The organism is Pelomonas sp. BJYL3, from assembly GCF_027257975.1.
GTDB lineage: Bacteria > Pseudomonadota > Gammaproteobacteria > Burkholderiales > Burkholderiaceae_C > Roseateles_B > Roseateles_B flavus.
Genome location: NZ_JANZKX010000010.1, coordinates 1 through 110,158, shown reverse-complemented (window position 1 = coordinate 110,158; position 110,158 = coordinate 1). Strand labels below are relative to the sequence as shown.

Annotated in this window: 83 protein-coding genes and 1 other RNA gene; 63 read left to right on the top strand and 21 right to left on the bottom strand. The window is 68.7% G+C overall.

Features of this window, described 5'->3' with window-relative positions:
• Nucleotides 1-73 precede the first annotated feature (73 nt).
• From O9Y01_RS22865 to O9Y01_RS22855, 3 genes are all read left to right on the top strand, one after another.
• Nucleotides 74-9,637 (top strand): calcium-binding protein, encoded by a 9,564-nt coding sequence (locus O9Y01_RS22865; protein WP_269633963.1) that lies wholly within the window; start codon nucleotides 74-76, stop codon nucleotides 9,635-9,637.
• Between the two features lie 402 nt (nucleotides 9,638-10,039).
• On the top strand, nucleotides 10,040-10,687 hold the full coding sequence (locus tag O9Y01_RS22860) for a DUF47 domain-containing protein (protein WP_269633962.1): 648 nt from the start codon (nucleotides 10,040-10,042) through the stop codon (nucleotides 10,685-10,687).
• 13 nt (nucleotides 10,688-10,700) lie between these two features.
• Nucleotides 10,701-11,711 (top strand): inorganic phosphate transporter, encoded by a 1,011-nt coding sequence (locus tag O9Y01_RS22855; protein WP_269633961.1) that lies wholly within the window; start codon nucleotides 10,701-10,703, stop codon nucleotides 11,709-11,711.
• A gap of 84 nt (nucleotides 11,712-11,795) precedes the next feature.
• Here O9Y01_RS22855 and O9Y01_RS22850 read toward each other — a convergent pair whose 3' ends face one another.
• Together O9Y01_RS22850 and O9Y01_RS22845 are read right to left on the bottom strand one after the other, a co-directional pair.
• Nucleotides 11,796-12,260 (bottom strand): hypothetical protein, encoded by a 465-nt coding sequence (locus O9Y01_RS22850; RefSeq protein WP_269633960.1) that lies wholly within the window; start codon nucleotides 12,258-12,260, stop codon nucleotides 11,796-11,798.
• Nucleotides 12,257-12,799, bottom strand: coding sequence for a GNAT family N-acetyltransferase (locus O9Y01_RS22845; protein ID WP_269633959.1), 543 nt, complete (start codon nucleotides 12,797-12,799; stop codon nucleotides 12,257-12,259). The genes O9Y01_RS22850 and O9Y01_RS22845 overlap by 4 nt, the downstream gene beginning before the upstream one ends.
• Nucleotides 12,800-13,063: 264 nt before the next feature.
• On the opposite strand from O9Y01_RS22845, the gene rpsP reads away from it, so the two are divergent.
• The 8 genes from rpsP (at nucleotide 13,064) to O9Y01_RS22805 (ending at nucleotide 19,874) form a co-directional block, all read left to right on the top strand.
• On the top strand, nucleotides 13,064-13,312 hold the full coding sequence (gene rpsP / locus O9Y01_RS22840; protein ID WP_269633958.1) for a 30S ribosomal protein S16: 249 nt from the start codon (nucleotides 13,064-13,066) through the stop codon (nucleotides 13,310-13,312).
• A 31-nt stretch (nucleotides 13,313-13,343) separates the two neighbouring features.
• Entirely contained in the window at nucleotides 13,344-13,955 is a 612-nt protein-coding gene (gene rimM / locus O9Y01_RS22835) for a ribosome maturation factor RimM (RefSeq protein WP_269633957.1), read from the top strand.
• Between the two features lie 27 nt (nucleotides 13,956-13,982).
• Nucleotides 13,983-14,765 carry a tRNA (guanosine(37)-N1)-methyltransferase TrmD gene (trmD, locus tag O9Y01_RS22830; protein ID WP_269633956.1) on the top strand — a complete coding sequence of 261 codons (783 nt, stop codon included), beginning with the start codon at nucleotides 13,983-13,985 and terminating at the stop codon, nucleotides 14,763-14,765.
• Between the two features lie 162 nt (nucleotides 14,766-14,927).
• Entirely contained in the window at nucleotides 14,928-15,281 is a 354-nt protein-coding gene (rplS, locus tag O9Y01_RS22825) for a 50S ribosomal protein L19 (protein ID WP_183104516.1), read from the top strand.
• Nucleotides 15,282-15,543: 262 nt separating this feature from the next.
• On the top strand, nucleotides 15,544-16,590 hold the full coding sequence (locus tag O9Y01_RS22820; RefSeq protein ID WP_269633955.1) for a LacI family DNA-binding transcriptional regulator: 1,047 nt from the start codon (nucleotides 15,544-15,546) through the stop codon (nucleotides 16,588-16,590).
• Nucleotides 16,587-17,528, top strand: coding sequence for a ribokinase (gene rbsK, locus O9Y01_RS22815; protein WP_269633954.1), 942 nt, complete (start codon nucleotides 16,587-16,589; stop codon nucleotides 17,526-17,528). Before O9Y01_RS22820 ends, rbsK begins: the two co-directional genes overlap by 4 nt.
• A 7-nt stretch (nucleotides 17,529-17,535) precedes the next feature.
• Entirely contained in the window at nucleotides 17,536-18,561 is a 1,026-nt protein-coding gene (locus O9Y01_RS22810) for a nucleoside hydrolase (protein ID WP_269633953.1), read from the top strand.
• On the top strand, nucleotides 18,558-19,874 hold the full coding sequence (locus O9Y01_RS22805) for a TRZ/ATZ family hydrolase (protein WP_269633952.1): 1,317 nt from the start codon (nucleotides 18,558-18,560) through the stop codon (nucleotides 19,872-19,874). Before O9Y01_RS22810 ends, O9Y01_RS22805 begins: the two co-directional genes overlap by 4 nt.
• A 90-nt stretch (nucleotides 19,875-19,964) precedes the next feature.
• On the opposite strand, the gene O9Y01_RS22800 is transcribed toward O9Y01_RS22805, so the two are convergent.
• The gene (locus tag O9Y01_RS22800) at nucleotides 19,965-22,037 is read right to left on the bottom strand and encodes a M4 family metallopeptidase (protein WP_269633951.1); all 2,073 of its coding nucleotides are present in this window, start codon (nucleotides 22,035-22,037) and stop codon (nucleotides 19,965-19,967) included.
• 457 nt (nucleotides 22,038-22,494) lie between these two features.
• Between O9Y01_RS22800 and purL the strand changes: the two genes are divergently transcribed.
• The gene (gene purL / locus O9Y01_RS22795; RefSeq protein ID WP_269633950.1) at nucleotides 22,495-26,496 is read left to right on the top strand and encodes a phosphoribosylformylglycinamidine synthase; all 4,002 of its coding nucleotides are present in this window, start codon (nucleotides 22,495-22,497) and stop codon (nucleotides 26,494-26,496) included.
• A 14-nt stretch (nucleotides 26,497-26,510) separates the two neighbouring features.
• Entirely contained in the window at nucleotides 26,511-27,473 is a 963-nt protein-coding gene (locus O9Y01_RS22790) for a LysR family transcriptional regulator (protein ID WP_269633949.1), read from the top strand.
• A 371-nt stretch (nucleotides 27,474-27,844) separates the two neighbouring features.
• On the opposite strand, the gene O9Y01_RS22785 is transcribed toward O9Y01_RS22790, so the two are convergent.
• From O9Y01_RS22785 to O9Y01_RS22770, 4 genes are all read right to left on the bottom strand, one after another.
• On the bottom strand, nucleotides 27,845-29,254 hold the full coding sequence (locus O9Y01_RS22785; protein WP_269633948.1) for an FG-GAP repeat domain-containing protein: 1,410 nt from the start codon (nucleotides 29,252-29,254) through the stop codon (nucleotides 27,845-27,847).
• Between the two features lie 13 nt (nucleotides 29,255-29,267).
• Entirely contained in the window at nucleotides 29,268-30,740 is a 1,473-nt protein-coding gene (locus tag O9Y01_RS22780; RefSeq protein ID WP_269633947.1) for an FG-GAP repeat domain-containing protein, read from the bottom strand.
• Nucleotides 30,741-30,803: 63 nt separating this feature from the next.
• Nucleotides 30,804-33,449: a sensor histidine kinase gene (locus O9Y01_RS22775; protein WP_269633946.1), complete on the bottom strand. Its 2,646-nt coding sequence runs from the start codon at nucleotides 33,447-33,449 to the stop codon at nucleotides 30,804-30,806.
• A 269-nt stretch (nucleotides 33,450-33,718) separates the two neighbouring features.
• Nucleotides 33,719-35,689 (bottom strand): peptidase U32 family protein, encoded by a 1,971-nt coding sequence (locus O9Y01_RS22770; RefSeq protein ID WP_269633945.1) that lies wholly within the window; start codon nucleotides 35,687-35,689, stop codon nucleotides 33,719-33,721.
• Nucleotides 35,690-35,820: 131 nt separating this feature from the next.
• Between O9Y01_RS22770 and O9Y01_RS22765 the strand changes: the two genes are divergently transcribed.
• The 4 genes from O9Y01_RS22765 (at nucleotide 35,821) to O9Y01_RS22750 (ending at nucleotide 40,274) form a co-directional block, all read left to right on the top strand.
• On the top strand, nucleotides 35,821-36,777 hold the full coding sequence (locus O9Y01_RS22765) for an ABC transporter ATP-binding protein (protein ID WP_269633944.1): 957 nt from the start codon (nucleotides 35,821-35,823) through the stop codon (nucleotides 36,775-36,777).
• Nucleotides 36,778-36,791: 14 nt separating this feature from the next.
• Nucleotides 36,792-38,102 (top strand): ABC transporter permease, encoded by a 1,311-nt coding sequence (locus O9Y01_RS22760; protein ID WP_269633943.1) that lies wholly within the window; start codon nucleotides 36,792-36,794, stop codon nucleotides 38,100-38,102.
• A 304-nt stretch (nucleotides 38,103-38,406) separates the two neighbouring features.
• The gene (locus O9Y01_RS22755) at nucleotides 38,407-39,432 is read left to right on the top strand and encodes a hypothetical protein (protein ID WP_269633942.1); all 1,026 of its coding nucleotides are present in this window, start codon (nucleotides 38,407-38,409) and stop codon (nucleotides 39,430-39,432) included.
• Nucleotides 39,429-40,274, top strand: a complete 846-nt coding sequence (locus tag O9Y01_RS22750) for a hypothetical protein (protein WP_269633941.1) — start codon at nucleotides 39,429-39,431, stop codon at nucleotides 40,272-40,274. Before O9Y01_RS22755 ends, O9Y01_RS22750 begins: the two co-directional genes overlap by 4 nt.
• Nucleotides 40,275-40,522: 248 nt before the next feature.
• Here the strand turns inward: O9Y01_RS22750 and O9Y01_RS22745 are convergent, their stop codons facing one another.
• Nucleotides 40,523-41,572 carry a S1C family serine protease gene (locus O9Y01_RS22745; RefSeq protein ID WP_269633940.1) on the bottom strand — a complete coding sequence of 350 codons (1,050 nt, stop codon included), beginning with the start codon at nucleotides 41,570-41,572 and terminating at the stop codon, nucleotides 40,523-40,525.
• A gap of 133 nt (nucleotides 41,573-41,705) precedes the next feature.
• Between O9Y01_RS22745 and O9Y01_RS22740 the strand changes: the two genes are divergently transcribed.
• From O9Y01_RS22740 to upp, 3 genes are read left to right on the top strand one after another with little or no spacing between them, the layout of a single operon-like run.
• Entirely contained in the window at nucleotides 41,706-42,440 is a 735-nt protein-coding gene (locus tag O9Y01_RS22740; RefSeq protein ID WP_269633939.1) for a DUF1624 domain-containing protein, read from the top strand.
• Nucleotides 42,437-43,183: a 23S rRNA (guanosine(2251)-2'-O)-methyltransferase RlmB gene (gene rlmB, locus O9Y01_RS22735; protein ID WP_269633938.1), complete on the top strand. Its 747-nt coding sequence runs from the start codon at nucleotides 42,437-42,439 to the stop codon at nucleotides 43,181-43,183. The genes O9Y01_RS22740 and rlmB overlap by 4 nt, the downstream gene beginning before the upstream one ends.
• A 36-nt stretch (nucleotides 43,184-43,219) precedes the next feature.
• Complete coding sequence (gene upp / locus O9Y01_RS22730) at nucleotides 43,220-43,852, top strand: uracil phosphoribosyltransferase (protein WP_269633936.1); 633 nt, start codon at nucleotides 43,220-43,222, stop codon at nucleotides 43,850-43,852.
• Between the two features lie 109 nt (nucleotides 43,853-43,961).
• Here upp and O9Y01_RS22725 read toward each other — a convergent pair whose 3' ends face one another.
• The 4 genes from O9Y01_RS22725 to O9Y01_RS22710 all read right to left on the bottom strand — a co-directional run bounded on the left by O9Y01_RS22725 (nucleotide 43,962) and on the right by O9Y01_RS22710 (nucleotide 46,713).
• A complete protein-coding gene (locus O9Y01_RS22725) occupies nucleotides 43,962-44,522 on the bottom strand; it encodes a PEP-CTERM sorting domain-containing protein (RefSeq protein ID WP_269633935.1) in 561 nt (186 codons plus the stop codon).
• Between the two features lie 76 nt (nucleotides 44,523-44,598).
• Nucleotides 44,599-45,126 carry a chromate transporter gene (locus O9Y01_RS22720; protein ID WP_269633934.1) on the bottom strand — a complete coding sequence of 176 codons (528 nt, stop codon included), beginning with the start codon at nucleotides 45,124-45,126 and terminating at the stop codon, nucleotides 44,599-44,601.
• A gap of 1 nt (nucleotide 45,127) precedes the next feature.
• Nucleotides 45,128-45,706 (bottom strand): chromate transporter, encoded by a 579-nt coding sequence (locus O9Y01_RS22715; protein ID WP_269633933.1) that lies wholly within the window; start codon nucleotides 45,704-45,706, stop codon nucleotides 45,128-45,130.
• Entirely contained in the window at nucleotides 45,706-46,713 is a 1,008-nt protein-coding gene (locus O9Y01_RS22710; RefSeq protein WP_269633932.1) for a D-2-hydroxyacid dehydrogenase family protein, read from the bottom strand. The genes O9Y01_RS22715 and O9Y01_RS22710 overlap by 1 nt, the downstream gene beginning before the upstream one ends.
• Before the next feature lie 226 nt (nucleotides 46,714-46,939).
• Between O9Y01_RS22710 and O9Y01_RS22705 the strand changes: the two genes are divergently transcribed.
• The 12 genes from O9Y01_RS22705 to O9Y01_RS22650 all read left to right on the top strand — a co-directional run bounded on the left by O9Y01_RS22705 (nucleotide 46,940) and on the right by O9Y01_RS22650 (nucleotide 62,733).
• Nucleotides 46,940-48,811, top strand: a complete 1,872-nt coding sequence (locus tag O9Y01_RS22705; RefSeq protein ID WP_269633931.1) for an O-linked N-acetylglucosamine transferase, SPINDLY family protein — start codon at nucleotides 46,940-46,942, stop codon at nucleotides 48,809-48,811.
• A gap of 19 nt (nucleotides 48,812-48,830) precedes the next feature.
• Nucleotides 48,831-51,164, top strand: coding sequence for a type I secretion system permease/ATPase (locus O9Y01_RS22700; RefSeq protein WP_269633930.1), 2,334 nt, complete (start codon nucleotides 48,831-48,833; stop codon nucleotides 51,162-51,164).
• A 20-nt stretch (nucleotides 51,165-51,184) separates the two neighbouring features.
• Nucleotides 51,185-52,387: an HlyD family type I secretion periplasmic adaptor subunit gene (locus tag O9Y01_RS22695; RefSeq protein WP_269633929.1), complete on the top strand. Its 1,203-nt coding sequence runs from the start codon at nucleotides 51,185-51,187 to the stop codon at nucleotides 52,385-52,387.
• Between the two features lie 129 nt (nucleotides 52,388-52,516).
• Nucleotides 52,517-53,863 (top strand): TolC family protein, encoded by a 1,347-nt coding sequence (locus O9Y01_RS22690; RefSeq protein WP_269633928.1) that lies wholly within the window; start codon nucleotides 52,517-52,519, stop codon nucleotides 53,861-53,863.
• 59 nt (nucleotides 53,864-53,922) lie between these two features.
• Nucleotides 53,923-55,044: an iron-containing alcohol dehydrogenase family protein gene (locus O9Y01_RS22685; RefSeq protein ID WP_269633927.1), complete on the top strand. Its 1,122-nt coding sequence runs from the start codon at nucleotides 53,923-53,925 to the stop codon at nucleotides 55,042-55,044.
• A gap of 46 nt (nucleotides 55,045-55,090) precedes the next feature.
• Complete coding sequence (locus tag O9Y01_RS22680) at nucleotides 55,091-56,269, top strand: DegT/DnrJ/EryC1/StrS family aminotransferase (protein WP_269633926.1); 1,179 nt, start codon at nucleotides 55,091-55,093, stop codon at nucleotides 56,267-56,269.
• Nucleotides 56,266-56,964 (top strand): glycosyltransferase family A protein, encoded by a 699-nt coding sequence (locus O9Y01_RS22675; protein ID WP_269633925.1) that lies wholly within the window; start codon nucleotides 56,266-56,268, stop codon nucleotides 56,962-56,964. Before O9Y01_RS22680 ends, O9Y01_RS22675 begins: the two co-directional genes overlap by 4 nt.
• A complete protein-coding gene (locus tag O9Y01_RS22670; protein WP_269633924.1) occupies nucleotides 56,961-58,031 on the top strand; it encodes an N-acetylneuraminate synthase family protein in 1,071 nt (356 codons plus the stop codon). The genes O9Y01_RS22675 and O9Y01_RS22670 overlap by 4 nt, the downstream gene beginning before the upstream one ends.
• A 4-nt stretch (nucleotides 58,032-58,035) precedes the next feature.
• Nucleotides 58,036-58,785, top strand: a complete 750-nt coding sequence (locus O9Y01_RS22665) for a cytidylyltransferase domain-containing protein (protein WP_269633923.1) — start codon at nucleotides 58,036-58,038, stop codon at nucleotides 58,783-58,785.
• On the top strand, nucleotides 58,782-60,482 hold the full coding sequence (locus tag O9Y01_RS22660) for a hypothetical protein (protein WP_269633922.1): 1,701 nt from the start codon (nucleotides 58,782-58,784) through the stop codon (nucleotides 60,480-60,482). Before O9Y01_RS22665 ends, O9Y01_RS22660 begins: the two co-directional genes overlap by 4 nt.
• A 123-nt stretch (nucleotides 60,483-60,605) precedes the next feature.
• A complete protein-coding gene (locus O9Y01_RS22655; RefSeq protein ID WP_269633921.1) occupies nucleotides 60,606-61,583 on the top strand; it encodes a WxcM-like domain-containing protein in 978 nt (325 codons plus the stop codon).
• Nucleotides 61,584-61,626: 43 nt separating this feature from the next.
• The gene (locus O9Y01_RS22650) at nucleotides 61,627-62,733 is read left to right on the top strand and encodes a DegT/DnrJ/EryC1/StrS family aminotransferase (RefSeq protein ID WP_269633920.1); all 1,107 of its coding nucleotides are present in this window, start codon (nucleotides 61,627-61,629) and stop codon (nucleotides 62,731-62,733) included.
• An 8-nt stretch (nucleotides 62,734-62,741) separates the two neighbouring features.
• On the opposite strand, the gene O9Y01_RS22645 is transcribed toward O9Y01_RS22650, so the two are convergent.
• From O9Y01_RS22645 to O9Y01_RS22630, 4 genes are all read right to left on the bottom strand, one after another.
• On the bottom strand, nucleotides 62,742-63,233 hold the full coding sequence (locus O9Y01_RS22645; protein WP_269633919.1) for an acyltransferase: 492 nt from the start codon (nucleotides 63,231-63,233) through the stop codon (nucleotides 62,742-62,744).
• Between the two features lie 38 nt (nucleotides 63,234-63,271).
• Nucleotides 63,272-65,869 carry a [protein-PII] uridylyltransferase gene (locus O9Y01_RS22640; RefSeq protein ID WP_269633918.1) on the bottom strand — a complete coding sequence of 866 codons (2,598 nt, stop codon included), beginning with the start codon at nucleotides 65,867-65,869 and terminating at the stop codon, nucleotides 63,272-63,274.
• Between the two features lie 64 nt (nucleotides 65,870-65,933).
• Nucleotides 65,934-66,737, bottom strand: coding sequence for a type I methionyl aminopeptidase (gene map / locus O9Y01_RS22635; RefSeq protein ID WP_269633917.1), 804 nt, complete (start codon nucleotides 66,735-66,737; stop codon nucleotides 65,934-65,936).
• Nucleotides 66,738-66,807: 70 nt separating this feature from the next.
• Nucleotides 66,808-67,632, bottom strand: a complete 825-nt coding sequence (locus O9Y01_RS22630; RefSeq protein WP_269633916.1) for an undecaprenyl-diphosphate phosphatase — start codon at nucleotides 67,630-67,632, stop codon at nucleotides 66,808-66,810.
• A 173-nt stretch (nucleotides 67,633-67,805) separates the two neighbouring features.
• On the opposite strand from O9Y01_RS22630, the gene O9Y01_RS22625 reads away from it, so the two are divergent.
• The 9 genes from O9Y01_RS22625 (at nucleotide 67,806) to O9Y01_RS22585 (ending at nucleotide 77,668) form a co-directional block, all read left to right on the top strand.
• Nucleotides 67,806-68,516, top strand: coding sequence for a TetR/AcrR family transcriptional regulator (locus O9Y01_RS22625; protein ID WP_269633915.1), 711 nt, complete (start codon nucleotides 67,806-67,808; stop codon nucleotides 68,514-68,516).
• Nucleotides 68,517-68,564: 48 nt separating this feature from the next.
• Nucleotides 68,565-69,824, top strand: a complete 1,260-nt coding sequence (locus O9Y01_RS22620) for an efflux RND transporter periplasmic adaptor subunit (RefSeq protein WP_269633914.1) — start codon at nucleotides 68,565-68,567, stop codon at nucleotides 69,822-69,824.
• 15 nt (nucleotides 69,825-69,839) lie between these two features.
• Nucleotides 69,840-73,028: an efflux RND transporter permease subunit gene (locus O9Y01_RS22615; protein ID WP_269633913.1), complete on the top strand. Its 3,189-nt coding sequence runs from the start codon at nucleotides 69,840-69,842 to the stop codon at nucleotides 73,026-73,028.
• A gap of 60 nt (nucleotides 73,029-73,088) precedes the next feature.
• Entirely contained in the window at nucleotides 73,089-73,742 is a 654-nt protein-coding gene (locus O9Y01_RS22610) for a protein-L-isoaspartate O-methyltransferase family protein (protein WP_269633912.1), read from the top strand.
• A 5-nt stretch (nucleotides 73,743-73,747) separates the two neighbouring features.
• A complete protein-coding gene (locus O9Y01_RS22605) occupies nucleotides 73,748-74,089 on the top strand; it encodes a rhodanese-like domain-containing protein (RefSeq protein WP_269633911.1) in 342 nt (113 codons plus the stop codon).
• Nucleotides 74,090-74,134: 45 nt separating this feature from the next.
• Complete coding sequence (locus tag O9Y01_RS22600) at nucleotides 74,135-75,511, top strand: TolC family outer membrane protein (protein ID WP_269633910.1); 1,377 nt, start codon at nucleotides 74,135-74,137, stop codon at nucleotides 75,509-75,511.
• A 135-nt stretch (nucleotides 75,512-75,646) separates the two neighbouring features.
• Nucleotides 75,647-76,426, top strand: coding sequence for a peroxide stress protein YaaA (gene yaaA / locus O9Y01_RS22595; protein WP_269633909.1), 780 nt, complete (start codon nucleotides 75,647-75,649; stop codon nucleotides 76,424-76,426).
• 24 nt (nucleotides 76,427-76,450) lie between these two features.
• The gene (locus O9Y01_RS22590; protein ID WP_269633908.1) at nucleotides 76,451-77,299 is read left to right on the top strand and encodes a 2OG-Fe(II) oxygenase; all 849 of its coding nucleotides are present in this window, start codon (nucleotides 76,451-76,453) and stop codon (nucleotides 77,297-77,299) included.
• A gap of 48 nt (nucleotides 77,300-77,347) precedes the next feature.
• Complete coding sequence (locus tag O9Y01_RS22585) at nucleotides 77,348-77,668, top strand: hypothetical protein (protein ID WP_269633907.1); 321 nt, start codon at nucleotides 77,348-77,350, stop codon at nucleotides 77,666-77,668.
• A 93-nt stretch (nucleotides 77,669-77,761) separates the two neighbouring features.
• Here O9Y01_RS22585 and O9Y01_RS22580 read toward each other — a convergent pair whose 3' ends face one another.
• Complete coding sequence (locus O9Y01_RS22580) at nucleotides 77,762-78,223, bottom strand: Lrp/AsnC family transcriptional regulator (RefSeq protein ID WP_269633906.1); 462 nt, start codon at nucleotides 78,221-78,223, stop codon at nucleotides 77,762-77,764.
• A 99-nt stretch (nucleotides 78,224-78,322) separates the two neighbouring features.
• Between O9Y01_RS22580 and ilvB the strand changes: the two genes are divergently transcribed.
• The 5 genes from ilvB to O9Y01_RS22555 all read left to right on the top strand — a co-directional run bounded on the left by ilvB (nucleotide 78,323) and on the right by O9Y01_RS22555 (nucleotide 82,580).
• Nucleotides 78,323-80,182, top strand: coding sequence for a biosynthetic-type acetolactate synthase large subunit (ilvB, locus tag O9Y01_RS22575; protein WP_269633905.1), 1,860 nt, complete (start codon nucleotides 78,323-78,325; stop codon nucleotides 80,180-80,182).
• Between the two features lie 63 nt (nucleotides 80,183-80,245).
• Nucleotides 80,246-80,950, top strand: a complete 705-nt coding sequence (gene ubiG / locus O9Y01_RS22570) for a bifunctional 2-polyprenyl-6-hydroxyphenol methylase/3-demethylubiquinol 3-O-methyltransferase UbiG (RefSeq protein ID WP_269633904.1) — start codon at nucleotides 80,246-80,248, stop codon at nucleotides 80,948-80,950.
• Nucleotides 80,951-80,961: 11 nt separating this feature from the next.
• Nucleotides 80,962-81,672 carry a phosphoglycolate phosphatase gene (gene gph / locus O9Y01_RS22565; protein WP_269633903.1) on the top strand — a complete coding sequence of 237 codons (711 nt, stop codon included), beginning with the start codon at nucleotides 80,962-80,964 and terminating at the stop codon, nucleotides 81,670-81,672.
• Nucleotides 81,673-81,687: 15 nt separating this feature from the next.
• Nucleotides 81,688-82,047: a transfer-messenger RNA gene (gene ssrA / locus O9Y01_RS22560) on the top strand.
• Nucleotides 82,048-82,298: 251 nt separating this feature from the next.
• Entirely contained in the window at nucleotides 82,299-82,580 is a 282-nt protein-coding gene (locus O9Y01_RS22555; RefSeq protein WP_269633902.1) for a hypothetical protein, read from the top strand.
• A 370-nt stretch (nucleotides 82,581-82,950) separates the two neighbouring features.
• Here the strand turns inward: O9Y01_RS22555 and O9Y01_RS22550 are convergent, their stop codons facing one another.
• A complete protein-coding gene (locus O9Y01_RS22550) occupies nucleotides 82,951-84,123 on the bottom strand; it encodes a PEP-CTERM sorting domain-containing protein (protein ID WP_269633901.1) in 1,173 nt (390 codons plus the stop codon).
• Between the two features lie 269 nt (nucleotides 84,124-84,392).
• Between O9Y01_RS22550 and O9Y01_RS22545 the strand changes: the two genes are divergently transcribed.
• The 3 genes from O9Y01_RS22545 (at nucleotide 84,393) to O9Y01_RS22535 (ending at nucleotide 86,419) form a co-directional block, all read left to right on the top strand.
• Nucleotides 84,393-85,034: an ATP-binding cassette domain-containing protein gene (locus tag O9Y01_RS22545; RefSeq protein ID WP_269633900.1), complete on the top strand. Its 642-nt coding sequence runs from the start codon at nucleotides 84,393-84,395 to the stop codon at nucleotides 85,032-85,034.
• A gap of 72 nt (nucleotides 85,035-85,106) precedes the next feature.
• Nucleotides 85,107-85,742 carry a glutathione S-transferase family protein gene (locus O9Y01_RS22540; RefSeq protein WP_269633899.1) on the top strand — a complete coding sequence of 212 codons (636 nt, stop codon included), beginning with the start codon at nucleotides 85,107-85,109 and terminating at the stop codon, nucleotides 85,740-85,742.
• Nucleotides 85,743-85,807: 65 nt separating this feature from the next.
• Entirely contained in the window at nucleotides 85,808-86,419 is a 612-nt protein-coding gene (locus tag O9Y01_RS22535; protein WP_269633898.1) for a LysE family translocator, read from the top strand.
• Between the two features lie 67 nt (nucleotides 86,420-86,486).
• Here the strand turns inward: O9Y01_RS22535 and O9Y01_RS22530 are convergent, their stop codons facing one another.
• Nucleotides 86,487-87,818, bottom strand: coding sequence for an MFS transporter (locus O9Y01_RS22530; protein ID WP_269633897.1), 1,332 nt, complete (start codon nucleotides 87,816-87,818; stop codon nucleotides 86,487-86,489).
• A 96-nt stretch (nucleotides 87,819-87,914) separates the two neighbouring features.
• Between O9Y01_RS22530 and cyoA the strand changes: the two genes are divergently transcribed.
• From cyoA to O9Y01_RS22460, 14 genes are all read left to right on the top strand, one after another.
• Complete coding sequence (gene cyoA / locus O9Y01_RS22525; RefSeq protein WP_269633896.1) at nucleotides 87,915-88,988, top strand: ubiquinol oxidase subunit II; 1,074 nt, start codon at nucleotides 87,915-87,917, stop codon at nucleotides 88,986-88,988.
• Nucleotides 88,989-89,005: 17 nt separating this feature from the next.
• Entirely contained in the window at nucleotides 89,006-91,015 is a 2,010-nt protein-coding gene (gene cyoB / locus O9Y01_RS22520) for a cytochrome o ubiquinol oxidase subunit I (RefSeq protein ID WP_269633895.1), read from the top strand.
• Nucleotides 91,016-91,034: 19 nt separating this feature from the next.
• The gene (gene cyoC / locus O9Y01_RS22515; RefSeq protein ID WP_269633894.1) at nucleotides 91,035-91,661 is read left to right on the top strand and encodes a cytochrome o ubiquinol oxidase subunit III; all 627 of its coding nucleotides are present in this window, start codon (nucleotides 91,035-91,037) and stop codon (nucleotides 91,659-91,661) included.
• Nucleotides 91,662-91,782: 121 nt separating this feature from the next.
• On the top strand, nucleotides 91,783-92,166 hold the full coding sequence (gene cyoD, locus O9Y01_RS22510) for a cytochrome o ubiquinol oxidase subunit IV (protein WP_269633893.1): 384 nt from the start codon (nucleotides 91,783-91,785) through the stop codon (nucleotides 92,164-92,166).
• A 38-nt stretch (nucleotides 92,167-92,204) separates the two neighbouring features.
• Nucleotides 92,205-92,975: an SURF1 family protein gene (locus O9Y01_RS22505; protein WP_269633892.1), complete on the top strand. Its 771-nt coding sequence runs from the start codon at nucleotides 92,205-92,207 to the stop codon at nucleotides 92,973-92,975.
• A complete protein-coding gene (locus O9Y01_RS22500; protein ID WP_269633891.1) occupies nucleotides 92,959-94,329 on the top strand; it encodes an ATP-binding protein in 1,371 nt (456 codons plus the stop codon). The genes O9Y01_RS22505 and O9Y01_RS22500 overlap by 17 nt, the downstream gene beginning before the upstream one ends.
• Nucleotides 94,319-94,858 (top strand): response regulator transcription factor, encoded by a 540-nt coding sequence (locus O9Y01_RS22495; RefSeq protein ID WP_269633890.1) that lies wholly within the window; start codon nucleotides 94,319-94,321, stop codon nucleotides 94,856-94,858. Before O9Y01_RS22500 ends, O9Y01_RS22495 begins: the two co-directional genes overlap by 11 nt.
• A gap of 266 nt (nucleotides 94,859-95,124) precedes the next feature.
• Complete coding sequence (locus O9Y01_RS22490) at nucleotides 95,125-96,690, top strand: hypothetical protein (protein WP_269633889.1); 1,566 nt, start codon at nucleotides 95,125-95,127, stop codon at nucleotides 96,688-96,690.
• A 352-nt stretch (nucleotides 96,691-97,042) separates the two neighbouring features.
• A complete protein-coding gene (locus O9Y01_RS22485) occupies nucleotides 97,043-98,365 on the top strand; it encodes an efflux RND transporter periplasmic adaptor subunit (RefSeq protein ID WP_269633888.1) in 1,323 nt (440 codons plus the stop codon).
• A gap of 7 nt (nucleotides 98,366-98,372) precedes the next feature.
• Complete coding sequence (locus O9Y01_RS22480) at nucleotides 98,373-100,424, top strand: ATP-binding cassette domain-containing protein (protein WP_269633887.1); 2,052 nt, start codon at nucleotides 98,373-98,375, stop codon at nucleotides 100,422-100,424.
• 15 nt (nucleotides 100,425-100,439) lie between these two features.
• Complete coding sequence (locus tag O9Y01_RS22475) at nucleotides 100,440-101,882, top strand: TolC family protein (RefSeq protein WP_269633886.1); 1,443 nt, start codon at nucleotides 100,440-100,442, stop codon at nucleotides 101,880-101,882.
• Nucleotides 101,883-102,122: 240 nt separating this feature from the next.
• Nucleotides 102,123-106,190 carry an RHS repeat-associated core domain-containing protein gene (locus tag O9Y01_RS22470; RefSeq protein ID WP_269633885.1) on the top strand — a complete coding sequence of 1,356 codons (4,068 nt, stop codon included), beginning with the start codon at nucleotides 102,123-102,125 and terminating at the stop codon, nucleotides 106,188-106,190.
• Nucleotides 106,190-106,765 (top strand): tetratricopeptide repeat protein, encoded by a 576-nt coding sequence (locus O9Y01_RS22465; RefSeq protein WP_269633884.1) that lies wholly within the window; start codon nucleotides 106,190-106,192, stop codon nucleotides 106,763-106,765. Before O9Y01_RS22470 ends, O9Y01_RS22465 begins: the two co-directional genes overlap by 1 nt.
• 516 nt (nucleotides 106,766-107,281) lie before the next feature.
• Nucleotides 107,282-107,719 carry a hypothetical protein gene (locus O9Y01_RS22460; RefSeq protein ID WP_269633883.1) on the top strand — a complete coding sequence of 146 codons (438 nt, stop codon included), beginning with the start codon at nucleotides 107,282-107,284 and terminating at the stop codon, nucleotides 107,717-107,719.
• A gap of 192 nt (nucleotides 107,720-107,911) precedes the next feature.
• Here O9Y01_RS22460 and O9Y01_RS22455 read toward each other — a convergent pair whose 3' ends face one another.
• Together O9Y01_RS22455 and O9Y01_RS22450 are read right to left on the bottom strand one after the other, a co-directional pair.
• On the bottom strand, nucleotides 107,912-109,198 hold the full coding sequence (locus O9Y01_RS22455; protein WP_269633882.1) for a hypothetical protein: 1,287 nt from the start codon (nucleotides 109,196-109,198) through the stop codon (nucleotides 107,912-107,914).
• A 777-nt stretch (nucleotides 109,199-109,975) separates the two neighbouring features.
• Nucleotides 109,976-110,158, bottom strand: a 183-nt coding sequence (locus O9Y01_RS22450) for a hypothetical protein (RefSeq protein WP_269633881.1), incomplete at its 5' end; no start/stop codon positions are given.

Sequence of the window (110,158 nt, the reverse complement as noted above, 5' to 3'; positions counted from 1 at the left end):
CTCTGTTCGGTGCTCCAGCACCATGCGCACGGCGCGCTCACGCACCTCGGGCGAAAACTTCGGGGACTTCTTCATGGCTCCATTCTCCAGAGTTGGAGCCTCCTCGAAACCCGGGGCGATTCACTATGGCTCCAACAAATCCGTGTCGCTTGAGCAGATCAAGGCTGATATTGCGAAGATCTACAGCCATGGCTCCTATTCCGTGCCGGCATATGGGCCGGATGTGGCGGCACTTCGCCAGGTAGCGCTCTATCCGGATTTTGAGTTGCTTGCGAACGCGCTCAATCGGATCAGGGCGATCGCAGAGGGCGTTGAAGTCGCAGCGAAAGTAAAGCCAAGTGACCCGGAGGCCGTGGGGCCGGCTCAGATTTCCGGATCAGGCAATATCGATGCGCTGCGGCTTGACTATCAGCTCTCCGTTCTGCGGGCGGGCAAGCTGGTGGAAAACAATTTCGGGTCGAGCGTCAGGAGTACCGTACTGAGCTACCTGTTTGGCAGTTCAACTCGTGCAGGGCGCTCCAGTGGGACGGCGAATGGCTTTTACGACGTGTATGCCGCCAGTCAGCCCTCTGCTGTCGCCAACTCGCAGCGCCACTACGGGCAAGCGACGCCGGTCTTCATCGAGGATCAGCCGCTCTACAGAGGTTCGTTTATTGGCGACGTGGGTTCGGCGCTGTGGAAAAAGGGTGAGATCCGCTTCCTGCACCCCAGCTACGACCTCAACGACTTCGGCGACACCCACAGCATCGTGCTCATCGAAGACTCCTTGCGGGTGCAGAACACGGTGTTGGGTCTTGCGCCCAAGACGAGCCAAGGGACCCTGGAGGGCCTGCTGCGCGCGTCGTCCAATGCCAAGGCCACCGAGGCGTCGGGCACCCAGGGCAAGGCGGATGGCGATACGCTCGAACGCTTCACGGATGCCATGAACTGGCTGCTCCTTGGCAGCAAGGGGACAGTGGCGGACGGCAAGACAAAGAACGGCAGGTCTTTGCTGGAGGGGGGCACCTGGGCGGACATCCAGTCCCGGCAGCGACTGGAGACCGGGCTGGCGCCTCTGAAGAGCCTCGCGGACACGTTCAAGGGCACGTTGACGGCCCAGATCAGCGGCCGTGACATGAACGGCCGCCGTGACTTCAGCGCCTTCCTGAGCGCTTACACCCTGAGCCCGGTGGTTTTTGGCGGCCAAACGGCAGAAGCGGCGGCGGCGCTTGAAACGCATCTGGATTCCAAGTGGTCGGCGGTGTATGGCATGTGGCTGGCTGACCGGAACCTGGCTGCGGCGAGCCGGGACAAGGGGCTGGAAACCTATTCCGATACCTGGATCGCCAAGCGCAACGAGTTGACTGCTGCGGTCGTGGCGCGGAACACCTTGAACGGAGGTAGCCCGCTCCTGAATCAACCGCCGCCCGCAGGCCGCAGCCCCGCTGCCAGCTATCGGGATGTCGAGTCAGGTGTCTCCGTGGTATTCGCAAAAGACATTGAGTCGTTCAGCAGGCCTATGCCGGAGATCGCCTTTGGAGATAGCAAGCCCAATAGCTTGACCGGTAACAGCAGCAGCGACTACCTGTTTGGCGGCGATGGGAATGACACGATCACCGGCGGCGATGGGGGTGACTGGCTCGAAGGCAATGCCGGCAACGACAGCCTCAAGGGGGGCGATGGTGCCGACACGCTGCTGGGCGGCGCGGGCGACGACTGGTTGAGCGGTGGAGACAGCAGTGATGATCGCCTGATGGGCGGTATCGGGTCGGATGTCTACGCGTTCACCGGCAAATGGGGCAACGACACCGTGATCGACGCCGACGGCGTGGGCAATCTGCAAGTGGAGGGTTTTGAGGGCGGGCTTCCTGAAGGCAAGCTGGTGTACGGGAGCAAGAGCGTCTACTACAGTGCCGACAAGAAGGTCAGGTATGTGCTCTGCCCGGGCTCCGATGGCACGCAGGCGCTGCTGGTCCTGGTCCAAGGAGCCTCTAGCGCCATCCGCATCGAAGACTGGTCCCCCTCCCGCAACCTCGGCATCACCCTGGTCGACAGTTCCACCGCTCCCCCTACCACCCGGCATGCCATCGGTGACGTCCAGAAGCTCACCGACAAGGACGGCAAGTTCCTGATCGGCGGGGATTTCGGCTATGTCACCGGTTCGTCTGTTGCCATGGCCCAGGACGTCTTCAACGGCAACGGTGCCGCAGATGAACTGCTCGGGGGGCTCGGCAACGACGGCCTGGCGGGCCAGGCAGGCAATGACGTCATCGACGGCGGTGACGGCGACGACCTGGTCATCGGCGGCCAGGGCGAGGACGCGCTGGCAGGGGGGAGCGGCAACGACGTCATCATCGGTGGCGAAGCCCGCTTCCTCTACTGGGCGGGCGCCCCCGGCGAGTACTTCACCACCTTGATCACGGCCAAGGAGGATCCGCAACTTGCCACCAAGGTGGTTTCCGGCACGGCGGGAGGCCTGGCCCTCAAGTCGGTCGGGTTCACCTGGGCCGTCGAACGCACCAACGCGGAACGCTTCAGCGCCAGCACCGCGACCTTCAATGGCACGGTCGTGACCGGGAGCGCGGGCCTGTACACGAATGAGGGGCAGCTGATCGGCTTCCGCGCTGCCGATGGCGAGGCTGACGTCGGAGGCAATGTCATTGACGCCGGCGCAGGAAACGACGTGGTGCTGGCGGGCGCCAGCGACGACGTAGTGGACGGCGGCGAAGGCGATGACGATCTGCTGGGCATGGGCGGCGCGGATGTCATGTCCGGCGGCAAGGGCAGCGACATTCTTTGGGGCGATGGCCTCGTCGGGGCCGGGCAGCTGGGCGCCACCGACAGCTATGGCGATGACACCCTGATGGGCGGCGAGGGCAACGATGCCGTCGTTGGCCAGGGAGGCAGCGACCAGCTCTTCGGCGGCGACGGCGACGACCAGCTCAATGGCGATGTGATCGTGGATCCCGCGCACCAAGAGATTTCGTTGACCCCGTCTTCAGCGCATGGCAACGACGTGCTCGATGGCGGTGCCGGTAATGACACCATGACGGCCGATGGCGGCAACGACATCCTGCTGGGCGGTGACGGCAACGACGTGATGCGCGGCGACGGAAAGGCCCAGACCGTGCCGGTGGGCATCCACGGCGAAGACTACCTGGAGGGCGGCGAGGGGAACGACCAGCTGATCGGCGGTGGCAAGAACGATACGCTGCTGGGCGGTGAGGGCAGCGATTCCATGTGGGGCGACGACAGCGACGACGATGTCCCGGCAGCTGCCCACGGCAACGACTGGATGGACGGGGGCGCCGGCAACGACTTCCTCAAGGGCGGGGGTGGCAAGGACACCCTGCTAGGCGGCGAGGGAGACGACCAGCTGGAGGGGGATGACGAGCTGTCGGACCTGCCCGCAAGCGCCCATGACAGCGACTACCTGGACGGCGGTGCTGGCAAGGACAAGCTGTTTGGCTACGGGGGGGATGACGTGCTTGCCGGCGGCGCCGGCGACGACGCGCTCTATGGCGGAGACGGCAACGACACGCTCACCGGCGGTGGCGGCACCGACTACCTGGCTGGCGGCGCTGGCGATGACACCTATGTGTTCTCGGTGGCCGACCTGGCCATGACGTCGGAAGGCGTCAGCGAGGGCATCGTCGACGACGAGGGCATCAACAAGGTGGTGATCACCGGTGGCGCTCCGCAGCAGGTCCAGGTCGTGAGCGGAAAGCTGGTGCTGAGCTTCGGGACGGGCCAGCAGCTGGTGGTCTCGAACGGTGCGGCCGGCGCTGTGTCGACCTACGAGATCGATGGCGTCAGCTACAGCTACGGATCCCTGCTCGCCGATTTCCAGCCCACCGTCGGGAGCTACACCAACACCCGTACCGGCACCACGACGGTCGTTGGCAGCAAGGGCATCGACAGCCTCAATGGCTACGGCGGCAAGACGGTCTTCTTCGGCGGTGACGGCAGCGACGTCATGCAGGGCAGCGGCGGGCAGAACACCTATGTGGTCGGCCTGGGCTCGGGCAAGAAACGCATCATCGACACCAGCAGCAAGGTCGATGCCGAGGGTAAGCGTCTGCTGAACCGGATCCGCTTCGAGGACGGCATCACGGCCAGCAATGTGCTGCTCACCAACGAGGGTGGATTGACCCTGTACGTCGGCTCGCCTGACCAGTCCGTGCAGATCGAAGGAGGCGACCTGGGCAATGCGACAGCGGCCACGCCCATCGACGAGTTCGAGTTCGCCGACGGGACGGTGCTGAGCTTCAACCAGCTGCTGGCCAAGGGCCTGGAGGCCATTGGCACCGAGGGGGATGATCTCCAGTCCGGCACGGCTTTTGTCGACCGCTTTTACGCGACCGCCGGCAAGGACACGCTGCGCGGTGGCGCAGGCTCCGACGTGTATGACTGGAGCCTGGGTGCCGGCGAAGACACGATCGACGACAGTTCCACGGCAACAGACGTCGACGAGCTGCGCATCCTGGCGGGGCTCTCTGCGAGCCAACTGGCCCTGGGGCGCGTGGGTGACGACCTGCTCATCCGTGTGCGCGACGGGTCGGATTCCATCCGGGTGCTGAACCACTTCACGACGTCTGCGCTGGACCGGCTCACCTTCGCCGATGGCACGGTGTGGAACGGCGCGGAGATCGCTGCCCATGTCACCAACGAGCTGACGGATCTTTCCGATCTCTACAACGGCACGGCCGGCGACGACTTCGTTGATGCCAAGGGCGGCAATGACACGGTCAACGCCAAGCAGGGCAACGACCAGGTCAATGGCGGTGCCGGCAACGACACACTCAATGGAGAAGCGGGCAACGACCTGCTGATCGGGGGCGCTGGCACGGACTCTCTGGTCGGCGGTGATGGCAATGACACACTCGATGGGCGAGGTGACGATGCGGCCGACGTGCTAAACGGCGGTGACGGCTCGGACGTCTACTTGCTGGGACGAGGCAGCGGTGCAGACAGCATCACGGAGCTGGGCACCGACAGCGGCATCGACGTGATCCACCTGGATGCGGGCATCACCCCTGCCGACGTCAAGTTCGACGTCACCGCTGCCGGCACACCGATGCGCCTGCGGATCATCGGCACGAACGACAGCGTCGCCTTCACGGCCCCCTCGCTGAGCAGCATCAACCGTGGCCTGGAGCGGATCGAGTTTGCCGACGGAACGGTCTGGAATCGCGAAGACTGGCTGAGCCGCTACCTGCTGGCGCAGGCCACCAGTGGCAACGACACCATCACCGGCTTCTACACCAGGGACTTGCTCGCCGGTGGCGCGGGTGATGACTCCCTGTCCGGGATGGAGGGGGACGATTCGATTGAGGGCGGGGCTGGCTGGGACCGCTTGAACGGCGGCGATGGCAATGACACGCTGGATGGCGGCGAGAGCGGAGACACCCTGTGGGGTGGCGCGGGTGACGATCTGTTGCGCAACGGGGAGAACATGGAAGGCGGGAGCGGCAATGACCGCTACGAACTGGGGGCTTCTGATTCGTACCGACAGATCACCGAAGAGGCCGATGCCATCTCGTCGGCCGACGTGCTCGACATCTCCAGCTATGCGTCCCTGGACAACGTTCAGTTCACCCGCTTCGGCAGCACGCTGCAGGTCCAAACCTCCAGCAAGCCTGCGTACATATCCGTCACGGACTACTTCAACGGCAAGTCCATCGAGTCCATCGTGCTCTCGGGTGGCGTGACCCTGAGCTTCGCCGATGTCGTTGCACGCGATGCCCGCTACCAGTTCACCGCTCGAAGCGACTCCATCGTCGGCTTCGACTGGAACGAGACGCTTGCAGGCGGCGCGGGCAACGACTCGATCGAAGGGCAGTCAGGGGCAGACCTGATCATCGGCGGCGCGGGGCATGACGCCCTGTACGGTGATGCCTACCTGCTTGGCGCTGCTGATGGCAACGACACGCTCGACGGCGGCGCAGGCATGGACTTTCTGCAGGGCGGTGGCGGCAACGACGTCTACCGATTCGGCCTTGGCTACGACGATGACCAGATCCTCGACCTGGGTGGCACGGACCGAATTCTGTTGGGGGCAGGGATCTTTCCTTCAGGCGTTCGGCTGGAGAAGAGTGGGGTGGATCTGCTGCTGGTGTTGACCGACAGTGGCGGCACGTTGCGAGTCAAGGGTGCCTATGACGCCTCCGGGCAGCGCGCGGCGCAAGCGGTCGAGGCGATCGAGTTCGCCGACGGGACTGTTTGGGACGCCAACGCCATGTCGGCTGCCACCGTTGTGGGCGTGGCACCGGCGATCTTGTCCGGCACAAGCGGCAACGACAGCCTGGCCGGGACGAGTACCAATGACTCACTGACCGGAGGCGTCGGCATGGACACGCTGACCGGCTTTGGAGGAAACGATACCTACTACGTCTCCAGCGGCAGTACGGGACAGCCCGGCTTCAGCGACGACACCGTGGTGGAACAGGCGGGTGGAGGCTATGACAAGGTGGTCGCCTCCAGCCACTACTACACCCTCCCCGACAACGTTGAAGTGCTTGTCTGGTCCCCGGTCGCGTCCTGGACCGGGGCCGGCGGGACGCGCGTTCTGGGCAAGTTGACCGGTAACAACCTCGACAACGTGATCCATGCCAATGACACCAACTACGGGGGAGCCTGGATAGATGGCGGCGCCGGGGCCGACACCATGCAGGGTTCGAGCAGCTACGGCGACGTGTTCGCCGTGGACAACATCGGCGATGAGGTCATTGACTTCGGGGGAGCAAATGCCGGACGCGATCTGGTGCGGTCAAGTATTTCCTATTCGCTTGCGGGGCAGACCCAGATCGAAGACCTGACCTTGACGGGCACTGAGGCGATCGCAGGCACCGGCAACCAGCTCGCAAACGTTCTGGATGCCAGCGTCAATACCGCGGCCAATGTGTTGGCGGGCGGCGCAGGCGACGACAGCTATGTCATCGACTGGGTGCAGGGCGACCAGGTGGTGGAGCTGGCGAACGGCGGCACCGACACGGTCAAGGTCTTGAATGCGTCGAACCAGGCCATCGTGCTTGGGACGGCCTTCTCGAATGTTGAGAATCTCAGCGTCGTGGGGACCAGTGTCACTGTGGTCGGCTCCGATGAGGCCAATGTGCTCTCGGGAGAGGGGGGCTACGTGAAAATCTTCGGTGGCGCTGGCGACGACGTCATTTCCTTCACGTCCTCGTACTCGACGACGGTCGATGGCGGCGCAGGCAATGACACCTTGAGGGGTATCCACCTGGGCACAGTTCTGTTTGGCCGGGGATCTGGGAATGACATCTGGACGGCCGGGATCGGCTCGGGCAGCAAGATCCAGCTGAGCAGCGGGATCAAGCTCTCCGAGATCACCGTGACGCGCAGCGGCAGGGCCATGGTGCTGAGCCTGGGGCTGGGAGATTCGCTGAGGCTTGAAGACCTGTTCCCTGATGCGTCCAGCGTGGTCCCTGACGGACGCCTCCAGTCCGTGGTGCTGTCGACGGGCGAGGAGATCCCGACCGCGTTCTTCATCAACCGGATGGTCAACGGCAATCCGAGCCAGGGCACGGCGTCGCCCGATGCCTTGGCGGGCACCGCTGGCGCCGATGTCTTGTTGGGCGGCGCGGGCAACGACACCATCTACGCAGACGACGGCAATGACACCGTGGATGGCGGCAACGACGCCGACATCCTTCGCGGCGAGGCCGGCCATGACAGCCTGATCGGCGGCGCCGGTGCGGATACGCTGCTGGGCGGGGAAGGGGACGACACCTTGGCGGGCGGCTCGGGCGACGATGCGCTGCTGGGCGGCGAGGGAAGCGATACCTATCGCTTCGGGCGTGGCGACGGCGCTGACACCATCGATGATTTGCAGGGTTCGGGCGGCCGTGTGCAGTTCACGGACCTGAACCTCGCCGACGTCGAGTTCAAGGCCGACGGGGAGGACATCCTGGTCAAGGTCAAGGGGACCGCGGACTCGCTCCGCATCACCGCGCTGGCTATCGGCGATGCCAGGGTGGACGTGTTTGAGTTCGCAGACGGCACCCTCCGAAGCACGGCACAGCTGCTGGCCATGGTGACTCGCTTCGAGGGGACGGCCGGCAATGACACCTTGACCGGCACGATCCTGGGAGACCAGATGTTTGGCCTGGCGGGCAACGACTCCCTGACAGGGGACGTCGGCAATGACACCCTCGACGGTGGCGTCGGTACCGACACGCTCAACGGCGGCCGGGGGGATGACACCTATTACGTCGATGTGTCTGGTGACGTGATCACTGAGGCCAGTGGCTTGGGCACGGACACCGTCTACGCCTCGCTGACCTGGACCCTGGGATCCAACCTTGAGAACCTCGTGCTCACTGGGGGCAGTGCCATCAATGGCACCGGCAATACCTTGCCGAACCGGCTGCAGGGCAACTCGGCCGCCAATACGCTCAATGGGGGCGCCGGGGCCGATGTCCTGCTGGGTGCCGCGGGTGATGACACCTACGTCGTCGATAACGTGGGCGACGTGGTGATCGAAGTCGCCGGCGAAGGCCTAGACACGGTGCAGAGCAGCGTGAGCTATACGCTGTCCGCTGACGTCGAGAAGCTGACACTGACTGGGACCGGAGCCATCAGCGGTACCGGCAATGAGATCGACAACTCGATCACGGGCAACAGCGCCAACAACACACTGACCGGCGGTGCTGGCGCTGACACGCTGACGGGAGGCGCCGGGAACGACACGCTGATCGGCGGCGCGGGCGATGACCTCTATGTGCTGGACGTGGCCACCGATGCCGTGAAGGAGCAGGAGAACGAAGGCGTGGACTCGGTGCAGATCGGTGTGACCTACACCCTCGCCGCCAACGTCGAGAACCTGACGCTGACAGGGTCGACTGCCATCAACGGCACCGGCAACGGGCTGGCCAACAGCCTCACCGGCAACGGTGCGGCCAATACGCTGACCGGCGGCGCCGGCAATGACACGCTGACCGGTGGCGCGGGCAACGACATCTTGGTAGGCGGCACCGGCGACGACCTCTACGTGCTGGATGTGCTGGGCGACGTCGTGACCGAGCAGTCAGGCGAGGGCATCGACACGGTGAAGATCGGCGTGACCTACACGCTGGGCCTCAACGTCGAGAACCTGACGCTGACGGGCACCTCCGCCATCAGTGGCACCGGCAATACCCTGGACAACGTCCTGACCGGCAATGCCGTGGCCAACAGCCTGACAGGTGGCGGGGGGGCGGACACCCTCGACGGCGGCGCCGGCAATGACATCCTGATGGGCGGTGCCGGGGCGGATACCTACCGCTTCGGCCTCGGCTACGGGCTGGACACCATCCAGGAGAACGACAGCACCGCTGGCGTCAAGGACATCGTGGCCTTTGCCAATGGCGTCGCAAAGGCGGACGTCCAGTTCACCCGCAGTGGCAACGACTTGGTCGTGAGCATCCGCAACACCACAGACAAGCTGACGGTCACCAACTGGTATCTGGGCGGGCAGTACCAGGTCGAGGAATTCCGCTTTGTCGATGGCGCGGTCGTGACGGCTTCGCAGGCCCAGGGCTTGGTGAGTGCCATGGCGGCATTTGGTGGTGGAGGCTGGGCCGCCGCGACGAATGCCGGTGTCGGCCACTGGCGCCGCGGCAACATGATGCTGGACATGCTGTCAATGCCCGGGGTCTGAAGCGCCCGCCCGGATGGCGGGCGGTGCAGGGGGCTTTCCGGCCTTGCCCCTTCGCAGGGAGGGCTGGCTTCCGGGCCGGAACTCTGGCTCTGCGGCTGCGTCTGTTCCCCGGACCGGGCGTCGCCCTCTGGACAGCCCGTCCGCCCGCCAGGACCCGCCAGCCCAGCTGGCAGGTCCTGGCTCCATGGCCGGGGGGCCAATGTCCGGGCGGCTGCCTGGCGCCCTCCTGACCGTCATCAAGCGTCACGGAACTGTCACAGTTCGTGCGCTACTCGCCATTACACTTCCGCCTTTGCCATGTTGTGATGACGTGGCGATGACCATTTCTTTAAATCTCACCCCGATTGACTCACTGTGGACGGAGGCCGGCTCACCCGCCTGCCTCATCTGCCAGGAGAACCCATGCTGTTTGGCAAGCTGCTGCCCAAAGAGGGCAATTTTTTTGAGCTCTTCAACGAGCACGGCGCCAAGATCGCCGAAGGTGCCCGGGCCTTCATGGCCATGTGCCAGAACTACAGCGACATCACGCTGCGCGAGAAGTACGCGGCGGAGGTCGATGCCCATGAGCACCATGCCGACCGCGTCACCGCCGAGGTGAACCGCCTGCTGCATCGCACGTTCATCACCCCGATCGACCGCGAGCAGATCCACAGCCTGATCAACGCCATGGACGACATCCTGGACCTGCTCCAGGACTCCAGCGAGACCATGCAGCTCTACGACGTGCGCTCCATCCCCGAGGATGTGCTGCGCCTGGCCGAGCTGTCCGCCAAGTGCTGCGAGCGCGTGCAGCATGCCGTGACCCTGCTGCCCAAGCTGAGCCAGCCGCAGACGGCCGAAGCCGCCATCAAGACCTGCGAAGAGATCGACAAGCTCGAGTCCGACGCCGACCGCGTGATGCGCTCCGCCATGTCCCGCCTGTTCCGCGAGCAGGAAGACGTGCGCGAGCTGATCAAGCTCAAGGCCATCTACGAGCAGCTGGAGTCCATCTCCGACCGCTGCGAGGACGTCGCCAACCTGATCGAGGGCATCGTCCTCGAGAACTCCTGACGCGCCTCGATTCATGGAAAGCATCAACGTTGCGTTCTGGGTCGTGGTGCTGCTGGTCGTGCTGGCAGTGCTGTTCGACTTCATGAACGGTTTTCATGACGCTGCGAACTCGATCGCCACGGTGGTCTCCACCGGCGTGCTGAAGCCGCAGCAGGCGGTGCTGTTCGCCGCGTTCTTCAACGTCATCGCCATCGCCTTCTTCCAGCTCAATGTGGCAGCCACCATCGGCAAGGGCATCGTCGAGCCGGGCATCGTGGACCACCACATCGTCTTCGGTGCGCTGATCGGGGCCATCACCTGGAACCTGATCACCTGGTACTACGGCATTCCCTCGAGCTCCTCGCATGCGCTGATCGGCGGCATCGTGGGCGCGGTGATCGCCAAGGTCGGGGTGCAGGGCCTGGTGGCCAAGAAGATCGGCATCACGGTGCTGTTCATCTTCGTGTCGCCGGTGCTGGGCTTCGTGCTCGGTTCGCTGCTGATGGTGGCGGTAGCCTGGCTGTTCCGCCGCTCCTCACCGCTGCGCGTGGACAACTGGTTCCGCCGCCTGCAGCTGGTCTCCGCGGGCCTCTACAGCCTGGGCCATGGCGGCAATGACGCGCAGAAGACCATCGGCATCATCTGGATGCTGCTGATGGCGGCGGGCTATGCCGAGGCGGGAGCCAAGCTGCCGCCGACCTGGGTGATCTGGGTCTGCTACCTGGCCATCGGTGCCGGCACCATGTTCGGTGGCTGGCGCATCGTGCAGACCATGGGCCAGAAGATCACCAAGCTCAAGCCAGTCGGCGGCTTCTGTGCCGAGACGGGCGGCGCGCTGACCCTGTTCCTGGCCACCGCGCTGGGCGTGCCGGTTTCGACCACGCACACCATCACCGGTGCGATCGTGGGTGTGGGTTCCACGCAGCGGGCCTCGGCCGTGCGCTGGGGTGTCGCGGGCAACATCGTCTGGGCGTGGATCTTCACCATCCCGGCGTCGGCCTTCGTGGCGGGTGTCTGCTACTGGGTCAGCTTCCAGCTGTTCTGAGCCTCGCGCTTCGGGAGCACCAAGACAAAGGCCCGGCTGCCAGTGCAGTCGGGCCTTTGTGTTTGAGAGACCGGCGCGCGCCGCTTACTGACTCAGCTCCTTGGCGGCTTCCGCTTGGCTCTCGAAGTAGCGCTGGGCCGAGAAGGCGATGGTGGTCATCAGGCAGGCCCCGCCCACCATGAGGCAGGCCACCACGCCGATGATGGCGCCCCAGCCGCTGGCGCGGCCGCTGCGCCCGCCGTTGTGGGCCTGGTTCCAGCGCTCGTCCGGCGTCAGGCCCCAGACGATGCCCTGCAGCATGGCGATGGACAGCATCAGGCCCAGCAGAGGCATCAGCACCCAGGCCAGGCGGTCGTCCTGGCCCAGGACGTCCATGCGGTGGATGCCGTAGAGCCCGGCCAGGCTGGGCCAGGGGAAGAGCCAGGCCAGCTTGTCCTTGAAGCCGTGGACGTAGAGCCGGTGCAGGCCGAAGGCGCCCAGGCCCAGGGCCAGCCAGGTGGCGAGGGTCTTGGAACGGTAGGCGAGGGCAGGGGCGGCGGCCTGGCTCATGCGCCCTCCGCCGGCAGGGTGTCGCCATGGCCGAGCTGGCGCTGCATCAGCACCACGTCCAGCCAGCGGCCGAACTTCCAGCCCGAGGACTTGAGCAGACCTGTGGGCTCGAAGCCCAGGGCGCGGTGCACGCCCACGGAGCCGTGGTTCTGGGAGTCGCCGATCACGGCCAGCATCTGGCGCGCACCGGCGCGCTCGCAGCGGGCGATCAGCTCCGCCAGCAGCAGGCGGCCCACGCCCTGGCCCTGGGCCGCCGGCGCCAGGTAGATGGAGTCCTCCACGCAGAAGCGGTAGGCCATGCGGGGGCGGAAGTAGTTGGCATAGGCATAGCCCAGGACCTGCTCGCCGCGCACGGCCACCAGGTAGGGCAGGCCGCGGGACAGCACCTCGGCGCGGCGGCGGCTCATCTCGGCCACGTCGGGCACGTCCGTCTCGAAGGTGCCGGTGCCATGCAGCACGGCATGCTCGTAGATGGCCTGGATGGCGGGCAGATCGGCGTCCTGGCTGGGGCGGATCAGCAGCGGAAGGGGTGTGGACATGGCAAAACCCCGGGGCGGGGGAGGGTGGAATTGGCGGAAGAACTGCGGCGCCAGAGATTCTCTGTGGCAACTTGCTGTCGCAATTGAATTTGCGAGTTTATAATGCCAGGTTTTGGTGCCGGTCGCGGGAGACTCGCGGCGTATCTACGGTACCAACAACCGGTGCACCCCGGAGGCCTGGAGATGGCGAACGGGGTGTCCAATGGTCTGCTTGCCCTGAGTGTCTCCTGGTGCGGTAGAACGCTTCAACTCAAAGGACTCATCATGGTCGTGATTCGACTCGCACGCGGCGGCTCTAAGAAGCGCCCCTTCTACAACATCGTCGTCGCCAACAGCCAGGAGCGTCGTGACGGCCGCTTCATCGAGCGCGTGGGCTTCTACAACCCCGTGGCTTCCGGCGCTGCCGAAAGCCTGCGCGTGGCTCAAGACCGAGTGGCCTACTGGACCGGCGTCGGCGCTCAGCTGTCGACCACCGTGGCCCGTCTGGTCGACCAGGCCAAGAAGGCTGCCTGAGCATCCGCTCAGCTGAAATCGAGCCTTGCGCGTGACTGCTCCCGAGACCCGTTCCCCCGCTGACGCTGCCGAGGCAGCCTGGCCGGATGACGCCATCGAGGTCGCGCGCATCGCCGACGCCTGGGGCATCAAGGGCTGGTTCAAGGTCCAAGCCCATTCCACGGATCCCCAGGCGATCTTTGCGACCCGGCGCTGGTTCCTGAAACCCGCCGAGACTGCCATTCCTGGCATGGCCGCAGGCAAGGGCACCGTGCCCAAGCTGCTCAAGATTCTTTCCCTGCGTGAGCATGGCGACGGCCTGGTGGCCAGCGCCGAGGGTGTGTCGGACCGCAATGGGGCCGAGGCCCTGCGCGGCGCCCGCGTCTTCGTCTCCCGCACGCATTTCCCCAAGGCCGACCCGGACGAGTTCTACTGGGTGGACCTGGTGGGCCTCACGGTCGTGAACCGCCAGGGCGAGACCCTGGGCGAGGTCATCGGCCTGCTCGACACCGGCCCGCATGCCGTGCTGCGCATCCAGCCCGCCGGGCTGACGGCCCCGGTCAAGCCGGAGCAGGAGCGTCTGATCCCCTTCGTGTCCGCCTTTGTCGACGATGTGAGCCTGCAAGAGCGCCGCATCTCGGTGGATTGGGGCCTGGACTTCTGAGTCCTGCCTTGCCGTGGCGCCTGGCGCATGCGCTTCGACCTCATCACCCTGTTTCCTGAGCTCTTCGCCCCGCATCTGTCGGTGGGCGTGACGCGCCGTGCCTTCGAGAGCCGGCAGGTCGATGTGCAGCTCTGGCAGCTGCGCGACTACGCCGAAGACAACTACCGCCGCGTCGACGACCGCCCCTACGGTGGCGGCCCGGGCATGGTCATGCTGGTCGAGCCGCTGGAGCGCGCGCTGGCCGCCGTGCTGGCGGCCCGCCAGACCAGTGGCGCCGATGCCGGCGCCGCGCCGCAGATCATCCATTTCAGCCCTACCGGCCGCCGCATGGATCAGGCCCTGGTGCAGGAGCTGGCCCAGGGGCCCGGCGCCGTGCTGCTGTGCGGCCGTTACGAGGGCATGGACCAGCGCTTCCTGGACCGCCATGTCACCCTGGAGGTGAGCCTGGGCGATTTCGTCCTGAGCGGCGGCGAGCTGCCGGCCCTGGCCCTGCTGGATGCTGTGGCGCGGCTGCAGCCCGGCGTGCTCAATGACGCCGCCTCTCACGAGCAGGACAGCTTCTCCGACGGCCTGCTGGACTGCCCCCACTACAGCCGCCCCGAGGTGCTGGAAGGCCTGCCTGGCCAGACCGAGCCGCTGCCGGTGCCGCCGGTGCTGATGTCCGGTCACCATGCCCAGATCGCGCGCTGGCGCCGCGAGCAGTCGCTGGCGCTGACCTGGCGCCGCCGCCCCGAGCTGATCGAGGCCGCCCGTGCCGCCGGCAAGCTCAGCAAGAAGGACGAAGCCTTCCTCAAGTCCTTGATTGGCTGAGATTTTTTCAGCTACAATCGAAGGCTTTTCGCGATCCTCTATCGGGCGGGGCCCAGGTTCAGGTCAGTGTTGCTGACCTTCAGCCAGCTCCAGGAATGCAGGCCAGTTCGGGCCGGTTCCAGTCAATTTCAGGTGCGCCGGTAAGATCGTCAGGAGATCGATGTGAATCTGATCCAAACCCTTGAGCAAGAAGAAATTGCTCGCCTGAACAAGACCATCCCCGCTTTCGCCCCCGGCGACACGGTGATCGTCAGCGTGAACGTGGTCGAAGGTACCCGCAAGCGCGTGCAGGCCTATGAAGGTGTCGTGATTGCCAAGCGCAACCGCGGCCTGAACTCCAGCTTCATCGTCCGCAAGATTTCGAGCGGCGAAGGCGTGGAGCGTACCTTCCAGCTGTACAGCCCGCTGATTTCGTCCATCGAAGTCAAGCGTCGTGGCGATGTGCGCCGCGCCAAGCTGTACTACCTGCGTCAGCGTTCGGGCAAGTCCGCTCGAATCAAGGAAAAGCTGGCCTGATGGCCGGTCGTGGGTCGGCCTTTGGGCCCACCCTCGAAAGCCGCCCGGGTCGCAAGGCCCCGGCGGCTTTTTTCATGGGACCGCATGGTTCGTGCCGGGCGAAGTCCGTCACCGCCCTTGGCGACGCGGCGCCTGTCGCGGAAGGCGCCATTTCGGGTATGCTGCGGCAAACGTTTGCCCCAGTGCAGTTTTGCGAGCGTTCAGCCCCCTTGCGGAATCACCGGCTGCCTGCCTCTTCCTTCCTGCCGAGACCTGCCTCACCGTGAGCACGATCAAAGACGTTGCCGCCCTTGCCGGCGTGTCCTTCACCACCGTCTCCCATGTCCTGAACGAAACGCGCCCGGTCAGTGCCGAGGCGCGGCGGCGCGTGCTGGCGGCGGTGGAGGAGATCGGCTACCTGCCCAGTGCGGTGGCCCGCTCCCTTCGCAAGAGCGAGACCCGCATCATCGGCGTGCTGGTGCCCAATGTGCAGAACCCCTTCTTCGCGGAGCTGGTCTGCGGCGTCGAGGAGACCTGCCGCCTGGCTGGCTACTCCGTCTTCCTCTGCAATTCCGACAACGACCCCAAGCGCCAGCAGCAGTACATGCGCACCCTGCTGGAGAAGCGCATCGACGGCCTGCTGCTGAGTTCCGCGGGCGATGACGAAGCACTGGCCCAGATCTTCCAGATGGCCCGCGTGCCCTCGGTCACGGTGGACCGCCTGGTGCCGGGCGCCCGTGCCGACCGGGTGAGCGTCAACAACCGCGAGGGCGCGGCCGCCGCGGTGCGCCACCTGCTGGAGCTGGGTCACCGCGCCATCGGCTGCATCAGCGGCCCGGTGGAGTTCGAGGTGGCGCAGGAGCGCATTGCCGGCTGGCGCGAGACGCTGCAGGCCGCCGGCATCGAGCCGCAGGCGCACTGGCTGGTCCACAGCGACTTCAGCTCGCACGGCGGTTACGAGGCCGGCAAGCGCCTGCTGGAGACGGCGCCCGAGCTGAGCGCCGTCTTCGCCAGCAATGACCTGATGGCCCTGGGCCTCATGCGGGCCGCGGCCGAGGCGGCGCGCCCGGTGCCGGCCAGCCTGTCGGTGGTCGGCTTCGATGACATCGAGCTCTCGGCCTATGCCTATCCCTCGCTGACCACCGTGGGCTGCTCCATCAAGGAACTGGGCCGCGAGGCCGGGCGGGCCCTGCTGGCGCGCATCGAGCAGCCGCAGGCCAGCCTGCGCGAGGTGCTGATGAAGCCGCAGCTGGTGCGGCGCGAGAGCACCGCCGCGCCGGCCGCCAAGACGCTGCCCGCCAAGCCCGCCAAGGCAGGAAAGAGCGCATGAGCTCCGCGCGTGTCGTCGTCGTCGGCAGCATCAACATGGACATGGTGGCCCATGCGCGCCGCCTGCCGCGTCCGGGCGAGACCCTGCCGGGCGAGGACTTCCAGATGACGCCCGGTGGCAAGGGCGCCAACCAGGCCGTGGCCGCGGCCCGGCTCGGGGCCTCGGTGAGCTTCGTCTCCCGCGTGGGCACCCGCGTGCATGGCCGCGCGCTGATCGCCGCCCTGCGCGCCGAGGGCGTGGACACCACGCATGTGGTCGAGGATGAATCGGCGCTGCCTGGCATCGCCGTCATCATGGTGGGCCGCGAGGGCGGCGAGAACAGCATCATCTACGTGCCCGGCAGCAATGCGCAGCTGGCGACGGCCGATGTGCAGCGGGCCACTGCACCGCTGCAGCAGGCGCGGGTGCTGGTGGCGCAGCTGGAGGTGCCGCAGCCGGCCATTCTCGAGGCCTTCCGCCTGGCACGCGCCCAGGGCGTGCGGACCATCCTCAATGCCGCGCCGGCCCTGGCGGTCGACCCGGCTCTGCTGGCCCTGACCGACTGCCTGGTGCTCAACGAGACCGAGGCCGCCCAGCTGGCCGGCCTGCCCGATGCCGTGCAATCCGCCGAGGCCGTGGCACGCGCCGCGGCCCACGCGCTGCAGGCCCAGGGCCTGCAGCGCCTGCTGATCACCCTGGGTGCGCAAGGCGTGCTGGTGGTGGACGAAGCCGGCCAGCGCCTGCTGCCGGCCCGGCGCGTTCAGGCCGTGGACACCGTTGGCGCCGGCGACACCTTCGTGGGCGGCGTCGCCACCGCCTGGGCAGAGGGGCAGTCGCTGGATGAGGCCGTGCGCCTGGGCCAGGCCGCCGCCGCCCTGGCCGTGAGCCGCGTGGGCGTGCAGGGCGCAATGCCCCGGCGCGAGGAACTGGGCCCCGATTACGCGGCCCGCAGCGCCTGAGGTCCGCATGAGCCAAGCCCTGCCGCCCCGGCCCGTGATCTTCGACACGGACCCGGGCATCGACGACGCCATGGCCCTGTGGATGCTGGCCCGCCACCCCGGCCTGGACCTGCGCGCCATCACCACCGTGCACGGCAATGCGCCGGTGGGTACGACCACCCGCAATGCCCTGGCCCTGGTCGATTTCTTCGGCCTGGACGTGCCCGTGGCCGCAGGCGCGGACGACGCCCTGCTGCCGCGCACCGAGCGCTTCTTCCCCACCCAGGTCCACCATGAGGACGGCCTGGGCGGCGGAGCGCCTCTGTTGCCGGCCACCCGGCGGCAGGCGGACCCGCGTCCCGCCTGGCAGCTGATCTGCGACGAGATCAACGCCGCGCCCGGCGAGATCACTCTCGTGGCCGTGGCCCCGCTGACCAACCTGGCCCTGGCCCTGCGCCACGATCCCGGCATCGCCCGCAAGGTGCGCGAAGTCGTGCTGATGGGCGGCGCCTTCGGCCTGCACGGCCATGGCGGCAACGTGACGCCGGTGGCCGAGGCCAACATCATCAACGACCCCGAGGCCGCCGACCTCGTCTTCACCGCGCCCTGGCCCGTGGTCACGGTGGGGCTGGACGTCACCCAGCAGGTGGTGATGCCCGAGGCCCTGCTGCAGTCCCTGCAGGGCCGCAGGGGGCCCGTGGGCGATTTCTTCTGGCAGATCACCCGCCACTACCAGCGCTACTACGACGGCCGCGACGCCATCGGCGGTCTCTACGCCCACGATGCCAGCGCCGTGGTGTACTGCGTGGCCCCCGAGGCCTTCCGGCTGCGCGCCGGCCCGGTCCGCGTGGCCCTGGAGGGCATTGCGCGCGGCCAGACCATCCAGGACCATCTGGGCTTGCACGACGACAACCCCGCCTCCCCCTGGCGCGGCTGCCCGGCCCAGCAGGTCTGTGTCGAGGTGGACGCCCAGCGCGTGCGCGACGAATTCATGCAACTGTTCGACGATACGTCCAAGGCCGCCACCGCGGCCGTTTCCGGAGACCCCCGATGAGCCATACCACCGTCCTCAAGGCCCGCTGGATCCTGCCCATGACCCCGGGCTGCCAGGTGCTGGAGCAGCACGCCCTTGTCATCCAAGGCGAGCGCATCGCCGCCGTGCTGCCGCAGGCGCAGGCCGCGAGCGCCTACCCGGATGCCGAGCAGGTGGACCTGGGCCAGCACGTGCTGATCCCCGGCCTGATCAACGCCCACACGCACAGCGCCATGTCCCTGCTGCGCGGCGTGGCCGACGACCGCGCCCTGATGGACTGGCTGCAGAACCACATCTGGCCGCTGGAGAAGCAGTGGGTCAGCGACGACTGGGTCTACCAGGGCTCGCTGCTGTCGGCCGCCGAGGCCCTGCGCGGTGGCGTGACCTACCTGAACGACATGTACTTCTTCCCCAAGGCCATGGCCCGGGCGGCGCTGGACTCCGGCATCCGTGCCGGCGTGTCCATCAATGTGATCGACTTCCCCACCGGCTACGGCTCGGGACCGGACGACTACATCGCCAAGGGCCTGGAGGCCTACGAGCAGTACAAGGGCGAGGCCCTGCTGGACTGGACCAGCGCGCCGCACGCGCCCTACACCGTGTCGGACGAGACCTTCGTCAAGCTGCGCCAGCTCTCCGAGCAGCACGGCCTGCAGATGCACTGCCACATCCACGAGACCCAGGATGAGATCGAGGGCAGCCTCAAGCAGTACGGCGTGCGCCCTCTGGAACGTCTGCACAAGCTGGGCCTGCTCAACGAGCGCATGATCGCCGTGCACATGGTCCACCTCGATGAGGCCGAGATCGAGCTGATCGCCAAGCAGGGCACGCACCTGGTCCACAACCCCAGCTCCAACCTGAAGCTGGCCTCGGGCGTCGCGCCGGTGAAGGCCCTGGAGGCCGCGGGCGTCAACACCGTACTGGGCACCGACGGCGCCGCCTCCAACAACCGCCAGGACATGTTCGCGGAGATCCGCGCCGCGGCCCTGCTGGCCAAGGGCATCACGGGCGATCCGCTGACCGTCTCGGCCCGCACGGCGCTGGAGATGGCCACCATCCGTGCCGCCCGGGCCATGGGCCGCGAGGCCGACCTGGGCTCGCTGGAGGTGGGCAAGCTGGCCGATGTGGTGGCCGTGTCGCTCGACGCGCTGGAATGCCGCCCGGTCTACCACGCCGATGCCCAGCTGGTCTATGTGGCCGGCCGCGAGCACGTGTCGGATGTGTGGGTCAACGGCCGTCGCGTGCTGCAGCAGCGCCAGCTCACCACCATCGACGTGCCGGCCCTGCTGGACCGCAGCGAGGCCATCGTCACGCAGATGAAGGCCGGTCGCTGAGCGCACGCCGGAACCCTGCAAGACAAAGGCCCCGGTGCTCCAGCAATGGAGCCCGGGGCCTCGTGCTTTCAGGCGCGGTTCAGGACGGGGTCAGTCCTTGACGTGGCAGGCCTTGGTGATGCCGCCCTGCGGATCGCCGAAGGTGGCGTTGCTGCAGCTCAGCGGGGCGTTGAAGTCCCGCACCGAGTAGCCGCTGTTGGCGCCGTAGATCACCAGGTGGGCGCCGCTGACGCTGCAGGTGCCGCCCTCGCTGGCGCAGGTGGTGTAGGTCTCGGGGCTGACATGGCAGGCCTTGACCACGCCCGGGGCCGGGTCGCCGAAGGTGGCGTTGTTGCAGGCCACCGGGCCGTTGCTGACGCGCGAGGTGAAGCGGTTGCCGGCCCCATAGACCACCAGGCGGCGGCCGCTGAAGCTGCAGGTGCCGTTCTCCGAGGCGCAGGCCGTGTAGGCCGTGCTGCCCGCGTAGCAGCTCTTGGCCTTGCCCGATGCCGGGTCCCCGAAGGTCGCGTTGTTGCAGGCCAGGCTGCCGTTGGCGAACTTGCGGAAGAAGGTGGGCTGGTAGCCGTAGCTCACCGCACGCACGCCGGTGAAGCTGCAGGTCCCATTCTCGTCCGCGCACTTGGTGCCGGCGTCAGAGGGCAGGGGCGGCAGGCAGGCCGCGCCGACGGTGTTGAAGGCCCGGGTCACGTCCGCCACGTTGTAGCCCCGGTTGGAAGCCGAGCGTTCCACGCCGCAGACACCGCCGGAGAAGTTGGTGGTGGCCGTCCAGTAGAGGTGGTTGGCGTCCGCGAAGACCTCGAAGGCCTTGCGCGTGTTCCAGCCCGCGCTCGTGGCCAGCAGGTAGAAGGCCTTGTTGTAGACGCCGCTGGAGTAGTGCACGTCCAGGCCGTCGTAGTACTGGCTGGTGTGGTCGATGGAGCGGCCGTCCTGCGGCGGGTTGTTCATGTAGCGCAGGGCGCCCGCGCCCTTCATGATGTCGTAGCCGACCTTGAAGTCATTGCTGCCGCGCATGTAGTACTTGGCCGCCTCGCCGGCCATGTCGGAGAAGGCCTCGTTGATGCCGCCGGACTGCCCGCTGTACTGCAGGTTGGAGTTCTGCTGCGTGTAGCCGTGGCTGACCTCGTGCGAGGTCACGTCCAGTGACACCAGGGGGTAGAAGGTGTTCGCACCGTCGCCAAAGAACATGGCCTGGCCGTCCCAGAAGGCGTTCTCGTAGCCGCTGCCGTAGTGCACCTTCATCTGCAGCTTCTGCGTGAGGGGGCGCTGGCCCAGCCAGTTCTGGTACATGGCGAAGACCACGCCGCCGAAGTAGTGCGCGTCATTGAGCGGCGAGTAGGCGCCGTTGATCTGCTTGAACTCGTTGCGCGGGCAGGTGAACAGGAAGGGCGTGCTGCCGTTGGTGCCGCCGTTGAGGTTGATGGTGGTGACGTTGGCGTTGTCCATCTGGCAGCTGGCGTTGACGTCCAGATAGCCGAAGTTGACGCCGTATTCGTACTTGCCGGTCTTGAGGTTGCCGCCAGGGCCGGTGGCGTTGTTGGTGGTGAGGCCTTCCCACTGCTCCAGGATCTCGCCGCTGCGGGCGTCGATCAGGAAATGCGGGCGTGCCGGCTTGTTGCCGTGGAGCATGAAGGAGAGGGCCCAGACCAGGCGGGCGCGGCCTTGCCCGTCCAGCTTGATCCACAGCTGGGCTTCCTCCTGCGAGGCGTGCTGAGCGAAGCCGCTGCGGCCCTTGGCCAGGGCCAGGGCGGCCTGCTGGCTGAGGCTGGGGCGCACATCGGGCAGGTCCTGCTCGATCTGGCGGACCAACTGACCGTGGAGGCTGGGCGCGGCCAGGCCGGCGTCCTGCTGGCTGACGATGGCCTCGCCCCACAGCGGGATGCCCTGGTAGTGCTGCTGGTAGCGGGTGACGGTGCGGCCATTGGCGTAGGTCTTGCTGCGCTGGGCCTGCAGGTCCTGGGCGGCCAGGCCCAGGCGCTCATGGACGGCTGCCGCCGCGCCAAGGGTGGCCGGGGCCGGTGGCAGCTGGCTCAGGTCCTGGCGCTGCGCGGCCGAGGCCGCGGTGGCGGCGATCAGCAAGGCCACCGCTGCCGCACTGGCCTGCAGGTCCTGGAAGCGGGCAGGGCGCCGCGAGGCGGTCCCGGCCTGGAAAAAGGGCAGGTGCATGGGAATTCCTTCAAGCCTCCAAGTCGCTGGAGGCAGGGCGGGACGCCGGGGGGGTGACAAGTAGATAACGTCGATAAGTAGCGTCCAATTTCATTATTGGAAGCGCGGCCACGGCAGCCTATCCCGGACTCCAGCGACGCGCCGTGTCAGGTCTGACAGTTGTCGGGCGAGCCGGCGTGTGAAGTCCGCGCTGTGCAGGGCAAGGGGGATGCAGGCCCGTGGGCGGCCGCCGGGTCGCCCTTTCTGGACCCGCGCGGCGCAGCGCGGCTCAGGAGATCCGGGCCCGACGCCAGGCACCAGGCGGCCCGCCGTGAGCGCTAACGTTTGCGCGTTGATTTGAGCCAGGCCCCGAGCGGAATCCGGCCCAAGCCTCGGTAAAATCCCGCGCTTCAAGCCGTCCGCCTGCCCGGCGGCCGCGCCCCAACCTCACGCGCTCCGGCGCGCAAGTCCAGCATCCATGGCATCCACCTCCAAGCACCTGACCCACTTCGAGGGCGGCAACGCTCTTTCCGCCTTCCGCGCCCAGGCCTTGCTGCCGCGCCTGCAGGCCATCAACGAGCGCATCACGGGGCTGGTGGCCCGCCACGTGCACTGGGTCTGGACGGACAGCGCGCTGCAGGCCGGCGTGCAGGACAAGCTGGCCGCGCTGCTGAGCTACGGTGAAGGCTACGAAGGCGGCACCGAGGGCCAGCTGGTGGTGGTGGCGCCGCGCCTGGGCACCGTCAGCCCCTGGGCCTCCAAGGCCACCGACATTGCCCACAACTGCGGCCTGGACATCCACCGCGTCGAGCGCGTCACCGAGTTCCGCATCACGCTCAAGCCGGGCCTGATCAGCAGTCTGACGGGCGGCACCAAGACCCTCAGCGAGACCGAGCTGCGCGCCTGCGCCGCGCTCCTGCACGACCGCATGACCGAGAGCGTGCTGTTCCGCCGCGAGGACTGCGCCCATCTCTTCGACGAGAAGACCGCCGAGGCCCTGGAGCATGTGGACGTGCTGGGCCGCGGCCGTGCTGCCCTGGACGAGGCCAACAGCCGCTTCGGCCTGGCCCTGTCCGACGACGAGATCGACTACCTGGTCAACGCCTTCACCGCAGCGCAGCGCAACCCGAGCGACGTCGAGCTGATGATGTTCGCGCAGGCCAATTCCGAGCACTGCCGCCACAAGATCTTCAATGCGAAGTTCACCATCGACGGCGTGGAGCAGGACCTCAGCCTGTTCGGCATGATCCGCAACACCGAGAAGCTCTCGCCCCAGCACACGGTGATCGCCTACTCGGACAACGCCGCCGTGATGGAAGGCCACGAGATCGAGCGCTGGATCCCCGAGGGCTATGACGCCGCGCCGAAGTACCACGCCCGTGCCGAGACCTCGCACGTGCTGATGAAGGTCGAGACGCACAACCACCCGACGGCCATCTCGCCCTTCCCGGGCGCCTCCACCGGCGCCGGCGGCGAGATCCGCGACGAAGGCGCCACCGGCCGCGGCGCCAAGCCCAAGGCCGGCCTGGCCGGCTTCTCCGTCTCCAACCTGCACCTGCCCGGCCTGGCCGAGCGCTGGGAGCAGGGCGGCGTGGGCAAGCCCGAGCACATCGCCAGCCCGCTGCAGATCATGATCGAGGGCCCCATCGGCGGCGCCGCTTTCAACAACGAGTTCGGCCGCCCCAACCTCGGCGGCTACTTCCGCGTCTATGAGCAGGAAGTGGACGGCGTGGTGCGCGGCTATCACAAGCCCATCATGATCGCCGGCGGCATCGGCGCCATCCGCTCGGACCTCACGAAGAAGATCGAGTTCCCCGCCGGCACGCTGCTGGTGCAGCTGGGCGGACCGGGCATGCGCATCGGCATGGGCGGCGGCGCCGCCAGCTCCATGGCGGCGGGCACCAACACCGCCGACCTGGACTTCGACTCCGTCCAGCGCGGCAACCCTGAAATCGAGCGCCGAGCCCAGGAGGTGATCAACCACTGCTGGGGCCTGGCCGACAAGAACCCCATCCTGGCCATCCACGACGTCGGCGCCGGTGGCATCTCCAACGCCTTCCCCGAGCTGGTGAACGACGCCGGCCGCGGCGCCATCTTCGACCTGCGCAAGGTGCCGCTGGAGGAGTCCGGCCTGGCGCCCAAGGAGATCTGGTGCAACGAGAGCCAGGAACGCTATGTGATGGCCATCGCGCCCGAGAGCCTCGAGATGTTCCAGGCCATGTGCGAGCGCGAGCGCTGCCCCTTCGGCGTCGTCGGCGTGGTCACCGAGGCCCGTGAGCTGATCCTGGAAGACGGCCCCGGCGGCGAGCGCGCCATCGACATGCCCATGGACACGCTGCTGGGCAAGCCGCCCAAGATGCACCGCGTGGTGAACCGCGTGCAGCGCAGCACGGCCGCGCTGGATCTCTCGCAGGCCACGCTGGAGCAGGCGGCCGTCGAGGTGCTGCGCCACCCGACCGTGGCCTCCAAGCGCTTCCTGATCACCATCGGCGACCGCACCGTGGGTGGCCTGAACCACCGCGACCAGATGGTCGGCCCCTGGCAGGTGCCGGTGGCCGATTGCGCCGTCACCCTGGCCGACTTCAAGGGCCTGCGCGGCGAGGCCATGAGCATGGGCGAGCGCACGCCGCTGGCCGCCGTCGACGCCCCCGCCTCCGGCCGCATGGCCGTGGCCGAGGCCATCACCAACCTGCTGGCGGCGCCCATCGAGCTGTCCCGCGTGAAGCTGTCCGCCAACTGGATGGCCGCCTGCGGCGAGGCCGGCGAGGACGCCGCCCTCTACGACACCGTCAAGGCCGTGGGCATGGAACTGTGCCCGGCGCTTGGCGTGTCCATCCCGGTGGGCAAGGACTCCCTGTCCATGCGCACCAAGTGGAGCGACGGCGGCGAGACCCGCCAGGTCACCGCGCCCGTTTCGCTGATCGTCTCGGCCTTCGCCACGCTCCCCGATGTGCGCGGCACCCTGACCCCGCAGCTGCAACCTGGCGACACCAGCCTGATCCTGGTCGACCTCGGCCAGGGCCAGCATCGCATGGGCGGCTCCATCCTGGCCCAGACCCTGCAGCAGTTCGGCGGCGCCGTGCCCGACGTGGACGACCCGGCCCTGCTCAAGTCGCTGGTGGCGGCCGTCAACGAGCTGCGCGGCCAGGGCCGCCTGCTGGCCTACCACGACCGCTCGGACGGCGGCCTGTGGGCGGCGGCCTGCGAGATGGCCTTCGCCGGCCACCTGGGCCTGAGCCTCAATGTCGACATGCTGATCACCGAGGGCGACGGCGTCTCGGACAGCCGGGCCGACGTCGGCGATTCCAAGAACTGGGCCAGCCAGGTCAGCGCCCGCCGCGAGGAACTGGCGCTCAAGGCCCTGTTCAACGAGGAGCTGGGCGTGGTCCTGCAGGTGAAGACCGAGGACCGCGATGCCGTCCTGCAGGTGCTGCGCCAGCATGGCCTGTCCAGGCATGCGCACGTCATCGGCAAGCCCAATGACCGCGGCGTGGTCGAGGTCTGGCGTGACGCGAAGAAGGTCTTCGATGCGCCGCTGGAGATGCTGCACAAGGAATGGGACGGCGTCTCCTGGCAGATCGCCCGCCTGCGCGACAACCCGGCCTGCGCCGATGCCGAGCACGAGGCCGTGGGCCGTGCCGGTGACCCGGGCCGCCACGTGCACGTGAGCTTCGACCCGAGCGAGGACGTGGCGGCGCCCTTCATCGCCACCGGTGCGCGCCCCAAGCTGGCCATCCTGCGCGAGCAGGGCGTCAATTCGCATGTCGAGATGGCCTATGTGAACGCCCTGGCCGGCTTCGACACCTATGACGTCCACATGAGCGACCTGCAGTCCGGCAAGGTCAGCCTGGAGCAGTTCAAGGGCTTCATCGCCTGCGGCGGCTTCTCCTATGGCGACACCCTGGGTGCCGGCGAAGGCTGGGCCCGCTCGGTGATGTTCAACCCGGTGCTGGCCGAGCAGTTCCAGGCCTTCTTCGCCCGCTCCGACAGCTTCGCGCTGGGCGTGTGCAACGGCTGCCAGATGATGGCGGCCCTGGCCCCCATGATCCCGGGTGCCGAGGCCTGGCCCAAGTTCACGCGCAACCAGAGCGAGCAGTACGAGGCCCGCCTGGCCATGGTGGAGCTGCTGGAATCCCCCAGCCTCTTCTTCCAGGGCATGGCCGGCAGCCGCCTGCCGGTGGCCGTGGCCCACGGCGAAGGCTTCGCCAACTTCGCCCAGCGCGGCAATGCCGCCCAGGTGGTGCGCGCGGCCCGTTTCGTGGACCACCACGGCCAGCCGACCGAGGCGTATCCCTTCAATCCCAACGGCAGCCCCGAGGGCCTGACTTCGGTGACCACCGCCGACGGCCGCTTCACGGTCATGATGCCGCACCCGGAGCGCGTCTTCCGCAATGCGCAGATGAGCTGGACCTCCGGTGATCTGGGTGCCCTGAGCCCCTGGACCCGCATGTTCCGCAACGCGCGCCGCTGGCTGGGCTGATCGGGGTGGCTCGCGTGCTGCCGCCTTCGCTGCCCGAGGGCGGCGGCCGTTCGCCCGAGCTCCAGCATTTCCGGGCCTTCGAGGCCATCCACCGCCTGGGCGGCCTGACCGCCGCGGCGCAGGAGCTGGGCATGACCCAGCCGGCCTTGTCCAAGGCCCTGGGCCTGCTGCGCCGCTACTACGGCGACGAGCTCTTTGTGCGCAGCAAGCAGGGCATGCGGCCCACGCCGCTGGCGCGCCGCCTGGCGCTTGACGTGCAGCAGCTGGTCGGCCTGGTCCAGGAGCGCCTGCGCGCGCCCTCGGGCTTTGATCCGGCGCGCTCCTCGCGCACCTTCCGCATCAGTTGCACCGAGGTCGGCGCCATCCACTTCATGCCGCGCCTGCTCGCTGCGGTGCGAGACAGCGCTCCGGGCGTGCGCTGGGAGGTGGTGCCCCTGGCCGGCGACGCGCTGGGCGGCCTGCTGGCCTCCGGCGAGATCGACCTGGTGCTGTCGGCCTACCAGGCCCAGCGGCCGGGGCTCAGCTCCCAGGCGCTGTACAGCGTGGGGCACCGCTGCCTCGTGCGCGTGGGCCACCCACGCATTGGGCAAGACCTGACCCTGGAGCGATTCTGCGCCGAGAAGCACGTCGTGGCCTCGATCAGCGACACCCAGCATGCCTACCGTCGGGTGGAGCAGGCCATCGTCCAGACGGCGGGTGAGGGCGCCATCGGCCTGCGGGTGCACTCGCTGCTGACCGCGCCCTTCATCGTGGCGCAGTCCGACCACATCTTCACGGCTACCGAGCAGATCGCCCGGCAGATGGCCCAGCTGCCGGGCCTGCGCCTGCTGCCCTGCCCCCTGACGCTGCCGCCCATCGTCGTCTACCAGTACTGGCACAGCCGCCAGGACCAGGACCCGGCCATTGGCTGGCTGCGGGCGCTGGTGGCGCAGCACTTCGCCCAGCCCCTCCCTGAGGTCCATGCCGCCCAGGCATGAGGCCCATGCCCGCTCCGGCATCTTGCTTGCGCGCCCGCGCGGCAGGCCTTGCAATGCGCGCACGACGGCAGTCGTAGCTCAGGAGAGAGGAGTCCCGCCGCCCCGGTTTGCAGGGGCAGTCCGGCTGACGAGACCAAGGCGTCGGCCTGGATGCGGGCAGGGGAGGGACAGTGGAGGCTGATCCTTCCGCGGACGGGCCCCGCGGCTGATGCGGCGGGGCCCCGTTCCTTGCCGGGGCCGCGACCGAGGCCTGCGGGTGTCAGGTCTTGCCTGCCCCGTTCACACCATCGTCACGATGGGCGCCACCTTGGGCAGGCGGATCTCGAAGCGGCTGCCCTGGGCGGGGCAGCCGGGCCGTTCGGGGCAGGGGCTCAACGCGCCGTTGCCCGCTGCTGGCCCCGCCGCCAGGGGCTTGCGATGGATGAATAGTCACTGGGCATTGCGCCGCCGAACCATTCCGTATCCAAGGGGTAGGGGGCCTCGACCCACCGCCCCTGGCTCCATGTCAGGCCGATATAGGTAAAGCAGCCGGGTTCGCTGAGGGTTCTGTCAACGCGCAACAGGGCGAACGGCGTCTTGTGCTGCGGGATGTAGGTCGCGCGCGAATAGTAGAGGTGTGGGGGTTGCCACAGATTCTCCTGCAGGTTCCAGGTGGCGCGCGGCCAGGCCCCGTCCATCGCCCAGAGGCTGACGCCATCAAACAGGAGGTCGTCCTTGCCGTCACCGTCGATGTCCAGCACCTGCTCTGAGGTGCCGGACTGGTTGTACGGCCTTCCGGTGGCCAGCAGGCGTTCCTCCAGGACCTTCCCGTCGCGCAGCAGGCGGATGAAGTTCCGGCCGTTGTCGATCTGATCGTCCTGGCGCAACAGGAGGTCGGCGTGGCCGTCGCCGTTGAAGTCACCCACTGCCAGCAGGACCCCAGCCGGGACGACGGTCACGACCTGGCGCGGGCTGGCACCGTTCATGTACCAGATGCTCAGGGGCTCGCGGCGTGCATAGTCCCAATTGAAGGAGGTGGAGCTATACGGGGACAACTCGGTTCGCCGGCTGGTGATGAGGTCCGCGCGGCCGTCTCCGTCGGCATCCACCACCGCCAGGATGCGCTCCCGGCCCCGCCACGACGGGCGGGCTGGATTGTCGATCAGGACATGCCGGCTCCGGAGCCGGGTGCCGTCCATCAGCAGCAGTGCATAGACCGGGTCCTCGTCGCCCCATTCATTGCTGACCGTCAGAAGATCGGGGCGACCATCGCCGTCGAAGTCGGCCGCGGCGATGACGCGCTCGCCCTCTGCCAGAGGAAGCCGCACACGCTGCACCAGCCGGGCGCCGTCCAGCAGCATCAGATCCGTCCACAGCGCGGGAATGGGACCGGCCCAGGAGATGGGTTGAGCCTCCACCACCAAGTCGGCCTTGCCGTCGCCATCGAAGTCCGCGGTGTCCTGCAGGTGGTACCGGACCGGGAAGCCCGTCGAGGGCAGGGGACCGCCAAGCGCCAGGCGCTGCGGCTTGTCCGCCGCGGCCTGCAACCCGATGTAGATACCGGCGAAATTGCTGCCCTCATCAATGAGTTCGCCCGACCAGATCAAGTCGATGCGGCCATCGCCATCGAAGTCCCCGGGGATGGCCCCCTTGCGCGAGGCCGCCAGGCGGCTCGTCGCCAGAGGGCTGCGCAGGGCCGTCGGCGCGTCGGAGGGGAGGTCCACGCTGCTGCTGCCACCGCCGCAGGCCGAGATCGCCATGGGAAGGGCGAGCGCCAGCAGGCGCCACGTTCGGTTCCACATAAAGGTCCTCATGTCAGTAGCGCGGCGAGCAGCTCAGTCCTGCAACGGGGGGGCCACCAGCGACTAGACGCCATCCAAAGAGCTGCTTCCAATCGCAGCGCGCGACGCCCCAGCGCTCCTCCACGACCGCGTAGGCCTTGGGATCGGTGACAAGCTCCTTGGCCCAGCGCTTGTCCAGCCCCTGCATGCTCCAGGCGACCGTGCGGCCGGTGTCGTCCCGCCGCCAGATCAGGTCGCTGCGCCCGTCGCCGTCGAGGTCGAGCGTGCCGACCAGTCGATAGGGGGAGCCTGACAGCAAGGGCGCCGTGGCCTTGGGCCAGACGCCATCCATCAACCAGGCCGTCGTGGTGCGCTCCAGATGGTTGAACCAGATCAGGTCCTGCTTGCCGTCGCCATCCAGGTCCGCCGTGCCGGCGAGCGACCAGGCGCCGGTGGGATCGTCCATCAGCGAACGCGTCTCGAACTGACCCCAGCCGGTGGTGGCCCAGGCCTGGAAGCTGCGTGTCGTGGTGTCCTCGACGATGAGATCGGCGCGGCCATCGCCATTGAGATCGACCGCCGCCAGCACCAGCTGCCCCAGCGGCAGCGGGCGCCGCAGCTCCGGACGGGCGGTGGCCGCGAAGGGGCTGGAGCGCAGGATCAGGCTGCCCATGCCGTCGCTGCCCGGCGCGGGCGTGCAGCATTGGCCGATCACCAGCGGGCGTCGCTCCAGAAGCAGGTCCGGCCGGCCATCGCCGTCCAGGTCCGCCAGTCCGATGAGGCGGGTGACGAGGCCATCGCCCGCGTCCGGCTCGGACGCCTTGTCCAGCAGGGTCCAGACGCGCCGGACCTGGCCACCGTCCATCAGCAAGGCATTGACGCGGATCTCCTCATAGTCACGCTTGCATTGCCAACCGAAGGAGCCCGTCCAGTTGCAATTCGGTGTCTTGCCGATGCCGACCACGAGGTCTGCCCGGCCATCTCCATCGAGATCGGCGATCCCTCGCACCCAGGCGTTGGAGCGGCCATCCAGCCCCGGCAGGGAGTAGCGCAGCGGGGCCTGGTCGCCCCGGTTCAGCCAGACCTCGTAGGCCTGGGTAGGCTCGTTCACCATGAGCAGGTCGGTTTTGCCATCACCGTTGAAGTCGGCGTAGCCGCGTACCGCCCAGCCCTCGCCGGCGGCGGGCTGGGGCTCGAGGCGGTGCGTGTCCGTCACGTTGGGACCGTCGAGCCGCCACCAGGTCTGGACCGCGCTGCCGCTCTCCGGCTGCTGGACATTCCACAGCAGGTCCGCGCGGCCGTCACCGTCGAAGTCGGGTGAGACGGTGCTCCGCCGCGACGCGCTGGTCAGCGGCTTGGCACCGGGCCGGGCCTGGGCCGAGGCCTGGAGGCTGGGGCCCGCGGCAGGTGCAAGCGCGGGCAGTGGCGGTGGTCCGTCCTGCCTGCAGCTGCTGCCCGACATGGCGAGCAGCAGCAGCCAGACGCGGCTGCATCTGATGATCTTCATTGTTATCCGTCCCTTGAGTGGGCGCGATGATAGCCGAGCCCCCCGCCCGCTCCAGCGCCCCGCTTACACCATCGTGACGATGGGCGCCACCTTGGGCAGGCGGATCTCGAAGCGGCTGCCCTGGCCGGGCTCGCTGTGCAGGCTGATGCTGCCCCCCAGTACCGTGCTGACCAGGTTGTAGACGATGTTCAGGCCCAGCCCCGTCCCGCCGCGGCCCATCTTGGTGGTGAAGAAGGGGTCGAAGGCGCGGCGCCGCACCTCCTCGCTCATGCCAATGCCGTCGTCCTCCACCACCAGCAGGTAGTCGCTGGCGCCGAGGCTGCGGGCGCTGATCTTCACGCGGCCCTGTTCGCGGCCCTCGAAGGCATGGAGCAGGGCGTTGAGCAGCAGGTTGCCCAGCACCTGGCCCAGCGGCCCGGGATAGCCTTCCAGCGTGTCCGCGACATCCAGCTCGGACTCCAGCAGCCAGGGCGTGGTCTTCCAGCGGGCGCGCAGCAGGCTGATCACGTCGCCGACGACGGCGTCCAGCGCATAGCTGCGCCGCTGCATGCTGGTCTGGTCGACCGAGAGCTGCTTGAAGTGGCTGACCAGCTCGGTGGCCGTGCCCAGGCCGCGCAGCATGATGTCGCAGGCCTGGCCGGCCTCCAGCAGATAGGCCTCCAGCGAGGAGCGCCGCATCTGGCCGCTGCCGAATTCCTGCCGGATCTCATCGGTGCGCTCCTGCAGGGTCGAGGCCGTGGTGAGGCAGTTGCCCAGGGGCGTGTTCAGCTCGTGGGCCACGCCGGCCACCATGGAGCCCAGGCCGGCCAGCTTCTCGGAACGCAGCAGGCCGTCCTGCGCCTCCTTGAGGTTGCGCAGCGCCTCGCGCAGCTCCAGCGTGCGCTGCTGGACGCGGGACTCCAGCTCGGCGTTGAGCTGGCGCAGCTGGGTCTCGGCGGCGCGCTGGGCGCTGATGTCGCGCGCCACGCCCAGATAGCCGATGGCCTGGCCGTCCCGGGCGCGCACATGGCTGACGCTCAGCGAGACCCACAGCCGGCGGCCGTCCTTGCGGAGGTAGCTCCACTCGCGCGTCTCGCTGCCCAGCTCGCGGGCCAGCAGCACGAAGGTCTCGAAGCCCTCGACGGTGGTGCCGCGCAGCCGGCTCAGCTCCGCCGCACGCTGCTGGACCTCGCCCGGGTCATGCAGACAGGCCGGTGAGCGCCCCAGCAGCTCGGCCTCGGCATAGCCCAGCATGTGCTCGGCGCCGCGGTTGAAGAGCAGGATGTGGCCGGCCATGTCGGTGGCGATGATGGCGACCTCCTGGGCCGCGTCCAGCACGGCCTGCAGGCGGTCGCGCGCCGTGCTGAGCTCCAGCTGCGAGCGCCGCAGGGCGGCCTCGGCCTCCTTGGCCGGGGTGATGTTGCGCCCGGTGCCGCGGTAACCCTTGAAACGGCCTTCGGCATCGAAGATGGGCACGCCCGAGATGCTCACATGGCGGACGCCGCCGTCGGGCGTGCGCTGCGCATACTCGAAATCGCGGAAGGGTTCGCGGCGCGCCAGCACGGCCTTGTGCGCCTCCCAGTCGGTGCCGGGCAGCAGGGCGGGGGAGTCCCAGCGGTGATGGCCCAGCACCGAGCTGCTCTGCACTTCCGTGGCTTCCTCGGCGATGCGCGAGATGTAGGTGAAGCACAGCTGCTCGTCCTGCTCCCAGACCCAGTCGGAGGCCAGGGCGGCCATGCTGCGGAAGCGTGCCTGGGATTCCTCCAGCTGCGCCCGCATCAGCTGACCTTCCTGGATCTCGCGGGCCAGGGTTCCGTTGCGCTGCTGCAGGACGCGGCTCTGCCAGACCAGCAGGGCCAGCAGCAGGCTCAGGACGGTGCCGGCGGCCAGCGCGGTCAGGACCTCGGGCGAGTCCCAGCGGAAGGGCTGGTCCAGCCAGCCATCGGCAGGCTGGGCGGCCAGCAGCCAATGCCCGCCCGGCACCTCCACCCGCTGCTGGACCAGTTCCTGCGGTGGCTGCTTCAGCAGGGCGGACTGGCCCCAGATCAGGCGCCCGGCTTCCTTGCCGCCCTTGGATTCCGTCAGCAGCAGGTGCAGCTCGGGATGGGCGCCCAGGCCGGCATCGGCCATGAAGCGGTCCAGGTCCGCCACCACCGACACCATGCCCCAGTACCGCGGCGGCGCGGGCGGCGGGTCACGCAGGAAGATGGGATTGCGCAGGATCAGGCCCTGGCCGCCCTGCACCAGCTGCACCGGGCCCACCAGCACGGCCGACTGGCTTTCGCGCGCCTGCTGCACCTGGCGCCATTGCGCGGGCACGCTGCGGTAGTCCAGCCCCAGCGCCCGTTCATTGCCGGGCAGCGGGTAGACCAGGCGCACCACGTCATCGGGCGCGATGGCGATGCTGCGGACCTGGGGATAGAGCTTGAGCGCCTTCTCCGTCAGCAGCGCGAAGCGGGCCTCGCTGATCGCGCCATCGAGCTGGATCATGGCCTCGAGCGACTGGCTGGGGGCGAAGGTGTTGCGGGCCGCCAGCTCCAGGCGGCTGCGCAGCAGGTCCAGCTGCCCGGCCACGCGCTGGCGCTCCTGTTCGGCGGCCTGGCGGGCATCCAGGCGCGCCAGGGTCGCGCAGACCAGCAGGCTCAGCACCAGGCTCAGCGCCACCGGCCAGTAGCCGGTGCCCAGGGCGATCCAGCCGCGAAAGAGGCGGTGCGGCAGGGCTTCAGCCATGGCCGGAACCTCTCGGGCGCGGGGATGGAGATGCGGAAAGCGGCATGCCGGACTGCAGGGGAAGCAGGGGTCCGCCCCACGGTATCACAGGCCGGTCCCGCCGCGCAGCGTGTCAATGCGGGGGGCGTGCCGGGCTTCACGCCGTGCCCTCAGGGGCGGGCGCCGCCGTACGGCAGGGCGTCCCGCGCGAGCCCGGGCGGGGGGCGGGACTGGTGCGCCGCTCTGTGCGCCGCCCGGTGCTCCGTTCAGTGCTTCGTTCAGTGCTTCGTTCAGTGCGCGGTCTTGGGCCGGGCCCTGTAGAACTGGATGGGGGCCGCCGGCAGCTGCTGCAGCACGCTCTTCTTGATCTTGCCGACCACGTGCATCTCGCAGGGCTTGCAGTCGAAGCGCAGGGTGAGCTTTTCCTTGCCGTTGACCAGCTGCAAGGGCTCGGCCCGCACCGTGCCCTGCACGCCGGTCACGCCCTTGGCCTGCTTGGGGCACAGGGACAGGGAGTAGCGCACGCAGTGCTTGGTGATCATCAGGCTGACCTCGCCGTGCTCCTCGTGGCTCTCGTAGGCGGCCTCGATCACCCGCACGCCGTGGCGGGCATAGAAGTCGCGCGCGGGGTGGTTGAAGACATTGGCCAGGTAGGAGAGCGTGTCGTCCGGATAGGGCACCGGCGGTTCCACCGGCCGAGCGCGCGGCAGGCGGGGCAGGGCGGCCAGGCGCGCAGCCTCCAGCTGCTCGACGGCCTCACGGCGCAGGGCATTGAGCTGGCTGGCCGGCACGAACAGGGGGCGCGACCACAGCAGGCTCAGCTCGCGCGCCTCGAAGACCGTGGTGCCCAGCTTGCCGAGCGCCTCGCGCGCGCTGGCCTCGGCTCGCTCGGCCTGCTGTGCGGGCTGCTTGTCCAGGGGCATCTCGACATAGGCGGCATGACCGTCCTCGTCCGTCAGCTGCAGGGCGAGGCCCTCGGGCGTCTCCATGAGGCTGACGTCCAGGGCGATGCGGCGCTCGGCCGACTTCTTCTCCAGCAGCCGGTCCCAGGCCATGTCGCGGTTGCGGGACAGGGCCACGCCACGGCGCAGGTCCTTCAGCTGCGCCATGGCCTCGTTGGGCTCGACGCGCCAGCGCCGGCCCTTCGCATCCAGCGGCGTGGCCACGTTGACGCGCAGGCCCACCAGCTCCTTTTGCAGGTCCAGGTAGGTGAGGGCGTCGCCGTTGTTGAGCGGGCTCACGCCCTCGTCCAGCTCCAGCTCGAAGCCCTCGCCGTCGACCTTGCCGACCCAGCCCAGCGGCAGGCCGGCGTGCTTGGGGGTGTCGAAGGCACCGATGTCTTCCTTGCGGCCGGTGACGAAGTAGTCGGTGCTGCCGCGGTTGAAGCTGCGGTCGGGGTCCGGCGTGAAGAAGAGGCGGGTGCGGCCGCTGGAGGCGCGCGCCAGGCCGGGGCGTTCCTCCAGGATCGCGTCCAGCAGCTGCCGGTAGTGGCCGGTGATGTTCTTCACATAGCCCATGTCCTTGTAGCGCCCCTCGATCTTGAAGCTGCGCACGCCGGCATCGACCAGGGCGCGCAGATTGGCGCTCTGGTCGTTGTCCTTCATGGAGAGCACATGCTTCTGGTGGGCCACGATGCGGCCTTGCGCGTCGAGCACCTCGTAGGGCAGGCGGCAGGCCTGCGAGCAGTCGCCGCGGTTGGCGCTGCGGCCGGTGTGGGCATGGCTGATGAAGCACTGGCCGCTGTAGGCCACGCACAGGGCGCCGTGGATGAAGAACTCCAGCTGCGCGCTGCTCAGCGCCTCGGCCATGGCCCGGATCTGCGGCAGGGTCAGCTCGCGGGCGGCCACGACCTGCGAGAAGCCGGCGTCCTGCAGGAAGCGGGCCTTCTCCGGCGTGCGGATGTCGCATTGGGTGCTGGCATGCAGCTGGATGGGCGGCAGGTCGATCTGCGTGAGGCCCATGTCCTGCACGATCAGGGCGTCGGCGCCGGCCTCGTAGACCTGCCAGGCCATGCGGCGGGCATCCTCCAGCTCGTCGTCGCGCAGGATGGTGTTGAGGGTGATGAAGATGCGCGAGCCGTAGCGGTGGGCGTGGCGCACCAGGCGCTCGATGTCCTGGATCTCGTTGCTGGCGTTGTGCCGGGCGCCGAAGCCGGGGCCGCCGATGTAGACGGCGTCAGCGCCGTGGTTGACGGCTTCGATGCCGATGTCGGCGGTCTTGGCCGGGGCCAGGAGTTCGAGGTGCTTGGGCGATGCGCTCATGGCCTCGATTTTATCGGCGCCCTGTGGCTGTCGATTCATCGCACGGGCTGACCGTTCGTCCCCACGGCAGGCGCCGGCGGCGGGGCGGCTGCCTAGACTGCGCCCATCCAGACTTTTCATGGAGTGACGGCATGAGCGACCCCTCGGTGATCCTGCAGGCACGCGGCCTGCGCAAGCGCTACGGCACACAGGAGGTGGTCCGGTCCATGGACCTGAGCCTGCGGCGCGGCGAGATCCTCGGCCTGCTGGGGCCCAACGGCGCGGGCAAGAGCACCACGGTGTCCATGATCGCGGGTCTGATCGAGGCGGACGGCGGCGATTGCCTGATCGACGGCCAGCCCGTGCGGGGCGATGCCGACCCGCGCAAGGGCCTGCTGGGCCTGGTGCCCCAGGAGCTGGCCCTGCACGAGACGCTCAGCGCGGCCAGCAATCTGCGCGCCTTCGCGGCCCTGTACGGCCTGTCCGGCCAGCGCCTGGCGCAGCGGGTGGACGCCGCCCTGGACATCGCCGGTCTGCGGGACCGCGCCGGTGATGCGGTGGCCGAGTTCAGCGGCGGCATGAAGCGCCGCCTGCACATCGCCTGCGCCCTGCTGCACGACCCCGCCATCGTGATCCTCGACGAGCCCACCGTGGGCGTCGACCCCCAGAGCCGCAACGCCATCTTCGAGGCCCTGCTGGCCCTGCGCGACGCCGGCAAGGCCCTGCTCTACACCACGCACTACATGGAGGAGGCGGAGCGCCTGTGCGACCGCCTGCTCATCGTGGACCACGGCCAGGTGGTGGCCGCCGGCCGCACCCATGAGCTGCTGGATGCGGCCGTGCTGGTGCCCACCGTCTGCCTGGACCTCGACCGGGCGCCGCCAGCGGGCCTGGCCGAGGCCCTGGGCCGGCTGCCCGGCGTGCAGCTGCTGGCCGGCGGCGAACGCCCGCAGCAGCTGCGCCTGGAGCTGGCCTCGCTGGTGCAAGGCCTGCCGGCCGTACTGCAGTGCCTGGCCGGCCAGGGCCTGGGTCTGCAGGGCCTGCAGACCGAGCGGCCCAGCCTGGAGCAGCTCTTCCTGTCCCTCACGGGACGTCAATTGCGCGATTGAGCGAGGGGACGAACATGATGCATGCATTGATCGCGCTGGTGCGCACCCAGCTGCAGCTGTACCTGAAGAACCGCAAGGCCCTGATCACCCATCTGCTGATGCCCGTCCTGATCGCCACCTTCTTCGGCAGCCTCTTCGGCGGCAGCGGGGACCGGGAGATGGCGCGGCTGAAGGTCGCCTGGGTCGACGAAGACGGCTCCGCGCTCAGCCAGCGCATCGGCCAGCAGCTGCAGCAGGACGGCAAGCTGGCCGTGCAGGTGATGACACGCGCCGAGGCCGAGGCCGCGGTCCGCAAGGGGGAGCGCCGTGCGGCCCTGCTGATGCCGGCCGGCTTCGGCGCCCAGGCCTCGCGCTGGTGGGACCGCCGCCAGCTGCCCGAGGTGCAGCTGTGGTACGACCCGAGCGAAGCCCTGTCGGCCCAGCTGCTGGAGGGCCTGCTGGCCCAGCACGCGATGCGCGAGACCCTGGCACAGGGCTTCAAGTCGGGCCCGGGCGCCGGGGGGCTTGCGACCCTCGAATCGGAGCTCGAGGCGAGCGAGCTCCCGCCCCTGCGCCGAGAGCAGCTCAAGGTCCTGGCCCGCACGGTGAACGAGCTGCAGACGCCGCAGCCGGGTGAGGGGCCCGCCACGGCTGCATCCGGGGGTGCGTCGGGCGGCGCTTCGCCCGGCGAGGTGCTGAGCCTGCCGTACGCGCTGAAGACCCAGGCCCTCAGCGCCGGGCAGGCAGGCTACAACGGCTATGCGCACAGCTTCTCGGGCATGGGGGTTCAGTTCGTCCTGATGCTGGGCGTGGAGCTGGGCGTGGGGCTGCTGATGGCCCGGCGCAGCGGCATGTGGCAGCGTCTGCGTGCTGCACCGCTGTCCAGGGGGCTGCTGCTGGGCAGCCACTTCCTGAGCATCTGGATCATCGCCTCGGTCGTGCTGCTGGTCGTGATGGCCGCGGGCATGGCGCTGTTCGGCTTCCGCGTGCAGGGCAGCCTGCCGGGTTTCTTGCTGGTGGTGCTGGGCATGGGCGCCTTCACCGCGGGCTTCGGCCTGGCCCTGGCGGCCATGGGCGGCTCGCCGGAAGCCACCCGCGGTCTGGCCATCATGGCTTCGCTGATGCTGGTGATGCTGGGCGGCGCCTGGGTGCCCAGCTTCGTCTTCCCGGCCTGGCTGCAAGACCTGACCCTGTGGGTGCCGCTCCGCTGGGCCGTCGACGGCCTGGATGCCATGACCTGGCGCGGCCAGGGCCTCGGCACGGCGGCCCTCGCGGCGGCGGTGCTGTTCGGCAGCGCCCTCCTGCTCACCGGCCTGGCCCTCTGGCGATTCCGCTGGCGCGAGTAAGCCGCCTGGGCCGGGGCAAGACCTGACCCTGCGCAACGAGGCGGGATTCCGGATGTGCGCCAATCGCCCAGGCGGCACGAGGCGCCAGCGCGGGGGTGTCATCCCGGGTGTTCCGGCGGGCGTTGCGCTGATGCGTGTCATCGCTCGTTTGCACCCCGGGCCGGAGACTCTGGCCTGACCCGGCCGAGGCGCCGTTCAGGCCCCCCTCGGGGGGAAGACTCGAGCGTCCGGCGGCGGCCTACACTGCCTCGCGCCCTTTCACCGAAACGTTCCCTCAATCAATCTGTGATCCAGGGAGGATCCCATGAATACCCAGCGTCTCTTGCCTTCCAGCCTTTCCCTTCTGACGACGGCCCTGCTGCTGAGTGCCTGTGGCGGCGGCGGCGGCGGTGGTAGCGGCACGGACCCTCAGCCCGGCCGCCAACCGCTGGCCATCACCAGCAGCAACTACCAGACGGTGGCTGCGCAGGGCGTGGGCGCCGGCACCTACATGATGAGCGCGGGGGCCGGTAACGTGCTGGGCGTCGACGCCCAGGCCCTGCCGCAGCCCCTGTGGGTTGCGCAGCAGCAGGCCCTGCGCCTGGCCGAGCGCTTCAAGCAGGCCCAGGGCACGGCCCTGGTGCAAGGTGCCACGACCACCGTGGTGCAGACCTGCAGCCTGGGCGGCAGCGTGGAGGTCACCATCAATGACGCCAACGGCAACCAGCTCCTCGATTCCGGCGACAGCATGGCCTTCAAGGCCTCCGCCTGCAAGGAAGCCGAGGGCACGCTGGACGGCACCATGGACTACTCGCTGAAGGCCGTCAGCGGCAACTTCGGCAGCAGCCAGTACACCGCCACCATCGGCGTCAAGCTGGGCAATCTGCGCGTGACCTCCTCCAGCGGCGCCGTGACCGGCCAGGGCGAGTTCCAGATGACCATCGCGACCACCGGCGTCAATGTCACCTCGGTGGCGATGAGCATCCCGACCTTCACCACCAGCGGCACGGTGGCGGGCAGCAGCTTCCAGTCCAGCATCACCGGCTTCAACCTGAACGTGAGCACGGTGGCCAGCGGCTTCGGCTATCGCGCCACGCTCACTTTCGGCGGCACGGTGAACAGCACGGCGCTGGAGTCGCGTGACATCACCGTGTCCACGCCGGTGGCGCTGGTGCAGGAGTCGTCGCTCGGCTACCCGAGCAGCGGTCAGGTCCTGGTCAAGGGCGCCAATGGCAGCCAGGTGCGCGTCACCGTGCAAGGCAGCGGCAGGGCGCTGCTCGAGCTGGACGCCAATGGCGACAACGTCTTCGAGACCAGCACCACCAAGTCCTGGGCCGAACTGCAGCGATGAAGCCGGGCCTGACGCCCCCGCCGCAGGGCCTGTGGCGGATGCTGGTGCCAGGTCTTGCCTTCCTGGCCCCGGCGGTGCAGGCCGCCTGCGTGCCGTCGCAGCTGGACCTGGGCCTGGGCGCCCAGGCCAGCCGCTGGCACGAGGAGGGCGAGAGCGGGGAGCGGCTGCTGTCGGAGCGTGGCACGCTGCGTGCGGCCTCCCTGGCCGTCGGCCTCCCGTGTGCAGGGCTTCAATGGGTGGCGCAGCTGGACCTCGAGTCCGGCACGCGGGACTACCAGGGTCGCAGCACGACCGGCGCCCCCCTGAGCACCGAGAGCCGCGTGCGCTCCCAGCGCCTGCAGCTGCAGGCCTGGCGCCCGTTCGAAGGCAGCGCCTGGTCTGTGGGCGCCCGCCTGGGCTGGGAGCCCGACAGCCGCCGCGCGCTGGCCTCCGTGGGGGCCGTGCAGGGCTACGAGGAAAGCCGTGATCGCTGGCGCCTGGGCCTGGGCGCGCGCTGGCAGCATGAGCTGCCCGCCGCCTGGCAGGGCCGTTGGGAAGCATGGCTGGACAGCGGCCCGCGGGCGCGCCTGAGCCTGGACGGCGAGGCCTTCGGGGCCCGTGCCGTCCGGCTGGAGGAGGGCCGCTGGTCGTCTCTGGCCCTGGCCTGGACCCTCAGCCCCGCGCCCCAGGCCGGGCGCTGGCAGCCCTGGCTGGGCTGGCGCTGGGAAAGCCTGCGCAGCCGCGCGGGCGAACCCGTGGCGGTCCGGATGGACTCCGGGCGCCTGCTGGCCGTCTCGCAGCCGGCCTACCGCCAGTCGGACTGGCGGCTCGTGGCGGGGCTGCGCCTCACGCTGGACTACTAGCCAGGCTCGCGACCCTCCAGCGGCCCTGCGCGGCCGCGTCCATCGTTCTATTCATGAATCCCCCCTTGGGCTCCCCGGCCCGAGTGCCCTGGTTCTTCTTTCGCGTGGGCGCAGGGGCGCCTGGTGGAGCGGTGGCCTGGTCCGGCCAAAAATGGGCCAAAAATGGACCTAAGGCGCCGGTCGGGCAGCTTGGCGGTGATCGGGGCTAACCCTGAGGGTCAAGACCTGACCCCGTGGCGCTGCAGGCTTCAGTCGCTGGACGCGCCCAGCACCACGGCCTGCTTGCGCGTCTTGCCCTTGTTCCACAGGGTCAGGGTCACCCGTTCACCGACCTGGCGCTTTTCCAGCAGGGCCAGCATGTCGTCCAGGTCCTTGATGGGCTCGTCGTTGAGCGCGGTGATCACGTCACCCTGCACGATGCGGCCGTCGCGGCCCCGGTGGAAGGCCTGCAGGCCGCTCTCGGCGGCCGGGCTGCGCGGGCCCATGCCCACGATGGCCACGCCACGGGGCAGCTGCAGGGCCTGGTGCAGCTGGGCCGGGCCGGCACTCACGCCGAGCGCAGGGCGGATGAAGCGGCCGTCCTTGATCAGCCGGGGCACCACGCGGTTGACCTCGTCCACCGGAATCGCGAAGCCGATGCCCGCGCTGGCGCCGCTGGGGCTGTAGATCTGCGTGTTGACGCCGATCAGGCGGCCCGCGGAGTCCAGCAGCGGGCCGCCGGAGTTGCCGGGGTTGATGGCCGCGTCCGTCTGGATCACCCCACGGATGGCGCGGCGGTTCACCGACTCGATCTCGCGGTTGAGCGCGGAGACGATGCCGCGGGTGAGCGTCTGGTCCAGGCCGAAGGGATTGCCGATGGCATAGACGCCCTGGCCCACCTGCAGCTCGCGGCTGCTGCCCACGGGGATGGGCTGGAGCTTGTCGCGCGGGGCCTCGATGCGCAGCACGGCCAGGTCGCGGTCGGGGAAGGCGCCGACCAGGCGGGCGCTGTAGCTGCTCTGGTCCGCCAGGGTGACCCGGGCCGCGTCACCGCCCTGGATCACGTGGAAGTTGGTGACGATGTGGCCCTGCTCGTCCCAGATGAAGCCGGTGCCCGTGCCGCGAGGGACCTGCTCGACGTTGAGCGAGAAGAAGTCGCGCTGCATGTCCAGCGTGGTGATGTGCACGACCGAGGGCGAGACGCGCTTGAAGACGCTGATGTTGTTCTGCTCGGCGGCATCCAGGGGGCCGCGCGGGGTGACGGGCCGGGGCTGGGCGTTCGCCGTCCAGGCCAGGCAGGTGGCCAGCAGCAGCGCCATCGGAGCGCTCCGGAGGGAAGGGCGGGGCAGGGCGGGCATTCTTGGGTGGGTGGGACGGGGTCAGGTCCGAGAATGAGAGCAGGGCTTCATTATTCAAGACTTAGACTGCGCCCCTTGCCGTCCTTTGCCTGACATGAGCCACGCCACGCCGCCACCGTTCCCCCGCGATGACCGCCTCGATGCCCTGCGCGGCCTGGCCATGGTCTGGATGACGGTCTTCCACTTCAGCTTCGACCTGCAGCACTACGGCTTCTTCAGGGCCGACTTCTACGGCGATCCCTTCTGGACCTGGCAGCGCAGCTGCATCGTCAGCCTCTTCCTGCTGTGCGCGGGCATGGGGCAGGCGGTGGCCCTGGCCCAGGGGCAGGGCTGGCCGCGTTTCTGGCGGCGCTGGGGCCAGGTGGCGGGCTGCGCCCTGCTGGTCAGCCTGGGGTCCTGGTTCATGTTCCCGCGCTCCTTCATCAGCTTCGGTGTGCTGCATGGCATGGCGCTGATGCTGATCCTGCTGCGCTGGGGGCTGCCGCGCCTGGGGCAGGGCGCGCTGCTGGGTCTGGCCCTGGGCTGCTTGCTGCTGCCGGTCTTCGTCCAGCACCCCTTCTTCGACACGCGCTGGACCAACTGGGTGGGCCTGGTGACCCACAAGCCCGTCACCGAAGACTACGTGCCCGTGCTGCCCTGGCTGGGCCTGATGCTGGCTGGTGCGGTCCTGGCGCGCTGGCTGCTGCCACGGCTGGGGGCCGCGCGGCCTTCGGGCCCCCTGCGCCGCGGCCTGGCCCTGCTGGGGCGCTGGAGCCTGAGCTACTACATGGTCCACCAACCGGTGCTGATCGGCGGGCTGATGCTGTGGCAGGCGACAATGCGGGGATGAGCGCCAAACACATCCTCTTCGGCTTCCATGCCGTCACCGTGCGGCTGAAGACCGCGCCCCAGTCCATCAGCGAGATCCATTTCGAGGGCGCGCGCCGTGACCAGCGCATGCGCCAGTTCCTGGACCGCGCCCGCGAGGCCGGCGCCAAGCTGGTGGAGAGCGATGGCGATCGCCTGGCCGCCCTGGCGGGCAACAGCCGCCACCAGGGCGTGGTGGCCCGCTGCACGGCCGTGGCCCAGCAGCACTCGCTGGACGATGTGCTGGACGGCGTGGAAGGCGCACCCCTGGTGCTGGTGCTGGATGGCGTCACGGATCCCCACAACCTCGGCGCCTGCCTGCGGGTGGCCGACGGTGCGGGAGCCCATGCCGTCGTCGCGCCCAAGGACCATGCGGTGGGCCTCAATGCCACCGTGGCCAAGGTGGCCAGCGGTGCGGCCGAGACCGTGCCCTACCTGATGGTGACCAACCTGGCGCGCACGCTCAATGAGCTCAAGGAGCGCAATATCTGGGTGATCGGCACCTCGGACCAGGCCGAGAAATCCATCTACGACCTGGACCTCAAGGGCCCCATCGCCCTGGTGCTGGGCGCCGAAGGCGAGGGCATGCGCCAGCTGACGGCCAAGACCTGCGACGAGCTCGTGCGCATTCCCATGCAGGGGGCGGTCGAGAGCCTCAATGTGTCCGTCGCGGCAGGGGTGTGCCTCTACGAAGCCCTGCGCCAGCGCGGGGCCGGCTCGCGATAATCCGGCCCATCAACGATTCACGAGACCCCAAGCACCATGGCTGTCATTGAAGTCCGTCACCCCCTGGTCAAGCACAAGATCGGCCTCATGCGCGAGGCCGACATCTCCACCAAGAAGTTCCGCGAGCTGACCGGCGAGGTCGCCCGCCTGCTGGCCTACGAGGCCACCGCCGACTTCCCCCTGGAGACGACCACCCTCAACTGCTGGAGCGGCCCGACCGAGGTCGAGCAGATCGCCGGCAAGAAGGTCACCGTGGTGCCCATCCTGCGCGCAGGCCTGGGCATGCTGGACGGCGTGCTGGACATGATCCCCAACGCCAAGATCAGCGTGGTGGGCCTGGCCCGCGACCATGAGACCCTGCAGCCGGTGCACTACTTCGAGAAGTTCGTCGGCCATCTGGAAGAGCGTACGGCCCTGGTGGTGGACCCCATGCTGGCCACGGCCGGCTCCATGATCGCCACGCTCGACCTGCTCAAGCGCCGCGGCTGCAAGGACATCCGCGCCCTGGTGCTGGTCGCCGCGCCCGAGGGCGTGGCCGCGCTGACGAAGGCGCACCCGGACGTGCGCTGCTGGACCGCGGCCATCGACAGCCATCTCAACGAGAACGGCTACATCATCCCCGGCCTGGGCGATGCCGGCGACAAGATCTTCGGCACCAAGGAAGGCTGAGCCGCCTTTAGCGAGTTCGCGAATTTACGAACTCGCGAACTCGCGATGATCCCCATGAGAAAGGGCGCCCCTGAGGGCGCCCTTTTTGATGGCGGCGAGCCGCAGGGGGTCAGGCCTTGCGCTGGCGACGAACCAGGCCTGCCAGGCCCAGGCCCAGGCCGATCAGGGCCAGGGAGGCGGGTTCCGGCACGGCGCTGGCGGCGGCGCTGTACTCGACCACATAGCCATTGCGCTGCCAGGTGTTGGCCGGGCCGCCGTGGTCGTTCCAGAGGCCGAAGCCGCCGTAGTTGATGTGGACGTAGTCCTCGCCGCCACAGCAGTTGTTGGGCTCGCCGGGGGCCCAGCTGGTGAAGCTGAAGTCCTGGCCGGTCTCGGGGCCGGTGCGCCAGGTCCAGTGGTTCACGGCGTCACCGTGGTCCGAGCCGCCGATCCAGGCCAGCTGGCCGCCCGCGGTGGTGGCGACGAAGCTGTTCTCGTCCGCGCTGGTGATGGTGGTGAGATAGCCCGTCATGCCCAGGTAGCTGTGGCTGGCGGCCAGGGTGAAGGCGTCCTCGGCCGAGACGGCGTCGGCGAAGTACTCGTAGTAGTGGCCGTTGGCGGCGTTCAGGACCGGGGCGGCCTGCACCGCTGCTGCGGCCAGCAGGGCGAGGGAAAGAGCCAGCTTCTTCATGGTCTTGGAAGCGGAGGGGGAAGGAGCCGGCAGTATCACTGGCACCTCCGCGGCGGCCACCCCGCGTTGACGGGGGTCAGTGCATCCAGACGGCCCCGACGATGCCGCCCAGCAACACCATCCAGACCACCGACAGCCGCGTTCTCAGGGTCAACACCAGAGTCCCGGCGACCAGCGCCAGCGTGGCCAGGCGGCGGTCGGCCTGCTGCAGATAGGGCGCCGCCAGCAGCCAGCCGGTGGCGATGATCAGGCCCAGCGTCAGGGGCTGCAGGCCCAGGGTGAAGGCGCGCACGAGGCGGTCTTCCTGGTGGGCGCGTGCCCAGCGGGTGGCCACCAGCACCAGGGTGGTGGAGGGCAGCATGATGCCGCCCATGGCCGCCAGCGCGCCCGGCAGGCCCGCCACCTGGTAGCCCAGCACGGCGACGAAGAGGATGTTGGGGCCCGGCGCCGCCTGCGCCAGGGCGATGGACTGGGTGAAGCTCTCGTCGCTGAGCCAGCCCCGGTCGCCCACCAGATAGCGGTGCATCTCCGGCGCCGTGGTGATGGCCCCACCGATGGCCAGCAGGGAGAGGGCCAGGAAATGCAGGAAGAGGTCCAGCAGCATGTCAGTCCTGCGGCGGGCCCAGCCGGAGGTAGACCAGGGCCATGCCCAGGCCGCCCAGCCCCAGCACGATCCAGATCAGGGGCCAGCGCAGCAGGGCGATGGCCGCGAAGGCGAGGGCGGCGAAGGCCAGGGCCGCCGGCCGCCTCAGGGGGTGCTGCTTCAGCGTGCCCAGCAGCTTGACGCCGGTCGCGAGGATCAGGCCGGCCGACACCGCGCCCATGCCGCGCAGGGCGCCCTGCACCACGGGCTCGTGCAGCCACTGGCCGGCCAGGGCGGTGAGCCCCAGCACGATCAGACAGGGCGCGGCGAACATGCCCGCCACCGAGGCAAAGGCGCCGCGCAGGCCGAAGAAGCGGTCACCGATCATCAGGGAGATGTTGACCACATTGGGGCCCGGCATGACCTGGGCCACGGCCAGCACCTCCATGAACTCCTGCTTGCTGAGCCAGCCCAGGCGCTCTACCAGCTCGCGCTGCGCCACGGCCAGCACGCCGCCGAAGCCCTGCAGGGCGAGGCGGTTGAAGGCGAGGAACAGGGCCCAGGGGTGGGCCGGGGCCGGGCGCTGGCCCTGCTCATCCATCAGCGCAGCGCCTTCAGGGCGTCGGGGTTGACGATGTTGCTGGGCTCGCCGCGGACGAAGTTCAGCACATTGTCGAAGGCGGCATCGAAGTAGAGCTCGTAGCTGTCCTGTTCGACATAGCCGATGTGCGGCGTGCACACGGCGTTCTCCAGGCGCAGCAGGGGGTGGCCCTGCAGGATGGGCTCGCTCTCGAAGACGTCGATGGCGGCCATGCCGGGCCGGCCGCGGTTGAGGGCGGACACCAGGGCGCCTTCGCTCAGCAGCTCGGCGCGCGAGGTGTTGACGAACAGCGCCGTGGGCTTCATGCGGTTGAGGTCGTCCAGGGTGACCATGCCGCGGGTGTCCTCGCACAGGCGCAGGTGCAGGCTCAGCACATCGCAGTGGGCGAAGAAGGCCTCGCGGCTCTCGGCGGCCATGTAGCCGTCCGCCATGGCACGCGCGCGGCTCGACTCGCTGCCCCAGATCAGCACCTGCATGCCGAAGGCGCGGCCGTAGCCGGCCACCAGCTGGCCGATGCGGCCATAGCCCCACAGGCCCAGGGTCTTGCCCCGCAGCAGCATGCCCACGCCGAAGTTGGGCGGCATGGACGCTGCCTTGAGCCCCGACTGCTGCCAGGCCCCGTGCTTGAGATTGCCGATGTACTGCGGCAGTCGGCGCATGGAGGCCATGATCAGCGCCCAGGTCAGCTCCGCCGGGGCGATGGGGGAGCCCACGCCCTCCGCGACGGCGATGCCCAGGCGGGTGCAGGCCTCGACGTCGATATGGGGCCCCACCCGGCCGGTCTGGGCGATCAGCTTGAGCCGGGGCAGCTTCTCCAGCAGCTGGCGGGGGAAATGGGTGCGCTCGCGGATCAGCACCAGCACCTCGGCATCCCGCAGGCGGACGGACAATTGCCCGATCCCCTTCACCGTGTTGGTGAAGACCTTGGCATTGAAGGGATCCAGCTTGCTGGCGCAGCGCAGCTTGCGCACCGCATCCTGATAGTCGTCGAGAATGATGATATTCATGGCATGCTCGTGGCATTGTGCCTTCTAAATCAAGGCATTGGGCATGAGACTGCGAGCAATTCATTAGATTTTTGGCTGCCCGTCGCACACCGTGATGCCGGTCATGGTTCACGCCGTGATGGCGGGTGAATACCGCTCAATTGGCGGGATCGATTCCGAGGGCTCTCCCTAAGATGGCTGGCAAGCGCAACTGTTTGCCTGCCCTCGCGGAAGCAGGCGCCTCGCCATGGACATGTCACAACCCGCTGCTGCACTGCTGGACCAGGCCGCCTCGGCCGAGGCCGTTATCGCCCGCGCCCGCGCCGGCGCCATGCCTCTGCAGGAACTGATGAGCCTGGCGCACCAATGGCAAACGGGAGGCCGGCAGGCCGACTGCCTGGCGCTGTACGAGGCCTGGGTCGAGAGCAACCAGAGCCCCCAGCGCCTGCTGGCCCTGTTCAACTGGGGCACGGTGCTGGGCGAGATGCGCCGGCATGCCGAGGCCGAGGCCGTGTACCTGCGCGCCCTGGCCCTCAACCCGGATTTCGCGCAGGCCAAGCTCAACCTGGGCCACCAGCTGGAGCACCAGGGCAAGACGGCCGAGGCCCTGGCCCAGTGGCAGGCGGTCTATGACGCCGGCGAGCTGATGGCCATCGGCGCCGAGCCCATCGACCTGCGCCTGCACGCCCTCAACAATGCCGCCCGCCTGCTGGAGAGCGAGCGCCGCCTCGATGAATCCGAGGCGCTGATGAAGCGCAGCCTGCTGCTCAAGCCCGAGCAGGGCGACGTGCAGCAGCATTACGTGCACATCCGCCAGAAGCAGTGCGAGTGGCCCATCTACCAGCCGGTGGGTGAGGTGACGCACAACCAGCTGCTGGTCAACACCTCGCTGCTGGCCACGCTCAGCGCCACCGATGACCCGGCCATCCAGCTGATGGTGGCTCAGCGCTTCGTCAACGAGCGCGTCGTCAAGTACAAGGGCAAGCCCTTCCACCAGCTGCATGCGCGGCCGGCGGGGGAGAAGATCCGCATCGGCTATCTGTCCGGCGACCTGCGCATGCATGCCGTGGGCCTGCTGACGCCCGAGCTCTTCGAGCTGCACGACCGCAGCCGCTTCGAGGTCCATGCCCTGTGCTGGAGCAAGGAAGACGGCACGGCCCAGCGCACCCGCATCCTGAAGGCCATGGACCGCTTCATGCCCCTGGCCGGCGTGGACGACCAGCAGGCCGCGCGGCAGATCGCCGAGGCCGGCATCGACGTGATGGTCGACCTCCAGGGCCTCACCAGCGGCGCGCGCCCCAACATCCTGGCCTACCGCCCGGCGCCGGTGCAGGTGGGCTATCTGGGCCTGCCGGCCACCTCGGCCCTGCCGGGGGAGGACTACATCATCGCGGACCGCTTCACGATGCCGCCGGAGTACCTCCCGCTGTGCACCGAGAAGCCCATCTACCTGCCCCACTGCTACCAGGTCAGTGACCGCCAGCGCGAGGTCGGCCCCACGCCCGAGCGCGCCCGCTACGGCCTGCCCGAGGACGCCTTCGTCTTCTGCAGCTTCAACAACAACCACAAGTACACGGAAGAGATGTTCTCGGCCTGGATGCAGATCCTGCAGCAGGTGCCGGGCAGCCTGCTGTGGCTGCTGGCGGACAACCGCTGGGCCGAGGCCAACATGAGGGCCGCCGCCCAGGCCCGGGGCGTGGCGCCGGAGCGCCTGCACTTCGCGCCGCGCGTGGCGCCGCCGGAGTACCTGGCGCGCTTCCAGCTGGCCGATCTGGTGCTGGACACCTTCCCCTACAACGCCGGCACCACCGCCAGCGACTGCCTCTGGATGGGCACGCCCATCCTGACCCGGGCCGGCCGCTGCTACATCTCCCGCATGGCCGGCAGCCTGCTGACGGCCGCCGGACTGCCGGAACTCGTGACCTATTCCCTGCCGGAGTACGTCGAGCGCGCCGTGCAGATCGGCCGCCAGCCCCTGCGTGCGGCATCCTACAAGCGCTACCTGCGCGAGCAGGGCCGGCAGACGCCCCTGTTTGACATTCCCGCCCTGGTGCGCGATCTTGAGCATGAATTCGAGCGCCTGGTGCTGGAGCACCGGCGCAAGGCCCCGGGGGCCTGACGCCCGGTAGGGATCCCCAGTGAGTCAGCGACACGATTCCTTCTTCGATGGCGGCAAGCCCCCCCGCGGGGCGGCGCTGCACCTGGCCGCGGCGCCCGAGCCGCAGGCCGGGCGCGAGCATGCCGTGCCCGAGGGAGACATCGGTGACCCGCTGCTGCAGGCGCTGGTCTGGCTGACCCAGCACCATGGCAAGGCCCGCTCGCCGGCCTCCCTGCGCGCCGGCGTGCCCACCGACGGCCCGCTGGCGCCCAACCAGGCCATCCGCATGATGCGCGAGGCCGGCTACGAGGCCGGCATGCTCTCCAAGGGCCTGGCCGAAATCAACCCGCTGGTGCTGCCCGCCGTGCTGCTGCTGCATGGCGGCGACGCCTGCGTGCTGGTGTCCCGCCGCGAGGTGGAGGGCCAGCAGGCCTTCGAGGTGGTCTTCCCCGGCCCCGAGGCCAAGGCCTGCGTCGTGGCCCAGGCCGAGCTGGAGGGTGAGTACAGCGGCTTCGCCCTGGTGGCCACGCCCAAGGAAGTCTCCCAGGCGGACCCTCGCCATCACGCCTTGCTGGCGGGGCAGGGCAGCCACTGGCTGTGGGGCACGCTCAAGCGCTTCATCCCCTACTACCGCGGCGCCATGACCGCGGCCCTGCTGAGCAATCTGCTGATGATGGTCAGCGGCCTGGTCACCAGTGTCATCTACGACAAGGTCATCCCCCACCACGACGCCATGGCCACGCTGTGGACCCTGGCCATCGGGGCCTCCCTGGCGCTGATCTTCGACCTCTTCGCCCGCCAGCTGCGCGCCCACCTGATCGACCTCGCCGGCCGCAAGGCGGACCTGATCATCGGCTCCATGCTCTTCAAGCAGACCCTGCTGGTGCGCATGGAGCACAAGCCCGCCTCGGCCGGCTCCTATGCCCACTACCTGGGCCAGGTGGAGACCGTGCGGGAGTTCTTCACCTCGGCCAGCATGTCGGTGGTGTCGGACCTGCCCTTCATCGTGCTTTTCGTGGCCATGACCTTCATGCTGGGCGGGCCGCTGGGCTGGGTGGTGGCGCTGGCGGTGCCGGGCCTGGTGCTGCTGACCTTTGCTCTGCAGAAGTACCTGCGCAATGTGGTGCGGGCGAACATGGCGGAGCAGGCCGAGCTGCAGGGCTCCCTGGTGGAGGTGGTGGAGGGGCTGGAAGACCTCAAGACCTCCGGCGCGGAAGGCCGCTTCCTGCACCGCTACGAGATCAGCAATGCCGTGGCCGCCGAGTCCGGCCTGCGCATGCGGGCCATGCATGCCTTCACCAACAACCTCACCATGACCATGCAGCAGGCGGTGACCCTGGTGATGCTGGTCTGGGGCGTCTACCTGATCCAGGACCGCATCATCTCCGCCGGCGGCCTGATCGGTGCGGTGATGTTCGCGACCCGCGCCATCGCCCCGCTGGGCAGCGTGGTGAGCCTCACGGCCCGCTACCAGAGCGCGCGTGCGGCCATGCTGTCGCTGGACGAGGTCATGAAGAAGCCCGTCGAGCGCGCCTCGGACCGCAACTACGTGCCCATGAGCGAGTTCAGCGGCCGCATCGGCCTGCGCGAGGTGGGCTTCTCCTATCCGATGACTGGCGAGCATCAGGCGCCCAAGGTGCTCAAGGGCGTGAGCCTGCGCATCGAGCCCGGCGAGCGCATCGCCGTGCTGGGGCGCATCGGCAGCGGCAAGTCCACCGTGCTGCGCCTGCTGGCCGGGCTCTACCAGCCCACCGAGGGCATGGTGGAGATCGAGGGCATCGACCTGCGCCAGATCGACCCGGCCGAGTTCCGCGCCCATGTGGGCTTTGTCTCGCAGGAGCCCAAGCTCTTCCACGGCACGCTGCGTGACAACGTCGCCATGGGCCGGGCTGACGTCGATGCGGGCCGCCTGGTCGAGGTCGCCAAGCTGACGGGCCTGGACCGCGTGGTCGCCGGCCATCCCCTGGGCTGGGACCTCCCCGTGGGCGAGATGGGCAGCCTGCTGTCCGGCGGCCAGCGCCAGATGGTGGCCCTGGCCCGCGCCCTGGTGAACCGGCCCAAGCTGCTGCTGATGGACGAGCCCACCAGCTCCATGGACGCCCAGTCCGAGATCCTCTTCCTGCGCCAGCTGCGCGACGCCGCCCAGCAGTGCACCCTGCTGGTGGTGACCCACCGCCCGGCCGTGCTGGAGCTGGTGCAGCGCATCGTCGTGATGGACAACGGCAAGCTGGTCATGGACGGCCCGCGCGATCAGGTCCTGGCGGCGCTGTCCGGCGTGCGGCCCGCCGCGCCCGACCCCGCGGCGGCCGCCCAGGCCTCCAATCTGCACATGCACCCGGCGGCGCAGCCGGTGCAGCGCTCGCCATCCGTCTGAACACCGAACGAGGGCGCTGAGTGGCTTCTTCCTCCCGTGACGAAGGTCTGTTCCTGAGCAGCCTGGCGGCCGCACAGGTCGACGAGCCGCTGCCGCGCGTGATGTGGGCCGTCTACCTGATGCTGGCGGCGGTCGTGGCCGCCATCGTCTGGGCCTCGCTGGCCCAGGTCGACATGGTCAGCCGCAGCGAGGGGCGGGTGGTGCCCGACGGCAAGGAGCAGGTCATCGCCAGCCTGGACTCCGGCCTGCTGCGCGAGCTGCTGGTCCGCGAAGGCCAGCAGGTCGAGGCCGGCCAGGAGCTGGTGCGCCTGGACCCCACGCGGGTCGAGGCCCAGCAGAACGAGGGCCAGCTGCGCGAGCTGGCCATGATGGCCCAGGCCGCGCGCCTGCAGGCCGAGGCCAATGGCACGGCGCTGAAGTTCCCCGAGGAGCTGAAGGCCGCCCCTGCGCTCACCGCCGCCGAGACCCAGGCCTTCCAGGCCCGCCAGCGCCTGCTGGAGGAGTCGCTGGCGGGCATCGACCGCAGCGCGGCCCTGGTGGGCAAGGAGCTGAAGGTGGCCCAGGAGATGTCGGCCAAGGGGCTGATGTCGGACGTGGAGGTGATGCGCCTGAGCCGCCAGGTCAACGAGATGCGCCAGTCCCGGGTGGAACGCCAGGGGCGCTTCCGCCAGGAGGCGATGAGCGAGCTGGTCAAGCTCCAGAACGACCTGGCCATGATGAAGCAGCAGCAGGTGGTCCGCAAGGACGCCCTGGACCGCACGGTGCTGCGCTCGCCGGTGCGGGGCCTGGTCAAGAACATCCGGATCAACACCATCGGCGGCGTCGTGGCCATGGGCTCGCCCATCATGGAGATCGTGCCGCTGGGCACGCGCATGCTGGTCGAGGCGCGGGTCAGCCCGGCGGACGTCGGCTTCATCCAGGTGGGGCAGCATGCCGTGATCAAGCTCTCGGGCATCGACTTCAACGCCCTGGGCGGCCTGGAGGGCAAGGTCGAGCAGATCAGCCCGGACGCCATCGGCGAGGCCAACCCGCTGGGCAATGACGGCCGCTACTACCGCACCCTCATCCGGGCCGAGCAGAACAACATCCGCTACAAGGGCGAGACCCTGGCCATCATCCCCGGCATGACGGCTTCGGTGGAGATCAAGACCGGCGAGCGTTCAGTGCTGAGCTTCCTGCTGCGGCCCATGATGCGTTCGCGCGAGGCCCTGCGCGAGCGCTGAGCCCCGCGGCCTCCGGCCAGCCGCAGAGAAGCGGGGCATAGCGGCGGCTTTTCCTGCTCAAGTTCCCGGCCGCCCTGTGGTCCAGTACAGGCATGAGCAAGACCTGTCTGTACGCTGGGGGATGAGGCCATGGGGACGCTGCGCAATCTCGGCATGAGCCTGTTCCAGTGCCTGCTGCTGGGCGCCACCACGGCCGCCCTGGCCCAGGGCCGCTGCAACGAGGACGACGCCAACTCCCCGGCCGCCCAGAAGGCCGCCAGCCAGCTGGTGATCAGCGACGCCGACCCGCGTGCCCAGATCCAGGTCCTGGTGGACCGGGCCCTGGCTCGCAGCCAGTCGGTGGGCATGGTCAAGCTGCTGGCCCAGGCCGCCCGCGACGACTGGGAGGAGGTCAGCCAGGCCAACAAGCCCCGTGCCAGCCTGGACCTGCAGGGCAACCAGATGGGCTCCAGCACCGACGGCGCCAGCAACGGCAGCGGCGCGCAGGGGCGCGTGGCCTTCAACCTGAGCGCGACCCTCTTCGACTTCGGGCGCAACCGCCAGCTGGCCGGCTGGCGTTCGCAGCTGGCCGAGGCCGCGCGCCAGGGCTACTTCAGCGCCGAGCAGCAGCTGGCCCTGCAGACCGTCTCCCTGGCCCTGGACCGCGGCCGCTACCTGCTGCAGGCCCAGGTCTACAGCCAGTACGTGCGCCGCATGGCCTGCCTGGTGGATTCGCTGGAAGCCATCGTCAAGGCTGACAAGGGGCGGGCCAGCGAGCTGGTGCAGGCCCAGAAGAACCTGCTGCAGGCCGACCTGGCGGTGGAGTCCACCATGTCGGCCCTGCGCCAGACCGAGACGCGGCTCAAGCGCTTCGTGGGCGACGATCTGCCGCCCAGCGCCAGCTTCTCCAACCTGCTGACCCGGGTGCCCGAGCTCGATGACATGCAACGCGACGCCCTCAGCGCGCCCGAGGTGATCCAGCTCGAGGCCCAGGCCCGCGCCCAGGGCAGCTATGTGGAGAGCGTGCGCGCCAATGCCAAGCCCCAGGTCAACGCCATCGTGGGCACAAGCGCCAGCGCGGGCGTGACCCGCAGCCGCGACTGGGCCGTGGGCTTCAGCGTGAACGTGCCGCTGATGACGCCGGGCCAGGACGCCTCCGTCAATGCCGCCAGCAAGCGCGCCGAGGCCGCCCGGCTGCAGCGCGAGGATGCCCTGGAGGCCCGGCGCTACCGCCTGATCGACATGCACGAATCCGCCACCTCGGCCTTCGACCGGGCGCGCCGCATCACCGAGATCCTGCGCAACAGTTCACAGCTGCGCACCGCCACATTGCAACAGTGGCAGCAATTGGGCCGCCGCTCCCTGTTCGATGTGATGGGATCGGAGTCAGACTATTACTCGCTGCGCATCGCGCACGTGAACGCCCTGTTCGACGGGCAGCAGGCCGTGGCCATGCTGTGGTCCCTGGGGCGGGGCGTGATGGCGCCGCTGCGCTGAAGCTGCGTGCCCTCGCGGCACGATTCCTGAGATTTCACGGACACCGTTCCACGCACACCATGGCAAACATCCTCGATACCGGCGTCAAGCTCGTGAAGAACGTCGGCCGCTACAACATCGGCGCCGGCTCCCTGGCCGAGCTGCGCGGCCTGCTGGACGGCCGCCGCTCGCAGGCCCAGGCGCAGGGGCAGGGGGGCGCGGTCGTCTTCCTGGTCGACGAGTTCTTCGCCGCCCAGCCTGATCTGGCGGCCCGCCTGGGCGTGGGCGGGGACGACGTGCTGCAGTTCGTGCAGACCGCGCACGAGCCCAAGACCGAGGGCATCGACGCCCTGGTGGCCACCCTGCTGGATCGCGGCCTGAGCCAGCCGGCGGCCGTGGTGGGCATGGGCGGCGGCATCACCATGGACACGGCCAAGGCGGTGTCCAACCTGCTGGGCAACGGCGGCCATGCGGCCGACTACCAGGGCTGGGACCTGCTCAAGCATCCGGGCGTCTTCAAGGTGGGCATCCCCACCGTCTCGGGCACCGGCGCCGAGGCCACGCGCACCTGCGTGATGACCAATGCCGCCACCGGCCTGAAGCTGGGCATGAACAGCGACTACACGGTCTTCGACCATGTGATCATGGACCCGCAGCTGACGGCCACCGTGCCGCGCAACCAGTACTTCTACACGGGCATGGATGCCTACATCCACTGCATCGAGTCCCTGGCCGGCAGCTACCGCAATGCCATCGGCGACGCCTACTCGCGCGAGACCATCAACCTCTGCCGCCAGGTCTTCGGCCAGGGCGACATGATGGCCCCCGAGAACCGCGAGCGCCTGATGGTGGCCTCGTATCTGGGCGGCTGCGCCATCGCCACGAGCTATGTGGGCCTGGTGCACCCGCTGTCCGCCGGCCTGTCGGTCGTGCTGGGCCTGCACCACTGCGTGGCCAACTGCATCGTGATGCGGGCCATGGGCGAGTTCTACCCGCAGGCCTATGACGAGTTCTGGGGCATGGTGGAGGCACAGGGCGTGGAGATCCCCAAGGGCGTCTGCCTGGGCCTGGACGAAGCCGGCTTCGAGGCGCTCTACAAGAGCTCCATCGTGCATGCCAAACCCCTGACCAATGCGCTGGGCGAGGACTTCAAGTCCGTGCTGACGCCCCAGAAAGTGGCGGAACTCTTCCGCCTGATGTAAACAGCGACAGCAGCACACAGCTCACAGCACGAGACCGGGAGACACCATGCCAGGCTATGAAGTGATGGGCCCAGAGGAACTGGCCGAGATCCAGGACATCTTCGCCCGCGGCGCCATCCTGTTCCGCCACGGCTTCGACGCCCTGCGCGGGGACTGCTACAAGGTCCGCGAGTTCGAGCAGGCCTTCGCCCAGGCCATGGGCTCGCCGCATGCGCTGGCCGTGTCCTCCGGCACCGCCGCGCTGCGCGTGGGCCTGGCGGCGCTGGGCATCGGCGCTGGCGACGAGGTCATCACCCAGAGCTTCACCTTCGTGGCGACGGTGGAGGCCATCATCGAGTCGCGGGCCACGCCGGTCTGCGCCGAGATCGATGCCACGCTCAACATGGACCCCGAGGACCTGAAGCGCCGCATCACGCCGCGCACCAAGGCCGTCATCGTGGTCCACATGCTGGGCACGCCCTCGCGCCTGCCGGAGATCAAGGCCATCTGCGACGCCCATGGCATCGCCCTCATCGAGGACGCGGCCTGGGGCTGCGGCGGCTCGCTCAACGGCCGGGCCCTGGGCAGCTGGGGCCGCCTGGGCACCTTCAGCTTCGACTTCGCCAAGACCATGACCACGGGCGAGGGCGGCCTGGTGCTGTTCCAGGAGCAGGCCGACTGGGCCCGTGGCGCCGCCTGGCATGACCATGGCCACGAGAACAACCCCGCCGTGCCGCGCTGGGAGGACACCCGCGCCAGCAGCGGCTTCAACTTCCGCATGATGGAGCTGCAGGGCGCCGTGGGCCTGGCCCAGCTGCGCAAGCTGCCGGACATCGTCAAGGCCCAGCGCCGCAACCGCGAGCTGCTGTGGCAGGCCATCCACGACCTGCCTGGCATCACGCCGCGCGAGGTGCCGGCCGGCAGCTACGAGACGGCCGACGCCCTGGTCTTCTTCGTGCAGGACAACGCCGCCGCCCGCCGCTGCCGCGAGGCCCTGCTGGCCCGCGGCCTGGCGACCAAGATCCTGCCCGAGGCCTACACCTGGCACTTCGCCGGCACCTGGACCCACATGCCCGAGCTGGCCGCGGCCCATGGCGGCGAGCTGGCCACGGCCTTCCCGCAGTCGGCGGCCTGGCTGTCGCGGGCGGTGTCTCTGCCGGTGGGCGTCAAGCTGCGCGAGGAGGCCCCCGCGCTGGCCCGCCAGGCCCTGATCGAGGCCTTGCAGCTGCAGGAGGTGAGCGCATGAACTTCAAGCCGCTGGTGTCGGTCATCGTGCCGGTCTTCAACCAGGAGCGTTTCATCGGCCGCTGCCTGCGCTCCCTGCTGAACCAGACCCTGGCGCGCGACCAGTACGAGATCATCGTCATCGACGACGGCAGTGCCGACCGCACGCCCTATGCCCTGGAGCTCTTCCACGACGCCATCGTGCCCCTGCGCAATGAGCGCAACCTGGGCCTGCCGGCCTCGCTGAACCGCGGCATCCGCGCCGCGCGCGGCGACTTCATCGTGCGGGTGGACTCCGACGACTACGTCAACGCCAACTTCCTCAACATCCTGCACTTCTTCCTGGACCAGAACCCCCTGCACGACGCCGTGGCCTGCGACTACCTCCTGGTGGACGACCACGAGCAGGTGCTGGAACGCGTGAACTGCATGGACGAGCCCATCGCCTGCGGCATCATGTTCCGCAAGGCCCACCTGATGGAGACGGGGCTCTACGACGAGAGCTTCCACCGCCACGAGGAGCGCGAGCTGCGCATCCGCTTCGAGCAGAAGCACCACATCGCCCGGCTGGAGCTGCCGCTGTACCGCTACCGCCGCCATGACCACAACATCACCAACGACCTCGATGCCATGGAGTTGCACCGCCAGCGCCTGATCAGCAAGCATGGTGTCGATGGTTCCTCGGCCCGTGCCGCCGAACGCAGGAGCATGCAATGACCCCCACGGTGACCCTCGGCCAGCGCCGCCTCACCCCCGACAGCCGCCCCTATGTGATCGCCGAGATCGGCGTCAACCACGAGGGTTCCCTGGACCAGGCCAAGCGCCTGATCGAGCTGGCCAAGGAGGGCGGGGCCGACGCCGCGAAGTTCCAGAGCTACAAGGCCGAGACCCTGGCCTCCAGGCATTCGCCGTTCTACTGGGACATCAGCAAGGAGCCGACGCGCAGCCAGTTCGAGCTCTTCAAAAAGTACGACCGCTTCGGGCCCGATGAGTACCGCGCCCTGGCCCGCCACTGCGAGCAGGTCGGCATCGACTTCCTCTCCACCGCCTTCGACGACGCCGCGGTGGAGTTCCTGGACGATCTGATGCCCTTCCACAAGATCGCCTCGGCCGACCTCACCAACGTCCCCTTCCTGCGCAAGATCGCGGCCAAGGGCAAGCCGGTGGTGCTGTCCACCGGTGCCTCCACGCTGGGCGAGATCGACATGGCCGTGCAGACCCTGCGCGCCGCCGGCTGCCGCGAGCTGGTGCTGCTGCACTGCGTGCTGAACTACCCCACGCCCAATGCACAGGCGCATCTGCGCATGATCAAGGGCCTGCAGCGGGCCTATCCGGAGCTGCTGATCGGCTACTCCGATCACACCCTGCCCGACGAGGCCATGTACCCGCTGATGAGTGCGCACCTGCTGGGCGCCGTCGTCCTGGAGAAACACTTCACCCACGACAAGACCCTGCCGGGCAACGACCACTACCACGCCATGGACGTGCATGACCTGCGCCGCTTCATGACGGCCCTGGACACGGTGCACGATCTGCTGGGCGAGAGCGATCACAAGCAGCCCACGCCCACCGAAGGCCCGGCCCGCGCCAATGCCCGCCGCTCCATCGTGCTGACCCGCGACGTGGCCGCTGGCGAGGTCCTCAGCGAGGCCCACCTGACCTACAAACGCCCCGGCACCGGCATCAGCCCGCTGCACTGGGACGCGGTGCTGGGCCGGCCGGTGCTGCGCGCGCTGGAGTCCGACCACGTGCTGCAATGGGCCGATCTGGGGCAGGGCGCCTGAGCCGATGAGCGACCCCCGACCCGCACGGCCAGGCCGCGTGGTGGCCGTGGTGCAGGCCCGCATGGGCTCCAGCCGCTTTCCCGGCAAGATGATGGCGCCGCTGGCGGGCCGGCCGCTGCTGGCCTGGGTGCTGGAGCGTCTGAAGCGGGCGCAGCGCCTCCACACCCTGGTGCTGGCCACCACCGGGCTCCCGCGCGATGCCGCCCTGGTCGAGCTGGCGCAGTCCATGGGCGTGGCCACCTTCACCGGCAGCGAATCCGACGTGCTGGACCGCTTCAGCCGGGCCGCGCGCCAGTTCGAGGCGGACACCGTGGTGCGCGTCTGCGCTGACAACCCCTTCATCGACGGCGCTGTGGTGGACCAGCTCGTGGACTTCTACGCCGCCAGCGACTGCGACTACGCCTGCAACCACCTGGATCGCCTGGGCAGCGGCTATGCCGATGGCTTCGGCGCCGAGATCCTGCCGGCCGCGCTGCTGCACCGGCTCGCGGCCGAGTGCGCCGAGCCCCGCCACCGCGAGCACGTGACCCTCGCCCTGTGGGACGAGACCACCCCCTGGGCGCGCGACTGCCGCAAGACCTGTCCCCGCGCCCCGGCGGCGCTGGCCTTCCCTGAACTGCGCTTCGATGTCGACGAGCCGGCCCATCTGCAGCGGCTGCAGTCCCTGGTGGACGAATCCGGCCTGACGCTGGACAGCCCGGCGCAGGACTGCGTCCAGGCGCTGCGGGCCTCCCAGGCGGGGGGCCGGGCATGAAGCCGCTGATCACCGTCACCCATCGCCTGGATCTGCCGGCCGCCGCGGCCCTGCAGAATCAGCTGGAGGGCGCCGAGCTGCTGCTCTTCGATCCCCAGCTCTTCGACCAGGCCCGCAGCCTGGGCCTGGGCAATGCCCGGCTGGCCAGGACCGTGGGTCCCGGCTTCATGAGCGAGGTGTTCCGGCGGGCGCGCTCGGACATGGCGGCCTATCAGGCGCGCCTCGATGCCGTGCTCGCCGAGCTGCTGCCCGAGGCCGAGGGCTGCCAGTGGGGCTACTTCAACGCCTTCTACGCCCTGCTGAACCTGCGGGGCTATGCGGCCCTGGGGCGCTGCCTGGCCGAGGACGCGCCGGCCGGCGCGGTGGTCCATCTGCTCGGAGCCGCCGCGCCCTACCGCTACGGCCAGCCTTCGGGCGCTGCCTGCATGGCCATGGCGGCCGCGCTGCAGGGCGCGGGCGTGCAGCACCGCAGCTATCTCTACGACGTCGGCCAGCTGCCCGGGCCGGAACTGCCGGACTGGCGCCCGCTTGAGCAGCGTCCTGCGGCCAGGCGCTGGGCCCACCTGCCCACCTGCTTCTATGACAAGGACTACCTGGCCGCCCAGATCCTGGCCGCCCAGGGCGACTGCCTGCAGGTGCCTGCGCAGTTCTACGACGTCGAGCTGAGCGGCATCGAGCGGCTGCCGCTGCGGCCCCTGGACGAGGTGCGCGCCGCGCTGGGGCCGGCGCATCAGCAGCAGTGCGAGGAACTGGCGGCACGGGTCCGGCCCGTCGTGCTGCAGCTGCTCGCGTCTGAGCTGCGCAACGAAGCCTTCATCCAGCTTCAGGCCCAGGCCCTCGTCGAGGCCCTGCTGCTGCAGTTCACGCTGTTCCATGACGTCGAGCAGCGGGTGCAGGCGCTGCCCGGGCAGCTGCTGCTGTCCAACCACGATTCGGGCCTGCTGGGCGGGCTGCTGAGCCTGGCTCGCCGCCACCGCCTGCCGGTGCTGATGCTGCCGCACGCCAAGTTCCAGAACATCCCTTTGCCCAAGCTGGGCGGCCAGATGCAATGCCTGCACCATCCGGTGCAGGGCGCGGACTGCCGGGACACCGACGACCGCCGCGTGCCGGGCGCCCTGCTGCGCTTCGGCGAGCGCCACCAGCCGGTACCCGCGCAGGCCCCGGCCCAGCCGCTGCGCACGCTGGGCGTGCTGCTGAGCGGCCTGTCGCACAACGGGCTCAGCACCGCGGACATCCACGCCTACCTCTACGGTCTGCGCCAGCTGCTGGACTGGGGCCGCCGCCGTGGGGTGGAGGTGCTGCTGCGCTACAAGCCGACCGAGGGCTTCCCGCTGCTGCTGCAGGAGTCGCTGGGGGTGACACCGGAGAGCTTGCAGCGCGGCGTGGCCCAGCCCCTGGTGGCCTTCGTCCAGGGCTGCGACGCCTGCCTGGGCTATGACATCCCCACCAGCGCCGCCATCGAGCCCCTGATGCATGCCGTGCCCATGCTGCACTGCCAGCTGCGCGCCCTCGTGTGGGAGGAGAAGGCCCTGCTGGACCGCGAGCTCGTGCCCTCGCTGCCCCTGGGCGAATGCCTGGACGAGCTGGAGGCCTGGTGGCGCGACCCCGCGCTGCAATGGGACTTCCAGCGCCGCCAGCATGCCCGGCTGGCCCAGCGCCTGGCGGACTCGCCCCCGCTGCTGCAGTACCTGCGCTGAGGGCTGCCGTGGCGCCGATGCCGCGTCCGGCGGAACAGGGCGGCGCCGACCCGTCAATCAAGGCGATGCGCCGGCGCCCGACGCTATAGGATGCCTCATCGCCGCCTGCCTGCCCACGAGCCCATGAGCCTCAAAGCCGCCGCAACTGCCGCCGCAACTGCCGCCGCATCGTGCCCGGATGTCTTCATCCACAGCCATGCCCTGGTCGAATCGCCCTTCATCGGCCCGGGCAGCCGCATCGGCGCCTTCGCCCATGTGCTGCCGGGCGCGCGCCTGGGCGAGGACACCGAGATCGGCGACCACGCCCTGATCGACGGCGAGGTGCAGCTGGGCCCGCGGGTCCGCGTGCGGCCCGGCGCGCAGCTGTGGTCCCCGCTGGTGGTGGAGGCGGATGTCAGCATCGGTCCCAACACGGTCTTCAGCGGGGCCTCCGGCGCCGACGGAGCCGCGGCGGTGACGCGCGTCGGCGCGGGCGCCACCATCGGCGCGAATGCGACCGTCCGCGGCGGCCTCTGCATCGGCCCGCGCGCCCGGGTGCAGGACGGCGCGGTGGTGACGCGCGACGTGCCGCCCAATGCCATCGTCAGCGGCAATCCGGCGCACATCGTCGGCTACGCGGACACGCCACACCTGGACCTGCCGGCCGCGCCGCGCGCCGCCAGCCAGCTCGAGGCCCCACCGGCGCTGCACGTGGCCGCCGCCCGCCTGGTGGCCCTGCCCAAGATCGTGGACCTGCGCGGCGCGCTGAGCTTCGGCGAGATCGGCACCCATCTGCCCTTCACTCCGCAGCGCTTCTTCATGGTCTACGACGTGCCCAGCAAGGAAGTGCGGGGCGAGCATGCACACAAGGCCTGTCACCAGTTCCTGGTCTGCGTGAAGGGCAGTGTCAGCGTGGTGCTGGACGACGGCCGTGCGCGCGACGAGATCACGCTGGACAGCGCCCGCATGGGCCTGCACATCCCGCCCATGGTCTGGGGAATCCAGTACCAGTTCTCGCCGGACGCCGTTTTGCTGGTGCTGGCGTCGGACACCTATGCCGCGGATGACTACATTCGCAAGTACGAGGACTTCCTCGCCGCCCTGGGCCGCCCGGGCGCCTGAGCATTCGTGGACCGGGGAAGCCCTCCGGCAAGGAGCATGCGTGATGGCTGACACCAGCCTGCCTTTTCTCAATCTGCAGCCCGCCTATGCGGCCAGCCAGCCGGCCATCGACGCCGCCTTGCAGCGCGTGGCCCGCAGCGGCTGGTTCCTGCTGGGCCAGGAGCTGGCGGCCTTCGAGGAGGCCTATGCACAGTCCGTGGGCGCCGCCCACTGCGCGGGCGTGGCCAACGGCCTGGATGCCCTGACGCTGGGCCTGCGCGCGCTGGGCGTGGGGGAGGGGGACGAGGTCATCGTGCCCTCCAACACCTATATCGCGACCTGGCTGGCCGTCAGCCAGTGCGGTGCGACGCCGGTGCCGGTGGAGCCGGATCCGCACACCTACAACATCGATCCCGCCCGCGTCGAGGCCGCCCTCACGCCGCGGACCCGGGTCATCCTGCCGGTGCACCTCTACGGCCTGCCGGCGGACATGGACCCGCTGATGGACATCGCCCGCCGCAACGGCCTCAAGGTGCTGGACGACTGCGCGCAGGCCCATGCCGCGCGCTACCACGGCCGGCCGGTGGGCAGCCTGGCGGATGTCTCGGCCTGGAGCTTCTACCCGGGCAAGAACCTCGGCGCCATGGGCGATGGCGGCGGCGTGACCACGGACCTGGCCGCGGTGGACGAACAGGTGCGGGTGCTGCGCAACTATGGGTCGCGCCAGAAGTACCACAACGAATGCAAGGGCGTGAACTCGCGCCTGGACGAGATCCAGGCCGCGGTGCTGGCCGCCAAACTGCCCCAGCTGGAGGCGGCCACCCGCGAGCGCCGCCGCCTGGCCGCCAGCCTGCTGGAAGGCCTGGCCGGTGTGCCGCTGCAGCTGCCGCAGGTGCCGGACGGGCTGCAACACGCCTGGCATCTCTTCGTCGTCCGCCATGAGGCCCGGGACCGCCTGCAGGCCGCGCTGGCCCAGCAGGGTATCGGCACGCTGATCCACTACCCTGTGCCGCCCCATCTGCAGCCGGCCTATGCCGAGCTGGGCTACCGCGCCGGGGACTTCCCCATCGCCGAGGCCATCCACAAGCAGGTGCTGAGCCTGCCCCTGTGGCCGGGCATGAGCGAGCAGCAGCTGGACCAGCTGGTGCAGGCGGTGCGCCGCAGCGCCTGATCAGGCGATCAGCGCCTGGGCGCCGGCCCCCGTGAGCGGGCCGGGTTGCCCACCCACAGCTCACCCGCCGGCACGTCGCGCGTGACCACGCTGCCCGCGCCGATCAGCGCCCCTTCGCCGATGGTGACGCCGCCCAGGATGGTGGCATTGGCGCCGATGGAGGCGCCTCGCTCGATGCGCGTGGTCTGGAAGCTGGCCGGGTACTGCTTGGAGCGCGGCGTGGGGTCGTTGGTGAAGGTGGCGTTGGGGCCGATGAAGACGTCGTCGGCGACCCGCAGGCCGTCCCACAGCTGCACGCCGCTCTTGACGGTGACGCGGTCACCCAGCACCACATCGTTCTCGATCAGCACCTGGGCATTGATGTTGCAGTCCGCGCCGATGCGGGCGCCGGGCAGGATCACGCAGAACTGCCAGACCCGGGTGCCGGGGCCGATGGCGCTGGTCTGCACGTCGGACAGCGGATGGATCTGAGCGGTGCGGGTCGTGTCGTGGGGCTGCATGGGGCGAGCATACGCGAGCCCGCGCCGGCCCGAGGACCTCAGCTGCTCAGGGAAATCGCGTCCAGCAGCTCGCCCTCGACCTGCAGCTGCAGCTTGTTCTGCTGCAGCGCCGGGCCGTCGATCAGGAAGGTGTCTTCCACCCGCTCGCCCAGGGTCGAGATCTTGGCCAGCTGCAGATTGATGTGATGGCGGGCCAGCACGCGGGCGATGGCGTAGAGCAGGCCGGCGCGGTCGCTGGTGCTGATGGACAGCAGCCAGCGCTGGGCGCGCTCGTCCGGCCGCAGCGAGATGCGCGGCGTGTAGGGAAAGCTCTTGACCCGGCGCGAGAGGCGGCCGCGGCGCGGCTCGGGCAGGGGCCCTTCCGCCATCAGCGCGGCCAGCAGGCGGGTCTCGACGAGGGAGACGAGGTCGCGGTGGTGCATATCCAGGTCCGGGGCGATGACCTGGAAGGTGTCCAGGGCGTAGCCCGTGCGGGTGGTGTGCACCTTGGCGTCCAGGATGTTGAAGCCCGCGCCGTCGAAGTAGCCGCAGATGCGGGCGAAGAGGTCGGCCCGGTCCGGCGAGTAGACCAGCACCTGCAGGCCTTCGCCCACGGGCGAGGGGCGGGCGCGCACCACGGGCTCGGCCGTCTGCACATAGCGCCACAGCGCGCGCGCATGCCAGGCCAGCTCGCCGGCCTCCTGGCGGGCGAAGTAGCTGAGGTCCAGCGTCTTCCACAGCGGCTCCTCGGTGCCGGGCAGCTGGGAGTGCAGGGCCAGGTCTTGCCTGGCCTCCTGCTTGCGGGCCTCGATCTCGGCCTCGCGGTTGATCTGGGCGCCGCCCAGACGCCGCAGGGTGAGGCGGTAGCAGTCCTCCAGCAGCTTGCCCTTCCAGGCGTTCCAGACCTTGGGGCTGGTGCCGCGGATGTCGGCCACGGTGAGCAGGTACAGCGCCGTCAGGTGGCGCTCGTCGCCCACGAGCTTGGCGAAGGACTCGACCACTTCGGGGTCCGAGAGATCCTCCTTCTGGGCCACGCGGGATAGGGTCAGGTGTTGCTTGACGAGGAATTCCACCAGCTCGGCATCGGCCTTGGGCAGCTTGTGGGCGCGGCAGAAGCGCCGGACCTCCTCGCCGCCCAGTTCGCTGTGGTCTCCGCCGCGGCCCTTGGCCACATCATGGAAGAGGGCGGCGATGTAGAGCACGTAGGGCCGCTCGAACTGCGCGGCCAGCTGGGAGCAGAAGGGGTACTCGTGCGCGTGCTCGGGGATGAAGAAGCGCCGCACATTGCGCAGCACCATCAGGATGTGCTGGTCCACGGTGTAGACGTGGAACAGGTCGTGCTGCATCTGGCCCACGATGGCCCGGAAGACCCACAGGTAGCGGCCCAGCACCGAGGTCTGGTTCATCAGCCGGAAGGCGTGGGTCTGGCCCTTGCCTTCCTGGAGGATGCGCAGGAAGGTCTCGCGGTTGACCGGGTCGCTGCGGAACCTGCCGTCCATCAGCCCGCGCGCGTTGTAGAGCGCGCGCAGCGTGCGGGCCGAAAGACCCTTGATGCCCGGCGCCTGCTGGTAGACGAGGAAGGTCTCCAGGATGGCATGGGGCTCGCGCTGATAGAGGTCGTCGCTGGCGACCTCCAGCATGCCGCCGCGGTCCAGGAAGCGCTCGTTGATGGGGTGCATCGCGGCGTCCTGCGAGCCATTGATGCGCTCCTCCAGATTCAGCATCAGGATCTGGTGCAGCTGGGTCACGGCCTTGGCTGCCCAGTAGTAGCGCCGCATCAGCACCTCGGAGGCGCGCTGGCCCTTGCTGCCCTCGTAGCCGAAGCTCTGGGCCACGGCGGTCTGCAGGTCGAAGACCAGGCGGTCCTCGCGCCGGCCTGCCACCACGTGCAGCCGGGCGCGGATCAGCTTCAGCACGCCCTCGTTGCGCTGCAGCTGGCGGCTCTCGAAGGGCGTGATCAGGCCCTTGGCCGCGAGCTGGGGCCAGGTCTTGCCCAGGCCGGCCGCGCGGGCGACCCAGATCAGCACCTGCAGGTCGCGCAGGCCGCCGGGGCTTTCCTTGCAGTTGGGTTCCAGGGCGTAGGGCGTGTCGTCGTACTTGGTGTGGCGCTGGCGGGCCTCCAGCTGCTTGGCGCGCAGGAAGGCGCGCGGGTCCAGCGCCTGCAGGATCTGCTGCTCGAAGCGCTTGAACAGGCCGCGCTCGCCGGCCAGGCAGCGGGCCTCCAGCAGGGAGGTCTGGATGGTGATGTCGCCGGCGGCCTCGTTGAGGCATTCCTCCAGCGTGCGCACCGAGGAGCCGATCTCCAGGCCCACGTCCCAGCAGGCGGTGATGAAGCCCTCGATGGCGCTCTTCAGCGGACCGGGCTGGTAGGCGTCCAGCCCCTCGGGAAGGAGCAGGAGGACGTCGATGTCGGAGTAGGGAAAGAGCTCGCCCCGGCCGTAGCCGCCCACTGCCAGCAGGGCGGCGCCCGGTGGCAGGCCCGACTGGGACCACAGCATCGCGAGGGTGCGGTCCACATGCCCGGCCAGCTGTCGCATCAGGCGGCTGGCCGCGGCCACGGTCGGCTCGGCGGCGCGGAAGGCCTCCAGCAGGCTCAGCTTGCCGGACTTGAAGTGTTGGCGCAGCTCAGCCACGCCCAGGACGGGCAGATCGCTCATGCGTGAGACTCCGGGCGCATGGGATGCAAGGAGGGCGCGCCGGCAGTCGGCCGACGCGGGAGGGTCAGGTGTTGACGAAGGCGGGCGGCGGCGGGCTGCCGGCCGAGACGGTCAGCACCTCGTAGCCGGTGTCGGTCACGGCGATGGTGTGCTCCCACTGGGCGGACAGCGAGCGATCCTTGGTCACGATGGTCCAGCCGTCGCCCGTTTCCTTGATCTCGCGCCGGCCGGCGTTGATCATGGGCTCGATGGTGAAGACCATGCCGGGCACCAGCTCCTCCAACGTGCCGGGGCGGCCGTAGTGCAGCACCTGCGGCTCCTCGTGGAACTTCTGGCCGATGCCATGGCCGCAGAACTCGCGCACGATGGTGAAGCCGGCGTTCTCGGCGAAGGTCTGGATGGCATGGCCGATGTCACCCAGGCGGGCGCCGGGCCGCACCTTGGCGATGCCCCTCCACATGGCCTCGTAGGTGAAATTGCACAGGCGCTTGGCGGCGATGGAGCCCTCGCCGACCACGAACATGCGGCTGGTGTCCCCGTGCCAGCCGTCCTTGATGACGGTGACGTCGATGTTGACGATGTCCCCGTTCTTCAGCGGCCGCTCGTTGGGAATGCCATGGCAGACCTGGTGGTTGATCGAGGTGCAGATGGACTTGGGGTAGGGCGTGTAGCCCGGCGGGCAGTAGTTCAGCGGCGCGGGGATGGCCTGCTGCACGTTGACGATGTAGTCATGCGCCAGCTGGTCCAGGTGCTCGGTGCTGACCCCGGGTTTCACATGGGGTGTCAGATAGTCCAGCACCTCGGAGGCCAGGCGGCCGGCGACGCGCATGGCGGCGATGTCGGCCGCGCTCTTGATGGTGATCGTCATGGGGCGAAATTATGGCCGAGACGCCCCGGCCCTGCCGGACGCAGGGCCGAAGTCGCACCGAGGGCGTGCTTCAATCCTTCCAGGTCACCACGCCCGTCAAGGCCGTGGCCAGCACCACGATGCCGAAGGCGATGCGGTACCAGGCGAAGGGCACGAAGCTGTGGCTCGCGATGTAGCGCAGCAGCCAGCGCACGCAGATCCAGGCCGAGAGGAAGGAGAACACGAGGCCCACCGCGAACAGCGGCAGGTCTGCCATGGACAGCAGGGCCCGCTCCTTGTAGAGGCTGTAGAGGCCGGCGCCGATCAGGGTGGGGATGGCCAGGAAGAAGCTGAAGTCCGTGGCCGCCTGGCGCGACAGGCCCAGCAGCATGCCGCCAATGATGGTGGCGCCCGAGCGGCTGGTGCCCGGGATCATGGCCAGGCACTGGACCAGGCCCACCTTCAGGGCGTCCAGGGGGCCCATGGCGTCGACGTCCTGCACTCGCACGGCACTGGCCGGGCGACGCTCGGCCCAGAGGATGACGAAGCCGCCCGCGATGAAGCTGGAGGCCACGATCACCGGCGTGAAGAGGTGCGCCTTGATGGCCTTGCCGAACAGCAGGCCCAGCACCACCGCCGGCAGGAAGCCGATGGCGACGTTGAGCACGAAGCGGCGGGCCCGGACGTCGCTGCCCAGACCGGCGGCGGTGTCGCGCAGACGCTGCCAGTAGACCAGGATGACGGCGAAGATGGCGCCGGTCTGGATGGCCACGTCGAAGACCTTGCTCTTGTCGTCCGTCATGCCCAGCAGGGAGCCGGTGAGGATCAGGTGGCCCGTGGAAGAGATGGGCAGGAATTCGGTCAGGCCTTCCACGATCCCCATGATCGCGGCCTTGATGAGCAGGAGAAGATCCAAGAAGAGCTCCGTCGGTTCGGGCTGGAAATTGAAGCGGCGGATGATAAGCGCTGAGCCTTGCAGACTCCGGTCAAGCGGCGCAACTCCTGTAAATGCCAGGTAAAGCCGTGCCTCACCCGCCTTGACCCCTGGCGGGGCAGTGCATACAGTACTGACCGGTCAGTCAGTACACCATGAGCCCACGCAAGAACGCCCCCTCCGTTGCACCGCCCGCCGAGCTGCCCGCCACGGGCGCCCCGGCCCGCCAGGCGCCCGCCCCGCGCCAGCGGCGCAAGGAGGCGCGCCCGCAGGAGCTGCTGGCCGCGGCACTGGAGCTGTTCGTCGAGAAGGGCTTCGCCGCCACCCGCTCCGAGGAGGTCGCGCAGCGGGCCGGGGTGTCCAAGGGCACGCTGTACCTCTACTACCCGTCCAAGGAAGAGCTGTTCAAGGCCATGGTGCGGGAGAGCCTGTCCTCGCGCATTGCCGAGGCCAGTGTGCTGATCTCGCAGTACGAAGGCGCCACGACCGAGCTGCTGCACCGCGTGATGCACCTGTGGTGGACCGAGGTGGGCCTGAGCCCCGCCGGCGGCATCACCAAGATCATGATGGCCGAGGCGCGCAACTTCCCAGAGCTGGCCAGCTTCTTCCACGAGGAAGTGATCGCGCCCACCCAGGCCCTGCTGGCCCAGGTGATCCAGCGCGGCATCGACCGCGGCGAGTTCCGCCCGGTGTCCCCGATGATGACCGTGCAGGTCCTGATCGGGCCCATGCTGCACCTCGTGCTGTTCCAGCATTCCTTCGGCGCCTGCGCGCTGCACCTGCCCTGCGAGAACCCGGCCGACGTGCTGGCCTTGGAACTCGACCTGCTGCTGCATGGCTTGTGTCCACGGCCTGGCGCAGGCTGAGCGGCCCGACATCCCCCTTCCGATCCACCTCATCACGCCCCGAGTGCCATGCCCCAGTCCCGCCTGAACTGTTCTCGCCCGCAGCGCTTCCAGCGGGGGCGCCTGCACTGGTCGATCTGGCTGCTGCTGGTGCTGGGCGTGCTGATCGCCGCCGGCGTCCACCGCGCACGGGCGGCCCGCCAGGCGGCGGTGCCCGTGGCCACGACCGCCACGCCCCAGCTGCGTCTGGCCGAGTCCGATGTGCTGCAGGTGCAGTCCGGCCGGCTGGCGCGTTCGGTGGATGTGTCCGGCGGCCTGCGGGCGGTGGACTCCGCCGTGGTGAAGGCCAAGGTGGCCGCGGAGCTCAAGTCGCTGACGGTGCGCGAGGGGGATGCCGTCAAGGCTGGCCAACTGCTGGGCCAGCTGGACCCGACCGAATTCGAGATGCGGCTGCGCCAGGCCGAGCAGACCGCCGCCGCCGCCCGCGCCCAGCTCGACATCGCCCGCCGCAACCTCGAGAACAGCCGCGGCCTGGTGAGCCAGGGCTTCGTCTCCTCGACGGCACTGGAGAGCGCCGTCTCCACCGAGGCCTCGGCCGCCGCCAACTGGCAGGCTGCCGCCGCCGCCGTGGACCTGGCCCGCAAGGCGCTGGCCGACACCCGTCTGATCGCCCCCATCAGCGGCCAGGTCTCGCAGCGCCTGGCCCAGCCGGGCGAGCGCGTGGCCCTGGACGGCCGCATCCTGGAGATCGTGGACCTGCGCCAGCTGGAGCTGGAGGCGGCCATCCCCTCGGACAAGGCCGCCGGCCTGGCCGTGGGCCAGCAGGCGCAGCTGACAGTCGACGGCCTGGCCGAGCCGGTGATGGCCCAGGTCCAGCGCATCAACCCGGCCGCCCAGAGCGGCTCGCGCGCGGTGCTGGCCTATCTGCGCCTGCCCGCCTCGCAGCCGGGCCTGCGCGCCGGCCTGTTCGCCCGCGGCAGCGTGCTGATGGACGAGCGCGAGGCGCTCAGCCTGCCGCTCAGCGCCGTGCGGGTGGACCGCAGCGAGCCCTATGTGATCAAGATCGTGCCGGGCAAGGAAGGCCCCGAAGCCCAGTGGCAGACGGTGGCCCTGGGCGTGCAGGGTCAGGTCTTGCGCGAGGGGCGCCTGCGGGCCGCCGTGGAGCTGAAGTCGGGCGTGCAGGCCGGAGATCGCCTGCTGTCCGGCACGGCGGGCACGGTGGCGGCGGGCACGCGCCTGGTGCTGCCGGGTGCTGCGCCGGCATCGGCCCCCACCCCGGCCTCCACCCCGGCTCCCACCCCGGCCCCCGCTGTGGCGGCCTCGCGCTGAACACGGGAGCGCCCCATGTGGTTCACCCGCGTCTCCATCCACAACCCGGTCATGGCCACCATGGTCATGCTGGCCTTCGTCGTGCTGGGTCTGTTCAGCTACCAGCGCCTCTCGGTCGACCAGTTCCCCAACGTCGACTTCCCCACCGTGGTGATCAGCATGGACTATCCGGGCGCCTCGCCCGAGATCGTCGAGGCCGAGGTGACCAAGAAGGTGGAGGAGGCCGTCAACACGGTGGCCGGCATCAACTCGCTGTACTCGCGCTCCTACGAGGGCACCTCGGTGGTCATCGTGGAGTTCAACCTGGACGTCGATGGCCGCAAGGCCGCCGATGACGTGCGCGAGAAGGTCGCCCTGATCCGCCCCAGCCTGCGCGAGGAAGTCAAGGAGCCGCGCATCTCGCGTTTCGACCCGCAGTCCGTGCCCATCTTCAACGTGGCCCTGCTGTCCGACGACGGCCGCCAGAGCCCGCAGGCGCTCACCACCTGGGCCACCCAGGTGCTGCAGAAAAAGCTGGAGAACGTGCGCGGCGTGGGCTCGGTGGCCGTGGTGGGCGGTCTGCAGCGCCAGGTGCGCGTGGAGCTGCAGCCCGCGGCCATGGAGTCCCTGGGCGTGGGCGTGGACCAGGTCCTGGCCGCCGTGAAGAGCGAGAACCAGGAGCTGCCCATGGGCGCCCTGCGCTCGGCCGAGCAGGAGCGCGTGGTGCAGGTCAATGCCCGCATGAAGCGGCCGGAGGACTTCGAGTCCATCGTGGTGGCGCGCAAGAACGGCTCGCCGATCAAGCTGGCCCAGGTCGCCCGCGTGGTCGACGGCCCGCAGGAGCTGGACAGCCTGGCGCTCTACAACGGGCAGCGCACGGTGCTGCTCTCGGTGCAGAAGAGCCAGGGCGAGAACACCATCGCCGTGGTCGACGGCCTCATGGAAGCGCTCAAGGAGGCCCGCAAGCTCACACCGCCCGGCGTGCGCCTGGAGGTCAACCGCGACAACTCGCGCGGCATCCGCGTCTCGGTGGCCAACGTCAAGCGCACCCTGATCGAGGGCGCGGCCCTGACGGTGCTGATCGTCTTCCTGTTCCTGAATTCCTGGCGCTCCACCGTCATCACCGGCCTGACGCTGCCCATCGCGCTGATCGGCACCTTCCTGTTCATGTATGCCTTCGGCTTCACGATCAACACCATCACCATGATGGCGCTGAGCCTGTGCGTGGGCCTGCTGATCGACGATGCCATCGTGGTGCGGGAGAACATCGTGCGCCACGTGGCCATGGGCGTGAACCCGCGCCAGGCCGCGCTGGACGGCACGGCCGAGATCGGTCTGGCCGTGCTGGCCACCACCTTCTCCATCGTGGCCGTGTTCCTGCCCATCGGCTTCATGGGTGGCATCGTGGGCAAGTTCTTCCACGAGTTCGGCATCACCATCGTCGCGGCGGTGCTGATCTCCATGTTCGTCAGCTTCACGCTGGACCCCATGCTGTCCAGCGTCTGGCACGACCCGGCCATCCATGGTCATGGGGCAGGGCAGGGCGGGCCGAAGACCCTCTACGACAAGACCCTGGGTCGCGTCACCGGCGCCTTCGACCGCTTCACCGAGCGGCTGTCAGACGGCTACCAGACCATCCTGGGCTGGGCCCTGCAGCACAAGGGCAAGACCCTGGCCCTGGCGCTGGCCTGCTTCCTGGGCGGCTGCACGCTCTTCGGCGTGATGGGCAAGGAGTTCGTGCCCAAGGCCGACCTCTCGGAAACGCAGGTCAACTTCTACACGCCCGTGGGCTCCTCGCTGGAGCTGACCGAGGCCCGTGCGCGCCAGGTCGACGAGGCCCTGCGCAGCCTGCCGGAAGTGCGGTACACCGTCACCACCATCAACAGCGGCTTCGCAGCGGGCAAGAACTACGGCGCCACCTATGTGCGCCTGGTCGACCGCAAGGACCGCCAGCGCAGCGTGGTGGAGATGGCCACGCCCCTGCGCCAGAAGCTGGACCAGATCCCGGGCATCACCGTCACCAACATCGGCCAGACCGATCTCGGCGGCAGCAAGAGCCTGCAGTTCTCGCTGCAGGGGCCGGACCTCAAGGAGCTGGAGCGCATCGCCAACGGCGTGATGGCCCAGATGCGCAAGATCCCCGGCCTGGTGGACCTGGACAGCACGCTCAAGGCCAACAAGCCCACGGCCTCGGTGGAGCTCAAGCGCGAGGCCCTGGCCGACGCCGGCCTCAACGTCAACGCCGTGGCCACCAGCCTGCGCACCCTGCTGGCCGGCACCACGGTGGGCAACTGGCGCGCGCCGGACGGCGAGAACTACGACGTCGTCGTGCGCCTGCCCCTGGTCCTGCGCGACAACATGGAGCAACTCGCCGCCATGCCGCTCAACATCGCCGCGGCCGCGGACGGCGGCAGCCGCGTGGTGCGCCTGGGCCAGGTCGCGCAACTGAGCGAGTCCTTCGGCGCCAACCAGATCAACCGGCGCGACATGAACCGCGAGATCAACATCGACGCCAACGCCCTGGGCCGCAGCGCCGGCGAGATCTCGGCCGACATCCAGAAGATCCTGCAGGCCACGCCCATGCCGCCGGGCTACCGCTACAGCTTCGGCGGCTCGACGAAGAACATGACCGAGTCCTTCCAGTACGCCGTCGGCGCCCTGGCCCTGGCCATCGTGTTCATCTACATGATCCTGGCCAGCCAGTTCAAGAGCTTCCTGCAGCCGCTGGCGCTGATGACCTCGCTGCCCCTGACGCTGATCGGCGTGGCCGTGGCCCTGATCAGCTTCAACTCCACGCTGAACATGTTCTCCGTGATCGGCATCGTGATGCTCATGGGCCTCGTGACCAAGAACGCCATCCTGCTGATCGACTTCGCCATCCGCTCCCGCGAGGGGGTGCATGCGCATGGGGTCGATGCAGAGCCCATGACGCGGGAGCAGGCCCTGCTGCATGCGGCCCGCGTGCGGCTGCGGCCCATTCTGATGACCACCCTGGCCATGGTCTTCGGCATGGTGCCTCTGGCCTTTGCCATGTCCGAGGGCTCGGAGCAGCGTGCGCCCATGGGCCAGGCGGTGATCGGGGGCGTGATCACCTCCTCGCTGCTGACCCTGGTGGTGGTGCCGGTGGTCTATTGCCTGCTGGATGACCTGGCGCAATGGGCGCGGCGGCGCTGGCGTGGTGCTGCCGCCGCAGCCCCCGGGGCCGCCCCCTCGTCCGGGAAATAGAATGCCCGGGTTGCGCCGGAAGCCCCGGCGCCCCTTCCAGATGAAACGCCGAGCATTGCCATGAATTTCGAACAAGCCCGCTTCAACATGATCGAACAGCAGATCCGCCCCTGGGATGTGCTGGACGCGAGCGTCCTGGCCCTGCTGAGCAGCGTCCGGCGCGAGGACTTCGTGCCGGCCGAGCTGCGCACCCTGGCCTTCACCGACACCGAGCTGCCGCTGGTCGGCACCCGCCGTGCCCTGGCGCCCCGCGTGGAGGCCCGCCTTCTGCAGGAAATGCAGGTGCAGCGCGGAGAGAAGGTCCTGGAGATCGGCACCGGCATCGGCTATCTGACCGCCATGATCGGGCACAAGGCCCAGTCTGTGGTGAGCCTGGAGGCGGACCCCGCCCTGGCCAAGGCGGCAGCGGAGAAGCTGCGCCGTGCCGGCCTGTCCAATGTGCAGGTGCGCGAGGCCGACGGCCGTCAGGGCGCGCCGGGCGAGGCTCCGTTCGACGTCATCGTGCTGGCAGGCTCCGTGGCCGAGCTGCCGCAAGTCCTGCTGGACCAGCTCAAGGTGGGCGGTCGCCTGCTGGGCATCGTCGGTGAGGAGCCCATGATGCGCGCCGTGCAGGTGCGCCGCGTGAGCGAGAAGGAATTCCAGACCACCGAGCTCTTCGACACCGTTGCCCAGCGCCTGCCGGGCTTCGAGTCGCGTCCGGCCTTCACCTTCTGAGCGGCATGGCCTGGCAGCTGCCCCCCACCGAATTCCAGGCCTGGCTGGCCGAGGTGGCGCCCGAGGGGCGCCCCTTGCTGCTGGACGTCCGCGAGGACTGGGAGGTGGCGCAGGTGGCCCTGCGCCACGAGGGAATGGACTGGCTGCACATCCCCATGAACGAGGTGCCGGCCCGCCTGGGCGAGCTGGAGGCCTCACGGGCCGTCGTCTGTTATTGCCATCACGGGGTGCGAAGTCTGCAGGTCGTCGCATTTCTTTCGGCCCGAGGCTTCGATTCCGTCTATAACCTCGCCGGCGGCATCGATGCCTGGTCCCTTCAGGTGGACCCCTCGCTGCCTCGATACTGATTGCCAACCGAACAACCATCAAAACCATTGCTGCAAGGAAGCTTCATGGCTGCTGATCGACTCTCTTCCTCTTTGCGTCCGCGGGCCAGTGTCCTGGCCGCCACCCTGGGCCTGTTGTTCGGTGGGGTGTCGACGGTGCAGGCCCAGAGCCTGCAGGAGCTCTATGACGCAGCCCGTGCCTATGACGCCAGCTACCTGGCCGCGCGGGCGCAGGCCGAGTCGGCCGAGTTCAAGGCAGGGCAGGCGGATGCCCTGGCGCGTCCCACGCTCGGCGCCGGCACCAGCGTCTACAAGACCCAGACCCACACGCCCAGCTATGGCGCGATGAGCGCCGCCGGCCCGGTGACGGTGCCCTCGGCCACCATGAACTCCACGGCCACGCAGCTGGGCCTCAGCGCCAAGTACTCGGTCTACAACCGCGGCAATGCCGTCACCATCGAGCAGGCCCAGCGCGGCCTGGGCGTGGCCCGCGCCGACCTGGAATCGGCCGAGCAGGACCTGATCGTCCGCGTGGCCCAGGCTTACTTCGACGTGCTCAATGCCCGCGACACCCTGGCCACCGCCCAGGGCAACAAGAAGGCCGTGGCCGAGCAGCTGGCCTCCGCCAAGCGCAATTTCGAGGTGGGCACCGCCACCATCACCGACACCCGCGAAGCCCAGGCCCGCTATGACCTGGCCACCGCCCAGGAACTGGCCGCCGACAACGACCTGCGCGTCAAGCAGGTCACGCTGGACCAGATCGTCGGCCGCGTGGGCGTCGATCCCAAGCCCCTGGCCCAGCCCGTGGCCCTGCCGGCCCTGGCCTCCGACCAGGTCGAGACCTGGGTGAGCCAATCCGAGCAGCACCCGGTGATCCGCAAGGCCCAGCTGGGCCTGGAAGTCGCGCGCCTGGAGACCGAAAAGGCCAAGGCCGCCAACGGCCCGACGGTGGATGCCAACGGCTCGCTGGGCGTGGTCAACAACCGCGGCGACGTGCAGATCCCCGGCACCACCCGCCAAGCCAAGGTGGGCCTGGAGCTCAACATCCCGCTGTACACGGGCGGCTACAACGACAACCGCATCAAGGAAACGCTGAAGCTGGAAGAGAAGTCGCGCAACGACCTCGACTTCGCCCGCCGCAGCATCTCCGAAGCCACCAAGCGCGCCTTCTTCGGCGTGCAGTCCCTGCGCGCCCAGGTCAAGGCCTACGAGGCCGCTGAGGCCTCCACCAAGCTGGCCCTGGAAGCCACGCAGCTGGGCTACAAGCTGGGCGTGCGGGTCAACCTGGACGTGCTGAACGCCCAGACTCAGCTCTTCTCCACCCAGCGCGACCTGGCCAAGGCCCGCTACGACGTGGTGCTCAACAGCCTCAAGCTGCGTCAGGCTTCGGGCCAGCTGCGTCCCGAGGACCTGGCTGCCGTCAACGCCCTGCTGGCCAAGTAGGCGGCGCGGGCGCTGCCCGGCATCACTCCAGGCCCGCTGTGCCGTGCAGCGGGCCTTGTCATTGGTACTGCGACACAATGGGGGCATCACCTGACCCCGCCTGCCGCCTCCGCTCGCACGAGTCTTCTCCGATCCATGCTGTTCCTGCTTTCGCCCGCGAAATCCCTGGACTACGACAGCCCGGTCTCGCCGGCCGTCGAGGCCCTGGCCACCGAGCCGCAGTTCATCCCCGAGTCCATCGAGCTGATCGAGGTCCTGCGCCGGCACACGACGGCCGACATCGCGCGGCTGATGGACCTCTCGGATGCGCTGGCCGCCCTCAACGTGGCGCGCTACCAGGCCTGGGAGCCGCGCTTCACGCCCGAGAACAGCAAGCCCGCGGTGCTGGCCTTCAACGGTGACGTCTACGACGGGCTGGACGCGAAAAGCCTCAGCCTGAAGCAGCTGCGCTGGGCGCAGGATCATGTGCTGATCCTCTCGGGCCTCTATGGCGTGCTGCGGCCCCTGGACCGCATGCAGCCCTACCGCCTGGAGATGGGCACCTCGCTGGCCACGCCGCGGGGGCGCAATCTCTACGGCTTCTGGGGCGACCGCATCGCCGAGCATCTCAATGCCCGGGCGGCCGCCTCGCATGTGCCGGTGATCATCAACCTGGCTTCGCAGGAATACTTCAAGGCCGCGGACCGCAAGGCGCTGCATCCGCGTGTCATCGACTGCCAGTTCGAGGACTGGAAAGGCAGCGGCTACAAGATCATCAGCTTCTTTGCCAAGCGTGCGCGCGGCCTGATGGCCCGCTACTGCATCGAGCAGGGCGTGGACCGCCCCGAGGGGCTGAAAGACTTTGCCGTGGACGACTACGCCTTCGCGGCCGAGGCCTCCACGCCGGAGCGCCTGGTGTTCCGCCGCAAGCGCTGAATCAAGGAGAGCAAGGAGAGGACGATGGGGCAGGCTGCATCTCCCGAGTTGTGTCGCTGGATCATCGAGCAGATCAGCGCCGGCGTGTCTGGCGACAAGATCCTGCAGGCCATGGTGCAGAGCGGCTGGGACGAGACCGTGGCGAAGACGGCATTCGCGCAGGTCTCCCAAGCCCACCAGAAGGACGAAGCCCGGCGCGCGGGCAAGCCCTTCACCGATTCGCTGCCGGAGCCGGACCTGACGGGGCAGCCCACGGTGATCCGCGCCCTGGACCGTGACGTCAAGGTGCTGCTGACCCTGGCCCACCCCCGCGTCGTGCTCTTTGGCGAGCTGCTTTCGCACGAGGAGTGCGACGCCCTGGTGGCGTTCAGCCGCGACCGCCTGAGCCGCTCGGAGACCGTGGCCGTGAAGGTCGACGGCAGCGAGGTCAACACCGCCCGCACCAGCGACGGCATGTTCTTCGAGCGTGGCGAGAACGAGCTGTGCGCGCGCATCGAGGCCCGCATCGCGGCCTTGCTGAACTGGCCGGTGCAGAACGGCGAGGGTCTGCAGGTGCTGCGCTACAAGCCGGGCGCCGAGTACCTGCCGCACTACGACTACTTCGACCCCTACCACGCCAGCACGCCGTCCATCCTCCAGCGCGGCGGGCAGCGCGTGGGCACGCTCGTGATGTATCTCAATACGCCGCGCCGCGGCGGTGGCACCATCTTCCCCGACAGCCGCCTGGAAGTGGCGCCGGTGAAGGGCAATGCCGTGTTCTTCAGCTATGGCCAGCCAGATCCTTCGACCCTCACCCTGCACGGCGGTTCGCCGGTGCTGGAAGGGGAGAAATGGGTGGCAACAAAATGGCTGCGCCAGGGCGTGTTCGAGTGAAGAGCAGCGCTTAGACTTCGCAGCAGTCCCTTGATTGGAATTCCGCACATGAAAAGCATCCTGACCCTCAGCCTTGCCAGCCTGCTGGCTCTGCCAGCCCTCGCTCAGCAAGCCCAGGGCACCGTGCAGCCCGCGGCTCCCCTGGTCACGCCTCAGCCGGCCGTGGCTCCCGCCGTGGCTGCCCAGCCCATGCAGCAGGCCGCCGTGCAGCAGCCTGCTGTGAAGGCCAAGAAGGCCCACAAGAAGTCGGCCACCGCAGGCAAGAAGGCCACCAAGAAGTCCGGCAAGAAGGCCGCCGGCAAACAGCACAAGGCCACCTCACCGGCCAAGGTGAAGGCCAGCCACAAGCACGGCAAGGCCATGCACTGAGTCCGGCCGCCGGCACAGCCCCTGCGCCAGCCCGTGAAAACCGCCGCCCCGGCCTCGGGGACCGGCGGTTTTTTCATTGGGGCGCCTGCCGGCTCAGCGCTGCAGGGGCAGCAGGCTCTGCTTCAGCTGGCGCAGCACGAAGCTGGACTTGCTGTGGCGGATGCCGGGAATCTTGTAGAGCCGCTCGCGCAGCAGTCGCTCGTAGTCCCGGGTGTCGGCGACGGCGATGCGCACGTAGTAGTCATAGTCCCCCGAGACCAGGAAGGCCTCCAGCACCTCGGGAATCTGCTCCAGGGCCCGGCCGAACTCGAAGAGGGCTTCGTCCGAGTGGCTGTCCAGGGTCACATGCACGATGACCGTGTCCCCCAGTCCGACGGCGGCCGGGTTCACCCGCACGGCATAGCCCTCGATCACGCCGGCTTCCTCCATGCGCTTGATGCGGGTCCAGCACGGTGAGGTGCTGAGCCCCACGGCCTGGCTGATGTCCTGCAGGCTCTTGCGGGCGTCCTTCTGAAGCTCGGACAGGATGGCGAGGTCGAATTTATCCAGCTTCATTCTGTGAATTTTTCTTGGCGCAGGAAGATTTGCTGAATATAGCCTTTGCTGGCGAAAAATCAGGAAGTATTCCTGATCGGCCTCAGGGACACTGAATCCATGAATGCTCCGCTCGCCTCCGCCTGCCTCCTGCCTGTTGCATTGCCTGCTGCATCGCCTGCCCCGGCGCCCGCCTTCAATGGCGCTGCGGCCCTCATCGAGACCTTGCTGAGCCTGGGCGTGGACACCGTCTTTGGCTACCCAGGCGGCGCGGTCCTGCCGCTGTACGACGCCCTGCACGCCCAGCCGCGCCTGCGCCATGTGCTGGTGCGCCACGAGCAGGCTGCCGTGCACGCCGCCGAGGGCTATGCGCGCGCGACGGGTCGGGTGGGGGTGGTCTTCGTGACGTCGGGCCCGGGCATGAGCAACACCACGACAGGCCTGCTGGACGCGCTGTGCGACTCCATTCCGGTGCTGTGCATCAGCGGCCAGGTCGCCACCACGGCCATCGGCACCGATGCCTTCCAGGAGTGCGATGCCCTGGGCATCTCCCGCTCGGTCACCAAGTGGAACCATCAGATCCGCAGCGCCGCGGCCGTCAGCGAGGCGGTGGTCAAGGCCTATGAGGTGGCATTGGGCGGCCGACCCGGCCCGGTGCTGCTGGATCTGCCCAAGGACGTGCAGCTGACGCCCTTGCCGGACTGGCAGGGCCCGGCCCGCAGCGCGCCCTGGCGGCCTGAGCAAGCGACGGAGCAGCAGCCGGTGGCGGCCGGGGCCGCCGAGGTCGACGCGGCGCTGGCGCTGCTGCTCGAGGCCCGGCGGCCGGTCTTCTATGGCGGTGGCGGCTTGATCAATGCCGGCCCGACGGCCTGCGAGCGCTTCGCCGCGCTGGTGCGTGCCACGGCCGCCCCCTGCACGCTGACCCTGCTGGGCCTGGGCGCCTTCCCGGCCCGGGATCCGCAAAGCCTGGGCATGCTGGGCATGCACGGCACGCTGGAAGCCAATCTGGCCATGCATGAGGCGGATCTGGTGGTGTGCGTCGGCGCCCGCTTCGACGACCGTGTCACCGGCCGGCTGCAGGGCTTCTGTCCGCAGGCGCGCATCGTGCACCTGGACATCGACCCGCGCTCGCTCAACAAGGTCGTCAAGGCCGACGTGGCCCTGCTGGGCGACTGCGGCGAGAGTCTGGGACTGCTGCTGCAAGGTTGGCAGGCCCGGCAGCCGGGCAGCCCCGAGGCGCGGCGCGAGCGCCTGGCGCCCTGGTGGGCCCGCATCGCCCGCTGGCAGGCCCGGCAATGCCTGGACTTCGAGGACAGGCAGGACGCCATCCTGCCGCAAGCCCTGATGCGCACGCTGCAGCGGCAGCTGCGTGCGCGGGCGGCGGCGCAAGGCAGCGAGCCCATCGTTGCAACGGACGTGGGCCAGCACCAGATGTGGGCCGCGCAATACCTGGCCCCGGATGCGCCGGGGCGTTGGCTCAGCTCGGGCGGCGCGGGCACCATGGGCTTCGGGCTGCCGGCTGCCATCGGGGCGCAGGTGGGGCATCCGCAGGCCCTGGTGGTGTGCGTGAGTGGTGATGCCTCCGTGCTGATGAACATCCAGGAGCTGTCCACCGCCGTGCAGCACCGCACGCCGGTCAAGCTGGTGCTGTCCAACAACGGCTACATGGGCATGGTGCGGCAGTGGCAGCAGCTGATCCACGGCAACCGCCTGAGCCACAGCTATACCGAGGCGCTGCCCGACTTCGTGGCCCTGGCCCGGGCCTTCGGCTGGCAGGCTCGCCGCGTGAGCGAGCGGGCCGAGCTGGAGGAGGCCCTGGCCGAATGCCTCGCCTCTGACGGCCCTTTCTTCCTGGACGTGGCAGTGGCGGCGCAGGAGAACTGCTTCCCCATGATCCCTGCCGGCGCCGCGCACAACGAGATCTGGCTGGCGGAAGGCCGGCGCTGGGATGACACCCCGCTGCCCGCCAGCGCCTGCTGACCCCGGCTGCATCAGGGCCTGCGTCAAGCCAGGGCAGGGGTGCTTGACTTACCATTGCGCCCCATGACGATCAATGCCGACCCCCAAGAGCTGGCCAAATTCGGCGAGCTGGCCCATCGCTGGTGGGACCCCGAGAGCGAATTCAAGCCGCTGCACCAGATCAACCCCCTGCGCCTGGGCTGGATCGACAGCCTCTGCCCCCTGGCCGGCCTCAAGGTGCTGGACGTGGGTTGCGGCGGCGGCATCCTCACCGATTCCCTGGCCCGCAAGGGCGCCGAGGCCCTGGGCATCGACCTCGCGACCAAGGCCCTGCGCGTGGCCCAGCTGCATGCCATGGAGGCCGGCACGCCCCATGTCAGCTACCAGGAAATCGCTGTCGAGGAACTGGCCGCGCAGCGCCCGGGCGAGTTCGACGCCGTGACCTGCATGGAGATGCTGGAGCACGTGCCCGACCCAGCCTCGGTGGTGCAGGCCCTGGCCACGCTGGTGAAGCCGGGGGGCTGGGTCTTCATGTCCACGCTGAATCGCAACTTCAAGAGCTTCCTGCTGGCCATCGTGGGCGCTGAGTACGTGCTCAAGATGCTGCCGGCCGGCACCCATGAGTACGCGCGCTTCATCAAGCCGGCCGAGCTGGCCCGCATGGCGCGCGACGCCGGCCTGGAGCTGCACAGCAGCAAGGGCCTCAGCTACAACCCCTTCACCCAGCGCTACAGCCTGGGCACCGACACCGACGTGAACTATCTGTTCGCGCTGCGTCGTCCAGCTTGAGCGGCCCGCCCATGGACACCTGCCTGAGCCCCGACACGGGCGCCGCGCTGCAGACCCGCCTGGCCGGCCTGCGTGCCGTGCTGTTCGACCTCGACGGCACCCTGATCGACAGCGCACCCGACCTCGCCGGCGCCGCCAACGAGCTGCGTGCCGCGCGCGGCCTGCCGCCCCTGGACTACGCGCTGCTGCGCCCCATGGTGGGCTCGGGCGCGCGCGGCATGCTGGCCGTCTCCCTGCAGGTCACCCCGGCGCACCTGGACTTCGAGTCCCTGCGCACCGATTTCCTGGCGCGCTACGAGGCCCGCATGCTCCAGGAGACCGCCATCTTCGAGGAGGTCCATCCCTTGCTCGACGCCCTGGAGCTGGCCGCCATGCCCTGGGGCATCGTGACCAACAAGGCTGAGCGCTTCGCGCTGCCCGTGACCGAAGGCCTGGGTCTGGCAGCCCGCGCCGGCACCGTGATCGGCGGGGACACCACGCCGCACGCCAAGCCCCATCCCGCGCCCCTGCTGGAAGCCGCACGCCGCCTGGGCGTCGCGCCCGAGCAGTGCGCCTATGTGGGAGACGACGAGCGCGACATCGTGGCCGGCCGTGCAGCCGGCATGCTCACCGTGGCCGTGGCCTGGGGTTACCTGGGGCAGGGCGAGCCCATCGAGGCCTGGGGTGCCGATTTCATCGTTCAGACGCCAGATGCCCTCTTGAAGTCTCTGCAACTGGCATAATCTGAAGTTCTGAAAGGGGCCGACCTGGTTTCGACGTGGGTGCGGATCCGGAGTAGGGCATGCCGAGCACCAGTTCGCTCGTAAATCCACTGGAAAAAACTACCTGCAAACGACGAAAAGTTTGCCCTCGCTGCTTAATTAGCACGAGGCTCCGCAACAGTTGGCCTATGGGCTGGGGTGGCAACACCTGCGGAGTCATTCACATAGGCTGGTCGCCGGTTGGGCTGTACGGCAGGCGACGAGATTATTCAGCTGGCGGCGTCCAAAGCGTGCTCCTGCGCGTTGGCACCGTGAGAATCAAATCAGAGAGCTAAGCATGTAGAACTGCCCGGTGATGGCTTGCGGACGCGGGTTCAATTCCCGCCGGCTCCACCAATACAGCGTTCAGCGAATGCTGCTGAACCACGAAAGCCCAAGTCATCGATTGACTTGGGCTTTTCCTTTGGTGGCGATCGCGTCGCAGCAGAAGAGGCAGCTGTCGCTGTCAGCCCGCAAGCACGGGCCTCTGTACCTTGACGGACGATGCCCGAGAATCCTGCCAGCCCTGGCGCTGCCACGCCGGCGGCCCCTTCCAAACCTTGACACGACACGACTGCATGCTCCGCCGGTTCTCCTGGGCCCTCTTCATGGCCGCACTGATCCTGCCGGCTGCGTGGGCCAGGGTGCAGTTGGCCTCGTTCGACAGGCTGCACCCGCCCCCGGGTTGCGGCATGCCGATCATTGGCATCTATGGCGTGGCCATCCTGGGTGCCGGGGCGCTCTCGCTGGTGTCGATGGCTCTGGCCGGCGCTGCGTACTGGCGTCTGCCCGCCCCACGGAAAGGCCGTCGAAAGATCGAGCTCGCGCTGCTGTCTGGGCCAGCCCTGCTGGCGGGGGGCGTCCTGGTCTGCCTGCTGCTGGCCGGATAGGAGTGGCCCCCCCCAGGGGGCGCGGGGTCGGCGCCGCTGCCTGCGGCCTCTTGTCGTGGCACGTGGCATTGCATGGCGCACGGGGCTCCTGCGGACAACTGGCGCCCGGCCCACGGTCCGCGCCATTCGATGCGCCTCAGGCCCGACCTGGCTCACGCCATGAGCCACCCAGGTCTCAGCATGGGCCCATGAAGCAAATCCAATTCTGGCAATGGACGCTGCGCGACCCCGTAACGGGGCGCGTGGCGCGCACGCAGCGAAAGATGTGCGCCGAGGAGGCGCGGGCGCTGGATGCGATGGCGCAGCGGGTGGACGGCACGCTGGAATGGCGCCCGGCAGGCGTCACCCCCGCGCAGGACGATGGTGCCGATCAGGCGGCGCGTGAGCGGCGGCGCAGCGCGGCGGGCGTCAGCAGGCCGAGGGCGCCCAGCCCGCCCAGTGCCAGCCACACGGACGCCGGTTCAGGCACCTCGGAGCAGCCGGGCGTGCTGGCCGTGCAGGCGAACTGTGCGGCGCGGCCCATGAAGATCTGCTCGTAGCCGTTGTTGAGGTCCCGGCCGAAGGGCACGCCGCCCTTGAGGTCGCCCGTGCAATTGCCCGGTGTGGTGGCCGCATCGCAGCCCAGGCGGATGTCTGCGTGGAAGGTGTACTTGGCCAGGACGGTGTCGTCCAGCACCGTCGCGAACAGCGTGTTCATCTGCGCGTTCAGCTCGGGGAAGAGGATGGCGTAGGCCGCTTCATTGGCGCCCAGGTTGTGGTCCACCGGCTTGTTGCTGGTGGTGCTGCAGGAGACCGGGATGCCGAAGTTGTTGCGGCAGATGGCGCCGCCGGAAAGCACGTAGTCGGTGCTGCTGTTGTCACCGGCCAGCGGGCCGCCGCCCAGTGAGGTGTAGGTGCCGACGTCGCCCAAGAAGGTGCCGCCGCCGCCCTCGGTGAAGAGGGCGTAGCGGCCGGCGCGGTTGGTGAAGTCGTAGTAGCCGAGGTTCATGCCCTGGTCGTCGGTGATCCACACGCGCGCCCAGGCGGCCAGGCTCTCGGTGGCGGTGCCGCCGCTCTTGGTCTGGTTGTTGTTGAAGAAGAAGACCATCTGGTCCGAAGCCAGGAAGGACTTCAGGGAGGTCAAGGAGGCGTCCCAGGTGTTGGACAGGTTGCCGGTGATGCTCCCCTGTGAGCCGCGGGAGTTGCCGGCATCCGGGCGGAAGAAGGGGGCGCCGCCCGCGCCGTCCGGCGTGCGGTAGGCGTTGTCCATGCCCAGGAAGTTGGTGGTCGTCGGCCCGCTCTCGGTGCCCGTGGCCAGCACGACCAGACTGTCGATCTGCCCGGGGCTTGACGGCACGTAGTACTGGCAGCCGGCCTTGGTGCCGCCGCATTGGTCGATGACGGCAAAGGGGAGGGAGTAGGACTGGCCGTCTCCGTACTGCACGTACTGGACGCTGCTCAGGTTGATGCCCGGCGCGGCCAGTGCCAGCGGGCTGGTACTCAGGCCCAGGCAGACCAGCAGGGTGGAGGACAGCGGGGAAGCGAGGCGAAGACGGCGGCCCATGGCAACTCCATGAAGTCTTCCCGTCCATGATCGTCCTGCGATGGCGGAGGCCACTGACGGACCTGTCCTGCGACCGCGACAAATCATGCCGACCCATCCTCGTCAATCCCGAGGCATGCATGGGCCGTGCCCACTCCCCCGAAATGCTGGGAAATCAAGCACTTGCTCGCGCTGTCTGGGCGAATTGCGAACGCAAGGCCTGGAGTCTGTCAAGAAGTCCGACAGTGCCTTTGCAGGTCCGGGCGTTAGCGGGCACTACCATGGCCGCCATGACTGGACACGATCACCTCCTGCAGGCGCCCGGCACGGCGCCGTATCTGCGGGCCCAGGGCCTGGGCTGGCAGCCGCCGGGCGCCGGGTCGCCTCTCCTGCTGGCCGGGCTGGATTTCGAGCTGGGCCCCGGCCTGCACCTGGTTCAGGGCGGGGAGGGCCGTGGCAAGACCGCGCTGCTGCGCCTCCTCGCAGGCCTTCTGGTGCCGGATGCCGGCCAGCTGGAACGGCAGCTGGCAAGCCAGGCCTGGCCGGACCCGCTGGACCCCGCGCGCGATGCGCAGCAGGCCGCCGACTGGCTGGCCGAGGAGCGCGCCAGGCATGCCGCCTGGCATGCCGACACGGCGGCGGCCCTGCAGGAGGCCTGGCAGCTGGGGCCCCACATGGCCAAGCAGATGCACATGCTCTCCGCCGGCAGCCGGCGCAAGCTGGGCCTGCTGGCGGCCGCGGCCAGCGGGGCGGAGCTGGTGCTGCTGGACATGCCCTTTGCCGCGCTGGACGGCATTTCCCGGCGCGTGCTGCTGGAGCTGCTGGAGGACGCCGCCCGGCAGTGCCGGCAGATCTGGGTGATGGCCGACTACGCCGCGCCGTCCGGGCTGGATGCTTCCCTGTTCGCATCCCGCATCGACCTCGGCGAATGAGGGCCTCCGCCGGGGCGGACTTGCGCTAGCCTCTCCCCATCGACAGCAGCCAGGGCCCGGCCCGGAACGCTCATGAGCCAGCGACTGCGCCTGCTGGGGCGCGCCTCCTCCATCAATGTCCGCAAGGTGCTCTGGACGCTCGATGAAACCGGGCTGCCCCACGAGCACGAGCCCTGGGGCGAGGGCGCGCTCTCGCTGCAGAGTCCGGAGTTTCTGGCCCTCAATCCGCTGGGCATGGTGCCGGTGCTGGTCGATGGCGACCTTGTGCTGCGGGAGTCCAACACCTTGTGCCGCTACGTCGCCCAGCGGGCCGGCCGCAAGGACCTCCTGCCGGACGATGCCGGCGGCCGCGCCCAGGTGGAGCAGTGGATGGACTGGCAGGCCACCGAGCTGAACAACAGCTGGCGCTATGCCTTCATGGGCCTGGTCCGCCAGAGTCCGGCGCACCAGGACACCGCCCTCATCGCCCAGGGGCTGCAGGGCTGGAATGCCCAGATGGCCGTGCTGGAGGCGCAGCTGCAGCGCACCGGCGCCTATGCGGCCGGGCCGCGCTTCACCCTGGCGGACGTGGTGCTGGGCCTGTCGGTCGAGCGCTGGCTGCGCACGCCGCAGCAGCAGCGGCCGGTCTTTGAGGCCATCGCGGCCTATCACGCGCGGCTCTGCGAGCGGCCCGCCTTTCTGCGCCATGGCGCCAACGGTTTGCCCTGAAGGCCAGTGCAGAGGCTGCCGCCTCGGCGCTTGACGACCCGCGGGCCTGCCGCGACAGTCGCCGCATGGCATTCGACACCTGGCTCCTGTACCTGCTGGCCGCCACCGGCCTGTCCCTCTCGCCCGGCCCCAACGGTCTGCTCGCGCTGACCCACGGTGCCCTGCACGGTCGCCAGCGTGCGCTGTGGACCATCCTGGGCGGCGCCCTGGGCTTTGTGGGGGTGATCGCGCTCTCGCTGTTTGGCATCGGCGCCTTGCTGAAGAGCTCGCTGCTGTGGCTGACGGTGCTGAAGTGGGTGGGCGGGGCCTACCTCTTCTGGCTGGGCGTGCAGGTCTGGCGCTCGCCGCCCATCGGGGTGGAGCTGCCCGAGGCGGCGGCGCCGCGCAGCGGCTGGTCGCTGTTCCGCCAGGGCGCGTTGTCGGCGCTGACCAATCCCAAGGGCCTGCTCTTCTTTGCGGCCTTCCTGCCCCAGTTCATCGACCCGGCCCGCAGTCTGTGGGTCCAGTTCGCGATCCTCGCCGGCACCTTTGCCGTGGTGGAATTCCTCACCGAATGGGGCCTGGCCAGTGCGGCGCACCGCATCAGCCCCTGGCTCAAGCGGGTGGGGCGGCGCTTCAACAAGGGCTGCGGCGGGGTCTTCATGGCCCTGGGGGCGGCGCTGCCCCTGCGCGGCTGAAGGCAGGGCGTCGCTCCAATGAAAAACGGACGCCGAGGCGTCCGTTGTCACTTGAGGGCGACGGGGGTCAGTCCTTGATGGTCTGCAGCCGGCGGTTCACGCGCAGCGCCAGCAGCGTGGTGGCAACGCCCGAGAGCAGGTAGAGGCTCACCGAGATCAGGCCGAACTCCGCCGACAGACCCAGGGCCACCAGCGGCGCGAAGGCGGCGCCCAGCAGCCAGGCGAGGTCAGCCGTCAGCGCGGCGCCGGTGTAGCGGAACTGGGGCAGGAAGTTGGAGGTCACCGTGCCGGCGGCCTGGCCATAGGACAGGCCCAGCAGGATGAAGCCCACCAGGATGAACATGTCCTGGCCCAGCGCGCCGCCCTTGAGCAGAGCCGGCGTCGCCAGGGCGAAGAGGCCGATGCCGATGGCCACCGCGCCCAGGGTGCGGCGCCGGCCGAAGGTGTCGGCCAGCAGGCCGGACAGCGGCATGGCCGCGGCCGCCAGCAGGGCGCCCACCACCTGCACCACGAGGAAGTCACCCACATCCTGCTTGGAGAACAGCAGGATCCATGACAGCGGGAACACCGTCACGATGTGGAAGAGGGCGTAGCTGGACAGCGAGGCGAAGGCGCCGATCAGCACGTTGTGGCCCTGCTGGCGCATCAGCTCGGCCTCGTTGCAGGGCTCCAGCTCGTGGGCCTCCAGCTCGCGCTCGTATTCATGCGTCACCACCAGGCGCAAGCGGGCGAACAGCGCGACGACGTTGATGGCGAAGGCCGCGAAGAAGGGATAGCGCCAGCCCCAGGAGAGGAAATCCGCGCTGCTGAGGTGCGTCCACAGATAGGCGAAGAGCCCGCTGGCCACGAAGAAGCCCAGGGGCGCGCCCAGCTGGCCCAGCATGGCGTACCAGCCGCGCTTGTGCTCGGGGGCGTTCAGGGCCAGCAGGGAAGGCAGGCCGTCCCAGGAGCCCCCGAGGGCCAGGCCTTGCCCCAGGCGGAAGGCCGCGAGCAGCCAGATGGCCGTGGAGCCCAGGCTGGCGTAGCCCGGCAGCATGGCCATGCCGGCAGTGGAGGCGCCCAGCAGGAAGAGGGCGGCGGTGAGCTTGACGCTGCGGCCCCAGCGGCGCTGGATGGCCATGCTCAGCAGCGAGCCGATGGGGCGCACCACGAAGGCCAGCGCGAAGAGGGCGAAGGCGTAGAGCGTGCCCGTGAGGTGGTCGGCGAAGGGGAAGAAGAGGGCCGGGAAGACCAGCACCGAGGCGATGCCGTAGACGAAGAAGTCGAAATACTCGGACGCCCGGCCGATCACGACCCCCACGGCGATGTCGCCCGGGGCGACGTTCTGCTGCTCTGAATCCGCCCCGCCGGGGCTGATCGCGCTCAAGGAATTCAGGGGCAGGGCACTGCTGGTAACCATGGGGCCTGGGACAAAATGTCCAATCGTTGACATGGGTCAATCAGGATACATTCGCGCCCGAAACGCAAGCTCGTTAACCCGGCGCTGGTTATCCCGATGTATAGAAAACCCCTGCTGTCCCCGGCCGCCCTGGCCCCCGTCCTCGGCCGCTCCGTGCTGGCCCTGGCTCTCCTGCCCCTGGCCGCCTGCAACACGGTGGTGATGAACCCCTCGGGTGACATCGCCCGCCAGCAGGCCGACCTGGTCACCACCTCGACGCTGCTGATGCTGCTGATCATCGTCCCGGTGATCCTGCTGACCCTGCTGTTCGCCTGGCGCTACCGCCAGTCCAACAAGGAGGCGACCTACACCCCCGACTGGGACCACAGCACCAAGCTGGAGCTCATCATCTGGGGCGCGCCGCTGATGATCATCATCGCGCTGGGCGCCATCACCTGGATCAGCACCCACAAGCTGGATCCCTACCGCGCCCTGGAGCGGCTGGACGAGTCCCGCCCCCTGCCCGAAGGCGTCAAGCCTCTGGAAGTGGAAGTGGTGGCCCTGGACTGGAAGTGGCTGTTCCTCTACCCCGAGCAGGGCATTGCCACGGTCAATGAGCTGGCCGCCCCGGTGGACCGCCCCATCCGTTTCAAGATCACCGCCTCCACGGTGATGAACGCCTTCTACATCCCCGCACTGGCCGGCCAGATCTACGCCATGCCGGGCATGCAGACCCAGCTTCATGCCGTGATCAACAAGCCTGGCGCGTACGAGGGCTTCTCGTCCAACTTCAGCGGCGACGGCTTCTCGCACATGCGCTTCCAGTTCCATGGCCTCTCCGACGCCGACTTCCAGGCCTGGGTCGCGAAGAACAAGCAGGAAGGTGGCGAACTCAGCCGCGCCGTCTACCAGCAGCTGGAACAGCCCAGCGAGAAGGAGCCCGTGCGCCGCTACGCCCGCGTGGCCAACGGCCTGTACGACGCCATCCTGAACCGCTGCGTGGACAGCGCCAAGATGTGCATGGGCCAGATGATGGCCATCGACGCGGCCGGCGGCCAGGGCAAGGGCGGCGTGGACGGCGTGTCCCGCAAGGCCTGGGGCCAGGGCGAGAAGTCCTTCGTGACCGCCCAGTGCACGCCGGCCAATGCCGAGCAGTTCCTCCCCGCGGCCACCGCGGCCCGCCAAGATTGATCCGCTGAAGTACCAAGATGTCTGACGCTCAAGACCTCAGCCGCCTCGTGTTCGGGCGGCTCACGTGGGATGCGATCCCCCTGCATGAACCCATCCTGCTCGCCACCTTCGCCGGCGTCGTGCTGGGCGGGCTGGCCATGCTCTTCCTGCTGACCAAGTACCGCCTGTGGGGCGTGCTGTGGCGCGACTGGATCACCAGCATCGACCACAAGAAGATCGGCATCATGTACATCATCCTGGGCCTGGTGATGCTGCTGCGCGGCTTTGCAGACGCGCTGATGATGCGGGCCCAGCAGGCCATCTCCTTCGGGGACCAGGTCGGCTTCCTGCCGCCGCACCACTACGACCAGATCTTCACTGCCCACGGCGTGATCATGATCTTCTTCGTGGCGATGCCTCTGGTGACGGGCTTCATGAACTACGTGGTGCCGCTGCAGATCGGCGCCCGTGACGTGGCCTTCCCCTTCCTGAACAACTTCAGCTTCTGGATGACGGCCAGCGGCGCCATCCTGATCATGATGTCGCTGTTCGTGGGCGAGTTCGCGCGCACCGGCTGGCTGGCGTATCCGCCGCTGTCCGGCATCCTGGCGAGCCCGGGCGTGGGGGTGGACTACTACATCTGGTCCCTGCAGATCGCGGGCGTGGGCACCACGCTCTCGGGCATCAACCTGATCGCGACCATCATCAAGATGCGCGCGCCGGGCATGACGATGATGAAGATGCCCGTCTTCACCTGGACCAGCCTGTGCACCAACGTGCTGATCGTGGCCGCCTTCCCGGTGCTGACCGCCGTGCTGGTGCTGCTCTCGCTGGACCGCTACATCGGCACCAACTTCTTCACGACGGACCTCGGCGGCAATGCCATGGTCTACGTGAACCTGATCTGGATCTGGGGCCACCCCGAGGTCTACATCCTGGTGCTGCCGGTCTTCGGCATCTTCTCGGAGGTGGTGTCCACCTTCAGCCGCAAGAAGCTGTTCGGCTATGCCTCCATGGTGTACGCGACGGTGGTGATCACCATCCTGTCCTACCTCGTGTGGCTGCACCACTTCTTCACCATGGGCTCGGGCGCCAGCGTGAATTCCTTCTTCGGGATCACGACCATGATCATCTCCATCCCGACGGGAGCGAAGATCTTCAACTGGCTCTTCACCATGTACCGCGGCCGCATCAACTTCGATGTGCCCATGCTGTGGACGGTGGGCTTCATGGTCACCTTCGTGATCGGTGGCATGACCGGCGTGCTGCTGGCCGTGCCCCCGGCGGACTTCGTGCTGCACAACAGCCTGTTCCTGATCGCCCACTTCCACAACGTGATCATCGGCGGCGTGCTCTTCGGCCTGATGGCGGGCATCACCTTCTGGTTCCCCAAGGCCTTCGGCTACAAGCTGGACCCGTTCTGGGGCAAGTGCAGCTTCTGGTTCTGGTTCGTGGGCTTCTACCTCGCCTTCATGCCGCTGTATGTGCTGGGCCTGATGGGCGTGACCCGCCGCATGAGCCACTTCGAGGATCCCTCGCTGCAGATCTGGTTCCAGATCGCCGCGCTGGGCGCCGTGCTGATCGCCCTGGGCATCGGCAGCTTCCTGATCCAGCTGGTGGTCAGCTACCTGCGCCGTGACCAGCTGCGCGACGAGACCGGTGACCCCTGGGACGGCCGCACGCTGGAGTGGTCCACCGCCTCGCCGCCGCCGGACTACAACTTCGCCTTCACGCCCGTCGTGCACGAGCTGGACGCCTGGCACCACATGAAGAAGCTCGGCGTGAAGCGCCCGACCAGCGGCTTCGTGGACATCCACATGCCCGCCAACACCGCCGCAGGCGTGGTGATCGCCGGCCTGTCGACGCTGTTCGGCTTCGCGATGATCTGGCACATGTGGCTGGTGGCCGGCCTGAGCTTCCTCGTGACGCTGGTGGCCATCCTGGCCCACACCTTCAACTACAAGCGCGACTACTACATCCAGGCCGATGCCGTGAAGCGCAGCGAAGACGCCCGTACCGCCCACCTGGCGGCGCTGGCGGCGCGTTGATCGCCTGGAGGACCGAATCATGAGTCACACCATTTCCCTGACCGAAGCCGACGGCGCGCCGCGCTTCTATGACCTGAAGGGCGAGCACCACCCGCAGCAGGGCACCCTGCTGGGCTTCTGGCTCTACCTGATGAGCGACTGCCTCATCTTCGCCGTGCTGTTCGCGGTGTTCGCGGTGCTGGGCAAGTCCTACGCCGCCGGCCCCTCGGGGGCTGACCTCTTCGACCTGCCCCTGGTGGCGGTGAACACGGGCTTCCTGCTGTTCTCGTCCATCACCTATGGGCTGGCGATGATCGCGATGAACCACGGCAAGAAGCAGCACCTGCTGATGTGGCTGGCGGTGACGGGCCTCTTCGGCGCGGCCTTCCTGGGCCTGGAGCTCTACGAGTTTGCCCATCTGCTGCACGAGGGCGCCGGCCCGCAGCGCAGCGCCTTCCTCTCGGCCTTCTTCACCCTGGTTGGCACGCACGGGTTGCACGTCACCTTCGGCATCGTCTGGCTCGTCACGCTGATGCTGCAGGTGAGCAAGCATGGTCTGATCAAGGAGAACAAGCGCCGCCTGATCTGCCTCTCCATGTTCTGGCACTTCCTGGACGTGGTGTGGATCGGGGTCTTCACCTTCGTCTATCTCATGGGGTCGATGTGACCCACCCCCTACGGCCTGCTGCCGCCCCCTCGAAGGGGCGCGCTTGGCAGCCCGGCAAAGCCGGATCTGCAAGCGCCGCTGGGCTTGGGAGGCCTACTGCTAAGACTGATTGAGAAGTCACATGAGCGAACAACATCACGATCAACACGCTGATCACGGCCACCACGACGATGACCTGGCCTACCACGCCACGGTCAAGGGCTATGTGATCGGCTTCCTGCTGTCCGTCGTGCTGACGGCGATTCCCTTCTGGCTGGTCATGGGCCAGGTGCTGCCGAGCAAGAACGCCACCGCGCTGGTGATCCTCGCCTTCGCGGCCGTGCAGATGGTCGTGCACATGGTCTATTTCCTGCACATGAACAGCAAGGTCGAGGGCGGCTGGTCCCTGCTGGCCCTGATCTTCACCGCGGCGCTGGTGCTGATCATGCTGGCGGGCTCCATCTGGGTCATGTACCACATGAACGCCAACATGATGCCCGTGCACGACATGCGCAACCTGCCCTGATGCGAGAGGATCGGAGCCATGCCGCCGATCCAGCTGCCATGAACCAGCCGCCCACCTTCGCCGCCCCGCACCGCCCCTCGTGGCGGCTGCTGGCGGTGACGCTGGGCGGCCTCGTCCTGATCGGCGTCTTCCTGGCCCTGGGCCTCTGGCAGGTCCAGCGCCTGGCCTGGAAGGAGGCGCTGCTGGCCCGCATCGAGGCCAGCCAGCACGGCGATCCCCAGCCGTTGCCTGCGCCGCAGGACTGGCCCCGTGTCCAGCGTGACACGCACGAGTACCAGCGCCTGCAGCTGTCCGGCCACTTCGATCATGGCCGCGAGACGCGGGTCCAGGCCAGCACCGTGCTGGGCTCGGGCTGGTGGGTGCTGACGCCGCTGCGAACCCCGGACGGCCGCTGGGTGCTGGTCAACAGGGGCTTTGTCGATGCCGAGCACCGCGATCCCGCCACCCGGCCCGAGCCGCAGGGCGAGGTGACGCTGCTGGGCCTGCTGCGCCTGACCGAGCCCGAAGGCCGGCTCTGGCAGCACAACGACCCCGGCACGGGGCGCTGGTATTCCCGCGACGTCGAGGCCATCGCCGCCGCACAGCAACTGCCGGGCGAGGTGGCGCCGTTCTTCGTGGATGCCAGCGAGGGCGCCGAGGGCCAGTGGCCGCGCGCCGGGCTGACCGTCCTGGCTTTCAGCAACAATCACCTGATGTACGCCCTGACCTGGTTCGCGCTCGCGGCCATGGTGGCCGGGGCGCTGGTGTTTGTGTGGCGCTTCGAGAGGCGCCGAGTCCCTGGAGCGGCCTCTGTTGGATCCGACACTTGAAGCGCATGAGCAGGCCGAGGTGGCCCACCTCGGTGCGGCGGGCCGTGCCTCGGAAACGCTGGCCGGCCGGCGCAACCTGCTGCAGCTGATCCAGCTGCGCTGGCTGGCCGTGGCCGGGCAGCTGGCCACGATCCTGGCCGTGCACTTCCTGCTGGCCATCCGCCTGCCCCTGGTCGAGATGCTGACCCTGCTGGGTGCGCTGGCCCTCTTCAACGTGGCGAGCTGGCTGCACAGCCGCAGCGGGCGTGACGTCAGCAACGGCGCGCTCTTCGGTGGCGTGCTGATCGACGTGGCCGTGCTCAGCGGCCAGCTCTACTACAGCGGCGGCATCACCAATCCCTTCTGCTTTCTCTTCCTGCTGCAGATCGCGGTGGGCACGGTGCTGCTGAGGCCCGCCTACATCTGGGCCATGGTCTTCATCGCCAGCGTCAGCTTCATGACGCTGACCCATGTCTACCGGCCCGTGGCGCTGCCGGACGTGGACGTGCCGGCGCTCTCCGTGCATTTCATCGGCGGCCTGCTGCTGTGCTTCCTGCTCAATGCGGTGCTGCTGGTGGTCTTCATGCACCGCATCGTGCGCAACCTGCGCCAGCGCGACGCCAGCCTGGCCAAGCTGCGCCAGCGTGCGGCGGAAGAGGAACACATCGTGCGCATGGGCCTGCTGGCCTCGGGCGCGGCCCATGAGCTGGGCACGCCGCTGGCCACGCTGTCGGTGATCCTGGGCGACTGGGCCCGCATGGCGCCTTTTGCGGGCGACCCCGAGCTGCGCGAGGAGATCGAGGAGATGCAGCTGCAGCTCAAGCGCTGCAAGACCATCGTCAGCGGCATCCTGCTCTCGGCCGGCGAGGCCCGCGGCGAGGCACCAGCACAGACCCATCTGCACGCCTTCCTCGACGAGCTCGTGGCCCAATGGCGCCGCACCCGTCCGGCCAAGGCCCTGCACTTCGAGGCGCAGAACCTTCCCGACGTGCCCATGTACTCGGACTTCGCCCTGCGCCAGATGGTGGACAACGTGCTGGACAACGCCCTCGAAGCCTGCCCGGACGGCGAGATCACCCTGCGCGCCGAGCTTGAGCAGGACGGCGAGGTGCTCGCCCTGACCGTGCTGGACCAGGGGCCAGGTTTTGCCCCCGAGATGCTGGAGCGCTTCGGCAAGCCCTACCAGAGCAGCAAGGGCAAGCCCGGTGGCGGCCTGGGGCTGTTCCTCTCGGTCAATGTGGCCCGCAGCCTGGGTGGCAAGATCGAGGCCCGCAACCGCTGGGAAGGCGGGGCCGAGGTGGGCATGCGCCTGCCCCTGTCCAGCCTCAGCGTCCAGCGGCAAAGCCCATCCCTGAAGGACAAGCGTGGACGCTGAAGACCGCCTGCTGCTGATCGTCGAGGACGACGACAGCTTTGCCCGCACCCTGATCCGCTCCTTCGAACGGCGCGGCTATCGCGTGCTGCGTGCCGCCAACCTGGCCGAGGTCCAGGCGCATCTGGCCGAGCACCGCCCCGGCTTCGCGGTGGTGGACCTCAAGCTGGCCGGCGGCGACTCCGGCCTCGCCTGCGTGCAGGCCCTGCATGCGCACGACGAGGCCATGGTCATCGTCGTGCTGACGGGCTACGCCAGCATCGCCACCGCCGTCGAGGCCATCAAGCTGGGCGCCCGCCACTACCTGGCCAAGCCGGCCAACACCGACGACATCGAGGCCGCCTTCGACAAGGCCGAGGGCGATGCCGAGGTCGAGCTCACCGAGCGCACCACCTCCATCAAGACCCTGGAGTGGGAACGCATCCACGAGACCCTGGCCGAGACCGGCTTCAACATCTCCGAGACGGCCCGCCGCCTGGGCATGCACCGTCGCACGCTGGCGCGGAAGCTGGAGAAGCAGCGGGTGAAGTGAGGCGGGCGGGCACGGACTTAAGATGCGAGCCGCCTTGGTCTGACGGCTTAGCCCATGTTCCCGCCCACGCTCCCGCCTGATGCTTTCCTTCCCCGCCATCTGCTGGATGCGGAGGAGCGTGACCGCCGGGTCGCCAGGCGCGACCAGCTGTTCGCCCTGTGCTCGCCGGCGGAGCAGGCACTACTTGTGAAAATTGCGCGCTGGCACAGGCGAAGTCAGCCCCGGGTGCGGCTCGGCCATCCCCGTTTTATCGTGCGCAGGTGGCCATGCTGGACCGCCACTTGCATGACACGTACGCCAGCCTGCATGGGAAGCCGGTCCCGGCCGTGCCCCGTTGGCTGACATGGCTCGCACGAGTGGAGCGCTCGCTCAATGCCCTGAACGCCAGGAGGAAGCTGTGGCTGAGGGAACGCTTCCTGGCGCGCCTGTGGAAGGCCAGTGGCGAGGTTCCTGGCAACACGCTCTTCGGTGCCCTGTACGTCCTGCGCGCAGTGGACCCGCTCTGTGAGCTTGAAGGCCGGGAATCCGCAATCGGCAAGTCCTGGATTCGGCTTGCACAGGCCTGCCTGGAGGACATGCAGTCTCCGGCGGCAGAGCGCCTGGCCACCTTTCAGCGCTGCGCGGATCTGCCGGATGCCCTGGTGCCCAGGACGACGCGGCCCGATGAGCTGGACCGGCAGGCCTGGCCGCTGCTGGAAGGGCTGCTCGCGCAGGGAGCACCCGAGGCCTTGCAGCTGATCGATCTGCACTGGCGTCGGACCGGCACGGGCGTTCGCCTGGAGCCTCAGTGCCTGTTCCCTCAGGCGGAGACGCTCTGCAGTGTCGCGCGGCTGCTGCGGCCTGCGAGGCCAGCCATCGCCGCGCAACTGATGGGAGAGGGGCTGCTCTACACCGCCTACCAACTGGACTCGCAGGAAGCCGGGGGCACATTGCGACCCGTCCTGCAGCAGCTCATGGCAGCCATGGCCGAGGACCTGTTCTCGATGCTGCTTGCAGAACCTCCCCTGCCACTGCCGGACCAGGGCCAGTCGCTGCGGCGGCTCTTCAGATTCGGTGACCCCAACGCGACTTACTGGGCAAAGCTCCCCGCTCTTGCCCTTGCGCTGCAGTCCCGACTCGAGCCGGCCCAGGAGATGCTGGGCATGCAGCTGCTGGGACTGGTCGCGGCCTATGCCGACCCCGCGTCCGGGCTGCCTGGCGCGGCGATTGAACGGCTGGAGGCCTTGGCCGGCCAATGGCTGGCCGATGTTCAGAAGCCCAGGATGGAGTCCCTGCACGGGTGGCTGCGCAGTCTGCTGGGGTGCTTGACCGAGCGGCCGGCGAGCAACGATGCATGGCGACAATCCTCGCGGCGGTGGTTTCGCTGGAAGACCCAGGGCGATCTCGTTCTGCAGGAGCGCAACTCTGCCTTGCCCGCTGCGCCGGATTCGCCGGTGCTGACGATGGTCGACCGGGTGCTGGACGACTTCATGGATCGGGTGATTCGCGAAGTGCCTGGCGCAGCCCTGCGCCATCGGGTCACCCTGGTCCGTCATATTCCCCACGAAGGACTGAACCGCAAGCAGCATCAACGGCTGCGAGATGAGTTTGCGGCGTTGGCTACCGCGGACCCGTCGGCGGCTGGCGCGGCCATGGAGCGGGTGGCGGGCACTAGCGTGGACGAGAGAGATTCGGACTTGCCCTATCAGGCGACCTTGTGCCGAGAGACGCTGGACCTTCTACTGCCGACATTGCAGGCCCTCTCGCCAGCTGCCGCTGCCCAGGCACGCAGGGGACTGGACCTCAATCAGGGACTCGGCAGCCAGTGCGACTACTTCGACGACCTCTACTGACATCCACGACGGGAAGGGTGGCCTTGGGCCTGCCTTGCTGTCAGGCCGCGGCGAAGCTGGGCCCCCGTGCGGGCCAGTGGCCTCGCTGTGGTGCATGGGGGACCTCGACATGCCGGGGAGGGGCGTCAAATCCTCGCCAGCGTATCGCACGGGGTCAGGTCTTGCGCCAGCCGCCCAGCCCACATCGCCTCCGGTCCATCGCACGCCAGGACCTTTGGCACCGCTCCTTTGGCAGACTGTCCGGAACCTGCCTTTCGGCACCCCGGTCCTCGCCTTCTCGTCATTAGACTCCGGCTCCACACCGGGCCCCTGAGCAGGAGCCCTCGGACCGACAAGAACGACGGGAGAGACCGTGAGCGACAGCGCCTCCACCACCCTGGTGATTCCACCGGGCAGCCACCCCGCGGCCCCGCGCATTGCCGATGCGCCGTCCAGCCATCCGTTTGATCCGCCGGCACAGCCCGGTGAGCAGTCCGCCCCGCCGCAGGGGCCGGCACCGGCGCCGAGGCGGGTGCGCTCGCGCTGGCGCCGCTGGCGCACGCCGCTGATTGTCGCTGCCGTGCTGGCGGTGGTGGCCGGCGGCTGGCGCCTCACGCATCCGCCCAAGCCGACTGCCGCACCGCCTGTGGGCGAGGTCAAGCTGGCCGACATCACCCAGCTGGTCCAGGCCTCCGGCATCCTGCAGGCCCGCACCAAGGTGGACGTGGGCGCGCAGGTCAGCGGCCAGGTGCAGACCCTGCATGTGGAGCTGGGCCAGAACGTGAAGAAGGGTGACCTGCTGGTGAGTCTGGACCCCGAGATCGCCCGCAGCGACCTCGCCCAGGCCGAGGCCGCCGTGGCCCAGCAGAAGGCGCAGCTGGAGCGCATGAGGGTGGACATCGAGCTGACCCAGCGCGAGGTCCAGCGCCAGCAGCGCCTGCTTGCGGGCAGCGCCACCGCAGGCCAGGAGGCCGAGAACGCCCAGGCCCAGCTGGACAAGCTGCAGGCCGACTACCGCGGCCAGCAGGCCAGCATGCAGCGCCTGCAGGCGGACCTCGCCAAGCGCCAGCTCAACCTGGGCTACACCCGCATCACGGCGCCCATGGACGGGACCGTGGTCAACATCCCGGTGCAGGCCGGCCAGACCGTCATCGCCGTGCAGATCACGCCGGTGATGGTGACGCTCGCGCAGCTGGACACCATCACCGTGCGGGCTCGCGTGCCCGAGGCCGATGTGTCCGCGGTGAAGGTGGGGCAGGTCGCACGCTTCTCGACCCTGTCCGGCGAGGGCCGGCAGTACGAGGGCCGGGTCCGCGTGATCCAGCCGGTGCCCGAGCGCATGGGCAACGCCGTCTACTACAACGTGCTCTTCGAGGTGGACAACAAGGACCGCACGCTGCTGTCCGACATGACGGTGCAGGTGAACATCGAGACCGGCAGCGCGAAGCAGGTCCCGACCCTGCCCATGGTCGCCCTCGGCGAGCGCGATGCGCAGGGCCGCTACGAGGTGCAGCTCTACAAGCCCGGCAGCGAGCAGGACGCCGCCCACAAGCCGGAGATGCGCAAGGTGCGCATCGGGCTGCAGGACGGCGGCAAGGCCCAGGTGCTGGAGGGCGTCAAGCCCGGCGAGAAGCTGCTGCTGGCGCCTGTGGCCAAGAAGGCAGGTGACGGCGATGCCGGCGTGACCGTCGACTGAGGCCGCCATGAGCACATCGCAACCACACGGCACGCCCCTGATCGAGCTGCGCGGCGTGGCCCGCCGCTACGTGATGGGCAAGGCCGACGATCCCCAGGCCGTCATCGTGCCGGCGCTGCAGGGCGTGAGCCTGCGCATCGAGGCCGGCGAGTACGTGGCCATCATCGGCCAGTCCGGCTCGGGCAAGAGCACGCTGATGAACATCCTGGGCTGCCTGGACAACCCCAGCGAAGGCCAGTTCCTGATCGACGGGCAGGATGCCAGCGAGCTGGACGCCGACGAGCTCGCGGCCCTGCGGCGCGAGCGCTTCGGCTTCATCTTCCAGCGCTACCACCTGCTGCCCGGCATGGACGCGCAGGCCAATGCCTCGCTGCCGGCGGTCTATGCCGGCATCGGCACCGGCAAGCGCATGGGCCGTGCGGCCCGCCTGCTGTCGGACCTGGGCCTGGGCGAGCGCATGCACCACAAGCCCAACGAGCTCTCCGGCGGCCAGCAGCAGCGGGTGAGCATCGCGCGGGCCCTGATGAACGGCGGGCAGATCATCCTGGCCGACGAGCCCACGGGCGCGCTGGATTCCGCCAGCGGCCAGGAGATGCTGCGCCAGCTGGACGCCCTGCATGCGGCCGGCCACACCATCATCCTGGTGACGCACGACGCCAAGGTGGCGGCGCACGCGCGGCGCGTGATCGAGCTCTCCGACGGCCGCGTGCTGCGCGACAGCGGCACGCCCGCCGGCCACACCGTGCCCTCGGCCGCGCTGACCATGGCCTCGGGCCCGGGCAGCTATTGGGCGCACTGGCGCGGGCAGCTGCGCGAGGCGCTGAGCTCGGCCCTGGGCGCGCTCTATGCCAACCGGCTGCGCTCCAGCCTGTCCATGCTGGGCATCTGCATCGGCATCACCGCGGTGGTGTGCACGGCGGCGCTGGGCGATGCGGCACGGCAGGGCATCGAGGGCAATCTGGGCGCGGCCGTGGCGAGCAAGCTGTGGGTCTGGTCCGATCCGGCCAAGCTGGCACCCGGGGCGCTGCCGCGGGACTTCCGGCCATACGAGCTGGACGCCATCCGCGCCATCGAGGGCGTGCAGGACGTGCAGGGCGAGCGCCGCATGATGGGCGGCCTGCGCCACGGCACGCAGCAGGTCAACGGCCAGACCGTGGCCGCCACGACCGACACGCTCAAGAGCTACCAGCTGGCACTGGAGCTGGGCCGGGACTTCACCAGCGCCGACCTCCAGGCGCGTGCGCAGGTGGTGGTGATCAGCCATCGGCTCTGGCAGGACCTGTACAAGGGCAGGGCCTCGGCCCTGGGCTCGACGATGCTGATCGACATCCTGCCCGGGCCTGCGGACGGTGCCCAGCCGGGCGCGATGGCAGTGCCGCAGGTCGGCGCCGCGCTGCCGGTGCAGGTGATCGGCATCCTCAAGGAGAAGCGCGATGGTGACGGGGACGACGGCCGCTCGCCCAACCTCTACCTGCCCGTCAGCACCTACCTCAGCAAGATCGACGCCCGACCCGCGGTGGGCAGCTTCCGCGTGCTGGTGGCCAAGGGCTTCGATCCCTCCAGCATCGAGGCCCAGGTGAGGCACCGGCTGAAGGCGCTGCATGGCCAGCAGGACTTCGGGCTCTGGAACGGCGACGCCATGTTCCGCCAGGTCCAGCAGGTGATGGGCATCATCGCGGGCATCTTCACCGGCGTGGGCGCGATCGCGCTGCTGGTGGGGGGCGTGGGGGTCATGAACATCATGCTGGTCTCGGTGTCGGAGCGCACGCGGGAGATCGGCATCCGCATGGCCGTGGGCGCGCGGCAGAGCGACGTGCGCATGCAGTTCCTGATCGAGGCGGTGATGCTGTGCTGCCTGGGCGGCCTGGCGGGTCTGGGCCTGTCCTGGCTGGCGGCCCAGGGCGCGAATGCCGTGCAGGACAAGGTGACGCTGGACGTCAGCGGCAAGGCCGTGGCCCTGGCCTTCGCGGTCTCGGGCGGCATCGGCCTTCTCTTCGGCACGCTGCCGGCCCGCCGCGCGGCGGCGCTGAGCCCGGTCGATGCCCTGGCGCGTGAGTGAGTGGAGGCGCAAGACATGAAGAACAATGAACTGAAGTCCCCGGGCCTGCGCCTGTCCACGCTGGCCGTGGCCGCCGCGACCCTGGCCCTGCTGGGCGGCTGCGCGGCGACAGCCGATCTGAAGCGCCCGGTCGAGCCCGTGCCGCCGGCCCAGTGGCAGCACAGCCCCGAGTCCGCGGCCCAGGTCAGCGCCTGGTCAGCCGCGATGGACGAGGAGCTGCGCGCCTTCCAGCGCGAGGCCCTGGCCCGCAACCGCGACATCGCCCTGGCGGCGCTGCGGCTCAAGGACGCGCAGCGCCAGCTGGAGCAGCAGGGCCTGCGCCTGCAGCCCTTGGCATCGCTGGGCAGCTCGGCCAATCGCCCGCTGGACAGCGGCGGCAGCACGCGCACGGTGGATGTGGGCGGTGTGCCGGTGCCGGTGGAGACACGGGTCGGCTGGAGCCATAGCTACAGCGCCTCGCTCTCGGCGAGCTACGAGCTGGACCTGTGGGGCCGCCTGGCCGCCCGCGACCGCGGCCTGCTGGCCCAGCGTGAGCAGGTGCAGACCGACGTGGCCGCGGCTCGTGTGGTGATCGAGGCCCGCGCGGCGGAGATCTACTGGACGCTCGGCGCCCAGGAGCGCCTGCGCCCCTTGGCCCGCGATCAGCTGGAGGCGGCCGAGGAGCTGCTGGGCATCGTCAAGCTGCGGGTGCGCGAGGGCAAGCTGCTGCCGGTGGAGTCCGACCGCGCCGCGCAGTCCGTGCTGGCGGCCCAGCACCGCCTGGCCGACATCGAGGCCGAGCAGCAGCTGCAGGCCCAGCAGCGTGCGCTGTTGCTGGACCAGCTGGAGCAGCTTGCCTCGGCGGGCGCGCGCGGCCGCTTGCCGGACTCCAGCCCGCCGGCCTGGGCGCTGGGCTCGCCCGCCCAGGTCCTGGGCGCCCGCCCCGACGTGCAGAAGGCCCGTCTGCAGGTGGACGCCGCGCTGGCCCAGCTCTCGGTGGCCGAGGCCAGCCGCTATCCCGGCCTGAGCTTCAGCGCCTCCGTGGGCACGGGTGGTTCGAAGACCAGCGACTGGCTCAGCCAGCCCGTGCTGGCGCTGAGCTCCTCCCTGCTGATCCCCCTGATCGACTGGCGCCGTCTCAACCTGGAGCGCGATGGCGCCCGCAATGCCCTGGAGCAGTCCGCCCTGGGTCTGCGTGACACGGTCCACAAGGCCCTGGTCGACGCCGAAGGCCAGTGGACCCAGCGCGAGAAGCTGCAGCGTCAGACCGAGGCCCAGGCCCGGCGCGTGGCCGAGGCCCAGGAGAACGAGCGCCTGGCCGCGCTGCGCCTGGAAGTCGGCGCCATCGGCCGCCACGACTGGCTGCAGGCCCGCGTGGCCCTGCTGGAGGCGAAGCAGTCTCTTGTGCAGCTGCAGCTGCAGGCCTGGCTCAACCATGCGGCGCTGTATCGGGCGCTGGGTGGGGCGGTGCAGGGCTGAACTGCGCTGCTCCTTCGTTGATGGCCGGCAGGCTAATGCACTCCGCGATGGCAGCATGTTTCATTGACGAAGGATCATGGAATAACGCCATCATGAAGTGGGCTTGACGGCCCGCTGACCGCTGCAAGAATCGGCCCCCAACAAAAGGCGAGAAAGCCAGGGGGAGACGGAATGAAGATGCGCGAGGGAATGCCTCGGCCGTGGGCCGCAGGCCTGTGTGCACTGGCACTGCTTGTCACTGTGCCGCTGAAGGCCGAGGAGAAGAAGGCGCCGGTGAAGCTGGAGCCGGTGGAGCTCTTCGGCTTTTCCAGCGGCTCGTCCATGGGAGGCCTGGGCGGCTCGGGTTTCGGGAAGCGGCCGCAGGTGGTGCCCGCGCGCATCAGCGACGGCACACCCGACCCCCTGGCAGCACCGGCAGCTGCGCAGAACAGCAGCCTCTCGGATTGCAACAACCCCGTCACGCCGCATCCCGTGGTGGTGGCCACCGGCGAGAAAGTCCTGCTTGAAGAGGACTTCGTGACGCAGTCCCGTCATGGCGTGGACCTGAAGCGGACCTACCGCAGCAACGGGATCAGCGGCCGGCTGTTCGGCCCCAACTGGGTCTCCAGCCTGGAGGGCCGCTCCCTGCGCGGGGGCGCTTGCACGCCGGGTGCCCCGGCATGCAACCCGCAGCTGCTTACCTTGACCGAGCCCGATGGCGCCTATGTCGTGTATGAGCGCCAGGCCGATGGCTTCTATCTCGCGCGCGGCAATGCCGCGGCAGGCAGGGCGAGCTACGGCAACGGGGTTACCGGGTCCCAGTTGGTCACGCCGGTGTCCACCCTTGATTTCGACAGCGCGGGCCGCATCCTGGCCGAGCGCAATCGCGGTGGCGTGGCAACCCGTCAGTACACCTATGACACCAGCGGACGTCTGACCCAGGTCACCGGTCTCGGGGCCGCTCCGGTCCGCCTGACCTGGACGGACGACCGTGTGACCAAGGTCCAGGCTCCCAATGGCGCCTACTGGACCTTTGTCTATGACGCGGCCAAGCGCCTCGTGACCGTCAATGCGCCCTCGGTGGAATTCATCCCCGCCCGCACTGGTCAGAAGACCGCGGCCGCGACCCTGCAGATGTTGCCGCTGGACGTCAAGCGCTATCACTACGAGGACAGCCAGAACCCCAAGCTGCTGACCGGCTACACCATCGGCTCCACGCGACGCACCCGCTATGTCTACGACCTGCTCGGGCGGGTGAAGGAAAGCGGTTGGGACAATGGCGAGGAGAAGGAGCGCTTCGACTATGTCTTCACCAACAGCACCACGGTGACCAATGCGCAGGGCCTGAGCAGCGTCTACGTCTTCGAGGATGGGTCGAGCTCGCACAAGCTCCTGTCCGTCAGCAATCCAGCCACTGACAGCTGCCTGGCCTCAGTGGCCAGCAATACCTACGACAGCAACGGCTATCTGTCCAGCACCACGGACCGAAACGGCGTCAAGACGCTGTTCGTCTATTCAGCGGACGGGCGCATCCAGCGCAAGACGCTGGCTTCCGGGACGGCTGCGCAGGAGACGCTGGTCTACACCTGGCAGGGCACGGACCTGGTGGAGACGGCGAGGCAGGACGCGACCGGCGCCACCTACCTGCGCACCCGCTACAGCTACGTGGCTTCCGGCCCAGGCCTGGGCTGGCTGGCCTCGGTCACCCAGGACGATGTGGCCCGTGGCACGCGCCGGCAGATCAACACCAGCTACAGCTTCCATCCGAACGGGGCCCTGGCCCTCAAGACGACGGAAGAGGTGGGCCTGGGCAGTTCCACAGAAAGCTACGACGCGGCAGGCAATCTGCTGGCCCTCACGAACGTCAAGGGGCATCAGGTCAGCTATGCGGGGCACAACGGATTCGGCCAGCCCACGCGGGTGACGGACGCCAATGGCGTCGTCAGCACCCTGGAATACGACCTGCGCGGCCTGCCCACGCAGTCGTCCGTGGCAACGCCAACGGGCACCCGGGTCACGCGGATCTCCTACACCCTGGACGACAGGACCGTGGCCTTCGTGGAGCATCCCGATGGCAGCGTCGACAAGTACGACTACAACAGCGCCGGGCGCCTGATCCTGTCCGGCAAGGTGAACCCGGCGGCCCAGTATGTGTCGCATCAGCTGGACGTTGCCAACCGCCGGCTGACCGTCCGGCATCCGCGCCAGACCGCCAGCCTGAGTGGGGGCGTGCCGGTGGCCAATGCGGCCGGTGAATTCTCCTCGTCCACCCAGTTCGACAGCATGGGTCGCCCCTGGATCCGCACGGGCAACAACGGCCAGCGCCTGCAGTTCGGCTACGACGGCAATGGCAACATCAAGACCGTCAGCGACGCGGCCGGCCACCTGACCCAGTACGACTACGACGCCCGCAACCGCCTGTCTCGGCACACGGCGCCGGATGGGGGCCAGACCGCGTACCGCTACAACGCGGCGGGGCAGCTGGAATCCGTGAGCGATCCCCGCGGCCTCCAGACCAGCTATACCTACAACGGCTTCGGAGACCGCTTGACCCAGTCCAGTCCGGACACGGGGCTCACGAGCTACGCCCTGGACAGCTGGGGCCGTGTGCAGACCGAGACGCGGGCGGATGGCAAGGTCATCACCTACACCTGGGATGCCCTGGATCGCATGCTCAGCCGCAGCAGTGCCGGCCAGACGGAGCAGTTCGGCTACGACACCGGCACTTACGGCAAAGGCCGGCTGACCAGCATCACCGACGCCTCGGGCAGTACCACGTTCGAATACGGGCCGGAAGGCGAGCTGCTGCGGCAAACCAGCACCATCAACGGGCAGAGCCTCGTCCACAGCTGGGGCTATGACGCCCAAGGGCGCCTGAACAGCATGAGCTATCCCGGCGGGCTGCAGCTGAACTACGACTACGGCAGCTATGGCCTGCTCAGCAAGGTGCGCGCCACGCTCAATGGGCAAGCCCTGACCCTGGCGGACAGCTTCCTCTACCAGCCCGCCACCGGCCGGCCTTATGCCTGGCGCTACGGCAACGGCCTGCCGCGCCTCATCACCCTGGACAACGATGGCCGGGTGACCCAGCTCAGCAGCGGGGCGGCCCAGAACCTCGGCATCGGCTGGGCTTCCAACGACACCATCAGCCAGCTGAGCAACGGCCTCTTCCCCGCCTTGAACGCCACCCTGGCCTATGACGCCAACGACAGGCTCAAGACCGTGAGCCGCAGCGGCGACAGCCAGGGCTTCAGCTGGGACACCGTCGGCAACCGCAGCAGCAGCGACCGCCAGGGCGCCACGCTGAGCTACACCACCGCCGGCAACAGCAACCGCCTCAGCGCCGTCGGCGGTGGGCAATGGCGGAACTTCAGCTACGACGCAGTGGGCAATCTGCAATCAGAGTCCCGGTGGGATGGCTCGCGCAGCTATGGCTACGACGCCTTCAACCGGCTCAACAGCGTCACCGTGAATGGTGTGGTCAGCCAGTACCTCAGCAACGGCCTGAATCAGCGTGCCCAGAAGACGGCGGGTGGGGCTGTGACCCGTTATGCCTACAACACCGCCGGCCAGCTCCTGCATGAGGCCGCCAGCACTGCCACCAGCTATGTGTGGCTGGATTCGGAGTTGCTGGGCCTGGCTCGAAACGGCCAGTTCTTCACCGCTCACAATGATCAGCTGGGTCGCCCCGAGGCCTTGAGCAACAGTGCGGGTTCGGTCGTCTGGCGCGCCGAGAACAACGCCTGGGATCGCAAGGTCGTCCAGGACTCCGTGGGCGGACTCAACCTGGGCTTCCCCGGGCAGTATCTGGATGGGGAGACGGGGCTTTGGTACAACTGGCATCGATACTATGACGCGCAGATAGGGCGGTATACCCAATCTGACCCCATCGGCTTGGACGGGGGCATCAACACCTATGCATACGTCGAAGGCAACCCGCTGAGCTTCGTTGACCCCGACGGGTTGGTCCCGATTTATCGAGGTGAAGGCGTCGTGATGCAGTCCTACCCTGGTCCGCAAGCCGGGGGCATTGAGCATGCACGCTGGGGCCCTGGGGGAAACTACCATGTCCACTTGTTCGACAAAGAAGGGCGCGAGGCGCGGATATCCACGGAAACGTGGAAGCCGCTGACGCCGGAGGACGCGAAGGTGTACAACCAGAGCAAGCAGATGCAGCGCGCTTGCGCTGACCTGACCGAGGGCGAGAAGAAGTTCCTCGACCGGGTCAATCGAAATGTCTTCCACCGTGGTGGTCCAAGCGTCAATCAACTTCTACGACTTGGCGGATGGCGCGGTCGTGGAGGTGGTCCTAAACAGCCAGGTGATTGATGAAACCATCAGCTCAGTTTCTGGAGGCGATGGCGGCATACGACGCCGACAATGAGTCGCTGGCCTTGCGCTTGATGGAGCGATGTGCCGAGGCAGGCGACCCGGTGGCCTGCTATATGACAGCGCTTTGGTACAAGAACGGTGAAGGTGCACCTCCAGATTCCATGCTTTGCACGTATTGGTTGCAGCGCCTTGAACAGCTCGCGGAAGACGGCAACCTGGTAGCTCAGTATGAGTTGAGCGGCATGCACCGATGGGGCGACCTGCTGCCCCTGAATGTCGAACTAGCCAACCGTTGGCTTGAGCGTGCAGCCGAAGGGGGCTACGGTGAGGCGCAGCACCACCTGGCCTGGTACTACGAGTTCGGCGAGTACGACTACCCCGCCGATAAGGTGGCAGCGGAAAGCTGGTATCAAAGGGCGTTTGAGCAAGGGCATCCCGAGACGCTGTACCTGGTCGCCATCCGGCAATTCAAGGATGGCAAGCCGACCGAGCCTGCGCTGGAGTTGCTGCGCAAGGCTGCTGACAAAGGGTTCAAGCAGGCCGAGCATGTTCTGCGCTCCCTCACGCATTGAGCTTGAAGGTAGGCGGCCAGCCTTGCCGTTCGACGCCCGACTTGAGCGGTGTCTGCCGTGGGCCAGGCTGGCACGGTGACAGCAGAGGGCGACCCGCGTCCTTCGCCGGGAAGGGCGGAGCCAGCGATGTGACGGTCCGACGTGCTGCGCATGGTTCTGATGCTCCTGCATGCTTCAGGGCGGCCGATGGAGTGCGCAATGGCCTCACGCACGTCGGCTCGGACATTCGAGGCGCCACCAGAGTGGCCGACGTTGTTCATTCGAGTGGACGGTCCCTGCGCCCGTTGCCGGGTCTTAGGCCGAGTTCCCATCCCAAGTCACTTGACGCTACGACGGGCCCATGAGCCTGACGTGTCGGGTCCCGGCTGCTCATCACCCGGTGGCCGACAGCCAGATTCAAAGCGGCGGGGGCGGCCTTGCTGGGCGCATGGCGTATGTCCGATCCGCCAACTGCCGGGAACCCCGGTCCCTGGCAGACCTTCTATCCAAAAGGCCAGTGATATGAGAGCCGTTCGTATGTCGCTCGTGACTGCAGCCGGGGTGCTTGTGCTTCTTGCCGTGGGAGGCTTGATGCTGATGAAGCCGCAGAAGCCGTCGAGTAGCGCGACTGTCTACACCCTCGATACGATCGAGCTCGCGCGTCAGGAAGCCCTCGCCAGAGGGGGGGACTGCTCCGCGGCGCTCCAACTTGCGCACCACTACAGCCTGGGGCGCAATCAATCTGCCGAGGCGATTCCATGGCTACGCCTGGCGTCGAAATGCCAGTCGCCTTCGGTCATGGCCGAGTTGGCGATGCTGCTGCTGGGGGCCGAACCCTTTCCGGCTGTCGAGTCCGAAGTGCTGGCGCTGACGGCCCGCATGGCTCCGATGGACCCTCAGCAAGCGGACGCCGTTAGGGCGGAAGTTGACCTCGCCCGGAAGCGCTGGCAAGGGCGTGCACCGTCTGCTCCATAGGCTTTCGTCTTCAGACAACCCCCACCTGCCTCATCTTGCGGCACTCCAGGCCCAGCCCCGTAGGCATCGGGGCTGTGGCGCACGGTCCCGAGGCCGTCCCCAGACTTGTCCACAGAAGTTGTGGACGCCTGCGCCCCAGGGGGTGTGCCCCGGGGCGCAGGCTTCAGGCGGTGTCTCGTCAACACCCCGGGCTTACTTGCCGGGCATGAAACCCAGCATCCACGAGAAGTCCACCGGTTCCCAGTGGCGGCCCGGGATGGTGGGCGGAATCACGGGCTTGCCGATGGACGGCCCATTGCCGATGGGGCCGCCATTGCCGGTGCCCGGCGGATTCAGGGCCACGTTGATGGCCGCATAGCCGTGGCAGGTGATGCAGGAGGCCTGCTGGGGCAGGACCTGGGCATTGAACTCGACGAAGGAATTGCCGAGCTTGCCCTTGCTGGCGAGCGGCTGCTCATACTGCGTCTGCGTGCCCACGAGGCGGTAGTTGCGGAACTCGGGCGGCAGGCCGGCCTGGTCCATCAGGTTCGTCAGGTTCTTGGTGGCCGCGGTGGCCTGGCCCGTGCTGAGCGCCGGGTTGGAGCCCCAGGGGTCATTGCAGGACGAGTAGAGCGAGGGCTTGCAGCGGTTGGGGTTGGTCACCGGCGATTGCGGCTCGAAGGTGGCCCACAGCCAGTTGGGGTAGAGCTTGGACGAGATATGCACGCCGACCAGGGCGTAGCAGACGCCGTCGATGTTCTGCACATAGACCCCGGCCGGCTTCTTGTCGCTGCAGTTGAAGAAGCTGGCGGCGTTGAGCGAGCTGGCGGCAATCCAGTCGGCCTTGATCTCCACGGCTTCCTTGGGGAAGTCCAGCGGCTTGCCGGTCGTGGCGATGTAGTCGGCCTGGCCGGTCCGCGTGGTCAGCGTCGCCCCCGGCTTGCCGCCGGGCGGCGCGGTGACGAAGGCCGCCTCGCTGGCATTCACGTAGACCTCCTCGCAGAACTGCGGATTGGCGCCGAGATTGCCTGGCACGAAGGGCAGCAGGGACTTGGGCGTCTGGCTGGACTTGGACGTCATGGGCTGGCAGCCCGGCAGGCCGCTGGCGGCGGTGCTTGCGGCAGGGGTGTGCAGCTTGCCGCGGGTCGCCAGCAGGCTGATGGCGTGGCTGAAGCGCTTCTTCTCCTCGCCGGTCTTGCAGCCCGGTGCACCGGGGTTGAGCCAGCAGGTCTGCTCCGTCCAGGTCTCCCAGTTGAGCTTCTGGCCCCCGGGCGTGTTGACCGTGCAGTGGGCGGCCACGAAGAGTTGCCAGGCGGTCTCCTCCTGCGTGGCGGCGGGCTTCAGGGGCAGGCTGCAGGCAGCCGGCGATGCGGTGGCGGGCATGCTTTGCGCCGCGGCAGGTCCCTGGCACAGCGCGAGGGCCGCCGCCGCCAGCGTGGCATGCGCGATCGAAGGACGCGAACGGCGCGCGGCACGTGAAGGCATCGACAGGGCTTGCATGAGATTCATCGTGGGTCTCCCAAGTGTTGACAGCAGACGTCTTGTAGATAGGCGTTCCCGCTGCGGACGAACACCAGGACGCACCAACTGGTGCGCTGCTGATGCCAGCGTGCGCAGGGACGCCGTCCCGGCCGCTGCGGCAGGGTTCAGCCGTGCCCGCGGTCCGCAGGCTCGCATGGGGGCAGGGGAAGGGAATCTGTAAGTGCTGACAGGCCGCCGACACCCCGCACCACCTGCAGGCGCGGCGGCTGGTGCCTCAGGGGGCCTTGCACAGGGCGTCGGCGAGGGGCAAGGGCTGTGCTCCCGGGCCGAGGCGCGGGGCTGCAGGATCTCGAACTGATCCACGTCGCTGTCGCGGAGCCGCCTCACTTCCGGGTTCTGACGATGCACGGCGGCCTTGCTTGAGATGCGGTTTCATGATCCCGATGCCCAGGGCGCCCGAGGCAGTCCCCTCGCGAGATCCGGTGCGGACCTCACAGGCGACTAACTGAAGGACATGCGCCAGACGGTCCCCTGCTGACCTCGGCGTGCGAGGCCTGGCGATGCGGCGACGTGTCGACGTCATGCACGAGGCGACCCTGCGCAAGAGAGCGTCGCGTGCACAGGTCTTCAAACCAGGCCACCCACAACGCGGGCTCCATGTGGGCTCCGAACACGATGCCTCGTGGCTCAACCAAGGCCCAGAGGGACTTCGCTTCGTGCTGTGCGCCGAAGCATCGGGGAAGGTCATGCGCTCCCAGCCCTCCGGGCAGGGACTCGGCTGCCTGCATCAGGCCTTCACGCCTCCATGGGGTGGTCGTACCGAAGCTTCAGTGTGGCGCTGCGGTTCATCGGGACTGAATCGCCCCGGGTTTCGAGGAGGCTCCAACTCTGGAGAATGGAGCCATGAAGAAGTCCCCGAAGTTTTCGCCCGAGGTGCGTGAGCGCGCCGTGCGCATGGTGCTGGAGCACCGAACAGAG

Excerpts from the sequence above, each read along its gene's own strand:
- O9Y01_RS22670 (WP_269633924.1), top strand. The coding sequence starts at position 56,961 with ATGACCCCCACGGTGACCCTCGGCCAGCGCCGCCTCACCCCCGACAGC.
- O9Y01_RS22845 (WP_269633959.1), bottom strand. The coding sequence starts at position 12,799 with ATGTCCACACCCCTTCCGCTGCTGATCCGCCCCAGCCAGGACGCCGAT.
- O9Y01_RS22650 (WP_269633920.1), top strand. The coding sequence starts at position 61,627 with ATGGCTGACACCAGCCTGCCTTTTCTCAATCTGCAGCCCGCCTATGCG.
- O9Y01_RS22645 (WP_269633919.1), bottom strand. The coding sequence starts at position 63,233 with ATGCAGCCCCACGACACGACCCGCACCGCTCAGATCCATCCGCTGTCC.
- rbsK (WP_269633954.1), top strand. The coding sequence starts at position 16,587 with ATGAGCTCCGCGCGTGTCGTCGTCGTCGGCAGCATCAACATGGACATG.
- ubiG (WP_269633904.1), top strand. The coding sequence starts at position 80,246 with ATGACGATCAATGCCGACCCCCAAGAGCTGGCCAAATTCGGCGAGCTG.
- O9Y01_RS22620 (WP_269633914.1), top strand. The coding sequence starts at position 68,565 with ATGCCCCAGTCCCGCCTGAACTGTTCTCGCCCGCAGCGCTTCCAGCGG.
- O9Y01_RS22740 (WP_269633939.1), top strand. The coding sequence starts at position 41,706 with ATGAGCCACGCCACGCCGCCACCGTTCCCCCGCGATGACCGCCTCGAT.
- O9Y01_RS22710 (WP_269633932.1), bottom strand. The coding sequence starts at position 46,713 with ATGAATATCATCATTCTCGACGACTATCAGGATGCGGTGCGCAAGCTG.
- cyoC (WP_269633894.1), top strand. The coding sequence starts at position 91,035 with ATGAGTCACACCATTTCCCTGACCGAAGCCGACGGCGCGCCGCGCTTC.
- O9Y01_RS22680 (WP_269633926.1), top strand. The coding sequence starts at position 55,091 with ATGCCAGGCTATGAAGTGATGGGCCCAGAGGAACTGGCCGAGATCCAG.
- O9Y01_RS22505 (WP_269633892.1), top strand. The coding sequence starts at position 92,205 with ATGAACCAGCCGCCCACCTTCGCCGCCCCGCACCGCCCCTCGTGGCGG.
- O9Y01_RS22850 (WP_269633960.1), bottom strand. The coding sequence starts at position 12,260 with ATGAGCCAGGCCGCCGCCCCTGCCCTCGCCTACCGTTCCAAGACCCTC.
- O9Y01_RS22465 (WP_269633884.1), top strand. The coding sequence starts at position 106,190 with ATGAAACCATCAGCTCAGTTTCTGGAGGCGATGGCGGCATACGACGCC.
- O9Y01_RS22805 (WP_269633952.1), top strand. The coding sequence starts at position 18,558 with ATGAGCCATACCACCGTCCTCAAGGCCCGCTGGATCCTGCCCATGACC.
- O9Y01_RS22545 (WP_269633900.1), top strand. The coding sequence starts at position 84,393 with ATGACTGGACACGATCACCTCCTGCAGGCGCCCGGCACGGCGCCGTAT.
- O9Y01_RS22610 (WP_269633912.1), top strand. The coding sequence starts at position 73,089 with ATGAATTTCGAACAAGCCCGCTTCAACATGATCGAACAGCAGATCCGC.
- O9Y01_RS22745 (WP_269633940.1), bottom strand. The coding sequence starts at position 41,572 with ATGGCGCTGCTGCTGGCCACCTGCCTGGCCTGGACGGCGAACGCCCAG.
- O9Y01_RS22625 (WP_269633915.1), top strand. The coding sequence starts at position 67,806 with ATGAGCCCACGCAAGAACGCCCCCTCCGTTGCACCGCCCGCCGAGCTG.
- O9Y01_RS22640 (WP_269633918.1), bottom strand. The coding sequence starts at position 65,869 with ATGAGCGATCTGCCCGTCCTGGGCGTGGCTGAGCTGCGCCAACACTTC.
- upp (WP_269633936.1), top strand. The coding sequence starts at position 43,220 with ATGGCTGTCATTGAAGTCCGTCACCCCCTGGTCAAGCACAAGATCGGC.
- O9Y01_RS22535 (WP_269633898.1), top strand. The coding sequence starts at position 85,808 with ATGGCATTCGACACCTGGCTCCTGTACCTGCTGGCCGCCACCGGCCTG.
- O9Y01_RS22770 (WP_269633945.1), bottom strand. The coding sequence starts at position 35,689 with ATGAGCGCATCGCCCAAGCACCTCGAACTCCTGGCCCCGGCCAAGACC.
- O9Y01_RS22555 (WP_269633902.1), top strand. The coding sequence starts at position 82,299 with ATGGCCGCACTGATCCTGCCGGCTGCGTGGGCCAGGGTGCAGTTGGCC.
- yaaA (WP_269633909.1), top strand. The coding sequence starts at position 75,647 with ATGCTGTTCCTGCTTTCGCCCGCGAAATCCCTGGACTACGACAGCCCG.
- purL (WP_269633950.1), top strand. The coding sequence starts at position 22,495 with ATGGCATCCACCTCCAAGCACCTGACCCACTTCGAGGGCGGCAACGCT.
- O9Y01_RS22765 (WP_269633944.1), top strand. The coding sequence starts at position 35,821 with ATGAGCGACCCCTCGGTGATCCTGCAGGCACGCGGCCTGCGCAAGCGC.
- O9Y01_RS22800 (WP_269633951.1), bottom strand. The coding sequence starts at position 22,037 with ATGCACCTGCCCTTTTTCCAGGCCGGGACCGCCTCGCGGCGCCCTGCC.
- O9Y01_RS22665 (WP_269633923.1), top strand. The coding sequence starts at position 58,036 with ATGAGCGACCCCCGACCCGCACGGCCAGGCCGCGTGGTGGCCGTGGTG.
- O9Y01_RS22715 (WP_269633933.1), bottom strand. The coding sequence starts at position 45,706 with ATGGATGAGCAGGGCCAGCGCCCGGCCCCGGCCCACCCCTGGGCCCTG.
- O9Y01_RS22455 (WP_269633882.1), bottom strand. The coding sequence starts at position 109,198 with ATGCAAGCCCTGTCGATGCCTTCACGTGCCGCGCGCCGTTCGCGTCCT.
- O9Y01_RS22615 (WP_269633913.1), top strand. The coding sequence starts at position 69,840 with ATGTGGTTCACCCGCGTCTCCATCCACAACCCGGTCATGGCCACCATG.
- cyoA (WP_269633896.1), top strand. The coding sequence starts at position 87,915 with ATGTATAGAAAACCCCTGCTGTCCCCGGCCGCCCTGGCCCCCGTCCTC.
- cyoD (WP_269633893.1), top strand. The coding sequence starts at position 91,783 with ATGAGCGAACAACATCACGATCAACACGCTGATCACGGCCACCACGAC.
- O9Y01_RS22785 (WP_269633948.1), bottom strand. The coding sequence starts at position 29,254 with ATGTGGAACCGAACGTGGCGCCTGCTGGCGCTCGCCCTTCCCATGGCG.
- O9Y01_RS22810 (WP_269633953.1), top strand. The coding sequence starts at position 17,536 with ATGAGCCAAGCCCTGCCGCCCCGGCCCGTGATCTTCGACACGGACCCG.
- O9Y01_RS22475 (WP_269633886.1), top strand. The coding sequence starts at position 100,440 with ATGAAGAACAATGAACTGAAGTCCCCGGGCCTGCGCCTGTCCACGCTG.
- O9Y01_RS22660 (WP_269633922.1), top strand. The coding sequence starts at position 58,782 with ATGAAGCCGCTGATCACCGTCACCCATCGCCTGGATCTGCCGGCCGCC.
- map (WP_269633917.1), bottom strand. The coding sequence starts at position 66,737 with ATGACGATCACCATCAAGAGCGCGGCCGACATCGCCGCCATGCGCGTC.
- rlmB (WP_269633938.1), top strand. The coding sequence starts at position 42,437 with ATGAGCGCCAAACACATCCTCTTCGGCTTCCATGCCGTCACCGTGCGG.
- O9Y01_RS22755 (WP_269633942.1), top strand. The coding sequence starts at position 38,407 with ATGAATACCCAGCGTCTCTTGCCTTCCAGCCTTTCCCTTCTGACGACG.
- O9Y01_RS22655 (WP_269633921.1), top strand. The coding sequence starts at position 60,606 with ATGAGCCTCAAAGCCGCCGCAACTGCCGCCGCAACTGCCGCCGCATCG.
- O9Y01_RS22780 (WP_269633947.1), bottom strand. The coding sequence starts at position 30,740 with ATGAAGATCATCAGATGCAGCCGCGTCTGGCTGCTGCTGCTCGCCATG.
- O9Y01_RS22590 (WP_269633908.1), top strand. The coding sequence starts at position 76,451 with ATGGGGCAGGCTGCATCTCCCGAGTTGTGTCGCTGGATCATCGAGCAG.
- O9Y01_RS22550 (WP_269633901.1), bottom strand. The coding sequence starts at position 84,123 with ATGGGCCGCCGTCTTCGCCTCGCTTCCCCGCTGTCCTCCACCCTGCTG.
- O9Y01_RS22530 (WP_269633897.1), bottom strand. The coding sequence starts at position 87,818 with ATGGTTACCAGCAGTGCCCTGCCCCTGAATTCCTTGAGCGCGATCAGC.
- O9Y01_RS22750 (WP_269633941.1), top strand. The coding sequence starts at position 39,429 with ATGAAGCCGGGCCTGACGCCCCCGCCGCAGGGCCTGTGGCGGATGCTG.
- ilvB (WP_269633905.1), top strand. The coding sequence starts at position 78,323 with ATGAATGCTCCGCTCGCCTCCGCCTGCCTCCTGCCTGTTGCATTGCCT.
- O9Y01_RS22540 (WP_269633899.1), top strand. The coding sequence starts at position 85,107 with ATGAGCCAGCGACTGCGCCTGCTGGGGCGCGCCTCCTCCATCAATGTC.
- O9Y01_RS22775 (WP_269633946.1), bottom strand. The coding sequence starts at position 33,449 with ATGGCTGAAGCCCTGCCGCACCGCCTCTTTCGCGGCTGGATCGCCCTG.
- O9Y01_RS22685 (WP_269633927.1), top strand. The coding sequence starts at position 53,923 with ATGGCAAACATCCTCGATACCGGCGTCAAGCTCGTGAAGAACGTCGGC.
- O9Y01_RS22865 (WP_269633963.1), top strand. The coding sequence starts at position 74 with ATGGCTCCATTCTCCAGAGTTGGAGCCTCCTCGAAACCCGGGGCGATT.
- O9Y01_RS22860 (WP_269633962.1), top strand. The coding sequence starts at position 10,040 with ATGCTGTTTGGCAAGCTGCTGCCCAAAGAGGGCAATTTTTTTGAGCTC.
- O9Y01_RS22580 (WP_269633906.1), bottom strand. The coding sequence starts at position 78,223 with ATGAAGCTGGATAAATTCGACCTCGCCATCCTGTCCGAGCTTCAGAAG.
- O9Y01_RS22690 (WP_269633928.1), top strand. The coding sequence starts at position 52,517 with ATGGGGACGCTGCGCAATCTCGGCATGAGCCTGTTCCAGTGCCTGCTG.
- rpsP (WP_269633958.1), top strand. The coding sequence starts at position 13,064 with ATGGTCGTGATTCGACTCGCACGCGGCGGCTCTAAGAAGCGCCCCTTC.
- O9Y01_RS22585 (WP_269633907.1), top strand. The coding sequence starts at position 77,348 with ATGAAAAGCATCCTGACCCTCAGCCTTGCCAGCCTGCTGGCTCTGCCA.
- O9Y01_RS22460 (WP_269633883.1), top strand. The coding sequence starts at position 107,282 with ATGTCGCTCGTGACTGCAGCCGGGGTGCTTGTGCTTCTTGCCGTGGGA.
- O9Y01_RS22675 (WP_269633925.1), top strand. The coding sequence starts at position 56,266 with ATGAACTTCAAGCCGCTGGTGTCGGTCATCGTGCCGGTCTTCAACCAG.
- O9Y01_RS22705 (WP_269633931.1), top strand. The coding sequence starts at position 46,940 with ATGGACATGTCACAACCCGCTGCTGCACTGCTGGACCAGGCCGCCTCG.
- O9Y01_RS22760 (WP_269633943.1), top strand. The coding sequence starts at position 36,792 with ATGATGCATGCATTGATCGCGCTGGTGCGCACCCAGCTGCAGCTGTAC.
- gph (WP_269633903.1), top strand. The coding sequence starts at position 80,962 with ATGGACACCTGCCTGAGCCCCGACACGGGCGCCGCGCTGCAGACCCGC.
- O9Y01_RS22855 (WP_269633961.1), top strand. The coding sequence starts at position 10,701 with ATGGAAAGCATCAACGTTGCGTTCTGGGTCGTGGTGCTGCTGGTCGTG.
- trmD (WP_269633956.1), top strand. The coding sequence starts at position 13,983 with ATGCGCTTCGACCTCATCACCCTGTTTCCTGAGCTCTTCGCCCCGCAT.
- O9Y01_RS22720 (WP_269633934.1), bottom strand. The coding sequence starts at position 45,126 with ATGCTGCTGGACCTCTTCCTGCATTTCCTGGCCCTCTCCCTGCTGGCC.
- O9Y01_RS22605 (WP_269633911.1), top strand. The coding sequence starts at position 73,748 with ATGGCCTGGCAGCTGCCCCCCACCGAATTCCAGGCCTGGCTGGCCGAG.
- O9Y01_RS22600 (WP_269633910.1), top strand. The coding sequence starts at position 74,135 with ATGGCTGCTGATCGACTCTCTTCCTCTTTGCGTCCGCGGGCCAGTGTC.
- O9Y01_RS22725 (WP_269633935.1), bottom strand. The coding sequence starts at position 44,522 with ATGAAGAAGCTGGCTCTTTCCCTCGCCCTGCTGGCCGCAGCAGCGGTG.
- O9Y01_RS22480 (WP_269633887.1), top strand. The coding sequence starts at position 98,373 with ATGAGCACATCGCAACCACACGGCACGCCCCTGATCGAGCTGCGCGGC.
- O9Y01_RS22490 (WP_269633889.1), top strand. The coding sequence starts at position 95,125 with ATGCTGGACCGCCACTTGCATGACACGTACGCCAGCCTGCATGGGAAG.
- cyoB (WP_269633895.1), top strand. The coding sequence starts at position 89,006 with ATGTCTGACGCTCAAGACCTCAGCCGCCTCGTGTTCGGGCGGCTCACG.